Here is a 115343-nt window from a genome sequence, read left to right as displayed (position 1 = left end):
CAGGCCGCTGCGGATCGGTGCCGCGCACCTGGCGCTGTCGGATGGCAAGTCGGCGATCGCGGACGGTTCCGATCGCCCGCTGACGTTTTCCGGAGAAAAAGCGCCGGTGATTCCGCCGGGTGCGAGTATCGTCAGCGACCCGGTGGCGCTGCGGGTAAAGCCGCTGCAGTCACTGGCGGTCAGCCTCTACCTGCCGGAGCCCACCGCGCCGGAAACCTTCCACTGGGACGGGTTGCAGACCGCCTATATCGGCGCCGGCAACCAGGTGTTCCGCGAAGCCCTGGACGTCGCCTCGACGACCAATACGCGCATCTTCCTCAGCGGTATCCTGGTCGAGACTGCCGAGGACGCCCGCGCGGTGGTCGCGTTCGGTGATTCCATTACCGACGGCAATGCCTCCACACCGGGCAGCAATCATCGCTGGCCGGATTTTCTCGCCGAACGCCTGGTTGGAGAAAACATCGCCGTCCTCAATGCGGGCATTTCCGGCGCGCGGCTGCTCGACAGCCTGATGGGCGAAAACGCGTTGGCGCGTTTCCGTCGGGATGTGTTGGGCCAGCCCGGCGTGCGCACCGCCATCGTAATGATGGGCATCAACGATATCGGCTGGCCCGGTTCCGGCCTGGCGCCGCAAAAGGCGCTGCCCACCGCGGAGCAGTTGATCGCCGCCTACCGCCAGTTGATTGCACAGGCCCACCTGCGCGGTGTGCGTATAGTCGGCACCACACTGACACCCTTCGAGGGCGCACTGGATGGTTCGCCGGTGCACGATTACTACTCGGCGGAAAAGGAGGCGCTGCGACAGCAGGTCAATCGCTGGATTCGCGACAGCGGCGAATTTGATGCGGTAATCGATTTCGACCGCGCGCTGCGAGATCCGGAAAACCCGCGCCGCATGCGCGCGCAATACGATTCCGGCGACCACCTGCACCCGGGCGACGCCGGTTATCGCGCAATGGCCGAGGCGGTGGATATCGGGCTGTTGTAACTCAAGTTTCGGGGTTCAGATCGAGGGCTCCGGGCCGTACGGCCCGGAGCTGTGCCACTCCAAAGCTTCTGAACCCCGAAACTTGAGTTGTAGCAGACGGCCCGGCGATAGTGGGGAATGGCCAGTGCGTTATTCCGCTGGCAATTCGAGACTGCGGATTTCCCCGTCCGCCAGGTCCAGCATAAAGTGATCGTCCGGCGCGCCCCGCTGCAGTCCTTCGAGAATACCGAACAGTTCCGCCAAGCGACCGTCGAACAGCGCCGCCAGCGGGTGGTCCGCGGAGGCGGCCGGATTCACCGGCCGCTGCCGGGCGGACGTCGCCAGCAACCGGTACTGCGCCAGCCGTCCGCTGCCGATATCGCGTAGGGCCAGCGCGCCGCCATTGCGCAGGCGGTAGAAATCGACGGCGAGATCGAAACCGTTCCAGCGGGAAAAATCCTCCAGTGCCATGTCTGCCGCGGTGGCCGCTTCGCGGGCCCGGCTCTGTGCATCCTGCCACTGTGGTGATCGACGGATGCCTTCTATACCTGCCCCGGTGGCGACGTCGGCCAGGGTGTCGTCCGCGAGGCGGGTCAGGGTCAGCAGTTCGCGACCGTCCAGCTCCAGCAGCAGTTGCCTGAGATCCTGTGGCCACTCCCGCGGCAGGAAGCGCTGGCGGCTCAGCTCGCGGATATGCCAGCGGGTAAAGGTGCGGTAATCCGCAGACTGCAGTATGGCCGGGTTCCAGGGCGGCTGGCCGGAGCGGAGCGCGGTATCGTATTCCCGCCGGTAGTGTTCGAACAGTTCGTCGAATCCCGGTACCCGGTCCAGGATAACCGTCTCCACCTCCACCCGGTCTATCGAATGCAGTGTAAGAATCTTGTACGCCGGCAGGTAGGCGGCCAGGGACGGGGCCTGGATATTGAACAGGCTGTGTCCGTCGCGCCCGCGGGCGATGCCTGTGTCGTTGATGTGCATATGGCCGCCGACGTGCAGCCTGAGGCCGGTTTCGGCCAGTACGCGGCTGACCTGCCGTTGCGGTCGCCTTTGCAGTTGGAAGCGGTCGCTACCGAACAGCGATGCGATGGCATCGGACTGGTCGTCGTAGAACTCGGTCATCGGAAAGTGACTGAAGGCGATCAACTGCTTGTCCGCGCGCCTGGCCCTTTTCACTACATCGCGTATCCAGTCCAGCAGGTGTCGCTTGTGGGTCAGCAGCCGGTTGTAGCCGGCGTTGCCGGAGCCCGCGAAGCGGCCCGCCGCCGGCTCCGGCACATACACGTTGGCGTCGATGGACAGCAGCCACAGGCCCGGCACCGGCTCCACCAGGTAGCTGGCATCCGGAACGCGATGGCAATTACGGTAGTCCGGTTTTTTCCATGGGCCGCCACTGCCGCGACGGCAGATCTCGTACTGCCGGTGGCGGTAATCCGCCTGGGCGAGGGCGCTGTCGTAGTCGTAGCTCTCGTAGTCGGAATAGGGCGTTTCCCAGTAGTGGTAGTCGGGGCTGGGATAGAAGCCGAAATCCTGCATTTCCGCCATGATGCCCCGGTATCCCAGGTGCCTGATTTCCTCGCTGCAGATGGTCGGCAGGGCGCGGCCGGTGTCGACGGTAGTCCAGCGGTCCTCATAGTCCGTGCACTCCCCGGCACCGCGGCTGAAAATACGCTGCGCGTGACCGCCACGGCCGAGAAAATCCGGCTCGCCGCCGGGTGTATCGAAGGGCCGCACCGGGTCGTGATTGCCCGGCGCGGCAAAGAATTGCATACCGTAGCGGTCGCGGTAGCGATCCAGTACTTTGCGCAGGCCGCGGATATGCACCGGCTGTCCGTCGTCGCTGAAATCGCCGGGCAGGGCCACCAGCCTGATGCCGCGCGCGGCGATATCGTCCAGTGCCGCCAGTAGCGCGAAGTAGTTTTCATTGAACAGGCGGGTGGAATTGAGCTGTGCCTGCATGGTACGGATGGTCGCGTTTTTCCCGGAGATGCTGTTCTCGATACCGTCGAAGGAGCCGTCCTCGAACTGCGCGTAGATATCGTGAAAGTGGATATCCGGCATAAATGCGATCTGCGTCGGCGATTCTGCAGCGGCAGCCTGAAACGCGATGGCAAGGCCGAGTAAGACGAGAATGATGCGGTGAGAAAATGGCCTGGTCAGTGAAGGTCTGTATCGCATGGGATGCCTGAAAGAATTTCAGCATTGCAGGATGGGCACGTCGCTGCGCTCCTTTGCCCATCCTGCGAGAGATGATTTTTAGAAACTCGGGTTTCGGAGTTCAGAAGGTTGGGGGTTGCACAGCTCCGGGCCATACGGCCCGGAGCCCCCGATTTGAATCCCGAAACTGGAGTCAGAACGTCGCCCGAACGCCCAGCGTCGTGCGGCGACCGGAGAACTCGTACATGGTCGGGAAGGCCGGGTCGATGGTGTAACCGGTGGTTTCCTCGTCGGTCACGTTGATGCCTTCCAGCGTCAGCTTCACATTGTCCGTGATCCGGTAGCCGAGTGACATATCCACCTGGCCGTACGCATCCCGGTACACCGGGTACATATCCCGCTCGATACGTTCCACATACTTGTCCTTGTAGTTGTAGGAAATACGCGCGTCGAAGGTGTCGTTTTCGTAGAAGGCGGTAAAGTTCCAGGTCTTGTCCGCCAGTCCCTCCGGCGGGGTGGGAACATCCAGGTCGGATTCCCCGGTCAGGGAGCTGTCCAGGATCGTGTAGTTGGCATTGATACCGAATCCCTGCAGCGCCTCGTGCAGTGCGCCCAGCGGATACTGGGCGATCAGTTCCACGCCGGAAATATCGTAGGCGCCCTCGCCGTTGACCTTCTGGTAGACGTCGAAATCGTAGACGCCGTCGATGGTGCCGTTGGCATTGTACTTGGTGACATCCTCCACCACGCCGGTCAGCGCCTCGCGCACCACGCCTTCGATTTCCTTTTCAAAATAGGAGGCCGCCAGCAGGCCACCGTTTTCCGGATACCACTCCAGGCCCATTTCCCACTGCTCGGCATAGGTGGGTTCCAGGTCGGGGTTGCCGTCGAAGTACTTGAACTCGCTGACGCTGACGGTGCGCTTGTAGGCGATATCCGTCAGCGCCGGGCGCATCATGGTTTCGGAGGCCGCGGCGCGGAACTGCAGGTTGTCGGCCAGCTCGGCGGTCAGGTTCAGGCTCGGCAGCAGTTCCTTATAGTCGCCCTTTTTGGAGACCGGTGCGGCCGTATAGCCGGTGGAGCCGTCCGGATTCTGGATCTGGTGATAGCCGAAGGACAGCACCGAGGTGTCCACATTGCGCACGCCCATATTCAGGAAGACCGGCACCTGCCCCAGGTCGAATTCGAAATCCGCCATGGCGTAGAGGCTCAGTACTTCTTCGTCGACGCGGTAGTACTGGTCATCCGCGTAGTCCACGCCAAAGCCGTCGTAGCGAAAGGTGCTGCGCGCATAGGCGTTGGAAATCTGCGACCACTGGGGCGCATTGGCGGATTCGGAAAGGTAGCTGCCGCCCGGTACCAGCTCTGAGACCGGTGTCAGTTCGCTGTCGGCCAGCGTGCGTTCACCGGCCCAGGCGCTGTCGCCGGCACTGGGGCCGGTGACCGTGTTGGTGCCGCGGTTGCGTTCCTTGGATTTATCGGTATAGCGCATACCGAACTGCACCTGGGCCAGCGACGGCAGGAAGTCCAGTTGCAGCGGCCGGATGACATCCAGTTGTGCCGCGTATTTGTCATCCTGGATTTCCTCCAGGTTCACCTCGTAGGATTCGAACAGGTAGGAATCCGGCGAGTTGTACATGTCGATGGTATCGGGGTTGTCGCTGGGAATGGTCTCGCCACCGGTATCCGTATAGCGGGTGCGCGAGGGCGCGTAGGCCACGTGTTTCAGGTTGCTGCTGTCGATCAGCTTCTCGGCACCGGAATAACCCAGCAGGCCGTTGATCAGCCAGTCGCCCGGGGTCCAGTCCAGGCTCAGGCTGTACTGGTTGTAATCGGTTTCGTAGACGTGCTCCTTGCTCAGGAACTCGTGCTGGGTGGCGGCGTAGGAGGCGTCCGTCAGCACCGTGATGCCGTAGCGGGACAGGGTGGTATCGTCGTAATCGTGAACCTGTTCCAGCGCGCTGATGCTCGAGGCGGAGTAGGCCGCCGCATCGTATTCGTCCTCGGTATTGTCGAAGCTGCCCAGCATGGCGTCGAAGGTCAGGCCGAAGCTGTCGCTCGGCTGGTACTGCAGGGCCGCGGTCGCGCCCCATTTTTCCTGGCTGTTCAGGTAGGCGCGGTCGCCCACTTTGTTCATGAAAACGACGCGGCTGGTCTCGTCGCTGTCGAAGCGATCATCGATGACGATACCGGTATCCCGCTCCAGTACCTCGGCGGTCTGGTCCGCCTGCCACTGGGCGTCCCCGGTTTTTTCCAGCCAGCGGCCGGACGGGCGAAAGTCGACGCCGGAGTTGGAATCCGTCCTGTTGGTGCGTTCGGAGCTGGAAAAGGACACCAGGGCGCCCCAGTCACCGAAAGTGTCGCTGGCGAGGAAGGAGAACTTGGGGTCGTTCTCTTCGGAGATGGAGTTGTGGGCGGTTTCCGCCGATACCACCAGCTGGCGCTCGTTGTAGTCGAACGGGCGCGCGGTGGTAATTTCCACCGTGCCGGCGATGCCGCCTTCCTCGTCGGCGGCGGTGGGCGATTTCTTGACCGTTACGCTCTGGATGATTTCGGACGCGAACATGTCGAACTCCACATCGCGGCCGCCGCTGCCGGATGCGGTGGCGAGGCCGTTGATGGAGGTGAAGGTGAACTCGCTCGGCAGTGCGCGCACATTGACCCTGCTGCCGAGGCCCTTGTTGCGCTCGATGGTCACACCCGGCATGCGCTGCAGGGCTTCCGCCAGGTTCTGTTCGGGAAAGTCCGCGATATCCGTGGCGACGATCGCATCGGCAAAGCCGACGGAGTCGCGCTTGATATCCACGGCCTTTTCGAGGCTGCGGGCATAGCTGCCGGTAACCACCACCTCTTCGATGGAGCCGCCCGCCGTGGCAGCGGTGTCCTGTGCCAGGGTGCCGGCGCTCGCCGCGGCCAGCAGGGTGCCGGAGAGTATTTTACCGATCGCCAGGTGGAGGCGCTTTTTATGGAAGTCAGAAATTCTGTGCATTTTCAGGTAACCCGATCGTTTGTTTTGGTGCACACCTTCCCTGGCGGTCTGTGTTTTTCGGTACGGTTTCCCCTGGGTACAGGAGAGAACCGTCCATCCCCCAATGTCGTTTCAGGACAAATGGACGGGGCGCGAAGGTAACGCCTGTTGATGGCAGTTTTATTGCCGTTGATATCTGTGCCGGTTAAGTTTTTGTGAATGTGGGGCCGGGCGGGGTTTGGCGGGGGAGAAATGGCGTATTGAAAAAATGCGCATGCAGTTTCAGTGGTCGCCGGCGGGAACTGGCATGGCCGTTGCAAAGCTCAATACTTTAAAAGGGTGTAAGGAGAGTGGTTGAAATCCGATATCCGCGCTGACGAACCTTCAACTTGCTCGCAGCAGTCCGGTATATGTCTCGCCACGCTTTCCTTGTCGTTTTCAATGTGTCTTTTATGCACTGCCATAGGGCGGGCGCAGTCCGGCGGTTGGGCGACCAGTGGAGGTTTTTGCGGGGTGAATGGATCTCCACCTGCGAGTCGGTAAAAGACCGGCTACTCCGGAGGCCGGGGGGATGGCCCGCAGCGGCCGTTGGCGATACCATGCGCACCCGCCGCCCTGTCGGCGTTGCCTGCCCGGCTTACACCCGTTCCCCGGTAAACGTTTCCCGGCTGCTGTGTGGCCTCCGCTGTATATCGCTGTAAGGAGTTTCCCGATGTCCTCTCCATCCATGTCGACGGCCGCCGATGAGCGCGCAGTTGCCCCCTCGCGTTCCCGCATGGCCGAGTTTGCCCTGGCCCTGGGGGGATTCGGTATCGGCACCACCGAATTCGTGATCATGGGGTTGATGAATCGGGTGGCGACGGACCTGAACGTATCCCCACAGGAAGTGGGCTATGCGATCAGCAGCTACGCCATGGGGGTGGTTGTCGGGGCGCCGATCATTGCCCTGCTGGCCGCGCGCGCACCGCGGCGGGCACTGCTGATCGGGCTGATGCTGGTCTTTGCGCTGGGCAATATCGCCAGTGCCTTTGCCCCGGGTTTCTGGTCTTTTGTCGGCCTGCGTTTCCTGGCCGGCCTGCCCCACGGGGCCTATTTCGGTGTGTCCGCGCTGGTGGCCGCGGCGGCGGTGCCGCCCCGTGAGCGGGCGCGCGCGGTGGCGCGGGTGATGCTGGGGCTCACCGGGGCGATCCTGGTGGGGGCGCCGCTGGCGACCTGGGCCGGCAACCTGTTCGGCTGGCAGCTGGCGTTCGTCGCCGTCGGTGTCATCGCCCTGCTGACAGCACTGATGGTGTGGCGCTTCGTGCCGCTGCAGCCCACGGACCCCGACGCCAGCCCGCTGCGGGAACTGTCGGCGCTGGCCAAGCACCGGGTGCTGTTCACGCTGGGGATCGCCAGTATCGGTTTCGGTGGTATGTTCTCCGTATTCAGCTACGTGATGCCGACGCTGACCGGGCAGGCGGGCATGGCCGAGGCGCTGGGACCGCTGGTGCTGGCGGTGTTCGGTATCGGCGCCATCGCCGGCAACCTGCTGGGCGCGCGGGCGGCGGACTGGAACCTGCTGCGCGCGATTCCGCTGGTGCTGGTCTGGTGCGCGCTGGTGCAGGGCGGTTTCTATTTTGCCGCGAACCACGTAGTGTCCGGTATCCTGTTTGTCGGCTTGGTCGGCACCAGCATGGCACTGGGACCGGCGCTGCAGACGCGGCTGATGGATGTGGCCGAGGGCGGCCAGACCATGGCCGCATCGCTGAACCACGCGGCCTTCAACCTGGCCAATGCGCTCGGCGCCTGGCTGGCGGGCGTTGCGATCGAGGCGGGCTTCACCTGGTCGATTACCGGACCGGTGGGGACGCTGCTGGCCATCGCTGGCCTGCTGGTGTTTTTTGTCGGGCGCGCGGTGGAAAAACGCGGCGAGCTGGTCGACGCAGTGCCGGAGCCGCTGTGAGCGGTGCCGGTTTTCAGTCGGCGTCGATCAGGCCGCGTTCGGCAAATACCTCCTTCGCCGCTATGGCGCCATTCAATGCCGCAGGGAAGCCCGCGTAGACGGCCATCTGGATAATCACCTCGATGATCTCCTGCGGTGTGCAGCCCACATTGAGGGCGCCGTGGATATGCACTCTCAGTTGCGGCGCCGCATTGCCCATCGCCGTCAGCACGGCGACGGTGGCGATCTCGCGGGATTTCAGATCCAGCTGCGGGCGGCTGTAGACGTCCCCGAAAGGGAATTCGACGATGTAGCGGGCCAGGTCCGGGGCTATTTCTCGCAGGGATTCGATCACCTTCTTCCCGGCTTCGCCGTCGATTTCCCGCAGTTTCTCCCAGCCGCGCTGAAAACGTTCGCTGTTGTCTGTACTCATTGGTTGCTCCTGTACGAGCGTGGATCGACGGGGGGCAAGCGGGCCCGTGGCGACGGCGACCAGCAGGCCCACTGTGGAAAGAAAGTCCCGCCTCGTGGCACCCTGCGGCCTGTCGCTTTTCCCTGTCATCTTTGCTCTCGTTGACGATGAATTCGGGAGCAGGCTAAGGGTTCGAGTTGACTCTAAGTCAAGTGTATTTCAGGGAGTTCTCAAGGAAATCGGCCGCGCTTTATCGCACTCCGGTAGAGGGCTATCTTGTCTTCGAGGCTGTCCAGGTGCCGCTGTTGCTGCCGCAGGGATTCGCGCAGGTTGCGGGCGTGGGCCTCGAGCAGCCGCTGGCGCTCGGCGAGCGTGGTGTCCCCCATCTCGCGAAGATCGGCGTAGCGGTGAATCTGCTCCAGGGGCATTCCCGTGTCCTTCAGCCGTTGCACGAAGGTGACCCAGTGAAGATCTTTCTCGGTAAAGTCCCGGTGGCCGTTGGGCAGTCGGTGGATATGGCGCAGCAGGCCGATTTTTTCGTAGTAGCGCAGAGTGTGGGCACTGATGCCCGTGCGGCTGGAAAATTCTCTGATATTCATCGGATACCTCCGTTGCCGGGAGCATACGCCAATCAATGGTATAAATGTAGAATCGGTACGGGCGACGCGGTGCAGTGGAAAAGCCGTTGAATATCATGACAACAGACAGCGACATATCGACAGGGAGAAGCATGATGGCTGAGATCAGGCAGAAAATCGTACCGCACCTGTGGTACGACAGGCAGGCGCGGGAGGCGGCCGGATTTTACGCGTCGGTGTTTCCCAATTCCGCCGTTGGTAACATAACCCGCATTCACGACACGCCCTCGGGCGATTGCGATGTAGTCTCGTTCGAGGTGTGGAAGCAGGATTTCATGGCGATCAGCGCCGGGCCGCTGTTCAGTTTTAATCCGTCCATATCGTTTCTGGTGAACTTCGATCCGTTGTTCTTCGGCGACTCGCCATCGGCAAAAGAGAAGGCGAGGGAAAAGCTGGCCCAGGTCTGGGCGCGGCTGTCCGAGGGCGGGATGGCGCTGATGCCACTGGGCGAATATCCATTCAGTGAGCGCTACGGCTGGATCCAGGACAAATACGGCGTGTCCTGGCAGTTGATACTCCCCGACCCGGAGGGTGAGCCGCGGCCGCCGATTGTCCCCTTCCTGTTGTTCGTGGGGGAAAACTGCGGCCGGGCCGAAGAGGCCATCGATTTCTATTTGTCCGTATTCGGCGACTCCCGGCAGGGAAAACTGGTGCGCCACGGTGCCGGCCAGGCGCCGGACAGGGAAGGGACGGTGATGTTTGCCGACTTTATGCTCGAGAACGGTTGGTTCGCGGCCATGGACAGTGCCCACGACCACGGTTTCAACTTTAACGAAGCGCTTTCCTTCGTCATCTATTGCGATGACCAGCGGGAAATCGATGGCTACTGGGAGAAACTCTCCGCGGTGCCGGAGGCCGAGCAGTGCGGGTGGCTCAAGGACAAGTACGGTGTTTCCTGGCAGGTAGTGCCCGCCGACATGGACGAAATGATGCGAAATGGCTCGCGCGAGCAGGTTGCCAGGCTGACGCGGGCATTCCTGGCAATGAAAAAGTTTGACCTGGCCGCGCTCCGGAAAGCGTATGCGGGGCGTTGATCGATGAGCAGGTGTGTCACAGTAGTGGGATTGATACCGCAGCGGGGTTTCGCATGAATCGGGTCAGACATATCAGTATCCCCATCGCCTGCCCGCCGGAGGCGGTCTATCGGTTTGCGTCGGACCCCGCCAACCTGCCGCGCTGGGCCGCGGGCCTGGCCCGTTCCCGGGTCAGCAGGGAGGGCGATACCTGGGTTGCCGAGGCGCCATTCGGCCGGGTCAGGATCCGTTTTGCCGAGAAAAATACGTTCGGCGTAATGGATCACGACGTCGAGCTGGAATCGGGGGTCGTAGTGCACAACCCGATGCGGGTGCTGCCCAATGGCGAGGGCAGTGAGTTTGTGTTTACCCTGATCCAGCAGCCGGGCATGTCCGACAGCCAGTTTGCTGAGGATGGGCTGGCAGTGGAGCGGGATCTGCAGGCGCTGCGCGACTTGCTGGAAAAGTAGTCGGCAAAGGCCGCCCGATAGGTGCGTATCGACGCAGGCGGATTGCTGGGAGCGGACAAAAAAAGCCGGCGCGAGGCCGGCACAGATGCTTCTTAAGGAAGAGAGAGCAGAAAGAAAAAGGCGAAGCGCCCCGACCGACGAATGGCGGTTCCGGTACCGGGGCGCTTCTTAAACAAAAAACTGACTGATTGCTTCGGTTTACTGTTTACCGACACGCAGCACGCGCGCGCCGGCCACTGGCAGCTTGATCTCGCCGCCGTCCACCTCGCCGGCGAATATCGGCGGGGTGATGTCTTCGGCTGCGGCAAATTCGCCCGGCAGGGCGAGGGTCTCATCGCCGGTGCCCATATTCAGTACCACCAGCAGTTGCTCGCTGTCACCGCGGCGGTAAAAGGCCAGCAGGTCGTTGCCGGTATCCAGTACCTGCTGTTCGGCGGTGGCGATTTCCGCTGACAGGCCCTTGTGCCAGTCGATCAGCGCGCGGAACCGGTTCAGGGTGGAGTTCGGATCCCCTTCCTGCACGCTCACCGCTTTCGGGTGGTGTTCCGGCGGCACTGGCAGCCAGGGTTTGACTTCGGAGAAACCGGCATTGATCGCACCGCTGTCGAACCAGGGCATGGGGGTACGGCAGCCGTCGCGCCCCTTGAATTCCGGCCACAAATTGATGCCGTACGGGTCCTGCAGGTCGTCGAAGGCGATATCCGCTTCCTCCAGCCCCAGTTCCTCCCCCTGGTACAGGCAGACGCTGCCGCGCAGGGTCAGTTGCATCAGTACGAACAGCGGCGCGCGCGCCAGTGCCTGCTCGGCGGTGAATTCCGGATTCCAGCGGGTCAGTGAGCGCGGCACGTCGTGGTTGGCGATGGACCAGCAGGGCCAGCCGGATTCGATGACGCCGCGGTTTCTCTCCAGTGTGTCGCGCAGGAACTGCGCGCTGTGGCCGCTCTCCAGCAGGTCGAAGGAGTAGGCCATATTGAGCCGCTGTTCGGTGGTGTACTCGGCCATGATCTTGTGGGTGTTGTCGTCGCCCACCTCGCCCATGGTGATGGTGCCCGGGTAGCGATCTGTCAGCTGGCGCACGCGCTGCAGGAAAACCAGGTTTTCCGGCTGGGATTTGTCGTGGATATGCCACTGGTACTCGTAGGTGTTGACCGGCGGCAGGCCCTTTTCGTCCAGTTCCAGCGGGCGCGGCGGATTGTCTTCCAGCGAGCGGTTGTGGAACGCGTGGTTGATGGCATCCAGGCGGAAGCCGTCGACGCCGCGGTCGAGCCAGAATTGCAGGTCCGCCAGCAGCTGTTCCTGGACATCCGGGTTGTGCAGGTTCAGGTCCGGCTGTTCCTTCAGGAAGTTGGTCAGGTAGTACTGGCGGCGGCGGGTGCACCAGCGCCAGGCGCTGCCGCCGAAATTGGACATCCAGTTGTTGGGCGCGCTGCCGTCGGCTTTCGCGTCCGCCCACACGTACCAGTCGGCCTTGGGGTTGTCGCGGCTCGCGCGACTCTCCTCGAACCAGGGGTGCCGGTCGGAGGTGTGGCTCAGGATCTGGTCGATGATGACCTTAAGCCCGCGCTCGTGTGCGGCCGCGATCAGGTCGTCGAAGTCCTGCAGGTTGCCAAAGATCGGGTCCACATCGCGGTAGTCGGATACGTCGTAGCCGAAGTCCACCATCGGCGACTTGAAGAACGGCGAGATCCAGATGGCGTCCACGCCCAGGGACTGCACATAGTCCAGCTTGCGGGTGATACCGGGCAGGTCGCCGATACCGTCGCCGTTGGCGTCGCAGAAGCTGCGGGGGTAGATCTGGTAGATGACGCTGTTGCGCCACCATTCCCCGTGGTTTTTGCTAATGGGGTTACCGCTCATAACTCAGTCCGTTGGATCGTCGTTTATTAGGATAGGGTGCAGTATGAGGGGCTAGGACGGGGGATGCCTCCTCCCCCGTGGGGGTGGGAGGGGCGGAGGCCTCCGGCGTGTCTGGGCAAACGAACAGGGGCTACAGTCGTGTTCCTTACTGATCCTGCACCGAACGCAACATCTGCTCCGCCAGCGCGATCGCCTCCTGGCGGTCCTTGACGTCCAGCTTCTGGTACAGGCTGCGGATATGGGTCTTGATGGTGCTCGGTGCCACCTTGAAGTGGCGGGCGATGCGTTCGTTGGAGAGGCCGGAGTGGATGGCGTTCAGGACCTGCCACTCGCGCGGGGTCAGCGGCGAGTGGCGCAGGAAGTCCGGCACCGCGTCGCTTTCCAGGATCTCGCGGATGATGGTCTCGTCCAGCTCGATACGGATGCCGCCGTCCAGTTCCGGTTGCTGCTGGGCCATGCGGATCAGTGCCTGGGCCAGGTCGCGCTCGGCGTCGCTGAGGTTGCCCTTCGCCTCGCCGTCTTCGAGGGCGGCTTTCAGGATCACGATCAGCGGTTTGCCGATCTGCAGGAAGCTGGCACAGAAAGAGCGCTCGGCGGCGATGCTCAGCGCCTCGCGGATGGCGTCGATGGCGCCGCCGCGCTGCTCCCGCAGCCACAACAGGCGCGCTTCCAGTACCCGGTTGCGCAGGCAGTCGGTCACCAGGCCGCAGTCGCGTGCCACCTGTAGCAGGCGGCTCAGCAGGCGGTTGGCGTCGGACCAGCGGTGCAGTTCGATCATGGCGCGCACATGGTTGCGGCCGTTGCACTGCTCGAAGTGGTTGGCCGGCCTGTCCGCCACCGGCTGCGCCTGCTCCAGCCAGGCGGCGATGGCGGGGCGGTCATCCAGCGCGCGCCAGGCGCGGATACGCGCGGCATCGGCGTTGGCGATCCAGTCCAAATGGTAGCGTTCGCCGGCCATCAGGCGGTCGATACGCGCCAGCCACTCCAGGGATTCCTCCTTCTCGCCGCGGGCCTGGGCCACTTTCAGCAGCAGCGTGTACTCCGGCAGCAGCCAGCGCTCGCCCACCTTGCGGTTGATCTGCATGCCGCGGCGGGCGGAGGCGGCGGCGCCGTCCAGGTCGACCTGCTCCCACTGCAGCTGGCCGCGCAGGCGGCAGATGAATTCGGAGATCGGCAGGCCCACCAGGTGGTGTTCCTGCACCAGGCGCTGGGCGCGCTCCTGTAGCGCGTCGGCCTTTTTCATCAGGCCCTGGGCAATGGCGATCTCGGTCTGCTGGCAGACGGCCCAGGTGGCGCCGGGGTAGTCGCCCTCGGCCAGGGCCAGGGATTCCACCTCGCGCATATGGGTTTCGGCGGCCGCCAGTTCGCCCAGGCAGAAACCGGTCTCGCCGGTCACCAGCAGCGCATCGAGGCGGTCGCCGGGTTGGTTTCCCCGCAGCAGCGTCAGCGCCTCTTCGGCGTATTCCTTGGCCAGCAGTGTCTGGCCGCGGGACACCGCGGCCTGGGCGCGGGCGGCGGCGAAGGCGCCCTCGAAGTCGCGCCACTGGGCCGGATCCTGGCGCTGCAGCCAGCTCTCGGCGGCGGCCAGGGTTTTCTCGCACTGGTCGTGTTCGTAGTTCTCCTGCGCCAGTTTGGCGGCGATCAGTGCGAAGCGGGCGTTGCGGCGCAGTTTGTCCTCGCCCAGCCAGTCGAGGCTGTCTTTCAGCAGGCGGTTCTGGCCCTCGCGCAGCAGCTGTTCGCCGCGATCTGCCAGCAGCTGTTCGGCGCGCTCGCTGTCGCCGGCCTCCATGGCGTGGCGCAGGGCCTCCAGCGGTTCGTTCATTTCCAGCCAGGTGTCGCTGGCGGTGCTGTGCAGCTGTTCCAGCCGCGCGCGGTCGGTGAGCTGGCGCTGCAGGAAGCGCGCGAATACCGGGTGGTAGCGGAACCAGCGGCGGCTGGAATCCTGTGCCTGCAGGAACAGGCCGCGGCGCGCGGTCTGCTCCAGCAGTTGCTGGCCGTCGTCGAGGCCGCTGAGGCGCTCTGCCAGCTGCGCGTTGACGCGGGCCAGGATGGAGGTGGTGGCCAGCAGTTCGCGCAAATCCGGTTCCAGGCGTTCCAGGACCTCCTCGGCCAGGTAGTCGAGGATATGGCTGTGGCCCTGTTCCAGTTCGGCGAAGTAGCGGTCCACCTCGGCGCGGTCGCGCACCGACAGCGCGAACAGCTGTACGGCCGGCGGCCAGCCCTCGCTCAACTGGTGCAGCTGGGCGACGCGGTCGCTGTCGAGGGAGAAGGGCAGTCGCTGCTTCAGCAGTTGCGCGATCTCTTCGCCGGTCAGTGCCAGTTCGGTGCTGCCCAGTTCCAGCAGGCGGCCGGCCACGCGCAGTGCGGCCAGGCCCAGTGGTGGCTGGCTGCGGCTGGTGAGGACCACGCCGATACCGGCCGGCGCGTGGCGCAGCAGGAAGCGGGTGGCGTCGTGCACGGCGCGGTCGTCGATCTGGTGGTAGTCGTCGAGCACGATGCGCAGCTCGCTGGGCAGGCCGCGCAGCTCCGCCAGCATCTGGCTGATGATCAGCGCCGCGTCCGGGTGCTGCTGGGCGGCCAGCAGGCTGTGGGTCTCGGGCACACCATTGCCGGTGGCGCGGTGCACGCTCTCCACCAGGTAGCGGCAGAACTGCGCCGGGTCGTTGTCGCTGGCGTCGAGCGAGAACCAGGCCACCGGGCTGTCCTGGGTCAGGGCCCAGGACGAGACCAGGGTGGTTTTACCGTAACCGGCCGGCGCCGTGATCAGCAGCAACTGGTCGCTGTGGCTGTCGTCCAGCAGCGACAACAGTCGCGGCCGCGGCAGCGTGTGCTCGGGGCAGTCCGGCAGGCTGTATTTGGAAGTCAGTAGCATCGCTGGTTGCGCGGTCTTGTTTTGTGTGAATTTTGTACAGGCGCAATTATGCACTATTAGAATCCCATCGGGACAGGGCTGTGACATCCTCCCGTCGCGGGGCGTAGGCACTTTGCGCGCCATCCCCGCGGCCAGATGGCAGATCCTGGTGGGAAATGCGGCCAAAGTTTGCAAACTGTGGCCCAAGTGGTAGTTTCGTCTAATTCAGCGGTGCCCGTTAGCAAGAACAAGAGTGACAGGCGGGTCTTATTCACAATAAGTATCCGCAGAGCGCCGTACGAGAATAAAACAGGGGCAGAAAATGGCCGATATCGTGATTCTGGCAGCACCGGGTATGGGGGCGGTGGACGAAAGCTTCGCCGATCCGCTGTTTGCCGCACTGCGCGAGGGCCTCGGGCAGGAGGACTGGTCGCGCCTGCACTGCGATACCATTCTCTGCCAGGGGCACCTGCAGACCAACATCGAGCGGGTGTTCGAGGGCATGCAGAAGCGCGATATGGATTTCCTGCGCGCGCGCAAGTTCCTGCTCTACGGCCTGGCCGAGAGCGCCGCGCAGATGAACGAACTGCAAAGCCGCGGCGGCAACTACGAAAAGGCCCAGCAGGCGATCTACGCCACCCTCGAGAAAGCCGCGGCCGCGGCCGGCGACACGGCGCCGGTGGTACTGCTCAGTCACTCGGTGGGCTGCGTCAATCTCTCCAACTACCTGTGGGACGCCCAGCGCCCCAGTATCAACCACGGCATCTGGCGCGACGGCGGGCCGCGCGGTGTGCACAAGGGTTCGGCGCGGGACCTGTTCCTGCGTCTCAAGACCCTGAGCCATTGGTACACCCTCGGCGCCAACAACCCGCTCTGGTGCGCGGGCATGCCGCGTGACCAGATTCAGGCCGTGACCTCCGACACCCGCGGCTACAACTTCCGCTGGAAGAACTTCTATCACCCGGACGATCTCTTCGGCTGGCCGCTGAAACCGCTTTCGCCGTCGTACAACCAGGCGGTCTACCGCGATTACGAGACGCGTCCGCTGGCGGACTGGGGCGCCGCCCACTGGGGGCCGCAGCTGGTCTCCCACGACGGCTACTGGAATGAGGCACTGGTGCGGCAGCAACTGTTGGAGGACCTGCGCGAGCTGTTGAAGAAAAACCGCACCCGGCGCCCGCTGGCCCCGGCGCGAAACCGCGCGGCAGCCGCGGTATAGTCGTGCACTATCTCGCACTATATGCAGATATCAGCGGGCCGCCCGGAGGGAGCGCCCCAAAATGTCCACCGCGGCGTTGCCGCTTTTGCAAATGGGGCCCGCCATTCCCTGCGAGCGGCGCCTTGCTGTGAACATTTTGGGGTGCTCTGATATCCGCATATAGCGCGAGATAGTACACTAAGCGCACATTTCCAGCAGAAGTACTGGTGCCGTCTATGTCGCTGCAATTCCATACCGTTCCCGTCACGCCCTTCCAGCAGAACTGCACACTGCTCTGGTGCGATGACAGCCTGCGCGCCGCGGTGGTGGACCCGGGGGGAGACCTGGACAAGATCCTGGCCGCGGTGGAAGAGCGCGGCCTGAAACTGGAGAAAATCCTGCTGACCCACGGCCACCTGGACCATGTGGGCGGCACCGCCGAGCTGTCGAAACGGCTGCAATTGCCGATCGAGGGCCCGCACGAGGACGACGCCTTCTGGATCGAACAGCTGTCGCTGCAGACGCAGATGTTCGGCTTCCCGCCGGTGGAGACCTTCACTCCGGACCGCTGGCTGCAGCAGGGTGATACCGTGACCGTCGGCGGGGAGGAACTGGAAATCCATCACTGCCCCGGCCACACCCCCGGCCATGTGATCCTGTTCCACCGCCCCGGTAACCTGGCGCTGGTGGGCGATGTGCTGTTTGCCGGCTCCATCGGCCGCACCGATTTCCCCAAGGGCGACCACGATACCCTGATCCGCTCGATCCAGGAGAAACTCTGGCCGCTCGGCGACGAGGTGCGCTTCATCCCCGGCCATGGCCCCATGTCCACCTTCGGCCGGGAGCGGCAGACGAATCCGTTCGTGGCCGACAAGCGCTTCGGCTGAAGCCGCCCAGATGAGACCGGATGGCGGTGGACGGGGTGGCAACAAACTGCGGACATGGGACAATCCCGGTATGCGTTGGATAAACCCGATCAAGCACCTGACGATACTGCTGCCGGTCCTGTTGGCCGGCTGTGCCGTGGTATCCGAGGAGGAGTGCCGCGCCGGCCAGTGGTATGAGCGCGGCGTGTCGGACGGCGCCCGCGGCCGCAGCCAGACGCTGGTGTACGATATCGCGCAGACCTGCCAGGAGTACGGTGTGCGCGTGGACAGCGATGCCTGGCTGCGCGGCCACGAGCAGGGCGTGGAGCAGTTCTGCACACCGGAAAACGGCTATCGCTACGGGCGCCAGGGGCGCAGCTACCAGGGGGTTTGTACCGGCCCCACGGCGGACCTGTTCCTGGATTACTACCGGCAGGGCCTGGCCGACTACCAGGTGGAGCGGGAGTACCGCCGCCTGGCGGCGCGACAGGATCATGTCGAGCGCCAGCTGTTCGCGGTGAACGCCGCCCTGGCCGGGGCCGAGGACCCGAAACGTATCCGCCGCCTGCAGATGCGGCGCCTGTCCCTGAACCGGGAGCGGCAGCTGCTGGATATGGAGATGTTCCGCATCAGCGGTTTCGGTTTTGGCCGGGGCTTCGGTTTCGACAGCGGGTTCGGCGTCGGCAGCGGTATCGATTTTCTGTTCTGGCCCGGATTCTACTGAGACGTGGCCTCCCGGGGCCGCGGCCCCCCAACCGGAAACAACACTATGGCAATCTGGCACTCCACGCCCACGCTGGAAGCGATCAATGACAACGCCGCCGGCTGCATGCCTGGCTATATCGGCATGCAGGTGACCGAACTGGGCGACGACTACCTGGTGGGTACCCTGCCGGTGGATCGCCGCACCCGCCAGCCGTTCGGCATACTGCACGGCGGCGCCAGCGTGGTGCTGGCGGAGACCCTGGGTTCCATTGCCGCCAACCTGGTGGTGGATACGGACAAGTTCTACTGCGTGGGCCAGGAGATCAACGCCAACCACCTGCGCCCGGTGCCCGAGGGCGAGGTTACCGGCGTCGCCAGGCCCGTGCATATCGGCCGCAGCAGCCAGGTGTGGGAAATCCGCATCAGCGATCCGCGCGGCAAGCTGAGCTGTATTTCCCGCATCACCATGGCCGTCGTGCCCCACGGCGGCCAATGAGTTCTGCCGAACAGCATCGCTACGAGGATATTCCCTACCGCCTGGTGCGCTCGCCGCGGCGCAAGCGGCTGGGGCTGGTGCTGGCGGAATCCGGCGTTGAAGTGCGCATCCCGCAGCGCTGCGCCGCGCGCCACGGACACCGTTTCCTGCAGGAGAATATCCAGTGGGTGCGGACCCAGTTGCTGCGCGCCGAGGTGCGCGCGGCGGAGATTCCGCAGCACCGCTACGGATTCGGGGCCAGCTTTCCCTGGCTGGGGCAGAAGCTGCCGCTCGAGCGCGCGGCGCGGCCGGCGGGCGCGGGGATTTCCGACCGTGCCATCCGTCTCTACAGCCGCTACCGCGACCCATCCGAAGCGCAATTGCAGGCCGCCCTGCACAAGCTCTACCAGCGCGAGGCGCTGGCCATGCTGGCGGACAAGTCGGCGTACTATGCCGATCGACTGGGCCTGCCGTTCTCCTCGGTGCGCGTGCGCCGCACCAAAAGCAAGTGGGGCCACTGCACCATTCGCGGCGAACTGCAGTACAACTGGCTGGTGTGCCTGGCGCCGGAGCCGGTGGTGGATTACCTGGTGGCCCACGAAGTCTGCCACCTGCGCCACCACAACCACAGCCGCGCCTTCTGGCAACTGGTGGAATCCGTCTGCCCGCGCTACCGGGAATTGCGCCGCTGGCTGCGGGACAGCGGCCACCGCCTGGTACTGTAGATACAAGGGGGCACCGTATGGGCGGTACAATATCCGGATCTTCCCGGTGCGCACGGCGCACCCTACGCCTTTTGTAACTGACTTCTATGGCCACCAGCAGACCCCGTTTCTTCTCCCCGAAAAAAAGCCCGCAAAAAACGCTGCCCGCAAAAGCGCAGGCACGGGTGGAAACATTCAGCCACGATATGCGCGGCATCGCCCGCGTCGGTGGCAAGACGGTCTTTATCGACAATGCACTGCCGGGCGAGTCGGTCGCCTTCCGGTACACGGCGCGGCGTTCGAAATTCGACGAGGGCGCGGCGGTGGAAATCCTGCAGCCGTCCGCGGATCGCTGCGCGCCGCGCTGTCCACACGTGGATCTGTGCGGCGGCTGTTCGCTGCAGCATCTGCAGCCGCCGGTGCAGATTGCGGAAAAGCAGAAAATCCTGCTGGACCAGCTGGCACGCTTCGGCGATCTGCGGGTGCCGGAAATCCTGCCGCCACTGGTGGCGGAGTCTTTTGGCTATCGGCGCAAGGGGCGCATTGGCATCCGCGAAGTGAAAAAGGGGGCGGGAAAAGGAAAGGCGGCGCGTGAACTGGTGTTCGGCTTCCGCAGGAAGCGCTCCAATGAACTGACCGATATCCGCGAGTGCCACGTGCTGCACCCGGCGATCGCCGAACATATTCCGCAGCTGAAACAACTGGTGGCCGGCAGCGCGGGTCGCGCGCACTTTTCGCAACTGGAGGTGGCGGTCGGCGACGATACCGCGGCCATCGTGTTGCGCCACCTGAAACCGCTGGCGGATGCGGACCGGCAGCGCTGGCTCTCCTTCGCCGCGGACAGCGGTATCCACCTGTACCTGCAGCCCGGCGATGCGGCCAGCGCCCACCGTATCTGGCCGCTCGGCGGCGAGGAGCGGCTCGGTTATCGCCTGCCGGAATTCGACCTGGCGCTGGCGTTCCACCCGCTCGACTTTATCCAGGTCAATTTTGAGATCAACCGGCAGATGGTCAGTCGCGCGGTGGCACTGCTGGACCCGCAACCCGGCGAGCGGGTACTGGACCTGTTCTGCGGCCTGGGCAACTTCACCCTGCCGCTGGCGCGCCGCGCCGGGAACGTGGTGGGGGTGGAGGGCGAGGGCGCACTGATGCAGCGCGGCATCGACAACGCCGCCCGCAACGGCCTGGACAATGTGCAGTTCCACGCTGCCGACCTGACGCGGGATATCAGGTCCCACGCCTGGGCGGAGGGCGGCTTCGATCGCATCCTGCTGGACCCGCCGCGCAGCGGCGCGCTGGAAGTGGTGCGCCAGCTGGCCCGCTTTGACGCAAAAAAGATCGTCTACGTGTCCTGCAACCCGGCCACCCTGGCGCGGGATGCCGGCGAGCTGGCGGGCCTCGGCTATCGCCTGACCGGTGCCGGTGTCATGGACATGTTCCCGCATACGGCGCACGTGGAATCCATGGCGGTCTTCGAACGCGGCTGACATGCGGCGCGCGTCGGCGCCCTGTCATTGGTGTGCCCCGGAATCTGGCGTAAACTGCGTTCAAATTCCCGAGGTCCCGATCCATGTCCAGTGAGCCCCTGAGTAACGATTTCGAAGACAACTGCGCCCGCTTTCTGCCCGAGAGCGCCGGCCAGGGCTGTGTCTGGGCGCTGGAAGGGGACGAGGGCTTCGCCCTCTGCGAGTCGGAAAAGTACCCGCAGACGGAGGTGATGCCCTTCTGGTCCCGGCGCGAATTCGCCGAGATCCACACCGACGGCGATTGGGCGGACTACCGGGTGGTGGCCATCGACCTGGAAGAATTTATGGACGACTGGCTTACCGGTATGCACGAGGATGTGATACTGGTGGGCATCAACTGGAACGGCGAACTGGAAGGGGTGGAGCTGGAACCGCTGGACCTGCTCGAGCAACTGGAGCAGGAGCTGCAGTAAATGCGGCCCCTCGCAGTGAACAAAGCCCGCTGTAGGAGCTTGCCCGCAGGCGAATAAACCGGCGTCGGCAAGAACATCGGCAGTATTCGCCTGCAAAAAGGCCTCTACAGAAACAACACACAATAAGCGGGAGTCCCGGAATGAGTCAGTTTCTCGGCCTGCGCACCGTCATCTACGGTGTTACCGATATCGCCGAGGCGAAAGCCTGGTACATGCGGTTGCTGGAGCAGGAACCCTATTTCGACGCCGAATGCTATGTCGGCTTCAATGTCGGCGGCTTCGAGCTGGGGCTGGACCCGGACGCCCGCAGTGTCACCAGCCGCGCCGACGGCGTGGTGGCCTATTGGGGCGTCGAGGATATCGCCGCGCAGGTGGAGCGCCTCAACGCTCTGGGTGCGCGCCAGCACAGCGAGACCGTCGATGTGGGGGAGGGCATCCTGATGGCGACTTTCCTCGATCCCTACGGCAATATTTTCGGCCTGATACAGAATCCCCACTTTCAAGCGGAGTAGACCTTCCCGTGAGCAAGACGCCGGCATCGAGGTTCCGCCCTTCCGACCATACCTTTGCCGCCGAGAGCCTGGCGCAGATAGGCCGCGGCTATGTCGTGCCGGACCGGGTGGCGCTGGTCACCGGTTGCTCCTCCGGCATCGGCCGCGAGCTGGCGCTGGCCCTGCACCGCCGCGGTACCATCGTCATCGCCACGGCGCGGCGCCCCGAGAGCCTGCAGGAGCTGGCGGACCTGGGTATCGCCACCGAGTCGCTGGATGTCAATTCCCAGGCGGATATCAACCGTGTGGTACACGCATTGAAAGCCGCCTACGGCCGCCTGGATATCCTGATCAACAACGCCGGTTATGGCCAGATGGGCCCGCTGCTGGAACTGGATACCCGCGCGCTGGAGAACCAGTTCCGGACCAATGTGTTCGCGCCCATGGCGCTGGCCCGCGCCTGTGCGCCGCTGATGAAATCCGAGCGCCGCGGCCTGATCTGCAATATCGGCTCTGTCTCCGGGGTGCTGCCGACGCCCTTCTCCGGCGCCTACTGCGCCTCCAAGGCGGCCCTGCACGCCCTTTCCGATGTGCTGCGCCTGGAATTGAAACCCTTCGGCATCCGCGTGATGACGGTACAGCCCGGCGCCGTGGCGTCGGAGTTCGGCCGCCACGCAGAGACCTCCCTGCGCGGCCTGCTGGCCCCTGACTCCTGGTACAAACGCCAGGAGGAGATGGTGCGCGCGCGGGCCCAGGAATCGCAGCAGAACGCCACACTGGCCAGCACCATGGCGCGCAGGCTGGCAAAGGAACTGCTGCGCAAACGTCCGCCTTCGGTCGTGCGCCTGGGCAACAAGAGCGGCCTGATGCCGTGGATGGCCCGCTGGCTGCCGCGGCGGATCGTGGACTGGATCCTGGCGCGGCGCTTCAAGCTGCGGCGCCTGCAGCTCAACTAACCATCTCCCCACCACACTCTCCCTGCCCTTTCCCGCGGCGACAAATATCCGTCGCCGTTGGTGTTCCTGTAGCTGTGTGTTAATGTGATATCAAAATGACATCAAAAAGGAGTTCCGCATGATCACAGAGAAAAGGGCCTTTACCGTCAACGGCTACGGTATGGTCGCCGCGCTGGCACTGTTGCAGCTGGCCACCATCGGCCTGGCCGTACGGGCGGGGCTGGCGGAGAATCCCGCAGTGGCACTGTGGATACTGGCCGCGGCGGCGGTGGGTTTCTGCTGGCACGGCCTGTTCATGGTGGCGCCCAACCAGGGCAAGATACTGCAGCTGTTCGGCAAGTATGTGGGGACCGAACACAGCACTGGCCTGCGCTGGGCCAACCCCTTCGTGTTCAAACGCACGCCCATTTCCCTGCGGGTGCGCAACTTCGAGAGCGGCAAGCTCAAGGTCAACGATGCCAACGGCAATCCCATCGAGATTGCCGCGGTGGTGGTGTGGAAAGTGGTGGACTCGGCGGAAGCGCACTTCGAAGTGGACGACTACGAGAGCTTCGTCACCATCCAGAGCGAGGCGGCGCTGCGCAACGTGGCCAATGAATACCCCTACGACAACCACGCCGAGGGAATCCTGTCGTTGCGCGGCGACCCGCTCAGTGTTGCGGAGAAAATCAAAAGCCAGGTGCAGGAGCGCCTCGGGCGGGCCGGCATCGAGGTGATAGAGGCGCGTATCAGCCATCTCGCCTACGCGCCGGAAATCGCCCAGGCAATGCTGCGCAAGCAACAGGCCAGTGCCGTACTGGCGGCGCGCCGGCTGATCGTGCAGGGCGCGGTGGAAATGGTGACCGATGCCATTGCCACGCTGGCGGAATCCCACGAACTGGAACTGGATGAGGAGCGCAAGGCGAATATGGTCAACAACCTGATGGTCGTCATCTGCGGCGAGCAGCAGGCGCAGCCGGTGGTGAACGCCGGCAGCCTGTACTGATCGGCCCGTGTCGTTATGGCAAAAAAGAAAGCTTTCCCACTGAGAATCAACGAACAGGTCCTGGTGGCGATGCAACGCTGGGCCGACGACGACCTGCGCAGCGTCAACGCACAGATCGAGTATGTATTGCGCGACGCACTGGTGAAATCCGGCCGGGTGAAGCTGGTGCAGAAGGTGGTGACGGAAATCGAGGAGAAGGACGGAAATCCCGAAGAAACTCAAGCCGATAAGTAATCGGCCGGGCGAACGTTTAGCGGAGTAGGATGAAGGCGCGGGAGGAGTACCAGCTGAACGGCGCCGTGTATCTTTGCTGAAACGCGGCGCGGCCGCCTAGAAGTGCATGCTCCAGCCCAGGGATGCGCTCTCCACGTCGACAGCGGTGAAAAAGTCATCGCTGCCTACGTCGCTGAAGCTCTCCCACTCGGCGCGAATGGTCCAGCTATTGCGGTGGCGGTAGCTGATTCCGGCGCCGTAACTCCAGTGGAAACCGTTGCGTGTTTCTTCCAGTGTACCGGACGACGGCCCTTCCTCGAATTCAAATTCGATTTCCTCCTGTCCCTCTTCCGGTTCAAGCGGTATCGCGAAAACCTGTATGCCACTGATTCGCCGTTTGAGACGGGAATTCCAGCCGCCGCCGCCCAGTTTGGCGAACACACTGAAGCCCTCGGCAATGGGCCAGTGTGTGACAACAAATATATTGCCCAGGGCGGTGTCTATGTCATCCCGTTCGCGCCACTCGGGAAAGAAACCGGTAGGAGCCCGTTGTCCGGGGACAAGGAAGACCGGAGGTGGAGGCATCTGCACATCGGTTCTGTCATAGGTGATGCTACCCTGTGCCAGCTTTTGGAAGCTGGCTTCCACGGCGAGATGAGGTGTCCAGCGCCAGCCGCCGTAGATTTTCCAGCCCTTTCCGGTTTCCGTACAGCGGTCGAAAATTGCTGTCTGGCCGTTGGAATTGAAACCCTGAACCGTCGATCTGCCGCTATCGCAGAGTCCGTCCAGGTTTTCGTTGCTGAAACTGACTCCCGCATAACGATGGGAATAGAAGTCTGCCTGGGCACTGACGCAGACAGTGAGAAAGGGTACCGCTAGCAGAAAGCATGGCCTGGTCATGGCGTCACCTGCTGGGTTGTAAATTATTCTTTTCCACTTTTGTGGCAGCGACCGTCGGCCGCGAGTACTAGAGGTTACTGTAAAGTGCGCTCGCGACCAACGGCCGCCTGTCAAATATCGAGTTCCGCCCGCAGCGCTGCCATCTTCTTCGCATTTTCGGACTTCGACAGCGGTTCGCCGGGTTTTTCCTCCAGCTGCAGTTGTTCCGGCGGCGTAAGCTTGTCCCCTTCCAGTACCCGCGCGCAGATTTTGCGGTAGTGCTCGGCAAATACCGGGTAGGCCACCGATTCCGGGTTGTTCGCCAGGAAGAACCAGTTGGATTCGCGCCCGGCGTGGTAGACCGCCGGGTGGCTCCAGTTGAAATTGGCCTTGGGGCTGGGGGCGTTGCAGGCCTCGCGGTAGGCGGCGCGGGCGTCCGGCAGGCCGTTGTCACCGGCGGCGCACAGCGTCAGCATCTTGTGCACCGTGGGCAGGTATTCGCTCTGGCGGATGGCGCGCTTGGCACCGGCGACGATTTCCGCCGGTGAGAAGGCCTCCAGGGATTCCAGCCACAGGCGCTTGGCGTGGTTCAGTGTCTCGGTGTCCGGGAAGGCGGCGTTGAACTGGTTGTGGTAGCTGAGCTTGAGCAGGCCGAACACTTCGTTGAGCGCGCGCTTCTTTTCGTTGAGCTGCTCGCCGGCACCGCCGCTACCAGTCTGTGTCCGTGACGATGTCGAGGACGGATCTGTCTCTTGTCCTCTGGTTGTCGTGACGTTGGTTGTCGGATTGTTGTGTGCCATTGGATTGTCCTATCGCCAGCTTGTTACGCGCCGCCCACTGGTGGCGTGCGTGACGCACGAAGACGGCGTCCCAGCTTTTGCGCGCGGCGTTCTGGCCGCGCCAGTAGATGATGAATTCGGGCACCAGCGAGAGTGCGAAGTCGCGCTCTATTTCACACTGGTTGACCAGGTGACTCAAGCAGTCGCTACCCGGCTGCCAGTGGCGCGAGATGGGTTTGGCCACCGGGTTCTTCTCGATGCCCTGGCAGTAGTAGGCCCACTCCTCGCGCGCGTAGTCGATAAACAGCTCGCCCCAGCGGGCGCTGTGGCCGCCGCGCTCCAGCCACTTGTAGATGAATTCCGGCAGCACCTCGGCGGCGAAGTTGGGATTGATTGCCAGGCGCCGCAGCTGTTCCCAGGTGTGCTCGCTGGGCTGCCAGTCGCGGGTCATGGCGGTGGGCTTGCGCTTCTCGATAAACGGCGTGTCCTGCTTTTCCCAGTCCTCCATGATCCAGTCGTTGAACTCCAGGTCCCAGGAGATGGACAGCTTGCCGCTGGAGTGGTGGTAGTCGACGAAGCGCTGCAGGCCGCGCTGCACGAAGGTGCTGGGCACGCCCTCGTCCGCCAGTTTGCTCAGGGTCTCGCCGCCCGGGCGCCAGTCGGGCGGCAGTGGCTGTTTGCGCTGCGCGGTGGCGCGATAGGCCTCCCAGCGGCTCTTGACCTGTTTCAGGAACAGGGAACCGAAGGAGTGGCGGGATTCGCCGCGCTCGCGCCAGTAGGTCACGAACTCCGGCAGCTGTTCGCGCACGAAGTGCTCCGGCACGCCCAACTGGGCGATACGGGCCATGGTCTCGGCGTCCGGGTGCCAACCGGGGGAAATGGTGTTGGCGCTGCGCGCCGCCGGGACCTGGGCGGGCGGTTGGTAGCCCCGCTGTTGCGGGGCCGCCGGCGTCGCCGGGCGGGTGTGCTCGCCGGGCAGGGCGAACTTGAGCACGGAACTGCTGCCGTAGGGCGCCGCGCCCAGCAGTAGCGCGCCCTGGTTGCGCAGGCTGGTGGCCACGCGCTGGATATCCGCCGGCTCCCAGAAGGGCAGCGACTGCTGCAATTGCTCGCCCTCGGCCGTGTACCAGTCGCGCCCCGGGTGGGGTTCTACCGGCAGGAATGGCATCAGCTCCCCCAGCACGGTCAGCAACACCGCCTCCTCCAGGCCGAGGGTGGCGGCCAGAGTGGGGGAGAGGCACAGGGGTCTTTCCGGGAGCAGGGGGTGTTTCATGGCGGGGATGATAACACTCTTGGGGGCTGGGGAATGGAGGCTGAGGAATGAGGAATGGTGGATGGGGCCCCTCGCCTTGAGGGATTCGGCAGCCGGGATTAAAGTGGATGGCCAGTCGACGCCGGAAGGCCGTCACAACAACCGCCGCAAGCCAGTGGAACAGGCGCAATGGCAAAGATCATACCCACCCTCAGTACCATCCGCAGGATGACCACCGGCGAGCGCCGCCTGGGCCAGCGCCTGGAAAGCCTGCTGGAGGACGACTATACCGTCTGGTTCGATACGCCCGTCGGCAGCCGGCGCCGCTATCCGGATTTTATCCTGCTGCATCCCGGCCGCGGCCTGCTGTTTCTGGAAGTGAAGGACTGGAAGCTCGACACCGTCAAAAGCATGACCCCGGACAGCGTCGAGCTGGAAACCGCCAGTGGGCGCAAAACCGTCAGCAATCCGCTGGAGCAGGCGCGCCAGTACGCCCACGCGGCGGTCGACCAGCTCAAGCGCGATCCACAACTGGTCCAGCCGGAGGGGCGCTACCGCGGGCGCCTGCAGTTTCCCTACGGCTACGGCGTGGTGTTTACCAATATCACCCGCAAGCAGTGGAACGCGGCCGTCCCGGAAGTCGAGCGGGAGCGGTTGCTGCCCGGCCATCGGCTCCTGTGTAAGGACGAGATGACCGCAACGGCGGACCCGGAAACCTTCCAGGCGCACCTGTGGGGCATGTTCGAATACAGCTTCGGCGAAAAGCTGAGCCTGCCACAGATCGACCGTATCCGCTGGCAGCTGTTTCCGGAAGTCCGTATCAACCACCGGCAGCAGGACTTCTTTGCCGCTGACGAAGAAGTGCAAGCAGAGGCGCAGCCGCCCGCTGCGGAGACGATTCCCGATATTGTGCGGGTTATGGACCTGCACCAGGAGCAACTGGCCAAGAGCATGGGCGACGGTCACCGGGTGATCCACGGTGTGGCCGGTTCCGGCAAGACGCTGATTCTCGGCTACCGCTGTGTGCACCTGGCGCGGGCAGTGCGCAAACCGATCCTGGTGCTGTGCTTCAATATCACCCTGGCCGCGCGGCTGCGCAGTTTTATCGCCGAAAAAGGCATTGCCGACAGTGTGCAGGTGCACCACTTTCACGACTGGTGCGGCCGGCAGTTGAACACCTACAACGTCGATCTGCTCGGCGGCCCGGAGCCGGCCTTCGAGCGCCAGGTGCGGAGCGTTGTCCGCGCGGCGGAGCGGGGCCTGATTCCCCGCGCCCAGTACGGCGCCGTGATGATCGACGAGGGGCACGACTTCGAGCGGGACTGGCTCAGGCTGGTGGTGCAGATGATCGATCCGGACAGCGATTCCCTGCTGCTGCTCTACGACGACGCCCAGTCCATCTACGACAAGGGCTCGCTCAGGTTTCCGCTGTCCAGCGCTGGTATCCGGGCCCGCGGGCGCACCACCATCCTCAAGCTCAACTACCGCAACACCCGCGAGATACTCACCTTCGCTTACGAGTTTGCCAGCGACTTCCTGCGCGAGCAGGATGCCGACGAAGACCATGTGCCGCTGATTGCACCGGAAGTGGCGGGCGCCAATGGCCCGCCGCCGGTTTTCCGGCAATTCGAATCTGCTGGCGAAGAAGGGCACTTTATTGTCCGCTGCATCGCCAAGTGGCGGCAGGATGGGCACGCGCTAAACGGCATCGCGGTGGTCTATGCCTTCAACAGCCAGGGCCGCCAGTACCAGAAGGCGCTCGAGAATGCCGGCATTCCCTGTGCCTGCCTGCAGACGGGGGAGGAGAAGCGGGCCTACGATGCCGCTGAGGAAAAGGTGGTGCTGCTCAGCCGCCAGAGCAGCAAGGGGCTCGAATTCGACACCGTTATTCTCTGTGGCCTCGGTGGGCTGAAAGACGACGAAGAGAAGCTGCAGCGCGAAACCCGCCTGCTCTACGTGGGCATGACACGGGCGCGACGGCAGCTGCTGGTGACGGGCACCGGGAATAACTGGTTTACCGCCCGGCTCGGCGCGATGGTGGCCTGACGCGATGGTAGGCCATCTCCGGCGCGCTCAATCGTCCGCCGCGGTAATCCGGTAGGCGCAGCGCCGCGCCCCCTCCAGCAGGTACTCGCAGCGCTCCACCCGCGCGCCTTTCAGGCACTGGCGGAAGATCGCAAGCTCCGAGCGACAGAAGCCCCGGCAGCTGCGCGCCGCCGCGCAGATGGGGCAGTGATTTTCCACCAGCAGCCAGCGCTCCGCTGCATCCCGCACCACCTCGGCCATATAGCCCTCGCGGCTGCGCTGTTGCGCCAGCCTTGCCACCCGCTCGTCCAGATTTGCGCAGCCGGCCAGTGCGCGGCGGTAGTCCGCGAGGGATTCCCGCTCGCGCGCGGCGATCAGGGCGTCCAGGCCCTCCTCGCCGAAGACCTGGCGCACATTGTCGATCAGGCCCAGGGTCAGGTCGCCGTGGCGATCCGGGAAGCGGCCCTGGGCTTTTTCTGTCAGTTGCCAGTAGCTGGATGGGCGGCCCACCTTTTCCGCGCGGTCGAAGCGCTCCAGCAGTCCGTCGCTGGCCAGTTGCTTCAGGTGCTGGCGCGCGCCCACCGGGCTGATGCCCAGTTCCGCGGCGATAAACTGCGCCGACTGGGGGCCGCGGGTTTTCAGCAGATACAGGATCTGCTCGCGGCTGTTATTGGTTGCGCCCGCCATATCAGTGCACCGGGGATTTGGCGGTGGCCGGTGAATGTGCCGGCGCCGGGCGCTGCAGCGCAAACTGCGCCGCGCCGGCGAAACAAAGAAGCCCGCCCAGCACCAGTGACCAGTGGCTGCCCACCAGCGCCACGCCGCTGCCGGCCAGCGCGATCACGCAGCTGGCGAGACAGAAGTTGGCGGTCAGCAATCCCATGACGCGGCCCTGGCCGAAGTGTTCGAAGCGCTCCGCCATCAGCGCCGGAAAGACACCGTTGACAGTGGCAATACCGATGCCGATCAGCGCAAACAGAGCGTAAACCCCGGCGCCGGCGGTAAGTGGCAACAGTATCAGCAGTGCACCCAGTGCCAGCGCTCCCCTGAGTACCAGCGCGTTGCCGCCGAAGCGGTGCTTCAGCGCCGGTACCGCCAGCGCGCTGGTGGCGATCATCAGGCCGGTGACGGTGACCGTATTCCAGGCGATCTGGTGCGGCGCGAAGCCGAACTGCTCCACCAGCCAGAAGGGATAGAACTCGTAGAAAGCGTTGATTCCCAGGCAGAACAACAGGTTGAACAGCGCCAGCGGCAGTATCGCCGGTTCTCGCCACAGCCCCAGCGAGTTCTGTGCGCGGACCAGTTGCAGCAGCCGGACCCGATCCTGCGGCCGGGGCCCGTCCGCGCCGATACCCAGCTGTACCAGCAGCGCGCAGACGATCACCGACAGGCCGCCGGCCCAGAACACGGCGGCCGGCCCCAGCACCACCAGGTAGCCCCCGGACAGCGGGCCCAGCAGCCAGCCGGCATAGGCGCAGGCCATGGCCAGTGACAGGGCGCGGGTGCGGTCGATGGCCGGGTGCAGGTCGGCGGCGATGGCGCGGGCAATGGCGATATTGCCCTGGCAGAGGCCGGTCAGGAAGCGGGCCAGGGCGAAGAGCATGAAGTTGTTCCAGGTCAGCGCCAGCGCGGCCAGCGCATAGCCGGCGGCGGCCAGCAGCAGGGTGACAGTGAGTACCCGCTTGCGCCCGAAATGATCGGACAGGCCGCCCAGGCTGCTGCTGCCCAGCAGCAGGCCCAGCGGGAACAGCGCCAGTACCAGGCCCAGCAGCAGTTTCGGCGGAATGCCGGCGAAGTGGGTGAGATCGGTGGCCGGCCCCTCGAGGAACAGCGGCGCCAGTATCGGATACGGCAGCGCGATACCGGCGGTGCCCACCAGGGTGACCAGCATGACCGCCACCAGTGTGGCTTTGGCGTTTGGCATAGGAAGTTAAGTAAGCATTTTGTTTTTTTATTAAGGTATCAGTATGCCTGCAATAAAGAAAGCAGAAGCTTTTTTATTGTCGTAATAGCCCCGCTCAATACCGCGTCACCTCGTTGAAAGTAAGTGTTCGCTAAGCTGAATGGTGACGCTGAAACGGGAGTCACGCGTGCAATCCTTCCTCGAAAACTGGCACCAGGCGGCGGTGACAACTCTGGGCCTTTTCTGGATGGCGTTCTGGGCCTTTGCGCTCGGTTACCTGATCAGCAGCATGATCCAGGTGTTCGTCACCCGCGAACGGATGCGGCGCAGCATGGGGGAGGCCGGTGCCGGGAGCGTGGGCTTGGCGACGTTTTTCGGCTTTATCTCCAGCTCCTGTTCTTTCGCCGCGCTGGCCACCACCCGCGCGCTCTTCGCCAAGGGCGCGGGGCTGGTGCCGGCGCTGGCGTTCCTGCTGGCATCCACCAATCTGGTGATCGAGCTCGGCATCGTGATTGCGGTATTTCTCGGCTGGCAGTTTGTGGTGGGCGAGTATGTCGGCGGTGTATTGCTGATTCTGTTGATGTGGCTGTTGGTCGGCGCCCTCTATCCGAAAGAACTGGTGGAGCGCGCGCGACAGCGCGCCCGCGAGGCGGAGGGAAGTGACAATCCCGGCGAGATCCCGGACTGGAAGCAACTGATTCGATCGATGGCTGGCTGGCGCCGCGTGGCCGAGCGCTTTGTCATGGAATGGAAGATGGTCTGGAAGGACGTGACCATCGGCTTTACCGTCGCCGGCATTATCGCGGTGTTTGTACCGCAGGCATTTTTCCAGGCCCTGTTCGTCGGCTCCGGCGAAGCGGAGCCGACTTTCTGGCAGGTATTGCTGCAGTGCCTGGTAGGCCCGATCGCGGCCTTTTTCACCTTTATCGGTTCCATGGGCAATATCCCGCTGGCGGCGGTGCTGTTCGACAATGGCGTCGCCTTCGCCGGCATCATGGCGTTTATCTTCAGCGACCTGGTGGTGCTGCCGGTATTGCGCATCCAGGCGCAGTACTACGGCTGGAAAATGGCGCTGTATATTCTCGCAGTCTTCCTGTGCATCCTGGTCGCCAGTGCGCTGTTGCTGCACTACGGTTTCGCCGCACTGGACCTGCTGCCGCAGTCCGCCGGTGGCGAGAGCGTGACCGGAAGGGACTTTTTCAAGGTCGATTACACCCTGTTCCTGAATCTCGGTTTTCTCCTGCTCAGCCTGTTCTTTTTTGCCTGGCGGATAAAAAGCAGCGGTTTGCCATCACTGGATACCGACAAACCCAGCGATAGAATATTGCTGGCCCTGGCGGTGTCGGCGCTGCTGTGGCTGCTGATCGGTGCGCTGCTGCCGGTATGAAGTGCCTTGCTATGTCCCCGGAGGAAGCTTTTACACTGGCGGCCACCTGAATCACTGCACAATTTCCGGAGATCCCGATGGCCGAAGAATCCAATCGCCCCGCGCACCGTTTCCGTCTGGAGGGGGCCTCCTGTGCCGGCTGTGTGCGCAAGATCGAGAGTGCCCTCAACGATGTGCCCGGCGTCGACGAGGCGCGGGTCAACCTGGGCGACCGGACCCTGACCGTGCGCGGCGATGCCGATCCGCAGGCCTGTGTGGCCGCCGTGCAGGGCGCCGGCTACGGCGCCGAGGAAGTGCGCACCAGCGAGCGCGAACAGCGCGAGCAGCAGCGCGCGGAGGAGCAGCAACACTACCACCAGTTGCTGTGGCACTCGGCGCTGGCGCTGGGCCTGGGTGTTCCGCTGATGGCCTGGGGCCTGATCACCGGTGAAATGGGGGTGAACTCTGTTCCCCAGCAACTGGCTTGGGGGGGCGTGGGACTGGTGACACTGGCGGTGCTGGTGTTCTGCGGCGGCCACTTTTACACCGGTGCCTGGCGCGCATTCCGCCACCACAATGCCAACATGGATACCCTGATCGCCTTGGGCACGGGTACCGCCTGGCTCTTCTCGATGCTGGTGGTGGCGGTACCGCAATTGCTGCCGGAGGCGGCTCGTCACGTCTACTTTGAAGCCAGCGCGATGATCATCGGCCTGATCAACCTGGGCCAGGCGCTGGAGGTGCGCGCCCGCGGCCGCACCAGCGCGGCGGTGGAGAAACTGCTGCAACTGCAGGACCCGACTGCGCGGGTGGTGCGCGACGGCGGCGAGGAGGATATCCCGCTGGAGCAGGTGCAGGTGGGCGACCGCCTGCGCGTGCGCCCGGGGGAGAAAATCCCGGTGGATGGCCGCGTGTTGGAGGGCGGCAGCCTGGTGGACGAATCCATGCTCACCGGTGAACCGGTGCCGGTACGGAAAAGCGAGGGCGACAGCCTGACCGCCGGCACCCTGAACAAGAACGGCAGCCTGCTGTTCGAGGCGGAAAAGGTCGGTGCCGATACGCGCCTCGCGCAGATCATCGAGATGGTCAAGAACGCGCAGAGTTCGCGCGTACCCATCGCCAAACTCGCCGATACCATCTCGGCCATTTTTGTGCCCACTGTGATGATTATCGCCGTACTGGCGGCGCTGGCCTGGTTCAACTGGGGGCCGGATCCGCGCGCGGCGCATATGCTGGTGGTGCTGACCGCGGTGCTGATCATCGCCTGTCCCTGCGCGCTGGGGCTGGCCACACCCATGTCGGTGATGGTCGGTGTGGGCAAGGGCGCGGAGTACGGTGTACTGGTGCGCAACGGCAAGGCGCTGCAGCAGGCCAGCGACCTGACCGCATTGGTGGTGGACAAGACCGGCACCCTCACCGAAGGTGCGCCGAAACTGACTGATATCGAGACCGCTGGCGACGCCGACCAACTGCTGGCGCTGCTCGCCGGCCTGGAGCAGGGCTCCGAGCACCCGCTGGCGGAAGCGGTGGTCACCGCGGCGCGGGAAAAAAACCTGGCCCTGCCGCCGCTGGAGGATTTCGAGGCGATCACCGCCCACGGGGTGCGCGGCACCGTCGGTGGTAAAAAAGTCCTGCTGGGTAACGGCAAGTTGATGCAGCGGGAGCATATCGACGCGGCCTCTCTGCGCGAGCGCGCAGAGCAGCTGGCGGAACTGGGGCGCACGGCAATGTTCGCGGCGGTGGACGGCACCGCCGCCGGCATTATCGCCGTGGCGGACCCGATCCGCGACGATGCCAAAGATGCCGTTGCGCGGCTGCTGGAGCTGGGCCTGCGGGTGGAAATGCTCACCGGCGACAGCAGTGCCACGGCGGAGGCGGTGGCCCAGCAACTGGGGATAGAGCGGGTGCATGCGGACCTGCTGCCGCAAGACAAGGAAAAAATTGTCGGCGATTTACAGCAGAGTGGCGAGCGCGTGGGCATGGCCGGCGACGGTATCAACGACGCGCCGGCGCTGGCGCGGGCGGATGTGGGGTTCGCCATCGGTGCCGGCACCGATGTGGCCATCGAGACCGCCGACGTGACCCTGATGCGCTCGTCGCTGCACGGCGTTGCCGATGCGATCGAACTGTCGCGGGCGACGCTGCGCAATATCAAGCAGAATCTGTTCGGGGCCTTTGTCTACAACACCCTGGGCATTCCCATCGCCGCCGGCGTGCTCTACCCGCTCACCGGTGCGCTGTTGAACCCGATCATCGCCGGCGGCGCGATGGCGCTGTCGTCGGTGACTGTGGTCAGCAACGCCAACCGGCTGCGTTTTTTCAAACCATCGGAGGTGCAGCAGTGACGTCTGCATTGATCGTCAACCTGGTCGGGTTATTGCTGGTCGCGGCGATCAGCTGGTGGTTCTGGCTGCAACCCCGCCGCCATCGCGCCGAGGCGGTCAACGCCGCGGAAAAACTGCGGGTGCTGGTCAGGGATGGCGTCTACGAGCCGGATCGCATCCGCCTGCCGGCGGGCGAGCCGGCCACACTGTATTTCCGCCGCGAGGACCCGACGCCCTGCGCCGAGTGGGTGCTGTTCCCGGACCTGGAAGTCAGCGCACAGCTGGCGGTGCACCGGGATACCGCGGTGGATATCCCGGCGGCGGAGCCGGGCGAATACCCGTTCACCTGCCAGATGCAGATGTACCGCGGCACATTGGTAGTGGAGTAGGGTTTTGTTTCAGGCTCGATAGTGGCTCAGGAACAAAGCGGCTGTCCGCTCGGCCAGTGCGCGGCGTTCCCGCTCGTCGAGCAGCGGGGCCACCTGCATCAACTGCGGCCAGAAACAGCTGCCCTTGACCAGGTTGTGGACCTGGGCAGTGGCGATGTCCACATCCAGCTCGCCCAGGCGGCCGTCGGCGCGCGCAGCCCTGATCCAGCGCTTGACTGCGGTTTCGTGGCTGGAGAACTTTTCGATCTGCCGGCGCAAGGCCTCCGGCCGGTGGAAAAAGTGGTCGAAGGCCACCCGGTTGAGCTCGATATACTCGCGGCTGCAGATTGTGTCGATCTCGGACTCCAGCAGTTGGCAGAGCTGCCCCTGCAGTCCGGCGTCGGCGTCGTAGGTGCCGTCTGTGGATAGTGTCGCGCGCTGCCAGAGTTCGGCGATCAGCGCCATGATCAGCGCCTCTTTGCTGGCGAAGTGGTTGTAGACCGTGCGCTTGGAAACCTGTGCGGAAGCCGCCAGTTCATCCATGCTGCTGGCCTGGACGCCCTGTTCCTGGAAGACCCGCTTGGCGGCATCCAGGATGGCGCGACGTTTCTGTTCACTTCTGCTGGGCTTCTTCTCGCTCATCGCTCTCTCTGTGAAGGGTTGCCGACCGCGGTCGGCCGGATATTGCGGGCGCTAATTTTACACTAAGCAGTTTACTTTTTGTGTTCTGGTATTACACTACACTGTATAGTTTACTTTTGGGTTGAAAATGAACCTCCGCCGATTCATCGCCATGGGAGCCGTGCTTGTGTCTGTCAGCCTTTTCAATGCGTGTGCGCACGAAGCGCCGAAATTCCACAATTCCGAGATCGAGTATCGCAACGGTGCGGGCAAGATCTGGGAGGTTCTCAAGGCCTATGTGCGCACCGAGCGCGCCGCGCCGGAGCCTTCCTCGCCGTTGCCACTGCGCCCGATCCCGGCCGCGGAACTCGCCGCCGGCCCGGCGGCGGTCTACCGGCTGGGGCATTCCAGTGTGCTGATCCGTCTCGACGACCGCTACCTGCTGACGGATCCGGTGTTCAGCGACAGGGCGTCGCCGCTGCAGTGGCTGGGGCCGAAGCGCTTCCATCCGCTGCCGCTGGAAATCGGCGCCCTGCCGGATATCGAGGCCGTCGTCATCAGCCACGATCACTACGACCACCTGGACAAGGCCAGTGTGCAGGCCCTGGCGCACAAGGTGAAACGCTTTGTGGTACCGCTGAAGGTGGGCGAGCGCCTGCGCAAGTGGGGCATCGATGGGGACCGGATTGTCGAACTGGACTGGTGGCAGTCGACCCGCTTCGGCAGCTTCACGCTGACCGCGACACCGGCGCAGCACTTTTCCGGGCGCGGCCTCGGGGACGGCAATGAAACCCTGTGGGCGAGCTGGGTGATCGAAGGGCAGGAGGCGCGGCTGTTCTTCAGCGGTGACAGCGGCTATTTCGGCGGCTTCCGCGAAATCGGCCAGCGCTTTGGGCCCTTCGACCTGACCCTGATCGAGACCGGCGCCTACAACGAGCTGTGGAGCCAGGTGCACATGCTGCCGGAGCAGAGTGTGCAGGCCCACCTGGACCTGCGCGGTGAAGCCATGCTGCCGATTCACAACAGCACTTTCGACCTGGCCCTGCACGACTGGTTCGAGCCGCTGGAGCGCGCGGCCGCAGCGGCCGAGCGGCGGGGTGTCCGGCTGGTGACTCCCGTGATCGGCGCGCCCGTGGCAGTGGCCGCGCCGGCCGACACACCGGCCTGGTGGCGGGCATTGATGCCGGGCCGCGCGGGCCTGCCGGCGACGGAGGGTTGATCATTCCTGCGGAATATCCGGCTCCACCAATTGCGCCAGGAAACCGAGGGATTCCTGCCAGCCGAGGTGGCAGGCATCGGTGGGAATCATTTCCGGAATACCCTCCTGCACCACCTGCAGCTCGGTGCCGACCGAGACGGATTTCAGCGTCACCGTGGTGGTCATTTCACCGGGCAATTCCGGAGCGTCGAAGCGGGCGGTGTAGCAGAGGCGGGTGTGGGGCTCCAGCTCCTTATAACTGCCGCCAAACGAATGGCTGCCACCGGTGGTGAAGTTGGTAAATGACATCCTGTAGCTGCCACCGACCCGCGCGTCCATTTCGTGCACCTTGCCGGTAAAACCGCAGGGCGGCAGCCAGCGGGCGAAGGCGTCGGGATCGAGGAAGGCGCGGTAGACTTTCTCGGGGGCAGCGCGCAGTACGCGGTGCAGTTGAACCGTATTGGCCATGGTTTTGTCTCCTTTTGTTGTCCGGTACTACCTTGTCGGTGGGCACAGTCCCGAATCGACAGTGGTGTCGAAATTGGGCCTAGTGGTCCATGCGGAAAGTTGTGTAACTGTTCGCGTCGCCAAAGCGCCCAGCTCTGCGTTGAGAAAGCTTGAAATAGAACCACTATTCCTGCGCTTTCTCGCCTTGATCTGAACACTTTGGCTGTGCTCCTTAGTCACCAAACTTTCCGCATGGACCACTAGGGGCGGGCCTTCGGCCCGCTTGCCGAGCTGGAGCTCGGCGTTCCCAGGGGAGTAATAGCGCGAGTCCCGAGTCAGAACCAGGTCCGCAGGCCGACGACCCAGGTGGTTTCACTGGTCGACTCACCGTCGTCGCGGGCAAAGTCGGCGGCATTGCCGACTTTTTTCTCGTAGTTGATACCGAAATAGGGCGCGAACTGCGGCGTGAATTCGTAGCGCAGGCGCAGCCCCGCCTCGATATCCGAGAGGCCGGAACCGGTGCCGGTTTCGCGGTTGTTCTGGCCGAAGAAATTGAGTTCCAACTCCGGGCTCAGTACCCACTGCTGTGTCAGCAACAGCTCGTACTCGGCCTCCAGGCGCAGGGCGCTGTCGCCGTCCTCGCCGACAAACAGCGCCGAGTCCACCTCGAAGAAATAGGGCGCCAGGCCATTGAGACCGACAACCGCCCAATTGCGGCTGTCGCTTTCCGGTTCGAAGTCGTGGCGGACGCCCGCCTGCAGATCAAAATAGGGGGAGATGGCACGGCTGTAGAGTGCCTGCAGCTCTTTTTTCTCCGTTTCACCTTCGGCCCGCTCCACTTCGGTTTTGAACCAGAGTTTGTCGCGGTCACCGCCGAACCAGGCGCTGCCCTCCAGCGCCGCGCCGTCGTCCTCGCGGGCTTCCAACTGGTCGATGGTGACCTTGGTCAGCAGTACCTCGTGGTCCATGACATGATCCGGTGCATCCGGTGCGTGTTCCAGGTTTTGCCCCGCCCCCCGGGTTGCTGGATAGGTGTTCACCGGGGCTGCAGTCTGGGTGTGGTCGTGATGCCCCTGCGCCAGGACTGCCGGTGCGGTGAGTGCGGTGCACAAAATGATTGTCTTTTTCACGGTTTCCCCTCATACGACCCTGACTTCGCGGAACATGCCGGGCATGTGGTACAGCAGGTGGCAGTGGTAGGCCCAGCGGCCGTAGGCGTCGACGTTGACCAGGTAACTTATTTTCGAGCCGGGTTGCACCAGCACCGTATGTTTGCGCGGTATGGCTTCCGCGTCGCCGGTTTCCAGTTCGCTCCACATGCCGTGCAGGTGGATCGGGTGGGTCATCATGGTGTCGTTGACCAGTGTGATGCGGATACGCTCGCCGTATTTCAGCATCAGCGGTTCGGCATCGTTGAACTTGATGCCGTCCATGGACCACATATAGCGCTCCATATTGCCGGTCAGGTGCAGTTGCAGTTCCCGTGTGGGTTCGCGCCTGTCGATGGTGGGGGTCAGGTTGCGGATATCCGCGTAGGTCAGTACGCGGCGGCCGTAGCGCTGTTTGTGGTCGCGCAGGCCTATGCCCGGGTCGTGTAGGCCGCTTGTCGGCATTTGTGAGCGCATGTCCACGCCGTAGCCGTATTCGCTGGGTAGATGTGCGATGGGGCTGTCGCTACCGTGGCCGGCGTGGCCCAGGTTACCGGTGTACCAGACGCCCTGCATGCCGCCGAGCTCCGGGCGGCCACCGTGCAGGGTGTAAGCCGGTGTGCTGCCTGTGCCGCTGTGCCGGCTGTGGTCCGTGTCTTCCATGTTACTCATGTCGCCATGCTGGCTGTGGTCCATGTCTCCCATGTTTTTCATGGCGCCATGGCGACTGTGGTCCATCGACCCCATGCCACTCATTGCACCCATTCCCATATCCCGGTGCGTCAGCACCGGCGCATGATCCATGTCCGGTACCGCTGCGCCCATTGCCGGGTCCGGCGTCAGGGTGCCGCGGGCGTAGCCGCTGCGGTCGATGGTCTGGGCAAACAGGGTGTAGGCACTGTCGCCATCCGGTTCGACAATGACGTCGTAGGTTTCGGCCACGCCGATACGGAATTCGTCCACGCTGACCGGTTCGATATTCTGGCCGTCGCTGGCCACAACGGTCATTTTCAGGCCCGGAATGCGGATATCGAAAATCGACATGGCGGAGCCGTTGATAAAGCGCAGGCGCACTTTCTCGCCCTGGCGGAACAGTGCCGTCCAGTTGGCGTCCGGCGTCTGGCCGTTCATCAGGAAGGTGTAGGTGTAGCCGGTCACATCGGAGATGTCGCGGTCGGACATGCGCATCTCGTTCCACATCTTCCTGTCGTTCCAGGTCCGGGCCACGCCCTTCTCGCGGATTTCATTCCACAGATCCCCGGCGGTGCGGCGTCGGCGGTTGTAGTAGTGGCCCTCCTTTTTCAGCTTGGCGTAGATATCGTGGGGAGATTCATCGCTCCAGTCGGACAGGAATACCACATGGTCCCGATCACTGGTTACCGGGTCCGCGTCCGCCGGATCGATCACGATGGAGCCGTAGAGGCCCTGCTGTTCCTGGAAGTCCGAATGGCTGTGGTACCAGTAGGTGCCGCTCTGCCGGACCGGGAAGCGGTAGGTGAAGGTCTCGCCGGGGCGGATGCCGTTGAAACTGAGCCCCGGTACACCGTCCATATCGCTGGGCAGGATCATGCCGTGCCAGTGGATCGAGGTGTCGTGGGCCAGCTTGTTGGTGACGTTCAACGTGACCGTCTCGCCTTCCCTCCAGCGCAGCACCGGACCGGGCAGGGCGCCGTTGACGGTGACGGCGGTGCGCTCGCGGCCGGTGAAATTGACTGGTGTATAGCCCACCTGCAGGTCGAAGACATTGCCGCGCAGTGTCTGTGGCGCCGCCTGTGGTCGATAGCGGGCACGGGCGCCGGGCACCGCCAGCAACGCTGCGCCGGCGGCGGCGCCGGTAACGAAAGTGCGACGCGACAACGATTTTGAGGGTATCGCAGTGTTCTTCTTTTTTATCTCGGGCCTTTTCACCGTGCTCCCCCATGCTGCGCTTCGATACTGTCGATATGGGCGTAGACACTGTCGCTGCCGTCGCGGTGCAGCAGAACCACGTCGTAGGGAGTAAAACGGTCGTTGACTTCCATACCCGGGCTGCCGAGTGGCATGGCCGGCACGGCCAGGCCGCGGGCGCCGGCCGGCGGGTTCTGCAGGAATTGGCGGATCAGCCGGGCCGGTACATGTCCCTCAAAGACATAGCCGCCGGCCGACACGCTGGTGTGGCAGGACTGGTAGCGGGGCGCCATTTTATGGCGCGATTTGATCGCGTTCAGGTCGTCTACGTCCCTGGCGTCGACGGCGAAGCCGTTGTTGCGGGCGTGGTCGACCCAGAGTTTGCAGCAGCCGCAGCTGGCGCTCTTGTAGGTGGTCAGTTTTTCCGTTGAGGCGGTGGGCGCTTCGGTTTCGGTCGCCTCTCTGGTACAGGCGGTCACGGCCAGCAGCGCGATGCCGGCGATGAGGAATTTACGCAGCATGGTTTCAACTCCGTTGTTAAACAGGGGGGCGCAGCGCGCCCGCAGGCAGATCGATGTGGGGCGCGGCCGGGCCCGGATTGCGGGCGCAGCTATCCCGTATCAGCGCGAGATCGGTGGGCGCAGCGGGCTTTCCGGCGCGGGGGAGGAGTTGAAGGTGCGGTAGTTTTCGGGCCGGGCGCTGCCCGGCAGACACGCCGGACGCGGTTCCGCTGCCGGCAGGGCACTGGCACAGAGGCCCGGGCAGCAGCCCTGGCCGCACTGGCCGTGGGACTCGCAGTCCGCGCCGTGATCGCCGGTTTTTTTGTGGGCGGCGCCTGCGGCTGTCGCCCCATCACCGGCGTGGCTATGCATGGGGGAAGCGTCGGCGGATTCCGGGGCACAGGGCGCAGCCATTGCCTGGCCGGCCAGGGCCAGCAGCAGTAGCGATAGCAGTAGGGGCAGTATTCCTGTGCGCATGGTGTCGTCAGTGTCGATGGACCGGGGCAGTGTATGAGCTGGCCGGGGGGCGCGCAACCTGCCGCAGGGGCGGGGTTCCCGGAGGGCTCTGTTCCTATATGACCTTTTCTTCTAACTGATCGATCCACCTCACCTTAAGTTCGAAGGCATGGAGGTAGGGTCATGTACAGGACATATTCCCTCAGGTTGTTTCTGACCACTCTGCTGCTGTGCGTCCTCGCGCTGCTGGCGGCGCCCCCGCTGGAAGCGCGGCCAGCCAGCTGGTTCGATGAGCAGGCCGCTGCCAGTACCCCCGGGGCGGCGAGCATCCGCGTCGACCTGAGTGAGCAACTGGCCTATTTCTACAAGGGCAGCACGCTGGTGGGGGTGTCCCGTATCTCGTCGGGCCGCTCCGGTTTCCGGACGCCGCGGGGGAGTTTCCGCGTACTGTCGAAAAAGACCCGTCACCGGTCCTCCCAGTACGGCATGTATGTCGATCGCGATACCCACGCCGTGGTGCGCGCCGATGTGGAGAGGCACAAGGACCCCCGGCCGCCGGGCACCTACTACCGCGGTGCCAAGATGAATCACTTTATCCGCTTTCACCGCGGCATAGGCTTCCACGCCTCCGGCGATGTGCCCGCCCAACCGGCTTCCCACGGCTGCGTGCGCATGCCGCCGAATATGGCGCGCAAGTTCTATCGTCACGCACCCATCGGCACCCGGGTCACGGTCGGCTACTGACCGTCGCTCCCTCTCCTGTTTTCCCCCGCGCGCGGGCGCAGGTAAACTCTGCGGCCACAGAACAACCTTGAACTCTCCGGGGGGACGGCCTTGGCCAAGAAAAGCAAAACCGCATTCGTCTGCAACGAGTGCGGTGCCGACTATTCCAAATGGGCGGGCCAGTGCAGCGCCTGCGGCACCTGGAACAGCCTCAGCGAAGTGCGGCTGGGAGCGGAACACAGCGACAGCCGTGCGGCCGATTTCACCGGCGCCCAGGGCGGCTACGCCGGCGCGGCCGGCGCCGGCAGGGTGCAGAAACTCTCGGAAATCGACCTGACCGAACTGCCGCGTATCTCCACGTCCACCTCCGAGCTGGACCGGGTCCTGGGTGGCGGCCTGGTGCCGGGTTCGGTGGTGCTGATCGGCGGCCACCCCGGCGCCGGCAAGTCCACGATACTGCTGCAGACCCTGTGCCAGCTGTCCCGGTCCATGCCCGCGCTCTATATCACCGGTGAGGAATCCCTGCAGCAGGTGGCCATGCGCGCGAGCCGCCTGGGGCTGCCGGCGGATCACCTGCAGATGCTGAGCGAGACCGACGTGGAACGCATCTGCCTGGCGGCGAAGGAAGTGCAGCCAAAAGTCATGGTGGTGGATTCCATCCAGGTGATGCATATGAGCGAAGTGCAGTCCGCCCCCGGCTCCGTGGCCCAGGTGCGCGAGAGCGCCGCCTACCTGACCCGTTATGCGAAGCAGACCGGCACCGCGCTGATCCTGGTTGGTCATGTCACCAAGGACGGCAGCCTCGCCGGGCCCAAGGTGCTGGAACATATCATCGACTGCTCGGTGCTGCTGGAAGGCACCCACGACTCCCGCTTCCGCACATTGCGCGCGCACAAGAACCGCTTCGGCGCGGTCAACGAGCTGGGCGTGTTCGCGATGACCGAGCAGGGCCTGAAGGAGGTCTCCAATCCGTCCGCAATATTCCTGCAGCGCGCCGAGGAAGTGGCGGCGGGTTCGGTGGTGACGTCGGTGTGGGAGGGCACCCGCCCGCTGCTGGTGGAACTGCAGGCGCTGGTGGATGACAGCAGCCTGGGCAACCCCAGGCGCGTGGCCGTGGGGCTGGACCAGAACCGACTGAATATGCTGCTGGCAGTGCTGCACCGCCACGGCGGTGTACTGGTGGGCGACCAGGATGTGTTTATCAATGTGGTCGGTGGTGTAAAGGTCATGGAGACCAGCGCCGACCTGACACTGCTGCTGGCGGTGGTATCCAGCTTCCGCAACCGCCCGCTGGCGCGGGATATGGTGGTGTTCGGCGAAGTGGGCCTGGCCGGCGAAATCCGCCCGGTCCCGTCCGGCCAGGAACGCCTGCGCGAGGCCGCCAAGCACGGCTTCCGCAAGGCGATCGTGCCGGCCGCCAACCGCCTGAAAAATGATATCGAGGGGATGGAGATGGTGGCGGTGAAGACGCTTTCGGAGGCGCTGGCGGCGATTGATATGAGCTGATCTTCCTGGGCGCGCCGAGCTCCGGCTCGGCAGCTCGAAACCTATGGAAACCAAGGAGGGTTGATTGGAATGAATAGTTTTTCGAGCAAGGATGCCGAACTGGGGCTCGGCGCGCCCAAGGGGTGGTATTCCCGCGGCTATGTGCCGCATTTTGATCATTTTTGCGCGCTGCAATCCATCACGTTTCGACTGGCGGATTCGCTGCCACAGGGAAAACTGGAGCAGTTGAGCCAAGAGCTGCGACAGGAAAATCTGCCAGATTCCCGAAAGGGGTTAGAGAAGCGAAAAAGAATAGAACAGTGGCTGGATGCCGGTTACGGTTGTTGTGCGCTGGGCCATCCAATGGTCGCGAAAGTCGTACAGGACGCATTACTTAAATTTAACGGTGTTCGGTACTTGTTGACTGCCCGGAACATAATGCCAAACCATGTGCATGTATTGATTGATCCGAAAGACTCCCTGGCGAGGATAGTGCAATCCTGGAAGTCTTTTACCGGTCGTTGGGCGCTGAGCAAGAATGCGGAGCTGGCGGCGGGCGCTCCCGAGCTCCGCGTTCCCGGGAGGCAGTTCTGGATGCGCGATTACTGGGATCGCTATATTCGGGATCAGGAGTATTTCGAGCGGGTTTTGGATTACATCCACAGGAACCCGGTAAAAGCAGGTCTCTGTTCAAGGCCCGAAGAGTGGCAATGGTCCAGCGCCTGGGTGCGCCAAGCTCCAGCCTGGCAACAACCACAGCAGGAAAAAACACCGTGAAGAAAATACTCCTGCTGACGCTCCTACTGTTATCCATCAAAGCAACGGCCTACAACCACATCGCCTCCCTGAACCTCTGCACCGACCAGCTACTCCTGAACTGGGTGGCGCCGGAAAAAATCGCCTCGGTCACCTGGCTCTCCGCCAGCGACCAGTACCGCAAGGCGCCGCTGCCGGAGCATATTCACCTGAACCGCGGTCGCGCGGAGGAGTTGTTGCGACTCGATCCGGACCTGGTGCTGGTGGGCCAGTACGGGGCGCAGCGGGCGGCGCGGCGGTTGCGGGAGTTGGGGTTCAACGTGGTGGATATCCCCGATGCCTACAGCCTGGAGCAGTTGTCACAGCAGTTGCAGGCGCTGGAGAATGTGCTGGGCGAGAACCCGCCCCTGGAAAAACAGAAAGCACTGCTGGAAAAAATGCTGGCACAGCCGCAGCGGCCGGCCGCTGCCAGCGCACTGATCCTGTCCGCCAACAACATCACCTACGGCAGCGGTATGCTCGAGCACCAGTTGCTCGAGCTCGCCGGGTTTGAGAATCTCGCCGCGGCGGACGGCACCGAACAGCTGCGCCGCGTCAGCCTGGAGGAAGTGATCGCGGCGCAGCCGGACCTGCTGGTGCTCTACGGCGGCGAGAAGGATTTTGCCATCGCGCACCTGGCCGAGCGCCATCCAGTCCTGCGACACTATTTTGACCGCGACCGCGTTTTTACCCTGCCATCGGAGTTGAGCTTCTGCCCGGCGCTGGTGGCCGCGGACGTCCTGCAGCAGCTTAAGGAAAAGAGAAAGTCCCTTGCAGCAAAACAATAATCCGGCCCTGATTTTACTGGCCGCCCTGATACCCCTGGCACTGCTGGCCGCGCTGGTCAGCGGGCCGGTTTCCATCGACCTGCCCGCCGCGCTGGCCGGGGGCTGGCATAGCGAGGCGGGCGATGCGGTGATCCTTTGGCAACTGCGCCTGCCGCGCGCGCTGCTGGCCATCCTGGTGGGGGGCGCCCTGGGCATGGGCGGCGCGGCCATGCAGGGCATGTTGCGCAACCCACTGGCGGAGCCGGCACTGCTGGGCGTTTCCAGCGGTGCGGCGCTGGCGGCGATACTGCTGCTCTACTATGGAGTTGCCTGGCAGTCCGGCTGGCTGTTGCCGGTGTTGGCGATCGGCGGCGCCTTCGGCGCGGTGGCCTGTGTCTGGTTGCTGGCCGGGCGCGGCGCCAGTGCCAGCCGGCTGGTGTTGGCGGGGGTGGCGATCAATGCCTTCCTGTCGGCGCTGATGGCGCTGGCCCTGAACTATGCGCCGAGCATGTTTGCGATGCAGGAAATCGTTTTCTGGCTGCTGGGCTCGCTGGCGAATCGCGGCTGGGACCAGTTGCTGCTGGCGCTGCCGTTTATCCTTTTCGGTGCTGTGCTGCTGTTCTGCGCCCGCAACTATCTGCGCGCACTGTCTCTCGGTGAGGCCAGCGCCGCGTCGCTGGGTTTCCGCGGCCGGCGCTATCCGCTGCTGGTGCTGGGCGGTATCGCCGCGGCGGTGGGCGCGGCGGTGGCGGTGGCCGGCACCATCGGTTTCGTCGGCCTGGTAGTACCGCACCTGGTGCGGCCGCTGGTGCGGCAGGACCCGGCACGGCTGCTGTGGGCCAGTGCGCTGGCAGGCGCGCTGCTGCTGTTGCTGGCGGATATCCTGGTGGTCAATTTTGTCGGCGCACAGGAACTGCGCATCGGCGCGGTAACCGCTTTCATCGGGGCGCCTTTCTTTTTCTGGTTGATCGTCAGCGTGCGGCGGGGGCAGGCACTGTGAAGACTCCGACACTGCAGGTTTCCTGTCGCGACCTGTCCCTCGAACGCCGCCGCACGCCGGTACTGCGCGAGATCAACTGCGCTTTCAGCCCCGGTGAACTGACTGCCGTCGTGGGCCCCAATGGCGCCGGCAAGAGCAGCCTGCTGGAAACCCTGGCCGGCGTACTGGCACCGGCGAGTGGCCACATCGAGTTGGGCGACCGCGATGCAACCGCGATTCCCGCCGCCGAGCGCGCGCGCCTGTGTGCCTACCTGCCGCAATCGGAGGCGCCGGCCTGGAGCCTGTGCGTCGCCGACCTGGTGGCGCTCGGTCTGTTGCCCTGGGGGCGTGCCGCCGATCGGCCGCAGCGGGTTGCCGCGGCGCTGGAACTGGTGGATGCCACCCATCTGTCGGGCCGCGCGGTCACCCGCCTGTCCGGTGGCGAACTGCGGCGGGTGCAACTGGCGCGGCTGTTGGTTGGCGACGCGCCGCTGCTGATTGCCGACGAACCCACCGCGGCGCTGGATATCCGCCACCAGCTGCAATTGATGCACACCTTCCGCAACCAGGCGGACGCCGGTAAAACCGTGGTGCTGGCCCTGCACGACCTGTCCCTGGCGGCGCGCTTCTGCGATCGCATCCTGCTGCTTTGCGACGGCCGCCTGGCCGCGCAGGGCGCCCCGCAGGATGTGTTCACCCCGGCCCTGATCGGCGATGTCTACGGCGTCAGCTGCGAATTCCGCTGGCGCGATGGCGTAGCCGATTTTGTACCGCTGGACCTGTTGTAGGGAGTGCGGGGCGGAAAGCCCGCCTCCGTATTGCCGCGACGGGCGATTGCGCAGCGCTTGCCCCGGGCGGTGCGCACGGCACACCCTACCTGATACCGGACAACCGCTGTTATACTGCCGGCCGCCCAGGGTGCCCGGCAGCGCAGATGCGCTTGGTCGGGTTAAACGGGAAGTCCGGTGATGCCCCTGATTTTTGCAGGTATTCCGGCGCTGCCCCCGCAACGGTGATTCGGTTGTTAAACCGATAAGCCCGATACCGGCCCTCGGTGATTGTCGTCCGGACCAGATCCGGTTCGAGGATAAAGCGGAGGGCTTTGTCCGATCTGTGTGCTCCCACCCTGTCCGCGCACCGATTGCACTCACCCTCCCTCAATCCGTCCTTTATTTCGAGATTGGGGAACAACCATGAAAAGAACACTTCTCGCGGCGGCAGTGACTGCGACCGCCGCCGGCCTGTCATTGCCATCCGTTGCGCAGGAATCCGAAACGGCTGCGGATCTGGAACAGATCATCGTTACCGGCAACCGCGTGGAAACACCGAAGCGCGAAAGCGGCGTGTCCGTGTCGGTACTGACCGCTGCCGATATCGAGCGCCTGGGCTACAGCAGCCTGCTGGATGTGGTGCGCACCTTGCCGGGGGTCTCCGTCAGCAATAACGGCGGCGCCGGCAAGGTCAGCTCCGTGTACCTGCGCGGCGAGAGCAATTACCGCACGCTGGTATTGCTCGACGGCGTCAATATTGCCGATCCGTCCGCGCCCCAGGTGGGCGCCCAGTTCCAGCACCTGCAGGCGTCGGATATCGAGCGTATCGAGGTATTGCGCGGCCCGCAGGGCATGATGTACGGCGCCGGTGCCGGCGGCGTGATCAATATCATCAGCAAGCGGGCCGACGAGCCGCTGCGCGGGCACCTGTCCGCCGAGACAGGACGCTACGGCACGCAGCAGGCCAGTGTCGGGCTGGGTGGCAGCAGTGAGCGCTGGAATTACGACCTGAGCCTGTCCGATCTCTCCACCGACGGTTTCAATGCGCAGGAAGCGGACACCAGCGGCGAGCGCGACGGCTACGACAACCTGAGCGGCAGCGCGCGTGTGGGCTACGACTTCAACGAGCAGTTTTCGCTGGAGGGGCAACTGCGCCGCATCGATGCCGAGACCGGCTACGACGGCTGCTACGATCCCGCCACCTTCGGTTCCACCGAGGACTGCCTGGACGAATATACCCAGACCAGTGCCAGCCTGCGCGGCAACTATCGCACGACCGTTGGCGGTCACGAGTTAGCGGTTTCACAGCAGGAAATCGAGCGCGACAGCCTCTCACTGGGAGAGAGCACTTACGCTGTGGACGGTACCATCGATGAACTGAACTACGTCGGCCACAGCGACCTGGCCGGCGGCCGCCTGCTGTGGGGCGGCGAGTACGAGCAGCAGGAATTTACCAGTGTTTCCGACGAACAGGATATCGACAGCCTGGGGCTTTTCGCCGAGTGGCACGCCGATATCGCGGATACGGTTTTCTATACCCTGGGTTATCGCCGCGACAGTCTGGAGACCGAAGACCACAACAGCTGGCGCGCGAGCGTCGCATACCCGGTATTGCTGGGCGACGAGCAACAGCTGAAATACCGCGCCAGCTACGGCACCGGTTACCGCGCGCCCAGTCCCTACGAGATCAGTCTCAACCTGAGCGAGGGCGTGCCGGCAGTGGGCCCCGAGACCAGCCGCGGTTATGAATTGGGTCTCGAATATCAACTGGCCCAGCTGCTGCAGTTGGAGCTGGTGTATTTCGACCAGGAAATCACCGACGCGATCTTCTACGACAATGTTCTCGGTTCCTGGGGCGCCTACGGCCAGAACGACGGCGACAGCCAGTCACAGGGCGTGGAGCTGGCACTGTCCGGAGCGCTGGGGCAGAGCTTCGACTGGTACCTGAACGGCACCTGGCTGGATAGCACCGACACACAGGGCGAGCAGCGCCAGCAGGTGCCGCAGCAGGTGTACAACCTGGGCCTCAGCTACAGCCTGCTGGGCGACCGCCTGACCCTGAATGGCAACTGGCGGCAGGTGCAGGACCGGCTCGATGTTAGCGGCGTCATGCTGGACGACTACGACAAGCTGGACCTGAATGCAGCCTACCGCCTGACGGACAGAGTGCGCCTGACCCTGCGCGGCGAAAATGTGCTGGATGAGGACTACCGCGAGGTGGCCGGCTTCCACACCGCCGGTGCGGCGGTTTACGCCGGTGTGCAACTGACGCTGTAGGGGCGGTCCTCCCGGATTCCGCTTCGCTCCATCCGGGCTACGGGATTGGGGGGCAGCTGCGGGTCAGCGATCGTCGAAGAATACGTACTCCCGCTCCACGCCCTCGGTGTCCACGGCCTCGCCGTCCTCCAGGCGCGGGCGGAACACCATATCGCGCAGTAGGCGGCTGGCGACAATCCTGGCCCCGCGGTCTTCCTCCGGAGTGATCTCGAGGATTTCCAGGTCTTTCAGGCGGCCATTGCGGGTGACGGTGTAGCGGACCCTGGCGCGGCCGCGGGGAGTGCGTTCGCCGAACTGGATATCGGGCTGGAAGGCGAGGTTGGCCGGCAGCTCGGTGGGAGCGGCGAAGAGCTTTGTGCGGAGCGCCTCCGCGTGCTCGTGCCCGCCGAGCAGTTCGTAGGCCTCCCGGTAGCTGCGGCGCGCGCTGTGGCGTTTGTCGTGCCAGCGATACCAGTCGCCCTCGGCAACCAGGGCGCGGGCGCGGGTCTCCGGATCCTCGCCGGCGGCCTCGGTCAGTTCCCCGGTCAGGCGCAGGCCTTTCCGGTAGTGGATTTGCTGCAGCCGCTCCTGTGGCGATTCGCCGGCCGCGGAGGTGTACATCATCGGGTGGGGCGCCAGTGGCGAGTGGCCGAACTGGACGCTGAAGTCATCCCGGTGTCGCTCGGACAGGTCGCCGAACAGGTAGGCCAGTGCCAGGGAATCGTTCAGGGGCTGCAGCAGGCTGGCCGGCGATGCGTCCTGTTGCCGCAGGCCGGCCAGTGTATCGTCAAACAGTGCGTCCAGGGCTTGCAGGCGCTGCTCCCCGCCCCCCAGTTCCTGCAGGTAGGCGGAGCGCTGCCAGGCCACGTAGTCCCGTGTAGCGGCCTGCAACTCCGGGTCGCCGGGCTCGAATACCTTCCTGTGTACCCGGTAGATGTATTCCTGCAGGCCATCGAGTTCGGGCATCTCGTCGGCCGCGAACAGGGATTCGCGCAGGTTGTCCAGCAGCGGCAGTTGATCCCGGTTGTAGGGCCCCCGGTTGATACGGGTGAGGTGGACGGCGCGTTTGAAGCTGCGGATAGCACCGTCGAAATCGCCGATACTGCGGTAGTTGTGCCCCAGGCCGCTCAGCGCTTCGGGGAGCCCGGTGGCGTAGGGCCCCTGCTGTATCTCCAGCGCCTTGATCTGCGCCTTGTAGTTGGCGATGCTGGCGGCGGCCAGCACGGTATCGATTTCCGCGCCGGTGGTGTCGGCGGTCTCATCGGCGCCGTTCCCCGGTTGCCAGAGCCCGACGCGCACGATCTCCAGGCCGTAGGTCGTGGGCTGTAATTCCCCCGCGCGCAGGGCGAAGGTCGACGGCGCAAATTGTGCGCTACAGGTGGTGGAAGTCAGCAGTAGCAGGCTCGAGAGGAGTTTGCGCACGGTCGTATCCGCTGTCGTTATTATCGAAGCTCCCCCGAGTTTAAGCGGAATCGGTTACAGGTTCTAATCGGGAGTCCATTCAGTCAGGAGGTCATTCAGTGAGCGGTCCGGAAGACAGGGCAGGGCGCCACAGGAAGCGCATGCAGGCGCGCAAGGAAATCGTCGACGCCGGCGTGGCCCGGGCGCTGCAGGAGCGGGGTGTGGTAGTGCTCTACACCGGCGACGGCAAGGGCAAGACCACCGCCGCGGTGGGCACGGCGACCCGCGCGCTGGGCTACGGCTACCGGGTGGTGGTGGCGCAGTTCATCAAGGGGGCCTGGGAGTGCGGCGAGAAAAACCTGCTCGGCCGCCTGCCGCCAGAGCAATACCCGCTGCAGTGGTATGAGATGGGCACCGACTTTACCTGGGAGACCCAGGATTTCGAGGCGGACAAGGCGGCGGCGCGGGCACTCTGGGACAGGGCGCTGGCGGCGCTGCGCGACGATAGTGTCTACCTGGTGGTGCTCGACGAGCTGACCTATGCCCTCAACTACCACTGGCTCAACAAGGGCGAGGTGCTCGATGCCCTGGCACAGCGTCCGCCGGAGCAGTCGGTGGTGATGACCGGCCGCGGTGCCAAACAGTATCTCAGGGACGCGGCGGATACCGTCACCGAGATGCGCGCGCTCAAGCACGCCTTCAACGATGGTGTCGCGGCGCGCAAGGGTGTCGAGTGGTAGCGGTGTCTTCAGAAAATGGTTTCGACTGCCTGCGCCTCTTCCAGCAGCGCCGATTGCTGTAGTTCCCGGCGTCGCTTCAGTGGCGTTATCCCGTACCAGCGGCGGCAGGCGCGGTTGAAGGAGCTCTGTTCCCGGTAGCCCAGCAGGCCCGCGATCTGGGTCATGGGCATCTCGGGCAGCGACAGGTAGTTGTCGGCGCGTTCGCGGCGGATACCGTCCACCAGCTCCTCGAAGATGATGTCCTGCTCGGCGAGCCGGCGCTGCAGTGTGCGTTTGTGCAACCCCAATTGCTGGGAAACCGTCTGCAGGTTGCAGCGCTGTGTCGGCAGCAGCCGGTGGATCAACTGCTTTACCTGGTGGGGCAGGTCCAGTGGCTCATCCAGCAGGGCGTCGTTGATATACTCGCCCAGCAGCTCGTGCAATGCCGGGTTGTTCTGGTCGATGGCCCTGTCCAGGTGCGCCCGGTTGAGGACCAGTGCATCGCATTCGCGAGCGAAGAAAACCGGAGCCTGGAAATACTGCTGGTAGCGCTCGTGCCCCGGTGAAGCCGCTGGTCGCATCAGCACGGCCAGCGGACGGAAGTCGCGGCCGTACAGCATTTTCAGCGAATTGTGGGCCTGGCCCAGGGCGTGTTCCAGGCTCTGTTGCTGGTAGGGCAGTTCCCCGTTCAGTTCGAGCTTCAGGTAGACCTCGTCCGGGTGGCTGTCCCGGTCGAGGACCAGGCGAATACCCGGCGAGTGGTAGTGCACGTAGCTGGCGATATTTTCCATCGCCTCGCCGACCGTGGGCGCATTCAGCGCGACCGCGGCAATGGGCCCCATGACCATCAGGTCCTGCTCCTGTGCCAGGCGCAGGCCGAAATCGGCACAATCCAGTTGGCGGGCCGCCTCTTCTATCAGATTGATCTTGGTGCTGTAGGGCAGCACTCCCTCGAGCTTGATGACCTTGGCCGGATCGATATGGAATCGACGCAGCAGGGTATCCGGATTGCCGTTAAGCCTGGTAACCAGCTCATAAAACCCCGTTAATGAAGTGGTTCTGATCAGCAATGTCATATTGTTGTTGTCCCAACTCTGCCCCGCGCTCTGCAGGATCTGGTACGCGGTGGCCGGAAATGTTGTCGGGCCGCCGATTTGGTGTACCGGTAAAAATTGTTCGATATCAGCCAGCGCTGAAACGGGCACAGGGAAGGTTGATTGCGGCCGCGTCATCGCGGCTGTCGTAACAGGTGGTGATTGGGTCCGACGCTGAATCGGGCTCAGTTGCGGGAGTCATACCAACCTCCACTCCGGTTATTGTTCTCGTTACTTCTCTGTGAGCTCACCGAGTCAGAGTGCCCGACCTGGGAGTCGGGCGGCTTATCTGTTGTGGGTATAAAGTAATAACCCGCCAAACAGGGATCTCGTTAATTTGGGACACAATTTTGATACTTGACGACAAATGCGCAGGAAATACGGCTGAAAATGTCGGCCTGCAGGGAAATTAAAGACTACTTATTTTATTTTAATGAGAACTTAATTCTTTATTTTCGTTTTTGCCTTCTGTTTCGTTGCGTGTAGCAGGCGTTTCCCGGTGGTAGTGATCTTTCCGGAAGTGGGCCTCTATCCGCTGTCCCCGGAACCGGGCTGGAAATGGCCCCGCCCGACTGGGCGGGGCCGGCGGAGGGGACTTAAAGCTGCCAGTTCAGACGCACACCGGCAGTGCGCGGCTGACCCCAGACGCCGTAGCCCCAGTCTGTACCCAGCGTGTTCTGGTAGGTGAAGTACTCCTCGTCGGTCAGGTTGCGGACAAAGCCCTCGATGCTGTAGCTGTCGCTGGGCGAATGCCAGCTGATACTGGCGTTGGCCAGGCCGTAGCTGTCCTGCCTGGAGTAGGGGTCGTTCTCGATCTGCAGGAAGTGATCCGCCTGCCAGGCGTAGTCCCCCTGGAACACCAGCTCACCGCTGTCGCCCAGGCTCAGGTAGTAGCGGGCCATCAGGTTGTAGGTGAACTCCGGGGCCGAGGGCAGTTCGTTGCCGTCCAGTGCATAGAAATCACCGGCGACCTCGAAGATTTGTTCGGAGTCGAATTCGGTGGTCAGCCAGCCGGCGCCGCCGATCACTTCGAAGTTGTCCGTGATCGGCGCGGTGATCTCGATCTCCGCACCGGTGCCGGTGACATCGCCGGCGTTGGTGATGATGCTGCCGTCCTCGACCGTGATAAATACCTGCGCCTGGTAGTCTTCCACCACATAGTTGAATGCAGCCGCATTGATGCGGAAGCGATCGGCGACCGTGGTCTTCAGGCCCAGCTCGAAGTTCTGGATATTCTCCGCGCCGACCGGTTTTGTGGCGAGTTCGTTGGCGTTGTAGCTGCCGGAAAAACCGCCGCTCTTGAAGCCGGTGGAGAAACTGGCATAGGCGAGGGTGCCCGCACTGGGGCGCCAGTCCAGGCCGACGCGGCCGGTGGTGGCGCTATCGCTCAGGTCGTCTACGACATCGAGGTCTTCGCCGAAAGCCGGTCCGGACACCTCGGTAAAATCGCGGTCCTCTTCGGTATAGCGCAGGCCGGTTACCAGTGTCAGTTCCGGGTTCAGGTCGTATTCTGTCTGGCCGAACAGGGCCCAGGAGGTGGTGTCGAGGGTGACGATTTCGCGATGAAGGAGGCCGCTTTCGTCTTCTCCCCAGTCGGCAGTGGTGGGAGATTCCGTGAGCAGGCCGCGGTCGTCCTTGTAGTAGTAGAAGCCGGTCACCCAGGTGGTGTTATCGGTACTGCCGTTCAGGCGGATCTCCTGGGTGTACTGTTCGGCGTCCACGCCGTATTGCTCGTCGAAGTAAATAACGGCGGTGCCGTCGCCGTCGTCCTGCAGGAATTTGTCCAGTTCCTCGTAGGCGGTGATCGAAGTCAGGCTGAAATTTTCGAAATCCCAATTCACTGTCGCAGAGGTGCCAAAAGTATCGATTTCGGTACCCAGGCCGTCCGTGGCGCCACTGGCAATGTGCTCCGGATCGAATTTACCGTTGACCGCTTCCTCGCCAGTCATACCAAAACTGTTGCTGGTACATAGGCCGTTCTGAATGCGGGAGATGGAGCAGGTCGCAGCACCCGCTGTCGCCTCTTCCAGATAGCCCATATGTGCAAACCCGACAGATCCCTGATCTGCCTTGCTGCCGTGCACATTCAGCAGCAGGCTGCCGCTTTCGGCAAGGTCGAATTCCAACTGGGTGCGGTAGCCGAAGCTGTCGGTATCATTCAGTTTGTCGCCGCTTACGGTGTTGGTCTGCCAGCCGTCGTTCACGGTACTTTTCACCGCAACGCGCCCGCGTACACTGTCGCTGATGGGCCCGCTGACGGACCCTTCCACAATCCGCTCGGAATAGCTGCCGTAACTGGCACTGGCCCGCGCCTCAAAATCGTCGGTGGGTTTGCGCGAGACATAGTGCACCAGGCCGCCGGTGGTGTTGCGACCGTAGAGGGTGCCCTGCGGGCCGCGCAGTACCTCTACCCGCTCCAGGTCGAACAACTGTATCGCCGAACCGGCCGGGTTGCCGCGATAGACGTCATCGACATAGATGGATACCGGCGATTCCCAGGAGTCGGAAAAATTCACCAGGCTGATACCGCGCAGGCTGACGGACGGACTGGAGGCTTCGCCAAAGATGGCGAAGAAATTCATGTTGGGCACCTGTTGGGTAATATCCAGCCCTTCCTCGAAACCCATTTTTTCGATGGCGTCGCCGGAAAATGCACTCACGGCGACAGAGACATCCTGCATGGACTGCTGGCGTTTCTGTGCGGTAACCGTGACCTCTTCAATGACCGACTGCTGGTCGGCCTGGGCTGAGGTGGCCCCGGCCACGGCGATAACCAGCGGCAGTAGCCGCCGCGGTTTGGCGATCGATGTGAAGCCGGTTTTGAATGGTGAAGTCATGCTGAGCTCCTTTTATTTTTGGTACATCCGTCGGCGCAGACTGTCGGCCGTTTAAAATGACGGGCGCAAAGTGAACGGGCCCTTTGCGGGTAGCCGTACTTGATGGTGTGAAAGCGGCATCGGGGCGCTTTACCGGGTGAAGATTGCTATTGAGCGAAAGAGAATCGGCAGGTGATAACATTCCTTATTCTGTTTATCGCGACGTCCTATCGGATATGCAAGAAGTGACCCAACTCTCCAGTCGGGGCTTTTTCAAGATACCCATTTCCCAACGGCTGCGCAAGCTGGTCCCGTTCACAATAAAATTGAGAGGCCGTTGGCAATCATTTTCCGATTAAAATCGACTGGCGATTTTTAATTATCCCAACGATCTGAACTGACAGAACTGTCGATGATGTCGTCTTTGGAAGCGCGATACGGACGCAAGCGCACTATCAGCATGAAATTCTCGGTACTGCAAAGGTGTTTTTCGAAAGTTGGCACAGTGCCGACAGCGGGTTCTAATGGCGTGACAGAAGAAAAAGGTGATCTCATGGATATTCGGAAATTCCCAGGTCTGCTGTTGATAATACTGCTGCTGCCCCTGAATGCCGCCTGTGAAACCCTGCTGCTGCACAATGTCCGCGGAGCGCATATCGTCGAGAGCGATATTCCCGGCGCAAAGGTAGAGACATTCCCGGCCATTGCATTTGACGACGGCAAAGTCCTGGCATTGGGGGATGCGGACAAACTGGCGGACCGCTACCCCGACGCCCGCAAAGTCGACGGCCGCGGTCGCGGCCTGATCCCGGGGCTGATCGACGCCCACGGCCATATGAGTGCGCTGGGTTTGCTGCAGAACGAAATCGACCTGCGCGACCGGAGCCTCGCCGATACGCTGGAAGCCCTGGAAAAGTTTGCGGCCCGGCGCCCGGCGGACAGCTGGATCACCGGCCGCGGCTGGAACCAGGTACTCTGGCCCGGCGGCCGCTGGCCCGCCGCCTCTGACCTGGATGCACTGGAGATAGCGCAGCCGGTCTGGCTGCGGCGTATCGACGGCCACGCGGGCTGGGCCAATACTGCGGCCCTGCGGGCGGCCGGGATCGATAGGGAAACCGAGGCGCCGGCCGGCGGCGAAATCCTGCGCGACGACAGCGGCAGGCCCACCGGTATCCTGATCGACAATGCCATGGCGCTGATGGAAAAGGCGATTCCGGCCCCCTCGATGGAAGATCGGCGCGCGGCGCTGGACGCAGCTTTTGAACTGGCACTGGCCAACGGGTTGACCAGTGTGCACGACGCCGGTATCGACAGCGAAACCTACGCCGCCTACCGCGCGCTGGCCGCGGAGAACGCCATCCCGATGCGTGTCTACCCGATGCTGATGGCCGGCGGCGGGGATTTCGGCAAACTGTTGGGCAGGGGCATTGTCGGCACGCCGGAATCGCGGTTGTTTATCCGCAGTATCAAGGTTGTCGCCGACGGCGCCCTGGGCAGCCGTGGCGCCGCGATGCTGGCGGATTATCGCGACCAGCACGGCCACAGCGGGTTGCTGTTGCACAGCGATAAAGCGCTCGATCACTTTTACCGCGCGGCTCTGGAACGGGGGTTCCAGGTCAATGTGCACGCCATTGGCGATCGCGCCAACCGGCAGGTGCTGGACAAATTCGAAAAATATGCCGGCGAGGCCGATGGAAAAACGTTTCGTCACCGCATCGAGCATGCGCAGATTCTCGATCCGGCAGATATTCCGCGCCTGCGGGCGTTGGGCCTGATCGCTTCCATGCAGCCAGTTCACGCCACCAGTGATATGAATATGGCCGCCGAGCGCGTGGGAGAGGAGCGGCTCGAGGGTGCATACGCCTGGCGCACGCTGCTCGATGGCGGCACGCGCATCGCTGCCGGTTCCGATTTTCCGGTGGAGCCCGTAAACCCGTTCTTCGGTATCCACGCCGCGGTAACCCGCCGGGACCGACAAGGCAGGCCCCCGGGAGGCTGGAAGCCCGAGCAGAAAATGCGCCTGGCCGAAGCCCTGCGCGCCTTTACCCTGGATGCCGCTTATGCGGCCCACCAGGAAGAGGTGATCGGCAACCTGGCGCCGGGCAAGGCCGCCGATTTCCTGTTGCTGGACCGGGATATTTTCGCCGCGGACCCGCAGGATCTCTGGCGCACCCGGGTGCTGGAAACCTGGGTGGCGGGGCAGAGGGTCTACGCCCGCTGAACAGTCGGGTTTCTCCGGCCCGAGCCGGCTACCTCACAGGTAATGGTGCCGGCCCCGGGCTTGGGCCACATTGTCGTCACAATAAGAATTCCGAGTTCAGCGATGACAGACAAGACCCGACTTTTCACACTCGACGACATTCGCGCATTTGAACAGACACCGCTGCTCGAGCGGTTTCCCCGCGACAGTATTCCGGCGCTGCTCCAGGCGGCGGCGGAGCGTTTCGGCGACGATATCGCGCTGGATATGCTGTGGACCGGCGAGTGCGGAGAGGCGCCACAATCCCTGTCGTACCGGGACCTGCTTGAGCGAGTCCTGAAGGCGCGCCAGTTGTTGCTGCAAAACGGCTTCGGCGACGGGCGGGTGTTGGCGTTGCTGCTGCCGGTCATTCCCGAGGCCTACATTCTCGGCTTTGCCGCCCAGTGCGGCGGTATTCTCAATCCCCTCAACCCGTTGCTGGAAGTGGAGCACCTGGCCGGCATCCTGAACGAGACGGGTGCGCGGGCCCTGGCGGTGTGTGCGCCCACGGTATCGCCGGAACTCTGGTCTAAGGTGCCGGCGCTGTTGGAACAGTGCCCGGCGCTGGAAACGCTGCTGGTGATCGGTCCGCCGGGCAGGGCGGTCGAGGCGGATGGCATTCCGGCGCACGTCCGGGTGCTGGACTACCGCGCGGCAATGGCGGAGTGCGATCCGCTGCCGCTGCGGAAACTGCCCTCCAGCACGGATACCGCGGCCTACTTCCACACCGGGGGCACCACCGGCCGGCCGAAGGTAGCGCGCCTGACCCAGGGCAATTTTGCCTTTGTCGCCCAGCAGATCCGCGAGATCACCGGCTTGCCCCGACATACGCTGTTCAACGGCCTGCCGCTGTTTCATATCTACGGCAATATGGTGGCCGGGCTCGCCAGCCTGGTAAACGGCAATAGGGTGGTGCAGCTGACGCCGGCCGGCTTTCGCACCCCGACGGTGATCGCCAACTTCTGGCGTCTGGTGGCGGCGCACCGCGCCAATGTGGTGCCGCTGGTGCCGACGCTGTTCGGACTGTTGCTGGATGCCGATGCGGACGGACTCGACCTGTCGTCCCTGTGGGAGCTGGGCTGTGGCGCGGCGCCGCTGCCGCCGGCGATGAAGCGGCGTGTCGAGGACCGCTTCGGCATACGCGTGGTCGAGGGCTACGGTATGACCGAGAGCAGTTGCCTGATTGCCCGCGCGCCGGGTTCACCGGCACCGGCGGCGGAGATCGCGCCCGCCGGCAGCACCGGGTTGCGGCTGCCCTATACCGGCCTGCAGGTGGCCAGCCTGGCCGCTGGCGAAATCTCACCGCTGGAAGATGGCCAGGTGGGCAGCATCCTGGTCCGCGGCCCCAACCTGTTTGCGGGTTACCTGCGCGAAGCGGACAACCGCGGTGCCTGGTACACCGACCGGGTGGGCCTGCGCTGGTTCGATACCGGCGACTGCGGCTACCTGGATGCCGGCGGCCACCTGTTTATCACCGGCCGCGCCAAGGACCTGATCATCCGCGGCGGCCACAATATCGATCCGGTGAGTATCGAGGAGCCGCTGCGCGGCCACGCCGCCGTGGCCGAAGTGGTGGCGGTGGGCATGCCGGATGCGCGCGCGGGTGAATTGCCGGTGGTCTTCGTGCAGCCGCGCGCGGGGCAGGGTGTCGATGAGAAAACACTGTTGGCCTTTGCCGAGTCGCAGATTGCAGAGCGCGCCGCGGTGCCAAAGCGGGTCTTCCTGCTCGAGCAAATGCCGCTCACCGCCGTGGGCAAAATCTTCAAACCGGAACTGCGGCGGCTGGCGGCGCTGGCGGTGGCCCGGGATCTGCTGGCGGCAGCGGATATCGATGCCGATGTCAGCGCGGCGCTGCGCGCAGGCAGTCCACTGTTGCGGGTGAAAGTGGATCCTGACCAGGCTGGCGAAGCGCGGCGGTTGCTGGAGCGGCTGCCGCTTGCGTTGGAATGGCCGGAGCCCGCTTGAGCATCCGGCGGGGTCAGAAGCGGTAGCCGATACCCACGGAATAGACCCAGGGATCCACATCCACTTCGGTTTTGATGCGGCGGCTGCCGCCGTCGACCGGGAAGCGGATCCGGGCGTCGCTGTCCAGGTCCAGGTACCAGACGGCGGCATTCACCAGCCAGCGGCTGTTGCGGCCGAGGGCGATATCCACACCCAGTTCCCCGGCCAGCCCCCAGGCGTCGTCCAGCTCCAGGTCCGCCCTGCCCGTCGCCCCCAGGGTGGCGGCAAAGTAGTCGTTCGCCGTGCGGCTGACCTTCTCGTCCATGAAGGTGGTATAGTTGACGCCCAGGCCCACGTAGGGCTGTACCCGGGATTCGGTACAGGCCGGGAACCACTGCATGGTGACGGTGGGCGGCAGGTGCTCGATGCTGCCCAGGTCGACGCGCCCCAGCGGCGGCCCGCCGGCGGGATCCGGCAGGCCGGACACCGCCAGGTCGTGCTCGAATGGAATGGCCGCCAGCAATCCGACGCCCCAGTGCTCGGCAAACAGCCAGGTCCCGGTGAAGGTGGCGCTCTCGCCGTCGTCTACGTAGACACGGGTACCGGCGAGTTCGGTGCCATCGAGGCGCAGCCAGTTGGAGTCATCATCCGGGTTCACCCAGCCCGCGCCGATACGCAGGATCACGCTGCTCTCCTCGTAGTCGGCCAGTACCTGCGCCGGCACCAGCACAATGGCCAGTACGGCCGTGAAGAAGGTGGCGACTTTCATCCGTGTATCGCTCCATGAAAAGGGGTCCCTGAGACTGAATCCTGTCAGTTTAGTCACTATCGCATTGTTACTGCGGACGCGGGTTGTATTCGGCGGCAGTGCCGACGGGCTGTAGCGGATATGCGATAATCCGCACCCCTTGCAGTCAATTCATTCAGCGGTGAAAACAATGAAGATAGGTGTATTGAAAACCGACGACGTGCGCAAAGAGCTGGTAGGAGAGTTCGGCGAGTACCCGGCAATGTTCGAAGACCTGCTGAGCGCCCAGGACCCGGGCCTGGAGTTTGTGACCTACGAGGTGCAGCGTGGCCACTACCCGGCGGATATCAATGAAGTGGACGCCTACCTGATTACCGGCAGCAAGACCGGGGTCTACGAGGACAAGGAATGGATTGCCCCGCTGATGGACTTCGTGCGCGAGCTGCACCGCGCCCGGAAGCCCACCATCGGCATCTGCTTTGGCCACCAGCTGATCGCCGAAGCCCTGGGCGGCAAGGCGCGCAAGTCCGATAAGGGCTGGGGCGTCGGTGTGCACAGCTACGAACTGCAGGAGAGTCCCTCCTGGATGAGCGAGCCGCAGAGCGAGTTCAGCCTGCTGGTCAGCCACCAGGATCAGGTTGAAGCTGTGCCGCCGGGGGCGAAAGTGCTGGCCTCCAGCGATTTCTGTCCCATGGCGATGATGCAGGTCGGCGACCATATGCTCACCTTCCAGGCGCACCCGGAGTTTACCAAGCCCTACTCCAACAGCCTGATGGAGCTGCGCCGTGAGGCTTTCGGTGAAGAAGTGGTTGCGAAGGGGCTGGCCTCACTGCAGAACGATATCCATGAGAGTGCCGTGGCCCGCTGGATGCTGGAGTTCCTGCGCAAGTAATCCCTCCGGTCTCCCCTTTTCTCCGGCAAGATCAGATGGGATCAGCCTCGAAAGCCGGGTGGCGCCAGGGATGGCGCTGACGTTATTTCCACTTGATATTGCATCCCACCGAAGGTGTCTGTTCCTCATCGGGCTTCCCGCCCGCCAAAACCGCATCCACCGCCGCCCGCAAATCCTTTCCACTCACCGGTTCACCATTCCCCGGCCGACTGTCATCGAACTGCCCGCGATAGACCAGCCTGTGATTGGCGTCGTACAGGAAAAAGTCCGGTGTACAGGCCGCCCCAAACGCGTGTGCGACCTCCTGGGTTTCATCCACAAGATAGGGAAAGGTATAGCCCCGGGCGGCTATTTCCTCCCGCATCCGTTCGGGGCTGTCTTCCGGATAGTTTTCGAAGTCGTTGCTGTTTATGGCGACAACAGTCAATCCCATCTGTGAATACGAACGCGCGAACTCCGAAAAGGCGTCGGCGATATGTCTGACGTAGGGACAGTGGTTGCATATGAAGGCAATTAATACAGGTTGGGCAGGAAGGTTTGTATCTCTATGAAGGCTCCCCATCGGGTCGGTTAGAGAGAAGCTGGGCATGGATGTAATCAGGGGTGTCATGCTGGAGGGAGTTAGGGTCATGGGAGTCTCTTTGTGCAATAGACGTAGGTTAAAGATGAATGAAAACAGTCGTTTAGGTTTTGGAAGCGCTATTAGTAATACGATTTGACTGATTCAGAGATTATAAAGTTCAGGTTTGGCAGGTCTCTAAAATTTAATGAAATGTGACGAGCTTCAGAAAAAAAATATCAGGCAAAACCTGTTTGGTTCGTTGAGGAATATGTGTTGGGAACGGAATTAGTTGCTAGGGGGTGGCTACTTCCACTATGGCGTCTGGATATCTGGTGCGCTGTTTAGTTCCAAGGATCTATAGCTCGATAGGAGAATCATAATGAAAAATAAGTTCAAGAGGGGATTGCTGGCAGTCACTATCGGTATGACCGCTTACTGTGGATCTGCATTCGCCGATACCGGGGCCTTGCGCATCACGGTAACCGATGCATCGGGCAACCCTGTTTCTGGAGCAGAGGTGGACGTCCATACGCCCGAGAGCTTGACTACCAAGACGGGTGTGACCGACGAAAATGGTGAAATCAGGCTGATAGGGTTGGATCCCTCAGCCAAGTATGAGGTTGAAGTCAGTGGAGAAGGTTATCAGCCCATAAAGAACAAAAACGTACTTGTGGTTTCCGGTCAAAGCTTTGCATTGAATTATGAGTTGAATGCGATCGGAGACAGTATTGAAGAGGTGCAAGTGACCGGACAGCGGGTGCAGATGGTCGACTCTACATCTACCATTGTCGGCCAGGATATTACGCTGGATCTGACCGAGTCTCTGCCAACAGGGCGAGACTACCAGTCTTATCTCCAGCTCGCACCGGGTACCAAGCCATCCAGTGGTGGAAATCCGTCCTCCAAATCCGGTGTGAATTACTCTGACGCCGTGGACTCCAAAGGCCGCACTTCCGGTTCCTCGACCGACAACTTCTATTATATTGATAACATCAATGTCACCGATAATGTGACGGGAACTTTTGGCGCCAATGTCAATTCCGAGATTATTCAAGAGCAGCACGTGCTCACTGGCGGCATGCCAGCGGAATATGAGGGTGGCGCGGGCCTGGTTTCCCGTGTGGTCACCAAATCCGGCAGTAATGAATTCCATGGTTCCGTTAATTACTACACCCAGAACGATGGCCTGGTTGCCGATAACAAGCATGTAGATGGTAACAGTTTCTCCACTTTTGATAGCGCCTTTACATTAGGTGGTCCGATCATTAGGGACAAACTGTGGTTTTTTACTTCTTATCAGGTAAAAGAGAGGGAGGACGATGTCTTTGATGCTGATAGTGGAAACTTCATGCGCAAAGTCAATCGGGAAGAGGAATTGGGGTTCGCCAAGCTGACTTGGCAGGCGACTGAAAATGACAAGCTTGTAGCTACCTACTTCAACGACCCGACCGATATCAGCGGCTCCAGGCAATCCGACACCTTGAACAACCGAGATCGCGCTCAGAGTCTGGGCGGTGATAACTATAAGCTGGAATACTCCCACTCCTGGGACAATATGCTCCTTACCCTGGAGGCTGCGAGCCATGAAGGGGAGATCAGTTCGCTCGCTGCCGACAAGTCTACTCGAAATGATGTTGCATATCTGGGAGGGGATCCGAGTAAATCAGATCTGGACCGTGGCGGGTATGGCTCGGACAGCATCCAATTCCGCAACAGGGATACATGGGCTGCCACCTTCGAGTACTTCCTGGATACAAACTGGGGTTCCCACGAAATAAAGGTTGGTTATTCCAATACGGAAAATGAACGTATGCGTGACTTTTCCTATACTGGAGACGGAGCGCAGTACTCCTCCATTGCAATGGCTAATAGCGGTGCCAGCCTTGAAGATCTGACAGGAGGTGGCTGGACCGGATCTGTTGAAATTGTAGAAGATGACTATGAGAGAATCATCAGCGCAATGATGGATGCGAATCCAGATTATTACCTGGAATTATTCGATTCCAATAATAACGGTACTATTGACAATATAGACAAAGATGAAGAAGCAAATATAGAAAAGTATAAAGAGCTTGAAGCCCTGGCTTTTTCAAGCTCCGCAGGTAATCCTGGTGATTCAGTTAATGTCTATCGAATCAATATGGCCTCAACCGAACCTTTCACGGTGAAAACCAAAGGTAATGCGTTCTTTATCCAGGATAGTTGGAATTACGATAAGTGGACTATTAACGCTGGTGTGCGCGCAGAGGAATGGGAGCACTTCGCCAGTGATGGCTCCAGTATCTTTACTTTCGATTATGAATTTGCTCCTCGATTTGGCGTGACCTATGACATCGGCGGTGACGGCAGTAGTAAAGTCTGGGGTTTCTACGGCCGTTACTATGACCCAGTTCGTACCGATATGACTTCCTTTGCGGGAACTGTTACGGGTTATGTGCTTGATGAACAGGTTTTTGTTGGAGATCATTGGCTGACTTATCGGACCCGCGGTCCCGGCGATGCTCTTATTGCGCCAGCCACCAAGACCCCGTATACAGATGAAATCCTGCTCGGTTATTCCATGTCCTTCGGCGACAATATGAGTGCCGAAGTTACCTACACTGATCGGGTAACCGAGGATATCATGGAAGACTACGACCTTGGATTGTATACGGAAGGGCTGGGAGATTTTACTCTGCCGCCTGAATACTTTGGTCTGGATGAGGTTCCGGAAGGTTATAACTATACGATCGGGACATTGAAAGGCGGTAAGCGTGAATACAAGGGGTTGGAGTTTACCTTCCGTAAGCGTCGCAGTGACAACTGGCAGATGCTGGCTTCCTATACTTACAACAAGGCCAAAGGTAACACTAACTCTGACGGCAACGCCGACTTCCAGGGCGATGTAGTCTGGTTGGATCCTCGCGCGCCGGGAATGTGGGGCGATCAGCCGGGAAATATTGAACACCTATTCAAGGCGGCCGGTTCCTACTTCTTTAATAACGGCATTGAAGTGGGGCTCGTATACAACTGGAACTCCGGCCTGCGCTACAGTAATACCTGGTCTGTCGCAGGGCGCCACTTGCCTGACCGAGGTGAACAATTTGAATACGGTGGTGTCTCGACGGCATGGGTTGATGAGAACTCCGTTGGTTCAAATGTCGCGGACTCCTATGGGACCCTGGATGCCCGCGTAAAATACACCTATCAGATAGCTGGCTATGAGGCAGAGTTCTTCCTGGATATATTCAATGTGTTTGACGACCAGGCCGGTATCCGGGAACAGGACCTGACTGATGGCGATGGCGTATATGACTTTGGTCAAGCAGTCGAGTGGGTTGAACCCCGCCGCTTCTATCTTGGAACTCGTATGTCTTTCTAAAATGATGTAGTTGGTAATTAGAGTAAATTTCAGCATTTATTTCGGGAGGCTTTGCCTCCCGATTTTTTGGCTTGAAAAATAATCTGCTTTCGGGAAGCAGAGAACTTTTTGGGTTGCTCAGCGGGAAGAGGTTCCTCAAGTATCCCCGACGGCGTGAGTTGCTACATATTGATAATCTTTGATGCCGTATACCCTGAACTCCTGTAGACAGCTATAGGAGATTTTGATCTTATGATCATCGTCGCTACAGCAAGCCTTTTTTCTGATTTCCTTCCAATCCAGCATGGTGTCGCTTTTGGTTGGAGGGCCGAATTCCTTCGGTCCTGTACTCATATAGGCCGTGACGAGCCCAGTCCAGAAATATCGCAGTGCCGCTTCAGGCTCAGGGCAATGCGGTAGCAGCAGGCGTAAGGCATGGCAACCGGTTATGCCATGCAGCAGCGTGAAATCCCCTGTTGCGCGATAGGCCGAAAGTGCCACCCGTGCAATATCCTCCAACCCCAACTGCTCCGGCTGAACCGGCGTTTCCATCCAGCCACGCTGCCGTGTTATGGAGAGCATATGGTCGGCGATATTTCCCGGCGCCAGTGAGATCAGTGGGTAGCGGCGCGCCAGTTCCGGCAGTATTTCTGTTGCGGCGAGGGCTACCCGCTCGTCGCTGGCCGGCAGAGTCTGGTATTCGAGGTTCCAGTAGGCCAGCCCCGTGGCGACTTCCTCCTGGTGGCGGGCGTCCACGCCGTAGGCGGTGCGGATCAGGCAGTGGAAGCCGGCCGCGGCGATGGCCGGCAACAGGGGTGGAAGCTCCCTTCGCAGGCATTCACCGATGCCGTGCTGCTTTACCTGTGTTTCGTAGTAGCGACGCGCGGTGGGGAAAAGGTCCTCGCGATTGCGGCATTCCCCGATCGGAATTGTCGGGTCCGGCGGCGCCAGAGGTGGCCGCTCGAGATGCGGAACGGTGCGATCAAACGCCCGCTGTAGCTGCTCCCGGCTGGCGCCCATCTTGTCCAGTGCAATCAGAACCATTGGCAGGTGATTGGCCAGGCGGTCGCCGTAGCGGACGTGATACTGGCTGGCGGCTTCGAGCAATTCTGCGCAATAGCGGGTGATGCTCATGATTGGAGGGTTACTCCACGTCGACTTTATCCCCCAAGTTTATGGTCACCCCGGCCGGGTCGCTAAGGTGTGGCGCGAGATTGACGCCGAAATAGATCTGTCCGTCGCCGCCGCGCCGGTATTGGGCCAGGGTGCGCAGGGGTTCCTTGCCGGCTTTGCCGGTGTGTGGATCCAGGCCGGGAATGGCGCAGCGGGCACAGGTGTGGGTACATTCGATTTCCAGTGGGCCGCTGGCGGTGTGGATGCGGATCTGCGTCCAGCCGTCCTCGGCGAAGGGGGCGGCGCCTTCGAGCACCAGGTTGGGGCGAAAGCGCAGCATCGATACCGGGGTGTCGAGGCGGGCGTTCAGGTCGTCGAGGGAAGCCTGGCCGATCAGTAGTAGCGGTGCGGCATCGGCGAAGCCGACCTGTATCCGGTCCCGCGGCGAGCGGAGCGGGCGGTGAAATTCGTCGCCCATGGCTACCAGGCGTATCGGGGTTTGCAATTGCTCACTAAGCCAGGTTGCGGCGCCTTCGCCCGCATCGCTGGCGGTCACGGTATCGTTCCAGACGGTGACCTGGCGCCGCGGGGCGTCTGGTCCGGGCTGGTCGATCTCGATCCGGTCGCCGCGGTCATTCTCGATGCGCACGCCACCGTCGATATTGGTGGCCTTGAGGCGCGCCATGGCGCGCAGGCGGCGCTGGGTGACGAACTGGCTGTCAGGGTCCACCAGCATCCAGCGCCGGTCGCCGGCAGCACCGAAGCGATCCAGTGTTAGGGAGTCACAGGGGTGGCCCTGCAGGGATTTGATGGGGAAGTGGTAGAGGGCGGAGATGTGCATGGTCGCTTCTGCTGTTCATCGTTCTGTTGGGTGGACCTGTGGTCCGCAAGACGGGGCGGGGCCTTCAGCGCTCGAAGAAACAGCCCGGCGCTTCCGGCACACAAAAAAGCCCGCTTGTGCGGGCTTCGTTGTATCAGGTTTTGAGTTTTTTGTACTGCATCCGGTGCGGCGTGGCGTCCTCGCCTTTGCGCTGGATAAAGTCCTCGTGGTACTCGGTGTAGTTGCCCTCGAAGAACACCGCCTCGCTGTCGCCCTCGTAGGCGAGGATATGGGTGGCGACGCGGTCCAGGAACCAGCGGTCGTGCGAGATCACCAGCGCGCAGCCGGGGAAGTTCAGCAGCGCTTCTTCCAGCGCGCGCAGTGTCTCGATATCCAGGTCGTTGGAGGGTTCATCCAGCAGTAGCACATTGGCGCCCTGTTTGAGGGTGTAAGCCAGGTGCAGGCGGCCGCGTTCACCACCGGACAGCTCGCCCACGCGCTTCTGCTGGTCGGAGCCCTTGAAGTTGAAGCGGCCGACGTAGTTGCGTGAGCCCACTTCGTAGTTGTTGATCTTCAGCATGTCGTGGCCGTCGGAGATGGCTTCCCAGACGGTCTTGTTGTCGTCCAGGTTCTCACGACCCTGTTCGACGTAGGCCACCTGCACTGTCTCGCCGATCTGGATCTCGCCGCTGTCCGGCTGTTCAGTGCCGTTGATCATGCGGAACAGGGTGGACTTGCCCGCGCCGTTGCCGCCGACGATGCCCACGATCGCGCCCTTGGGTACGCGGAACGACAGGTTCTCCACCAGCAGGCGGTCGTTGAAGCCCTTGCTGACACCGTCGAACTCGATCACGTTGTCGCCCAGGCGCTCGCCCGGCGGAATGTAGATCTCGTTGGTCTCGTTGCGGGCCTGGAATTCCTGCGACTGCATCTCCTCCAGGCGCGACAGGCGGGCCTTGTTCTTGGACTGGCGGCCCTTGGGGTTCTGGCGTGCCCACTCCAGTTCTTTCTTCATCGACTTCATGCGCGCCTGCTCGGATTTCTGTTCCTGCTCCAGGCGGTTTTCCTTCTGCTCCAGCCAGGAGGTGTAGTTGCCCTCCCAGGGGATGCCGTGGCCGCGGTCCAGTTCCAGGATCCAGCCGGCGACATTGTCGAGGAAATAGCGATCGTGGGTAATGGCCACCACGGTGCCGGTGAAGTCGTGCAGGAATCGCTCCAGCCAGTAGACACTCTCGGCGTCCAGGTGGTTGGTGGGCTCGTCCAGCAGCAGCATGTCCGGGCGCGACAGCAGCAGGCGGCACAGGGCCACGCGGCGCTTCTCACCGCCGGACAGGTTGTTCACGTCCGCATCCCAGGGCGGCAGGCGCAGGGCGTCGGCGGCCACTTCCAGGCGGTGTTCCAGGTTGTGTCCGTCCCAGGCCTGGATAATGTCCTCGTACTGCTGCTGCTTCTTGGCCAGCGCATCGAAGTCCGCGTCCGGCTCGGCGTAGTCGGCGTAGACCTGCTCCAGGCCGGCCATGGCGTCGATGGCCTCGCGCACGCCGTCCTCGACATTGCCGCGCACGTTCTTGGCCGGATCCAGTTGCGGCTCCTGGGGCAGGTAGCCCACCTTGATACCCGGCATGGCGCGGGCCTCGCCGTTATAGTCCTGGTCGATGCCGGCCATGATGCGCAGCAGCGTGGACTTACCGGCGCCGTTCAGGCCCAGCACGCCGATCTTGGCGCCAGGGAAGAAGGACAGGGAGATATCCTTGAGGATCTCGCGCTTGGGCGGCACCACTTTGCCCACGCGGTTCATGGTGTATACGTATTCGGCCATTCAGGGTTCCCGTAAACTGTTCAGAATCGGTCAGAATTTGCGCGCAACTTATCAGTTTACGGGAAAAGTGCAACCGGCCGGGGGTGTGGCTGTACTTCATGAGCGGAGCTTGTGTTTGCCCCGACCGCAGCGCGCTATGACCCCTGCTATCCCGGCTGACGCCCCGCCGGATCTGTGTTTAACTGCATTGCGTCATTCGCAGCAGAACAAGCACACAGATGGACCAGGATTCCCCCGTACTCTTCGACCGCCGCGGCGCCGTGGCCACCGCTACGCTCAACCTGCCGAAGGCACTGAACGCGCTCAACCTGGAGATGATCGACCTGTTGGACCGGCAACTGGACGACTGGGCCGGGGACGACAGCGTGGCCTGCGTCTGGATCGACGGCAGTGGCGACAAGGGCTTCTGCGCCGGTGGCGACGTGGTCGCGCTCTACCGCGAGGCGCCCGGCTACGAGCAGCTGCAACAGGGGGCCAAGCCGGAGCTGGAGCTGGCCACCGGTTTCTTCTCCCGCGAATACCGTCTCGATTACCGGATTCACACCTACCCGAAACCCGTCATCGTCTGGGGCGGCGGCATCGTTATGGGCGGCGGCATCGGCATCATGGCGGGCGCCAGTCACCGCATCGTCACCGAGACCACGCGCATGGCGATGCCCGAGGTGACCATCGGCCTGTTTCCGGATGTGGGCGGCAGCTGGTTCCTGAACCGTATGCCCGGCCGCACCGGCCTCTTCCTGGGCCTGACCGGGGCCCAGTTCAACGGCAGCGATGCGCTGTTTACCGGCATGGCGGACCGCATGTTGCCAAACGGGCGGCGCGAATCGGTGCTGGCGGAACTGGACGGCCTGGAGTTCTTCGCCGACAGTGAGCGCAATCACCGGCAGGTGAGCCGGTGTCTGAAACGGCTGGAGCTGCCGCGGGACGAGCGCCCGGTATCGACGGTGCGCGAGCATTTTGACCGGATCCAGGAACTCACCGATGGCGCCACCCTGCCGGAGGTCTGCCGCAGCATCCGCAACTACGGCGGCGACGACAAGTGGCTGCAGAAGGCGGCAACGACTCTCGCCACCGGCTCTCCGCTGACCCCCTGGATCGTCTGGGAGCAGATGCGTCGCAGCCGCCATCTGTCACTGGCCGATGTATTCCGCATGGAGCTGGAGCTGGCGGTCAATGTCTGTGCCAGCGGGCATTTCAAAGAGGGCGTGCGCGCGCTGCTGATCGACAAGGATCGCAATCCCCACTGGCAGCCGGCCTCATTGGAGGACATTTCCGCTGAGGAGGTGGAGGCGTGTTTCGCCGCCCCCTGGCCCGAGAATCCACTGGAGGACCTGTAGGGGCGAACCTTGTGTTCGCCCTTGTTGTTGTGGCTTCGGAATTGGGTATCGTAAGTGAACTCAGTGGCGCCCCTGCTCCCGGCATCAGGGCCTTCGTATCGGCCTCGGTATTCTTTTCGAACGAGCCAGATAGTCAAATAGAACTCCAGTGTCGATGCGAAGGCGCTGATACCGATAGCGGTTTCCCAGACCTTATGAGACAGGGATGTCGATTAGAGCGTACAGGGATGTATAGACAGCGTGTCTGGGAAACCGCTATCGGTAGCAGCGCCGCCACTGAGCTGGCTAACAAGCACTAGGCCCACGGGGCCATGCCGCAAGGGCGAAGACAAACGCCGGTGACGACCGCGGAGATGCGCTGACACACAACCCCGACCAATCAACCAACGGATATCAACAATAAAAACAGGGAGATCATCATGAAAAAAATCGCCTTTCTGGGCCTCGGCAATATGGGCGGCCCCATGGCCGCCAACCTGGTCAAAGCGGGCTTTTCGGTCACCGCTTTCGATCCGTCGGAATCGGCCCTGGCGCAGGCTGTGGAGAATGGCTGCACGCGTGCCGACAGTGCACAACAGGCGGCACAGGGCGCCGACGCAGTCATTTCGATGCTGCCCAGCGGCGATGCCGTCAAGGGCCTCTACCTGGGCGCGCGCGGCCTGTTGCAGGCGCTGGATACCAGCACTCTGGTGATCGACTCCTCCACCATCGCCGCCAACGACGCGCGCCAACTGATCGCCGCCGCCGGCGAGCGGGGCATACGCGCGATCGACGCGCCCGTCTCCGGCGGCACGGCGGCGGCCGCGGCGGGTTCGCTTTCGTTTATGTGCGGTGGCGAGGCCGCCGATGTCGACGCGGCGCGCCCGGTGCTCGAGGCGATGGGGGCCAATATCTTCCACGCCGGCCCTGCCGGCGCCGGCCAGATGGCCAAGATCTGCAACAACATGCTGTTGGCGATCCATATGATCGGCACATCCGAGGCGCTGCAACTGGGGGTGGACAATGGCCTGGACCCGAAAGTGCTGTCGGACATCATGAAGGCCAGCTCCGGCGGCAACTGGTCACTGGAAAAGTACAATCCCTATCCCGGCGTGATGGACGGGGTACCGGCGTCGCGGGATTACAGCGGCGGTTTCTCCGTGGCGCTGATGCTGAAAGACCTGGGGCTGGCGATGGATACCGCCGCCGGCAGCGCCTCGTCGACCCCGCTGGGGGCCCTGGCGAAAAACCTGTACCAGCTGCACGGCGGTGACGACGACAATCGCGCGCTGGATTTCTCCAGTATCCAGAACCTGTTCCGGCGCCCGGCGGGCGACTGACAACCGGCGGCATCCCCGGTTGACCTGGATCAAGGGGGCCGCCGGCACAACGCTTAACCTCTTTCGCCGAAACGGACGGGCGGTGGAAATTCTCGACCTGATGGCGCTCAGCGAGCTGACCGGTACCCACTGCAGCTACGATGGTGACGAATGATTGTTGGCCACATGCGGGTCCGCAACTGCCCGCGAGTCAGAAGTAGTAGTCCTCAAGGTCGATTTTCTCCCAATCGTAAACCAGCTCCGGCCCCTCGGTAGTAACCAGCTTGATCCGCTGTGGCGCGATACAGGGCGACCAGTCCACTTTCTCCCAGTCGACCAGTTCTGCATTGTCACCCACCTGGACCACGGCATCCTGCCAGGCCTGGGCGCATTCGGCCGGCACCTCGCCGCGGATCACCAGTTCCCGGCCCAGGTAATCCCGGTACTGCAGTTGCGGCATGGCGTTCAGGTGGTATCGGGAGTCACTGTCCTGCAGATAGAACTTGCCGTCGCTCTCGATCACGGTACCGCTGATGGTGACCTGCTGCGCCGTTTCCATATTGCTGCAGGCAGACACAAGGAGAGCGGAAAGTAACGGAATGGCAGTGCGCATATGGAGATCCCCCTTTTATGGTGATTATGGTCGTTTGCGGCTGATTTCGTGGATGTGGTGCAAACGGGAAATCAAGATAGCGGCGATGGATGAAGAAGCGGTGACAATTTTGTTTCAGTGGGGAAGGGGGTGCCAAGGGGAAGCTGGCGCCAAAAAAAGGGGCGCCAGATGGCGCCCGGGTATCTGTCAGCCGGCGTCGCGCAGGTCGCCCTTTGTTCTGTGGCCGTCCTTCAGGTGCAGCGCCACCTGCCTTTCCAGGCCCTCCAGCGCATAGGCCCTGCCGAAGCCTTTCACGTAGCGGCCGCCGCTGGGTTTCAGTTCGAACAGGTGAAAGTCCTCCAGGTCCTTCAGGTGATCGACTACCGGGCCGAACTTTTCTCCCATCTGCTCGATACGGCGCTGCCACAGGGGGTCGTCGCGCCCGACGACACCCGCCTCTACGTTGAAGGTGACGCGCAGGCGCGCAAACGGCTGCCTGGTGTCGCTCTCATCGGCGTTGAATATCACCGATGCGCGGCTGTCGCCCTTGAGGTTGGTGGCGTGTTCCGACAGATCGCTGATAAAAAGGTAGAAGTTGCCGTCCGCTGCCAGGAAGGGCGCGGTACTGGCGTGGGGGTGGCCGCCGGCGGTCAGGCTGGCGAGGTTGAGCAGTTTGCGCGAGGCGATGAAGTTGCGCACCTCGGCCACCAGTTCCGCCCCTTCATCGGTTTTCTGCTCCGGCGGTTGTTGGCTGTTTTCTTCCGACATGGTTTCCCCTAGGAATCTGTTGCGCTGGTCCGGGCCAGCTGTTGTTTTCGTTGCGTGAATTTTTCCACCTGCTCCGGAATCAGCCTGCGTTCCTCATCCCGGCCGAGAAAAACCTTGAATACGCAGTTGCCGGCCGGCGACAGGAATACCAGCGAGTGGCTCTCGGCGCCGCGGTGGGGTTTGCTGACAAATGCCACTTCCGCCAGGCCGTCCACCAGCAGGTGGCCGTGGAACGGGTTCTTGTGGTGCATGAAGTTGTAGTAGCCGTGGGCGACAGTCCCCTTGGGGAAGTCGCCCTTGAACTCGAATACCGAGCCCTCGTTCTGCACGATCACGGTGACCCTGCCCCAGTCCGGCAATTCGCCGATCAGCGCCCACAGTTGTTCGCTGTCGGCGAGCGCGGCCATCTCGCCGGGCAGGGCGGCGATGATGTCGCGCACACTGGTGTCGAGTTGTTTCGCCATCTGTTCCAGCGTATGGCCGGGCGCGCTTTCCAGCAGTTGTTGAATTCGTTGTTGCATTTTTCCTCTCGCGAACGAATGCCTTTTGTAAGAGTGGCCGGGTGCGGCCCAGCCGAGTGCGGCCCAGCGCTCCTACGGGAGAATCGTTTAGAAACTGTAGCTGGCCGACAGTTTGATGTTGCGGCCCGGCATAGTCAGTTCCTGGAAGGCCACCCGGTACTCCTCGTCGGTCAGGTTGTCCAGTGCCAGCCCCAGTTTCAGGCCCCGGGCGGCGCCGGTGGCCGGCTCCCAGGTGACGTAGGCGTCGGCCAGGGTGTAGCCGTCGAACTCGCGGGTCTCGCTTTCCGGCAGCTGTTCCTGGGCGCTGGCGCGGGTGGCGCGCAGGCCGGTTTTCAGGTCGCGCTGCAGGAAATAGTGGCCGATATCCAGCACCCATTTGTCCGCCGGGATATTGCTCAGGTAGCTGTCGTCGCCCAGGTCTTTGCCCTCGGTCTGGCCGTAGCTGAGTCCCAGCTCCAGGTCGCCAACCAGGTAGTTGGCGGCCAGCTCGAAGCCCTCCAGTTCCGCCTCTTCCACATTCTGGTAGGTAGTGTTCATCGGGAAGAAGAAGCTCGGGTGCGGGTTGACCGTGAGCTGCTCGATAAAGTTGTCCACCCGGTTGCGGAAAACCGCGGCGCTGGCGCTCAACTGGTCGCCGCTGTTCCACAGGCCGGCAAACTGCAGGTCGGCGCGCAGTTCGGTGTTTTGCGCCTCTTCCGCTTCCAGGTCCGGGTTGGGCAGGAAGGTGTTGCAGATCGGGCCGAAACCGAAATCGCCGTAGCAGAAGTGGGTGCCCTCGGTGTACATCTCCTCCACGCCCGGTGCGCGGAAGGCCTCGGCGTAGCTGGCGGTCAGGGTCATCCAGTCGGCGGTCTGCAGCGCGGCGGCGAAGGAGGGCGATACCGCGCTGTCGTCGCGGGCGGAGCCCTGCAGTTCGGCGCTTTCGGCCTCGTAGCGGTCGTAGCGCAGCCCCGGGGTCAGCGTCAGGTGCTCGCCGATGGCGAAGTCCGCGCGCGTGTAGAGGCCTAGGGTGTCGGTTTCCGCGTCCAGGTCGGCCGGGCGGTTTTCGCCGTCGCGGACGGTGTTCACATCATCCCGGTACCAGTCGAGCCCGTAGATCCACTGGGCGCCGAGGCCGTCGGTGGCGTTGTTGATGGCGATACCGGTGGTCTCCACCTCGGTGTCGTCGCGCTGGCCGCCCTCGCCCATGGTGGGGCGAAACTCGTCGAAGCGGGTTTCGTTGCGATAGACGGTGAGTTTGCTGGTGTGCCTGCCTTCGAATGCCTGTAGCAGGTAGTTCGCCGTCAGGTTGCGGTCAGTACTATCGCGCTCCACCAGCGGCGAGCTGGTGCCCACATTTGAACCGGGATTGGACGGCGCATTTTCCTCGCGATTGTTGTGGCGCAGGGAGATATCCAGTCGCTGGTTTTCGGCCAGTTGCCAGCCGGCCCTGGCCAGCAGGGCGGTGTTTTCGCTGGCGCTGTCCTCGAGTTCGTCGCCGCCGCCGATTTCCAGATTGTCGTGGTCGGAGACACTGGCATTGAGCAGGTAATCGAGACTGCCGGATTCACCGTAGACCGCGGCACTGGTCTCGGTGGAATCGCCGTTGGTGCCCAGCTCTTCCTTGAGGTAGCCGCCGACGGCCCGGCCGTCGCGCAGCAGGTCGCGCGCGCTCTTGGTGCTCTGTGCGACGACGCCGCCGATGGCGCCGGAGCCCCACAGGCTGCTGGCCGGCCCTTTTTTTACTTCCACCTGCTTCAGCAGTTCCGGGTCCATCTGGTAGGTGCCGCGGTGGCCGGAGTTGAAGTTCTGGCGCGCGCCGTCGATGGTCTGCAGCACACGCACGCCGCCGAGGCCGCGAATACTGGGAGACTGGCTGCTGTAGCGCGGGCCGCCGACCACGTCGATATTCGGCTCGTATTTCAGTACCTGGGCGACGGACTCCGGTTGCTGCTCCTCGAGTTGCACGCGGTCGACGACCACTGTGCCCGGTTCTTTTTCGGTGGCGGCGGGATTGCGCTCGGCGGCCACCACCGTTTCACCGAACTGGATAACCGGCTGTTCGCCGTTCGTATTGTCCTGTTGTGCGATTGTGGGAGTGGCGCCGAGCGCGAGGATGGCCGCGGCCAGCGGTTTGATCTGCAGACCCATGATCAGGTCCCCCTTTGTGATGATTTCGTGTGGATACGAGTCGTTTGCCCTGTTTAAAAAGTGAGCTGTTTTATGGCTGTTGCCCGTCTGCGGTTTTTCCAGTTTTCTGGCTTTTGAGTCGGGTAGCGCTGCGCAGTGGGTGGGAATGGTAGTTTCTGTTAACTGTATTGTAAATACGAATTGTTATCATTTGATATTAGATGGTCAAATTGCTAATCTTGTGCCAGCTTCGCCGGGCGTCACTGACGTTGATTGCCAGGAAGTGGAGGCAGTCGCCCCGGGCGGGGAGAGGATTCTGACTGGATGGGCGATATCGGCAGGGCGAGAGGTGAAAAGGTGACAGGTGAATAAAAGACTGGCGGCAATGCTGTTGTTGTCTTTTGTGCTGCACGGCTGGCTGCTGTGGGCAGCCCCCGCGACCGCGATCCGCGCGCCTGCCGGGAAGGTCGCGCTGTCTCTCGGCCAGTTGCGCCTGAGCAGCGCGGAGACGCAGCAGGCTATGGAGATGAGCGCCGCGGAATCGCAAAAAGCGGAAGCGCGAATTCCACCGCCGACACCGCCCAAGCCGCAGGTTTCGGAAAAAATCGCGGAAAAGGCTCCGCCCGGGAGAGCACCCGAGCCGTCGGCCAGCCGCGAGCCGGCGGCAATCGCGCAGGCGGAAACGGCAACCGAGAAGAAGACCGAAGACGAAGACAAAGTATCGGCAGAGACCGCAGCCCCGGCCGCGACGGCTCCGGAAATCGGCGCCGGCGAAGAGCCGGTACTGGTTGACAGGCCCGCTTTCGCCAGCCCGCCACACCCGCCGGCATACCCGAGCCTGGCGCGCCAGCGACGGCAGCAGGGCACGGTGGTAATCGAGGTTCAACTGGGTCGCCGCGGCGAACAGGTGGCCAGGGAAGTGCTGCGGTCCTCCGGCGTCGACAGCCTCGACAGGGCGGCGCTGGCGGCGGTGGAAGACTGGCGCTTCCTGCCCTACCGGGAAAACGGCCGCCCGCGCCAGTCGCGGGTGCAGTTGCCGATCCGGTTTACGCTGTGAGCCGGGCAGAGGCGCTTCAAAGTAACAATCGAGATTGACATGCTGAACAACCAATCCTGGCCGCAACTCTTCGCCCAACTGGGCCCCATGGCCTGGCCGCTATTGCTGGTTTCCGCGCTGGCCCTGGCACTGCTGCTGGAGCGCGTTGTGCTGCTGCTGTCGACCGGCCATCGGGGCATCGAAAAATCCATGTGCCGGCTGCAGCGCGCCGGCGCCGGGGGCCTGCCCGAACTGGCGCAGCAGTGTGACGGCGAACGCGGCCTCGCCAGCCGCGCCACCGCGCTGTTATTGCGGCACGCCGACGCGGAAAAAAATCAGCGCGAGGAAGTGGCCGCGGTCTGGCTGCAGGACCGCCGCCGCCGGCTGCACAGCGGCCTGCGCCTGCTGATGGTGATCGGCATCCTGAGCCCGCTGATGGGGCTGTTGGGCACGGTGCTGGGCCTGATCGATATGTTCGCCGGTCTCAGTACCAGCGATGCGCCGGTGACGCCGGCGCTGCTGGCGGATGGCCTGGGTATGGCACTGTCGACGACGGCGGCGGGCCTGCTGATTGCGCTGCCGGCGATCGGCGGCGCGCACCTGCTGGGTATCTGGAGCGATCGCATCGTCGCCGACCTGGAGCACCTGTTCAACCGCGGCAACCTGTGGCTGGAGGGGCTGGATCCCTGCGCCGGCCGGCGCGAGGCAAGTTTTGTAAAGGCGGCCTGATGTGATCGATGTTTCCCGACAGTCCCGCCAGTCATTTTCCGTCGCCCAGATGGCACCGGACCTGACGCCGCTGCTGGATATCATTTTTATCGTGCTGGTGTTCCTGTTGCTGACGGCCAATATGCGCCTGGTGTCGCTGCCGATGGCGTTGCCCGGCAACGACAGCGTCAGCGAACAGCTGCCGGCGGATCCGCTCACCGTTTCCCTGCCGGCCGGTGGTCCCTATCAATGGGGCCTGGGCGACAGGGGCTTCAGCGATCGCGGCGAGTTCGAGCGCGCACTGTTGGCAGAACTGCGCGAGGCGCGGCAGCGGCCGGTGGCGCTGGCCAGCGATCGCGATGTGCCGGTGCAGCGGATGCTGGATCTGTTCGCGTTGCTGCAGAAAGAAGGTGTCGCGGTTGCGGAGATTGCGCTGCAGCCGGGCGGCGCCAGGCCCTGACAACACAATAAATCCGATGCTGGAATTTCCCATGAGACTCTCTATCGCACTCCCTATGAAACTCCCTATGAAATCCTCTCGCTCGCTGTCACTGAAAAAACTGTTTGCCGCTGCGGGCCTCGCGCTCGCCGCGGTCGGCGCCTGTGCCGAAACGCCGCAGCGCATCGTCAGCGCCGGCCACGCGGTCACCGAACTGGCGTTGGCGCTCGGCGTGGGCGACAACCTGGTCGCGGTGGATTCCTCCACGCGCCTGCCGGAGGATTTCCGCCGCTTGCCGGTGGTGGGCTACTACCGCCAGCTGCCGCCGGAGGGGCTGCTGGCGCAGCGCCCGGAACTGTTGATCGGCGGCGAGCATATGGGACCGGCCAGTACCCTGGAGTTGCTGCACAGTTCCGGTGTGGCGGTGGTCAAACTGCCGGAGGCGCGCAACGGCGAGGAGCTGCTGGGCAATATCGAGCACCTCGCCGGGGTGCTGGAGAAGCCGGCCGGCGAGGTGGCCGCCGGGGCGCGCGCAGACCTGGCCGCGCTGAAAAAATCGGTCGCATCGCTGCCGGAAAAACCGCGGGTGCTGTTTGTGCGCGCGCAGAGCGGTCGCGGCATCAAGGTGGCCGGCGCCGACACCAGTCCGCACAGCCTGATTCGGCTGTCCGGCGGACAGAACGCGGTGGATTTTTCCGGCTACAAGACGCTGACCGACGAGGCGCTGCTGAAGCTGCGCCCGGACTGGATCTTCTATTCTTCAGATCAGGCACAGCAGTTGAAAGAGGGCGCCGCGCTGCTGGAATGGCTGCCGCTGTTGAAGCTGACCCCGGCAGGCGAGAGGAAGGCTTTTGCCGAGGTGGACGGCTATGCGCTGCTCGGCGGCATCGGTCTGGCAAGTCTGCAGGAGGCAAAAAGAATCAACCGGTTGTTTTCCGGGGAGACAACTCCTGCCGCTGCCAGCCGGTAAGCGAAAGCGGTGGCGGCCCTGCTACCGGGGGAGGTTTGCGGGACACGCCGTGAATACGTCCCTGTAGGCTTGTCCGCGAGGTCCCTCTCGCAGACAGTCCCGCAAACCTCCCCCGGCAGCAGGGCCTTTGCATCTGACTTCGCTATTCTTTTCGAGTCCCGAGTCCCGAGTCCCGAACCTAAACGAGGTATCCCCACGTGGAAATGCGCATTAACGATCGCACACTGCTGCCGTCGCTGCTGCTCCTGCTGTTGGTGGGTAGCGGCCTGTCGCTGGCGGTCGGGGCCATTTCCATCGGCTGGCGCGACCTGTTCGCGGCGCTGGCCGCCTGGGGCTGGCCCGGTAGTGTCGAGGTGCCGGAGCAGTACGCGCTGGTCATGGGGGAGATCCGCCTGCCGCGGCTGCTGCTGGGCCTGATCGTCGGCGGTATTCTCGGCCTGTGCGGCGCGGTCATGCAGGGTATGTTTCGCAACCCGCTGGCGGATCCGGGCATTATCGGCGTATCCGCCGGCGCCGGTGTGGGCGCGGCCGTGGTCCTGGTGCTGGGCGGTGCGCTGACGGCATTTGCCGGCGGCCTGCTGGCGAAAGTGCACTGGTTGTTGCTGCCGCTGTTCGCCAGTGCCGGTGGCGCCTTTACCACCTGGCTGGTCTACCGGCTCGGCGATCGCGGCAAATCCGTGGTGATGATGCTGCTGGCCGGCGTCGCCATCAATGCGCTGGCCGGCGCCGCCATCGGTCTATTGAACTATATCGCCGACGATCGCGCCCTGCGCGACCTGGCCATGTGGCAGTTGGGTTCGCTGGCCGGTGCCAACTGGACGGCGGTTGCAGTGGCGGCGCTGGTGCTGGTGCCCACCGGTGTATTGCTCTGGCGCCGGGCGGAGGCGCTGAATGCGCTGCTGCTGGGGGAGGCGGAGGCGCGTCACCTGGGGGTGGATGTGGCGCGCTTGAAGCGCATGCTGATTGTATTGACCGCGCTGGCCATGGGAGCGGCGGTGTCGGCCGCCGGCATGATCGGTTTTATCGGCCTGGTGGTACCGCACGCGGTGCGGCTGTTGCGGGGCCCGGACCATGTGCGCCTGCTGCCCTACAGTGTGCTCGCCGGCGGGCTGCTGCTGGTGATTGCCGATGTGATTGCGCGCACGCTGGTGGCGCCGGCGGAGATGCCGGTGGGCATCCTGACCGCGATTCTCGGGGCGCCTTTCTTTATGTTCCTGTTGTGGCAACAGCGTCGGCAGATTTTCCAATGAAACCGGTCATCGAAATCGAACAAGTCTCCATCGAGTTTCCGCGCCGCCGGCTGCTGGACAATATCAACCTGTCCTTCTGTTGTGGAAAACTGACGGCGCTGCTGGGACCCAACGGCTGCGGCAAGACCTCGCTGCTGCGCGCGATCGCCGGCGAACAGGAGTGTGGCGGCGCCGTGCACCTGTTCAACTGGCCGCTGGCGGACTGGGACCGCAGCACCGAGATCCGCCGCCGGCTGGCGCAGCGCTTCGGCGTGTTGCCGCAACACTCCAGCCTGACCTTCGCCTTTACCTGCGAGGAAGTGGTGCGCCTGGGCTTCGGCCCCGGCAGCCTGTCGCGGGCCGAGCAGCGTGAGCGGGTGCAGCACTGCCTGCGGCGCGCCGATGTCTGGCACCTGCGCGAGCGGCTCTTCCCGAGCCTGTCCGGCGGCGAAAAGCAGCGGGTACAACTGGCGCGGGTGCTGGCGCAGCTGACGCTGGCGGACCCCGGAACGGAGAAAATCCTGTTGCTGGACGAGCCCACCTCGGCGCTGGACCTCCGGCACCAGCACCAGGTACTGCAACTGGCGCGGGAGGTGGCCGCCGACAATACCGCCGTGTTGGTGGTGCTGCACGACCTGAACCTGGCGGCCCGCTACGCCGATCGCGTGGTGATGCTGAGCGAGGGCGCAGTGCGTGGCGACGGCCCGCCGGCGGAACTGATCCAGCCGGAGCTGGTGGAACAAATCTACGGCTACCGGGGTCGGATACTTCCCTGCGGCGATTACCACGCACTACTGTGACCCCGGTAACTGTTCTGCGGGATTGAACGCGGCTAAAATCCGCGCAAATTTTCTCGAACAACACGAATTGGGGAATTCCTATGCGTAACATTGCAAACGGTGTCGCCGCTCTGGCGTTGGTCTGCTCTTCCGCGGCGAGCGCCCAGGGCGGGAACGCCTACTGGGGGGCCACTGCCGGCATTATGGATATCGATATGTACAATGCCGACAACCCGATCAACGTCGGCCTGCGCGGCGGCTACACGCTGCCCTCCGGCTGGGGGTTTGAAGGTGAGTACACCAACTCCCTGATCAGTGGCGAGGCCGACGCGCTCAATGGCGGCGGCGCGGATGTCGATATCCAGACCCTGGCCGGCTACGCCACCTATCGCTCCTACGGCGATCTCTATTTCAAAGGCCGCGCGGGTGTCCTGTATGAAGACGTGGATGTCGGCTGGGGCAGCTCGGATGATACCGGTATCTCCCTCGGTGGCGGTGTGGGCTTCAACTATGGTCCCAATACCAATATCGAGCTGGAATACACCATGATCGAAGAGGATGTCGGTTTCTGGTCCGGCACCATGACCCTGACCTTCTGAATCTCCCTCCCCGACGCGGTTATTGTGACCGCGTCGTCATACTCGCGCAGCGCTTCCCGCCTTGGTGTACAATGCGCGCCTTTCTATAGTTTCACCCGTCTGTAGCCCGCTTTACCGAGGGAAAATCATGTTTGATCAATCAGTCACGCTCGCCTCTTTCGATCCGGATGTCTGGAGTGCCATTCAGGAAGAGGACCGCCGCCAGGAAGAACATATCGAGCTGATCGCTTCCGAGAACTACACCAGCCCGCTGGTGATGGAAGCCCAGGGCACCAGCCTGACCAACAAGTACGCGGAAGGCTACCCCGGCAAGCGCTACTACGGCGGCTGCGAGTATGTGGACAAGGTGGAAGAGCTGGCCATCGCGCGCGCCAAGGCGCTGTTCGGCGCCGACTACGCCAATGTGCAGCCGCACTCCGGCTCCCAGGCCAACGCCGCTGTCTACCAGGCGCTGTGCGCCCCGGGCGACACCGTGCTGGGCATGAGCCTGGCCCACGGCGGCCACCTGACCCACGGCGCGCGGGTCAACTTCTCCGGCAAGATCTACAACGCGGTGCAGTACGGCCTGAACCCGGAAACCGGCGAGGTGGACTACGAGGAAGTGGAGCGCTTGGCCGAGGAGCACAAGCCGAAGATGATCGTGGCCGGCTTCTCCGCCTACTCCCGCGTGATGGACTGGGCCCGCTTCCGCGAGATCGCCGACAAGGTGGGCGCCTACCTGATGGTGGATATGGCCCACGTGGCCGGCCTGGTGGCCGCCGGTGAATACCCGTCGCCGATCGAGCACGCCGACGTGGTCACCTCCACCACCCACAAGACCCTGCGCGGCCCGCGCGGCGGCATCATTCTGGCCAAGACCAACGAAGAGATCGAGAAGAAGCTGAACAGCGCGGTATTCCCGGGCGGCCAGGGCGGCCCGCTGATGCACGTGATCGCGGCCAAGGCGGTATCCTTCAAGGAGGCCATGAGCCCCGAGTACAAGGCCTACCAGAAGAAGGTGGTCGAGAACGCCCGCGCCATGGCCGAGACTTTCCTCGACCGCGGTATCAACATCGTCTCCGGCGGCACCGACGACCACCTGATGCTGGTGGACCTGATCGGCAAGGAGTACACCGGCAAGGATGCGGACGAGGCCCTGGGCCGCGCCAACATCACCGTCAACAAGAACGCGGTGCCCAACGACCCGCGCTCGCCGTTCATTACCAGCGGCCTGCGCGTCGGCACCCCGGCGATCACCACCCGCGGTTTCGGCGTCGAGGAGACCCAGCAGCTGACCCACTGGATCTGCGACGTGCTGGACGCTTTGGAAAAGGGCGACGCCGATGCGACCATCGACGAAGTCAAGGGCAAGGTGCTGGACATCTGCGCCAAGTTCCCGGTATATCAGTGATGGCTGGCTGGAGGTCGATGGCCAGCGACCGCTGGCCCCGCCACTGATCTCCCGCCGTCCACCACAAAAACCCCGGTTCTCCCGGGGTTTTCTGTTTCTTGCCTTCCGCCGGCCCCCGACCACCAACCACCGGCCACTGTGATAAACTGCGCGCAATTTTCCACAGAGCTCTCCTGAAAATGCACTGTCCTTTCTGCAGCGCGGAAGAAACCAAGGTCGTCGATTCCCGCCTGGTGGCCGAGGGCGACCAGGTGCGCCGCCGGCGCGAGTGCCTCGATTGCCACGAGCGCTTCACCACTTTCGAAACCGCCGAACTGCTGTTGCCACGGGTGATCAAGCAGAACGGCCAGCGGGAACCCTTCAACGAGGAAAAGCTGCGCGCGGGTATCCAGCGCGCGGTGGAGAAACGCCCGGTCAGCATCGAGCGCGTGGAGACGGCAGTGGCGCAGATCAAGCACGCGCTGCAGGCCACCGGCGAGCGCGAGCTGCCGGCGATGCGTATCGGCGAACTGGTCATGGACCAGCTGCGCGAACTGGACCAGGTGGCCTATGTGCGATTCGCCTCGGTCTACCGCCGCTTCGAGGACCTGAGCGAATTCAGTGAAGAGATCGAGCGCCTGACCAGCCGTTCCAGGGAACAGGGAGCGGACAAGTGATGGGTGCCGGTCCCGACAGCAGCCCGCGGGCACTGATGGCGCGGGCTATCCAGTTGGCGGAGCGCGGCCTCTATACCACCATGCCCAACCCCCGCGTCGGCTGTGTGATCGCCGATGGTGACGGCGCGATCGTCGGCGAGGGCTGGCATCGCCGCGCGGGCCTGCCCCACGCCGAGATCGAGGCTCTCGACGCCGCCGGCGGGCGCGCCCGCGGCGCCACCGTCTATGTGACCCTGGAACCCTGCAGCCACACCGGCAAGACCGGCCCCTGCGCCGAGGCGCTGATCGGGGCCGGCGTGGCGAAGGTGGTCTACGGTATGCAGGACCCGAATCCGTCGGTGGCCGGCAGCGGCCTGCAGAAACTGCGCGACGCCGGTATCGAGGTGGAGGGCCCGCTGCTTGAGGAGCAGTGCCGGGCGCTGAACCCGGGCTTTATCAAGCGCATGACCCTGGGCCTGCCGCTGGTGCGCAGCAAATCGGCCATGAGCCTGGACGGCCGCACCGGCATGGCCAGCGGCGAATCCAAGTGGGTCACCGGCCCCGCCGCCCGCGCCGATGTGCAGCGGCTGCGTGCGCGCAGCTGTGCCATCGTCACCGGCGTGGACACGGTGCGTTTCGACAACCCCAATATGAATGTGCGCGCCGACGAGATGGCGCTGGAAGCGCAGGCGGCCGCGGAGGCCGCTGCCGTGCAACCGCTGCGGGTGATCGTCGACAGCAGGCTGCGGACACCGGCCAGAGCCTTTATTTTGCAGGGCGACGCCCCCACATTGGTGGTCACCACCGAAGCGGCGGAAGCGTCCCGCCGCGAGCGCCTGGAAAAGGCCGGCGCCGAGGTGCTGGCGCTGCCGGCAGACAGTGACGGTCGCGTGGACCTGCTGGCCCTGCTGCGGGAACTGGCGCGACGCCAGTGCAACGAGATCCTGGTGGAGAGTGGCGCCACCCTGTCCGGCGAGTTCCTGTACCGCGGGCATATCGACGAGCTGATCGTCTATATGGCGCCGAAACTGCTCGGCTCCAGCGCCAGGCCGCTGTTTGAGCTGCCGATCGAACGCATGGGCTCGGTGCTGCCGATCACCATCACCGAGATGCACGCGGTCGGCCACGACTGGCGCATCACCGCCACTACCGATATAGAGCGCTAGCGCGAGGCTGTCCGCAGATGTTTACCGGAATTATCGAAGCCATCGGCGAAATCACCGAATTGAAGCCCCAGGGCGGCGACCTGCGCGTGCGGGTCAGAAGCGGCAAGCTGGATCTGTCCGATGTGCAGCTGGGCGACAGTATCGCCACCAACGGCGTCTGCCTGACCGTGGTGGACCTGCCGGGCGACGGCTACTGGGCGGACGTGTCCGCCGAAACGCTGGACGTGACCAGTGTGAAGCGCTGGAAGACCGGCGACCGGGTCAACCAGGAAAAGGCACTGACGCCGCAGACCCGCCTCGGCGGGCATATTGTCAGCGGCCATGTCGACGGCATCGGCGAGGTCGTGTGGCGCAGGCAGGAGGCCCGCGCGGAGCGTTTCCGTGTGCGCGCACCGGATCACCTGGCCAGATATATCGCCCACAAGGGCTCGATCACTGTCGACGGCACCAGCCTGACGGTGAACGCCGTGGACGGCGCCGAATTCGAACTGACCATTGTGCCACACACGCTGCAGGAAACCGTGATGGGCGACTACAGCGCCGGCACCCGGGTCAACCTGGAGGTGGACCTGATCGCGCGCTACCTGGAGCGGCTGCTGCTGGGGGACAAGGCGGCCGAGCCGGATAGCGACGGCCTGACGGTGGAGTTTCTGGCGCAGCACGGGTTTTTCAAGCGCTGATCGAAACCAACGGACTTGACGCGAAGGTCCTGCTGCCGGTGGTGCTTTGCGGGACTGTTGGCGAGAGGGACCTCGCCGACAAGCCTACAGGGATGTATTCACGGCGTGTCCCGCGAAGCACCACCGGCAGCAGGACCGCCACGGTCTTACGACAACCAATCACGATGTTAGAGAGCTTTATGGAACTCAATACGGTTGAAGAACTGATCGACGATATCCGCCAGGGCAAGATGGTGATCCTGATGGATGACGAGGATCGTGAGAACGAGGGCGACCTGATCATGGCCGCGGAGCAGGTGCGCGCCGAGGATATCAACTTCATGGCCACCCACGCCCGCGGCCTGATCTGCATGCCCATGAGCCGCGAACGCTGCGAGCAACTGGACCTGCCGCTGATGTCGCGCGACAACGGTGCCCAGTTCAGTACCAACTTCACCGTCTCCATCGAGGCCGCCGAGGGGGTCACCACCGGCATCTCCGCCGCCGACCGCGCCCGCACCGTGCGCGCCGCCGTGGCCCGCAATGCCAAGCCCAGCGATATCGTGCAGCCCGGCCATATCTTCCCGATCATGGCCCAGCCCGGCGGCGTGCTGAGCCGTGCCGGCCACACCGAGGCCAGCTGCGACCTGTCGCGCCTGGCCGGTTTCGAGCAGGCCGCGGTGATCGTCGAGATCATGAACGAGGACGGCACCATGGCGCGCCGCCCGGACCTGGAGAAATTTGCGCAGACGCACAACCTGAAGATCGGCACCATCGCCGACCTGATCAACTACCGCGCGCTGAACGAGAAGACCGTCGAGTGCACCAACGAACGCCTGGTGCACACCGAGTTCGGCGAATTCAAACTGCGTACCTACCTGGACAAGGCTCGTCGCGAGCGCCACTTCGCCTTTGTGCTCGGCAACCCGACGCCGGAGGAACCGACCCTGGTGCGTGTGCACGTCGGCAATACCCTGCGCGATGTACTGACCATCCGCCGCGGCGACGAGAAATTCACCCCCTGGACCTTCCGCCGCGCCATGGAGCGTGTGTCGAAGGAGGGCAAGGGCGTGGTGGTACTGATCTGCCACAACGAGACCACCGAGGAAATCGAGGAAAGTATCGACTGGCTGATCAGCGGCAAGCAGCAGCGCCCCAGTTCCGACCTGGTGTACAAACAGGTGGGCACCGGTTCGCAGATACTGCGCGACCTCAAGGTGCGCAAAATGCGCCTGATGAGCGCGCCGTTCAAGTTCAGTGCCATTTCCGGTTTCGACCTGGAAGTGGAAGACTACCTGAATGCCGACGACGAATAACCGTCAAGCTGATGGTCGCGGCGCTTCGCTCTTTAGACCGCATCAGGGCTAGGGTTTCGCCGTTTTTGTAGGATGGGTAAAGCGCAGCGTGCCCATCAGAATAATGGGAAAAAACAATGAGCAATATCAACGTCATCGAAGGCGATTTTATCGATAACAAAGGCAAGTTCGCGCTGCTGGTCAGCCGCTGGAACAGCTTTGTCGTGGAGAGCCTGAAAGACGGCGCGCTGGACACGCTGCGCCGCAAGGGCATCAAGGACGAGGACATCACCATCTACTACGCGCCGGGCGCCTTCGAATTCCCGCTGGCGGCACAGAAACTGGCCGAGAGCAAAAAGTTCGATGCCATCATCGCCCTGGGCGCCGTGATCCGCGGCGGCACGCCGCACTTCGAGTACGTGGCCGGCGAGTGCACCAAGGGTCTGGCGCAGGTCTCCCTGAACAGCGGTATCCCGGTCACCTTCGGTGTGCTGACCGTGGACTCCATCGAGCAGGCCATCGAACGCTCCGGCACCAAGGCCGGCAACAAGGGCTGCGAAGCGGCGGAAACCGCCTTGGAAATGGTTTCCCTGCTGGGCAAGATATAGTTACTCGGGACTCGGAAAAGAATGCCACTGCCAGATGCGAAGGCCCAGATGCCGGGGGTGGTTTGCGGGACCGTATGAGACAGGGATGTCGATTACGAGCGTACATGGATGTATTCACAGTGTGTCCCGCAAACCACCCCCGGTATCTGGGCCGCCACCGAGCCCTCTTACTGGCACACACCGGAATTCCAGGAAAAGATAGAGAAACATGACCGTAACCGCATCCGCGCGCCGCAAGGCGCGCCACTACGCCATGCAGGCGCTCTACCAGTGGCAGATGGCCGGCGCCAGCCTCAATGCGATCGAGGCCGAGTTCCATGCCGACAACGATATGAGCAAGACGGACGTACCCTATTTCCGCGAGCTCTTCCACGGCGTGGCCAAAAACCTCGACGAGGTGGAGGGCGCCTACAGCCCGCACCTGGACCGCAGTGTCGAGGAACTGGACCCGGTATCCCGCGCGCTGCTGCGCATGGCCACCTACGAGCTGAAAAACCGCATCGACGTGCCCTACAAGGTGGTCATTAACGAGTCCGTCGCGCTGGCAAAGAAATTCGGCCCCACCGACGCCTACAAGTTTATCAACGGCATCCTGGACAAGACCGCCGCGGACCTGCGCGCGGCCGAAGTGGCCGCGGACAAGAAGTAGTAACACTGTGCCCGGCCCTGGCGAGTTTGAAATCATCCGCGACTACTTCAGCGCTGCCCCGCAGGGCGAGGGCGTGGCGCTGGGAATCGGCGACGACTGCGCGCTGCTGCAGCCGCCGCCGCAGGGACTGCTGGCCACCAGCGTGGACACCCTGGTGGCCGATCGGCACTTTCCGGCGGATGCCGACGCCGGGCTGATCGCCACCCGCGCACTGCGGGTCAACCTGAGCGACCTGGCGGCGATGAATGCGCGCCCGCTGTGGTTTACCCTCGCCCTGACCCTGCCCGAAAGCGATCCGGACTGGTTGCGCGCATTTGCCGACGGCCTGCTGCAGACGGCGCGCGAGTACGATATCTCGCTGGTGGGTGGCGATACCACTCGCGGCCCGCTGTCGATCACCGTGCAGGTCATCGGCACTGCGCAGCGGCCGCTGCGCCGCGACGGCGCCGGCATCGGCGACGGGATTTATGTCAGCGGCCCGCTGGGCGCGGCCGCGGCGGCGTTGCCGCTGGTCCTGAACCGGGGCGCGGCCGACAGCGGCGACCGGCAGCGGGCGGAACAGGCCTATTACCGGCCGCAGCCGCAACTGCAGACGGCGGCCGCGATCGGCGGGATCGCCAGCGCGGCAGTGGATATCTCCGACGGCCTGCTCGCCGACCTGGGGCATATCTGCAGGGCCAGCGGCCTGTCTGCCGAAGTGCGAATGGAATCCGTGCCGGTGGCGACACTGGCGCGGCGCCTCGCCGGCGACGGAGCGCTGGAGCTGGCGGCCACCGGCGGCGACGACTACCAGCTCTGTTTTACCGTGCCCGAGCGCAGGGCTTCGGCGCTGGAGGCGCTGGCCACCGGGGCCGTGCGCATCGGCACGCTGGTCGCCGCAGGGGAAGAGCCGGCGGTGTATCCCCGCCTGCGCGGCGAACCCTGGCGGGCCCGGATACCCGGCTACCGGCACTTTTGAACGACAGCGGCGCGCCCGCGAAACAACAGATAACAGCGATGCAGAACCCGACCGCCCAACAGCTATTGCGCAGCCCCACGATGTTGCTGGCCTTCGGTTTCGGCTCCGGCCTGTCGCCGAAGGCGCCGGGCACTTTCGGCACCCTCGCCGCCATCCCCTTCTGGTGGTTGATGCAGGGCCTGGCGCCGCTCCACTACCTGGGTATCGTGATCGCCACCGCCCTGGTCGGTTGCTATCTGTGCGGCGCCGCTTCGAGAACACTCGGGGTGCACGACCATGGCGGCATCGTCTGGGACGAGATGGTGGGCTACTGGCTGACCATGTTCATGGCGCCGGTCGGCTGGGGCTGGGCCCTGTACGGATTCCTGCTGTTCCGCCTGTTCGATATCGCCAAGCCACAGCCGATCGGCTGGGTGGACCGCCGGGTTCACGGTGGTGTTGGAATTATGCTCGACGATATACTGGCTGCCGTTTATGCGGCGCTGGTGTTACAGCTGACGGCGCTATGGATTGGCTGATCGGAAACCGGAAAGGGAAGACCCATGTACAAGATGATTCTCGCCCTGCTGTGCCTGCTGCCGCTCGCGGCCGCAGCCCAGCAGGTGCAGCTGAAAGGGCTGTTTGGTAGCAGCGCCATGCTGGAGATTGGCGGCGAGCAGCGGTTGCTGAAATCCGGACAGACGTCGCCGGAGGGGGTGACGTTGCTGGAGGCGACTACCGACTATGCGCGTATCGAGGCGAATGGCCGGGAGCAGAAGCTGACCCTGGACGCGCCGGTGGCGAGCAATTATGTGCGTTCCGAGCGCGCCGAAGTGCGGCTGGTGGCCGATGCGCAGGGGCATTTCAGCACTCGCGTGTGGGTCAACGGCCGCCGGGTTCCGGTGCTGGTGGACACGGGGGCGACCAGTGTCGCCTTCAATTATCCCACTGCGCGCAACCTGGGGCTGGATTTCGACCGGGCGCAACCGGTGAATGTGAGTACGGCCAGCGGTGTGGCCCGCGGCTACAAACTGAACCTGGACAGCGTCACCATCGGCGGAATCAAGGTGCACAATGTGGAAGCCACGATACTGCCGGACGATTTTCCGGAGATAACCCTGCTGGGCAACAGCTTTCTCAGTCGGGTGGATATGGAGCAGCAGCGCGGCATGCTGATTCTGCGCGCGCGGAATTGAAGACAGAGGTATTAACTTGACCACCATTCGTTACGTGGAATCCTCCAAACTGCCGACTCCCTGGGGCATGTTTGAAATGCATGGTTTTGAGGAAGTGGAGACCGGTAAGGAGCATGTGGTGCTGACCATGGGGGATGCGGCTACCGACGAGCCGTTGCTGGCCCGTATCCATTCGGAGTGCCTGACCGGTGATGCACTCTTTTCCCTGCGCTGCGATTGCGGTGCCCAGTTACAGCACGCGCTGCACCGGATTGCCATTGAGGGCCGCGGAGCGGTTTTCTACCTGCGCCAGGAGGGTCGCGGTATCGGCCTGCTGAACAAGATCCGTGCCTACCACCTGCAGGATTGCGGTGCCGATACGGTAGAGGCCAACGAACAGCTGGGCTTCGGTGCGGACATGCGTGACTATTCCATCCTGAAGGCGATGCTCGAGCACCTGCAGGTCAAATCCATCCGCCTGATGACCAACAACCCGCGCAAGGTAAAGGCGCTGGAGGACCTCGGCATCGAAGTGACGGAGCGCCTCCCACACCAGACCGGCCGCAACCCGCACAACGTTAAGTACCTCTCCACCAAGAAGGGCAAGCTGGGGCACCTGTTCGAGGATGACGAAGAGCAGGAATAGCCGAAGCCGGCAATTCTCCTGTAGGGGCGAACCTTGTGTTCGCGCTTTTGGTCGTGGCCCCTTAACCTTTTTGTCGTTAGAGAGATTGGTGGCGGTGCTGATACCGGTAAGGGCTTTCCAGACATGCTGTAAATACGTCCCTGTACGCTCTAATCGGCATCCATGCCTCATAAGGTCTGGAAAACCCTTACCGGTATCAGCACCTTGGCATCGACATCTGTGTTTCTATTTGGCCGTAAAGATGGCTTCAAAAGAATGGCAACGCGGATGCGAAGGCCCTGCTACCGGGAGTACCTTGTGGGACTGTCTGCGAGAGGGACCTCGCGGACAAGCCTCCAGGGATGGATTTACGGCGTGTCCCACAAGGTACTCCCGGTAGCAGGGCCGCCTCTGAACTCGCTTATGATGTCTGGTTCCGGGGCCGCGAATAACAAGGGCGAACGTAAGGTTCGCCCCGACAATCGCTAGTGGCTAATAAATTGAATTAATCCCACAGCCACGGCAGTATCCATCCACCACTTCGTTTCTCCACAAAAACCACAGTACTGCGCCCGGGCAGGGTGAAGGTGCCGCTGTGGCGATCGAAGTTCGCCTGGCGCAGACGCCAGTCGGCGGAGATCCATTGTCTCGGGTGCAACATCAGGTGGGTGCCGCGCAGGCTGTCGTGGCTGAACTCGAGCGGGCCATCGTCGCCGTTGAACAACACCAGAATACGCCGGTAGCGTCGATCGATATTTCCTTCCGTATCTTCCAGCTGCATCGCAATCAGGCCGGGTACCTGCCCCGGGCCGGTATTGAGGAAGCTCAAGTGTTTTTCCACCGATACCGCGTCGGGCAGCCGGAACAGTGGCGAGCTGTTGCGGATGGACAGTTGCTCGCGGAACAGGGCGATAGACCAGAGCCGGTGTTTCCGCTCCGGTGCCAGTTCCGGATTTGCCAGCAGCGGTGCCATCAGTGGCCACTTTTCCTCGTTCTTATCCGCCATCGGCAGGCCCTTGCCCCAATTGCCGCCTGTAAAACTGAAATCCAACGCATTGAACCAGTCACCGGAATTGTAGCTGTCCCGGTCCAGGGATTTGGAACGCAGGAAATCCTGGCCGGCGTGAATAAACGGGATGCCCTGGGCGAACAGCACCAGCGAATTGCCAAAGACCTGCATACGCACCCGCTCGGCCAGTGAGGCATCGGCCGGCGCCTTGATCTGTATGCCGTCGAACAGGGTTTCATTATCGTGTGCGGCAATATAGTTGATCGATTCCTGCGGGTCGGCGGTGTAGCCGGTGGGTTGCCCGTTGTAGACCAGCTCGGCGCCGGTGACGGTATTTCCCCGGGCGTCTACCAGCGGGTAGTCCGCCAGGTTTCCGGCCAGCGAAATACGCACCTTGTCGGCCAGCGTCAGCAGGGTCGCGCGCTCGTCGTCACCCGCGAACTTGCCATTGGAATCGGTAAACAGGCCGTTGCCGAAACCCTGTTCCTCGTAGCCGCCAAACGGATTGCCGCCGCGCACACTGTCGCGCAGCCGGTCGTTGAAGGTGCCCACACCGGAGCCGGCCATATTAGACTGGCGCGCCTGGACAAAGCGGGCGTCGTCGGCCACCTCGCCGAAATTCCAGCCCTCGCCGTAGAGATAGATACTGTCACCTTCCACACCGTTTTCCTCGGGGGTCAGTGTTTGCAGCCGCGCCCTGGTCTTGAGGATATTGTCCAGGCTGTGATGCCCCATCAGGTCGAAGCGGAAACCATCCACCTTGTAGGCCGTGGCCCAGGTTTCCATCGAATCCAGCATCAGCTTCTCCATCATCGCGTGTTCACTGGCGGTGTTGGCACAGCAGCTGCTCATTTCCACGCCGCCCTCCAGGTTGCGGCGGTGATAGTAACCGGGCACGATTTTATCCAGCACCGAGTTGTCGTGCTGGCCGAAGGAACTGGTGTGGTTGTAGACCACATCCATCACCACCCGCAGGCCGGAACGGGACAGCGCCCGGACCATTTCACGGAATTCACGGATGCGGCTGACCCCGTTCGGGTTTGTGCTGTAGCTGCCTTCGGGCACGGTGAAGTGCAACGGGTCGTAACCCCAGTTGAAGCCGTCGCGGTCGCGCACCGCGTTGACCGCTGCCTGCTGTTCGCTGCTGTCCGGTGCGAAGGCGGACAGATCCGGTGTCTGTTGCTGCTGCGTGCGGTCCTCATTGACGGTGGCGAAATCGAAGGCTGGTAGCAGGTGCACGTGCGTCAGGCCGGAGCGGGCCAGTCTTTCCAGGTGTCGCATACCGCGGCTGTGACGATCGGCGAACGCGACAAAAGTGCCACGGGCATTTCTGTCGACGGTTTCATCCTCAATACTGAAATCGCGCACATGCAGCTCGTAGATGGAGATATCTTCGGGCCGTTCCAGTGGGGGTTTGCGCAGGTGATCCCAGCCGTGTGGCTTCAGGTCCCGGTCGTCGAGATTTACCACCTGGCTCCTGCTGCTGTTGATTGACAGGCCCAGGGAATAGGGATCGGTAACAAGGTTGGTTTCCACCCGGCGGCTGAAATAGGAGTAGACCTCCACCTCGTACAGGTAGAATTTGCGGTCCCAGTTACCGGCTACATCCGCGGACCAGACGCCGGTGTCCGCGTCGCGCGTCATCGGTACTACCTGATCGGCACTTTCCGCGGCGGCATCGTTGAACAGGTGTAGTTTTACCGACCGCGCCGTTGGCGCCCATAGATCGAAGTGAACGTCGTTTTCGCCGACTTGGGCACCCAGCTTGCCGTCGTAGAAAAAACGGTCGTCGAGGACTCCGGCGGTCTGTACACCGGTGGCATCGCGCACCCTGCCGTCTTCGCCGTAGACGGCCAGCGCCAGTTGCCCGGTAACCAGTTCGGAGATCGGCGGGCTGTCGGCGGGCAGCTGCAGTGCAGTGAAGCCGGACAGGTGCGGGAATTTCTGCCGGATCCCGCCACCGAGCTGATCGGCCAGATACTGCAGCGCGATCTCGCCGTCGCCACTGACGCCGTTCGCGTTCAACTGCAGGTCGGCGTCGGCGCTGTAATGCAGCTTGACGGTATCGCCGGGATTGACGGCAACGTTCCAGGCGAAAGTCTCCGCGTCGACCCAGTGCGCCTTGTCCAGGCCGAGATCGCCGCGGGGCATGCCGTCGGCGCTGACGCTGACCTGTTTGCTGACCGGATCGAATGCGAAATAGATTTCGTCGTTATCGGCATCCACCGAAAAGGGTACATTGGCGCCGTCGCTGCCGTAGCTCTCGTCCCAGCTCTCGTTGAGCGCTACCTTGAATTCATAGTCGCCGGCGCCCAGGCTGTCGGTGACAAAAGTGTAGAGACCGTCGCCATCCGTATCCTGCATCCAACTGCGCAGGCAATCCGGCTGCCAGTCGCCGGGGCAACCGAGCTGGCCCTGGAAATTGCCGGCGACAGTGGCAATGGTGGCGTTGACGCTATCCGCGATCCAGTGGCTCCCGTGGTCGTAGATAAACTTTACTTCGCGGCTATTGGCGAGGGACAGCGGAATATTGCCGCCGTTGCGTATCGCGTTCTGGCCGTAATTCTCATCCCAGTTGTTGTTCAGCGCGGCCTTGTACTCCCAGTTGCCGGCGGGAATAAAAAAACGGCCGCTCCATTTGTCGTCGGCGCTGTCATAGCTGAGTTGGCTGGCGGCGCAGTCCGGCTGCCAGTCGCCGGTACAGCCGACCTGGCTCTGGACGGTGCCGGGGATATTGACCGCGGAGGGATCCGGCGTATCGGCACCCAGTGCCGGCAGGTGAACGGCCGCAAACAGGCCGCCCAGCAGAAATGGCGCACACTGTTGTACGCCTGCGGCTTTTATCGATCGCATTGAGGTGTCTCCCTGATTATTGTTATGGCGTTAAGATCGGGACAGATACATCGACAGTCATTGAAACCCAGCCGCGCGAGCGGGGCCTCCCACCCCGGGGGGAGTAGACGGAGGCGGTGTCGTTCTGCGATACCAGAGAGGGACGACTGTCACAAATGTTTTATAAAAGCGTCACGGCGGGGCAACCTGGCGGAGCGATTATGGTCCGCGAGTAGAGAACAGCGGGATTTTCCCCAGCGGAACTTCTTTCCCGGTCTATACTCAAATGCATCAGGTTGCTGCGGGTCGAGAAAGGTGATGCACCCGCTGCGATCGGATATAAAAGCCGGCTTCAATGCCGGCTTTTCTTTTTCTGCGGAATATTGCGCACCGTCGACCCCAATGCTAAATTGCAGCCAACGATTCACCAGCGGAGGACAGTAGATGATTGTATCCAACCTTCGCCGGGCCCCCCGGAGCCGCTAAACCAGCCGGTTCCCGGTTCCAGCCCGGCAGACAGGAGATTTCCTGAACGTCGGGTTTCCCTTCCCGAGGAAACCCCTGTGTATCGACACAAGAGGGTTCACACCTTGAGTAAATCACTGATTTCCCGCCGCCCCCGTTTTGGGCGCGGCTCCTCTGTATCCAGCGCGAAACGCGCGCCGTCGGCACTGCAGCGCCTGGGCTGGAAACCTTTTTTCCAGCAGCAATTGACCCTGGAAGAGCTGGCCGACAGCGAGCCGGTGCGGGTGATGGCCGTGCACCGCAGCCAGCTGGATGTCAGCGGCGAAGGCGGCGACGAGCCGCTGCCGCTCGGCCTGCTGCCGCGGGAATTGCAGGCCGGGTTGCGCCCCACGGTCGGCGACTGGCTGCTGCTGGAGCGGGACTCGCGCAGGCCGGTGCGGATGCTGGAACGGACCGGGCTGTTCCAGCGCATGGCGCCGGGTGCAGACCGGGCGCAGCTGATTGCCGCCAATATCGACAATGTGCTGGTCGTGTCCTCGTGCAACGACGATTTCAACCTGTCGCGTATCGAGCGCTATCTGACTCTGGTGCGCGAGGCCGGCTGCCGGCCGTGCCTGGTGCTGACCAAGGTCGACCGGTGTGGGAATACGTCTGCCTATACCGAGGCGTTGCGCGGCTACGGCGACCTGCCGCTGGTATTGGTCAACGGGCTGGACGAGGACAGCGTCGCGCCTTTGCGCGACTGGTGTGCCACTGGCGAGACGGTGGCGCTGCTGGGGTCGTCCGGTGTCGGCAAGTCGACGTTGCTGAATACCCTGTGCGGCGCTTCACTGGCGGTCACCGCCGGTATCCGTGAGGACGACAGCAAGGGCCGCCACACCACCCGCCACCGCGCCCTGTACCCATTGCCCGGCGGCGGCCTGCTGCTGGACAGCCCGGGCATGCGCGAGCTGGGATTGGCGAACGTGGAACAGGGGCTGGCGGCGGCGTTCGATGACATTGGCCGTCTCGCCCTGAACTGCCGTTTCTCCGATTGCCGTCACGACAGCGAGCCGGGCTGCGCGGTCCAGGCGGCGTTGCAAGCGGGAGCGCTGGAGGAGCGGCGCCTGCACAACTGGCGCAAACTGGAGCGGGAGGTGGCACACAACAACCGCACCCTGGCCGAACAGCGCGCCGGGGACCGGGCGTTGGGGCAGTTCTACCGCGAAGTAAAGAACCATGCGCGGGCGCGCAAACAGCGTGGGGAGTGATTTTTCTTTGCGGTGGGTGGGCGGCGGGTGGCGATTCGATCGTGAAGGGGGCGAACACAAAGTCCGCCCCGCACTGCCAGGTGGCTTCGGAAAACTCAACTGGCAGTGACTTCACCGCCCTGCGCCGGTTTGGCGGGGATGCTTGCAGACTGGCCGTCCTGGGCTTCGATCCAGTTGTTCATGCGTGTTTCCAGCACATTCAGCGGCAGTGCCCCGGCGCTCAGTAGCTGGTCGTGGAAGCTGCGAATATCGAAATCGTCACCCAGTTCCTCTTCCGCCCTGGTCCGCAGTTCCACGATTTTCAACTGCCCCAGCTTGTAGGCCAGGGCCTGGCCCGGCCAGACCAGGTAGCGGTCGATCTCCACGGTGATGTCGTGCATCGGCTTGGCGCTGTTGCTGGCGAAATACTCGATCGCCTGCTCGCGGCTCCAGCCCAGCTGGTGCATGCCGGTGTCCACCACCAGGCGCACGGCGCGCCACATATCGTAGGTCAGGGCGCCGAACTCGCTGTAGGGATCCGTGTACAGGCCCAGATCGTGGCCGAGGCTCTCGGAATAGAGGCCCCAGCCCTCGACAAAGGCGGTGTAGTGTTTGTTGCGGCGCAGCGGGTGCAGGTTCTTCTGCTCCTGGGCCAGCGCGATCTGCAGGTGGTGGCCGGGCACGGCCTCGTGCACGGTCAGAGCCTCCATTTCCCATTTCGGGCGGCTGGGCAGGTTGTAGGTGTTGGCGTAAAAGACGCCCGCGCGGCCGGCCTCGTTGGAGCCCGGCATGTAGTAGGCGGTGGTCTGGGATTTTGCCGCGTAGGCCGGGATCGGTTTGACGCCGTAGGGCAGGCGCGGCAGTTTGCCGAACAGGCCCGGCAGCTCGCCGTCGATGCGTTTGGCGATATCGCGGTAGTTCTTCAGCAGTGCCTCTTCGCTGCGGTAGTAGAACTGCGGATCCGTGCGCAGGAACTCGGTGAATTCCTTGAAGCTGCCCTTGAAACCGGTCCTGGCGATCACCTGGTCCATTTCGGCGCGGATGCGGCGTACCTCGGACAGCCCGATACGGTGGATTTCCGCCGGGCTCAGGTCGGTGGTGGTGTTTTCGCGCACCTTGTGGGCGTACCAGCGCAGCCCGTCGGGCATATCGGTAAAGGCGGTGTCCACCCTGGCGCCGGGAATATAATCGCGCTCGACGAACTCCACCAGGCCGCGCCAGGCGGGCACCAGGTCCTTGTGATAGAGCGCGTAGGCGCGGTTGCGCAGGCGGCGCTGGGTGTCCGCGGGGATACTCCCCGGCATGTCAGCGAAGGCTTTCAGCAGCGGGCTCTGCTTGGGGTCCTCGGGGATCAGCGCGCGGATCTGGCCCGGCAGGTCGCGCAGGGTGATCTGCGGCGGGGTGATTTTTTCCTCCAGCCCCTTTTCCATCAGCGCCCGGGTCTGCGCCACCAGTGTCGGCACCTTCTCCAGTCGCTCGAGAATCTGCGTGTAATCCGTCTCGGTGCGGTGGGCCATGGTATTCAGTACGCCCGGCACATTGATCTGGATACCGCTCATATGGTTGACCGGCAGCAGGTGATCCGGGAACTGGAAACCCTTCACTTCCGTCAGCAGGTCCTGGTACAGAAGCTGGAGGTCCAGCTGCCGGTCGTCCGGCAGCGTGTCGCTGTCCAGGTGGCGGCTGGCGGCGAGCAGGCGGCGGGTCTGGTCGCGGCGGCGCTCGATGCCGTCCATGGAGGCGTCGGTCCACAGGGTGTCGAGGCCCGGGTAGCCCTCGTAGGTGGCGCGCTCCGGGTGGCTCTCCATCAGCCAGCGGTAGCGCAGATCCTGCAGTGCGGTCAGCTGTGCTGCGGCATCTTCCTTCGGCAGTGCCTCGAAGGCTTTTTCAAAAGCCTTCTGCTCCATGGCCGAGGTGGTGGCCGCCAGCAGCATGGCTGCGGTGGCCATCAGGGATTTGCGGAAAAAGGACATGGTTCCCCCGGGGAATTCGTTCAACCAAGGCCGGCGGCTTGCCCGCCGGCCGACATCAGAAGGCGGCGGCCTGCCCCTTGTAGCGCTTGCCGTCCAGCAGTTCCAGGCGGCGCGCTATCTGTTCTTCGATACCGGCGGCGTCGAGGCCGACACCGGCGAGCAGGTCCTTGTGTTTGCCGTGTTCTAGGGTCCTGTCCGGCAGACCCAATTGCAGCATCGGCACCGGTGTGCCGACGCCGTTCAGGTATTCCATCACCGCGCTGCCGGCGCCGCCGGCAACGGTGTTTTCCTCAAGCGTGACCAGCAGCTGGTGGTTTGCCGCCAGCTCCTCGACCAGCTTCTCGTCCAGCGGCTTGACCCAGCGCATATCGGCGACGGTGGCGCCGAGGCTCGACGCCGCCTCCAGCGCCGGCGCCAGCAGGGTGCCGAAATTCAGGATCGCCACCCGGCTGCCCTCGCGCAGGATGCGGCCCTCGCCGATTGGCAGTTCGGTCATCTCCGCCGCGATCTCGACGCCCGGACCGGTACCGCGCGGATAGCGCACTGCGGAGGGCCCGCTGTGCTGGTAGGCGGTATAGAGCAACTGGCGGCACTCGTTTTCGTCGCTGGGCGCGGCGATGATCATATTGGGCAGGCAGCGCATGTAGGTCAGGTCGAAACTGCCGGCGTGGGTCTGGCCGTCCTCGCCCACCAGGCCGGCGCGGTCGATGGCGAAGGTGACATCCAGGTTCTGGATGGCCACATCGTGCACCAACTGGTCGTAGCCGCGCTGCAGGAAGGTGGAGTAGATGGCCACCACCGGTTTTTGGCCCTCGCAGGCGAGGCCGGCGGCCAGGGTCACCGAGTGCTGCTCGGCGATGGCCACGTCGTGGAAGCGTTCCGGGAAGCGCCTGGCGAACTCTACCATGCCGGAGCCCTCGCACATGGCGGGGGTGATGCCGATCAGCCTGTCGTCGCGCCCGGCCAGGTCGCAGAGCCACTGGCCGAACACTTCCTGGTATTTGGGGCCCTTCTTGCCCGGCTTTTTCTCCGCGGGCGCAGCCACCTGTACCTTGGGTTCCGGTTCCAGCTTGTTCAGTGCGTGGTAGCCCACCGGGTCTTCCTCGGCGGGGCCGAAGCCCTTGCCCTTGGTGGTGACGATATGCAACAGCTGCGGGCCGCGCTGGTTGCGCAGGTTGCGCAGCGTATGCACCAGGTCGTGGACATTGTGACCGTCGATGGGACCCACGTAGTTGAAACCCAGCTCCTCGAACAGGGTGCCGGGAGTGATCATGCCCTTGACGTGTTCCTCGGTGCGCCGCGCCAGCGCCCAGGCCTTGGGAATCGCCGACAGTATCTTGCGGCTGCCCTCGCGCATGGACAGGTAGGTCTTGCTGGCCAGGATCTTGGCGAAATAGGTGGCCAGGCCGCCGACATTGCGGCCGATGGACATACGGTTGTCATTCAATACCACGACCATATCCCTGCCGGTGTGGGCGGCGTGGTTCAGGGCCTCGAAGGCCATGCCCGCGGTCATGGCGCCGTCGCCGATCACTGCCACCACCTTGCGCTCGGCGGCAGAGCCCAGGGCCATGCCCAGTGCGGCGCTGATGGAGGTACTGGAATGGCCCACACCGAAGGTGTCGTAGGGGCTCTCGCTGCGCTTGGGGAAGCCCGACAGGCCGCCCTGCTGGCGCATGGTCAGCATCTGCTCGCGGCGGCCGGTCAGGATCTTGTGCGGATAGGTCTGGTGGCCCACATCCCACACCAGCCGGTCTTCCGGGGTGTTGTAGATGTAGTGCAGGGCGAGGGTCAGCTCCACCACGCCCAGGCCGGCGCCGAAGTGGCCGCCGGTCTGGCCGACGCAGTACAGCAGGTATTCGCGCAACTGACCGGCCAGTTCCGGCAGTTGCCGCTCGTCCAGGGCGCGCAGCTGCGCCGGGTCGTCGATGGCGTCCAGCAGCGGGGTCTGCGGGCGTGTGCGTGGAATCTCGTTGAACATCAAATGTATCAAATGCAACTGAACGGTAGAAAAAGGGATTGTATGCCTGTGACGGGGAGAAGAAAACCAATGCGGGATACGCGACCCGCCCCTGGCCCGAATCCCCTTCAGTGGCTGCGGCGGACTATATAGTCCGCCAACTGTCGCAGCAGTTCTGTATCACCGTCCAGCTGCGCCAGGGCGTCCAGTGCCTGCCGGTGCAGTCCCGCCAGTTTCTCGCGCGCGCCGTCCAGGCCCAGCAGGGACACATAGGTGGGCTTGTTGCGGGCCGCGTCGGCACCCTGGGTCTTGCCCAGGACGGCGGTGTCGGCGGTCACGTCGAGGATGTCGTCCTGCACCTGGAAGGCCAGGCCGATGGCCTCGGCGTAGCCGCTGACGGCTGCCAGCTGCATTGCGTTCGCACCGCCGAGCAGCGCGCCGATACGGGCGCTGGCGCGGATCAGGGCGCCGGTCTTGAGGCGGTGCATGGCCTCCAGTTGCGGTGGGTCGAGATTGTGATCCACGGCCGCCAGGTCGATGGCCTGGCCGGCCACCATGCCCCGTGCGCCCGACGCCTGCGCCAGTTCGCCCAGCAGGCGCAGTTTCAGGTCGCTGTCGGCATCGCTCGCCAGCAGCAGTTCAAAGGCGTGGGTCTGCAGGGCGTCGCCGGCCAGGATGGCGCTGGCCTCGTCGAATGCGATATGGCAGGTGGGGTGGCCGCGGCGCAGGTCGTCGTCGTCCATTGCCGGCAGATCGTCGTGGACCAGGGAATAGGCGTGGATACATTCCAGTGCGGCCGCGGCGGCGTCGCAGTGGGCTGGGTCGAAGGCATCGCTGCGCAGCGTTCGGGCGGCGGTGTAGACCAGCGCCGGGCGCAGGCGTTTGCCGGGGCCCAGGGCGGCGTAGCGCATGGCGGCAAACAGGGTGTCGGCCCCCGGTACCGGTTCGGCGAGCGTCCGTCGCAGCGTCACTTCCACGCGCCCGGCGGCCTGCTGCAGGGCGTCCCTCAGCTGTGGGGACATGGCGTCTGCGGCGGTCACTCAGGCATCTTCCGCGCCGTCTTCGTCGAAGGGCAGTTCGCGAATGCTGCCGTTTTCCTCCATCAGTACCTTGACCTTCTGCTCGGCACTGGCCAGCTTCTGCTGGCACTCGCGTGTCAGTTTGACGCCGCGCTCGAAATCCGACAGGGCTTCCTCCAGTGGCAGGTCGCCGGCCTCCAGGCGCTCCACCAGCTGTTCCAGTTCTTCCAGGGCCTGTTCAAAGGTTGCCGCTTTCTTTTTCGCTGCCATTGCATTGCCTCTCTCAATCGCCGCGCAACCTTAGCCGCTGGCGGGTAACTGGTCAATTGAGGATGATATTCCCGCTTCCAGGGACATCAGGTAGTGCGCCAGTGCGCGTTTTTCGGTGCCGCTGAATCCGTAGTTCGGCATCGGCGGCGTCGGGGTATCGAAGTAGTCCGCCAGTGTCTGCAGGCTGTATCTCTTCGACAGTCCGCGCAGTGGAATCTGTTCGGCGTGGCATTTGGCACAGCCGTAGCGGCGGTAGAGCTCCTCGCCGCGCCGGGCCGCACCGCTGTCTATGGCCAGCGGCTTGCGCGGTGCCTGCACGGGGGCCTGGCCGTTGGTCGCTGCCGCGGCCCGCTGGCGGTCGCCGCCGCTGGCAACCCGGTAAATGGCGCCGGCGTAGTCGTCGGAGATAAAGATATTGCCACCGGCATCCTCGGCGATGGCCACCGGGCGGCCGTATACCTGTTCCCTGTTCTCCCCGAGGAACCCCCGGAGGAAGTCTCTCTGGTGGATATTGCCCTGTTTGTCCCAGTGCAGGGACACCACTTTGTAGCCATCCTTGACGCTGCGGTTCCAGGAGCCGTGCAGCGCCACCAGGGCGGCATCGCGGTAGCGGGCCGGCTGGGCGGGGCTGCGCAGGAAGGTGATGCCCAGTGGCGCATTGTGGGCCGGGAAGTCGTGCACCGGCGGGATGGAATCGGCGATCTTCTGTTGCACCGCCGGGCCGGCGCCGACCCCGAGATCCGGATCGGGCACCCGGTCGCCGTTGGCGTAGGGCCAGCCGTAGAAACCGCCTTCTTTCACCCGGTTCAGCTCACAGGGCGGGAAGTCGTCGCCGAGCCAGTCGCGGCCGTTATCGGTGGCGTAGAGGGCGCCGTTTTTCGGCGACCAGTCGAAGCCGACGGCATTGCGCAGGCCGGTGGCGAAGATTTCGAAATCGCTGCCGTCGGGCCGGAAGCGCATCATGGTGGCGCGTCGCGGATCTTCCTCGATACAGACATTGCAACTGGAACCGCTGGTCAGGTACACCCAGCCATCGGGGCCCATGGCGATGGTCTTGGTCCAGTGGTTGCCGCTGTCCGCGAGGCCGGTGACGATTTTCCGGTAGCTGCCGGCGAGGCGGCCATCGGAGTGATCGAAGGGCACCCGGCCGACGGCATTGCTCTCGGCGATGTAGAGCCAGTCCTCGTGCAGGAAAAGGCCGTGAGGGCGCGACAGGCCGTCGATCAGTACGCGCCTGTGGTCGGCGCGGCCGTCGCCGTTTCCATCGGCCCTGAGCAGGCTCACCTGGCCGCGCCGGGGCTGCGAGACAAGCAGGTCGCCGCGGCGGGTGACGGCGAGCCAGCGCGCATTGTCAACGTCGTCGGCGAAGAGCTCTACGCGAAAACCCTCGGGCACCTGCAGTTGCCTGTCGACGGTTTCAGTATCGGTACTGGCGCCGCCGGTCAGTTGTTGCCAGGGAATGCTGACGCCGGGGAAGAACTGGATGACGGCGAACAGGGCGGCAGCTACAGCGGCGAAAAAAATAAGCGTGTATTTCAACAGATGATTCACGTTGGCGATTGATCCTGTAAACAAAGTGGCTATAGTTGTCGCTCTCCGATTCGCAGGCGCAGTTTTATCACATTGGCCGCCTCCCGTCTTTGCAGTCACATCGGCGTGAGATATATCGCAACTTTGTGAGATATCTCGCACAAGAATTTCAGACGATTGCCTCTACTTTTTCTTTCGCCAGTTGCCATAATGAAATTGCAAGGATGCATAAGGGACTGCACTTAAGCGGCAAGGGATAAAGGGATTGCGCCGCTCGCCAAAGGGAAATTGGCACCATCCTGTGAGACGCACCGCCCGGGCCGGATTGCCTGGGCGGTGTTTTATTTGCCCTCCGAAAAATTCACTGAATAAATAATTCTTCAGCCCGGGCTTATTCCGCCACTGCACTGGGCTCGCGCATCCCCGCTGTCTGGAAATTGAAACAATTATCGGCTTTAATCAGGTCAGTACGGCCATAAATTCTCCCGGCCGGCGGAGGGTGACGCATTCAGTAAGCCAGTGCCAGACACGCCCGTTATCCCACAGCCTCCAGTTCAGTGGCGGGCGATACCCTTCTCACCCCTGAAATTCGATACCAGAGCCCCGCAGGTACGCCTGCGGGGCTTTTTTGTCGGTCTGCGCCGGCGATATACGGCGTTGCCGGAAAGAGCGGTCGGCGCTCGTCAACTTGTATGCGGGGAGGCAATCTGATGCAAGCGAGGATTCTGCGTCTGAACCTGGCGGGGCAGCCGCTGGAGTGGTTGAACTGGCAGGAGGCGGCCTGCCTCTATGTGCGCGACCTGGTCACCTGGTCGCTGGGCGGGGTGGTGCAGCGGGTACACGGTGGTATCAACCGCTACGGCGAGCGCTCGGCGCTGGACCTGGCGGCGATCATTGCCTGCGGTGGCGAGCGCATGGCGCGCCCGCGCCGGCGGCCGCCGCTGACCAACCGCGCGCTGTTTTTCCGCGACGCCCAGACCTGCCTCTACTGCGGCAACCCCTTCCCGGCCCGCGAACTCACCCGGGACCACGTGCACCCGGTGTCGAAAGGCGGCCGCGATGTGTGGGAGAACGTGGTGACCGCCTGCCGGCGCTGCAACCAGCACAAGGGCAACCGGCTGCTGCAGGATATCGAAATGGACCTGCTGGCGCTGCCCTTCTGCCCCAATGCCGCCGAGTACCTGGCGCTGATCAACAGCGAGCGGATTCGCGGCGACCAGATGGAATTCCTGCGCGGCCAGTTTTCCCGCCGGCGGCAGGAGGGCTGGCTGCAGCTTTGCTGAAAAAACGTAGGAGCCTGCCCCGCAGGCGAAAGCCCCGGAGTTGACCCCGGCCCGCGCCTGCGGGGCAGGCTCCTACAGTTGGAGTGAGGTGGAAAAACGGAGGGTAACCTTGATAGTCAGACGTGGATCGCGCTTTATGGTGTTGCCGCAGCGGGAGGTTTACAAATTCAGCCCACTGCCGCTCGAATCAGGCTGGCCAGGTAACGGGAAAAATCGTGGCCGGCGTTCTCCAGCATTTTCGGGAACATCGAGATGGGGGTCATGCCGGGAAAGGTGTTGACCTCGTTCAGGTAGATATCGCCGCTGTCGGTCAGGAAGAAGTCGATCCGCGACAGGTCTTTTAACTGCAGGCCGATAAATGCGCGCCGCGAGGCCTCGCGGATCCAGCCCAGCTGCGCGTCGCTGAGCCCCTGCGCCTCCACATGGGTGACGGCGCGGCTGCCCTCGGCATATTTTTCCTCGTAGCTGTAGAAGGTGTCGTCGGGGGCGCAGACTTCGCCCGGCGGCGTTGTCACCAGTTCGCCGCCGTAGGTGTAGGCCGCCACTTCCAGCTCGCGCACTTTCAGGCACTTTTCCACCAGCACGTAGGGCGACAGCTCGAAAGCACGGGCCAGGGCGCTGTGCAATCCCTCCGGCGTCGTCACCTTGTAACAGCCCACCGAAGAGCCCTGGTTGGAGGCCTTCACGAACAGGGCGCCCCATTCCTTCAGGGCCATTTCCGCCTTGGAGCGTTCTTCGGCGCTGTTGTTGCAGAGAAACTCGTAGGGGGTGTTGTCGATGCCCAGTGCGCTCAGCCACAGCTTGGTGGTGATCTTGTTGAAGCAGAGTTTGCTCGCTTCGGGGCCGCAGCCGTAATAGGGAATGCCGTAGAGCTCCAGCAGCGACTGCAGGTCGCCGGTTTCGCCGGGGTAGCCGTGGATCGACGGCACCACGTAGTGCACTTCCCAGGCGCCACTGTCGTCGCGCAGTTGCCGGTCTTGCCCCAGGCGCCGTTCGTTGCCTTCGGTATCCGTCAGGCGGCCGTTGCCGTCCATTTCCACACGGACCAGTTGCAGATCCCCGGCCTTTTCCAGGTGGCGCTGGATAAAATCCGCGGTGCGCAGGGACACTGCGTGCTCGCTGCCGCCGCCGCCGCAGATCAGCAGGACGTGAATGGGGGCTGGGGGCTGGGAGCTGGGGACTGTGGCGTTCATGTTCATCGTGGTCCGTTGGTATTTCTGCCGGCTCTGCTTCGGTACGCGAGGCGCACCCTGCTATTGCCCGGGTGCGGCCAGCACCCGTTTGCACTGGGCCGGCATCGGCTTCGGTTTTTTCGGCTCCGGTTTCCTGCTTTTCGGCGCCGTGCCGTTCAGCAGCGCGTAGAACTCGTCGCTGAACCACCAGTCCAGGTCGTCGCCGCAGGGCGGGTTGCGCACCGGCCGCTGGGGTTTGCAGTACTTGTCGCCCTCGGGGCAGGCCAGGCGTACATGGAAATGATAGTTGTGGCCCCACCAGGGGCGAATCTTGCGCAGCCACTCGTTGTCGTCGCCGGCCATCTTGCACATGCGGCGCTTGATGGTGGGGTGCACGAAGATGCGTTCGACGCGCTCGTCCTCGGCCGCCAGGCGCAGGATGCCGGGCACCTTCGGATCCCAGTTGTCCTCGATCAGGCGGTGGTCGCGCTCGTCCGCCAGTGGAATGGCGGAGATGTTGTCGCGCTCCCACTCGGTCAGCGGTCGTTTCTGCGCGCGCCAGTCCTGGGAGTACCAGATATCCACATCCAGCCCCATCTGGTGGCTTTTGTGACCGGAGGAAAAGGGGCCGCCGCGGGCCATGGACATATCGCCGATCTGCAGCCGGCCCAGGTCGTGGCGTGCCACGTCGCGGGAGAAATCCTTCAGGAACTCGATCATGGCCGGGTTGGCGTAGTGGCGGTCGCGGCCGGTGCGCACCAGCTGGAAGCCCTCGCCGCGCAGCGGCATTTCCTCGGCGCCGCTGAGGCAGCCGTTGGTGTAGTTGCCGATACTGGCGGAGGCCTGGGAGGAGGGGCTGTGCACCTCTTCCCAGGGATTGGCGGCGGCGTTGCCGGAGAAGAGCAGGGCGCCGGTGATCAGTGTCGCGGTGATGGCGTTGCGCATGGGGCCTTTGATGCTGTTGAATTTCGGGGTTTCGCCGGGCTTCCTCTCCCCGGCCCCTCTGACTCGCGCCACCCCTGGCACGCGTTTCCGGCGTCTGAAGTTGCAGGGTGCGCCGTGCGCCCCGCCGGGCGGAGCGCAGGCAGCCGGTTTTCCCGGTGTCTCCGCAGAGATTATAGAATCTGACTTCGCCGTGTCTGTGAAGTGCCTTACGGCGAACAGATCTCCCGGCAGGCGGCCAGCAGCTGGTCCATCTCGCCGTCGGTGCCGATGGAAATACGCAGGTAGCCGGCGATGCGCGGTTTGTTGAAATAGCGCACCAGTATGCCCCGCTCGCGCAGCGCCAGGTAGAGGCTTTCCGCATCCACGGCCGTGGGCCTTGCCAGCAGGAAGTTGGCCCTGGACGGCACCACCTCGAAATCCAGCGCCTGCAGTGCCGCCGCGACCCGTTCGCGGGTCGCGATCACCTTGCCGCAGCTTTCCGCCAGGTAGGCGCCATCGGCGATGGCCGCCGCGCCCAGGCGCTGGGCGACGCTGTCGACAGGGTAGGAGTTGAAGGAGTTCTTGGTGCGATTCAGCCCCTCGATCAGGTGCTGCTGGCCGATCGCGAAGCCCAGCCGCAGGCCCGCCAGCGCGTGGGACTTGGACAGGGTGCGGATCACCAGCAGGTTGGGGTAGCGCGCCACCAGGCCCACGGCGCTGTCACCGCCGAAGTCGATATAGGCCTCGTCGATGGCCACCACCCGTTCCGGTTGCAGTTGCAGCAGTTGCTCGATCTTGGCCAGAGGCAGGCAGCGGCCGCTGGGGGCGTTGGGGTTCGGCAGTATCACTCCGGCGGCGGGGCCGGCGTAGTCCTGCACGTCGATGCTGAAATCGTCCCGCAGTGCCGGCGTGCGATAGTCGATACCGTACAGCTGGCAGTAGACCGGGTAGAAACTGTAGGTGACATCCGGGAACAGCAGCGGTTCGTCGCGGCGGAAGAAACTGTAGAAACTGTGCGCCAGCACCTCGTCGGAGCCGTTGCCGACGAAGACCTGCCCGCTGTCGACACCGTAGTGCTCGGCAATGGCCGCGCAGAGGTCCGCGGACTCCGGGTCGGGATAGCGGCGCAGGGCGTCCGCCAGTTCCGTATCGGCCAGCAGCGCCATCGCCCGCGGCGAGGGCGGGTAGGGGTTTTCGTTGGTGTTCAGCTTGACCAGCTTGCGGCCGCGGGGCTGCTCGCCGGGTACATAGGGTTCCAGCCCGGCCAGTGCCGGGCTCCAGAATGGATTGCTCAAGAGGTTGCCTCCGTGGTGTTTGCCGGGCCGTCGCGCTGCGCTTTTTCGGCCTCTGGCGCCTCCTCTGCTGCAGGCGCTTCCTCTGCCGGCGGCGCGTCTTCTCCATCTCCGGCGTCCTGGTCCGCTTTCTCTTCAATCGGGATATCGAACATCTCCGGCGAGCTGGCAATAAACTGGTCCATCGGCACCGGCTGGCGCCACAGCAGGCTGTCGTGCTTGAGGGTGGTGGATATCTCCGGTACCTCGCTGAACTCGCGGATACTGCCCACCTGTCCGGCCAGCTCCAGCCCCAGGAAGGCGAGGGGCAGTGCCAGCGAGACGCCCCAGCGCCAGCGCGGGGTGATGTTGGTCGCCAGGTAGAGGGCGCACCAGAGCATTGCCGGCAGCAGTACCGCCAGCACGGCGAAGTTCATCAGCGGCAGCGTCTCGCCGAGGGCGTAGTTGAAATCCAGCAGGCTGCTGATGCGCTCCCAGCCCAGGTAAGCCAGCGCCGCCAGCGAGGCGATCGCCAGGTGGGCGAAGAACTGAGTCTCGTGGCGCACCACGCGGCCGATAAAGGCCCAGGCCGCGGCGTACACCAGCAGCCCCACCGCGGTGCCGGCGATCAGGTTGAGGGCGATATTCCACTGGTATTCTTCCGCGCTGCCGAAATAGCTCACCACGACAAAGCCGGCCGTGACCGCCAGCAACAGGGCGATGGCCAGCGCCGGATGCGCCAGGCGCTCGAACAGGCCCTCCACCGAGTGCAGCGGCACGGCCGGGGCCGTCGCCGCCTCGCTGTCGGTGAGGCGAAAGTGGGTCTTGCCCAGCTGTATCTCGTCGCCGGACTCGACCATGCGCTCATCGACTTCCGCGCCCTTGACCGACTTGTCGCGGTTATTGCGCAACAGCTGTGTGCCGTTGACGCTGTTCAGGTCGTGCAGGTAGTAGCAATCGTCGTCGCCGCGCAGGATCTCCGCGTGCGCGGCATCCGCGTGCATATCCTCGACAATGACATCGTTGTGATAGCCGCGCCCGAGGGTGAAACGGTCGCCCTCCATGCGATAGCGGGCCAGCACCTTATTGGCGCGGTTCAGCTCTTCAATAATCAGTGCCATTGGATCTCGCTTGTGAACTTCTCGGTAAAGGCCGCGGCGGATTCGCGGGTAAACCCGGACAGGGTGAAGTGGCTGACCAGCGCGCGGTCCCGTTTGTCCACGCTCAGGCTCAGGTAGAAAATATCGTACAGGTCCGGGAATTTTTTATAGCGGCGCACGCAGTAGCTGGTGCGGGCAATAATCGGGTCCGATTCCCCCTCCGCCCGCTCGCTGTCCGGGTCGGCACCGCGCTCCTGGGAGGTGAAGGACTGGCGGCAGCGGAAGTTGGTGACGTCGTCCTCGCCGGCGCTATTGCCCGGGTAGAAACTGCTCATCTGCTGTTCGTACGCGCTGTAGAAGCGCGTGGTCTGCAGGTCTTCCGCCTGCAGCCAGAAAAACTCGTACTCCACCCGGCCGGTGTTGAAACTCTCCGACAGGTAGACCACGTCCTGGCCGGTACAGCCCTTGTCGATGCGCGTTACCGGGTTGTCGTCCTGTTCCTGGGTGTTCCCCCAGCACTGGATTGCCGGCACTATCTCGCCGACCACCTTGGCCTCGCCCAGGGAGCGTGGCTTCCACTCGGCGCCGAGCACCGTATCGATGATCGACTCCTGGTTCCTCAACAGCTGCTGGTGGGTGACGTCCTGCAGGTCGACGTGATTGCCGGTGTCGCGGAAGTGTCGGTACAGCGCCGCCAGTTTGTCCACCGGCACCAGGAAACTCACCTGGTTGCCGGCGGTGGCCACATTGATGCCCACCACCTCGCCGTTGGTATTGACGGTGGGGCCGCCACTCATGCCGGGGTTGATGGAGCCGGAGAAGTGGATGCGATCGTAGAAGCTGCCGCTGGCGATACCGTTGTAGGTGCCGGGAATCAGCGTCATGCCCAGGTCCAGCGGGTTGCCCATGGAGACGATGGTCTCGCCCTTCCTGGGGGTGGTGCCGGACAGCTGCATATACTCGGCGCCGGGCTTGTCCTGGCGCAGTATCGCCAGGTCGTTGACCACATCGATATCCAGCAACTCCAGGGTGCCCTTGTTGCCGTCCACGGACAGGAATTCCAGCTGGTATTTTTCCGGATCGCTCACCGCCTCGGCCACCACGTGGTAGTTGGTGGCGATCAGCCCGTCTGCGGAAATCTGGAAGCCGGAACCCAGCCCGGCCTTGGAATTGGAGGATTTTTCGATCAACCGGATCTGGTAGAGGCTGCCGCGGTAATCGCTGTAAAGCTGCTCGTAACCCTGCGCCGCAACCGGGATGGAAAACGCAAATCCGGAAAAACAGCACAACAACAGGGCCAGCATGCGTAGGGGAAGTATCGACATCTTGTTTGATTAAATTATGGGCAGAAGACAGTGGATGTTACGGGATAAAGGGTAGTGCAACAAGCGCCGCCGCGGGGCGGAACAGGGATCTTCCCCTTTGCGGGAGAGGGGCCGGGGATCAAAGATAATCCATCACCCGCGGGAAAGCCTCGGCCACCTTTCCGTGCACTTCGGTATAAAATCGCGCAAACAGTGCATCGATATCACTGGCGGCCATAAAGCCGTCACTGAAGCCGGGGCACACGGGATCCAGATGCAGGCGCGCACAGCAGAGTACATGGGCGGCCAGCTGCGCCATATGCTCGTCACCCACGGAAATGCGGATGGTGGTCGGGTGTATATCGGCGGCGCGCTGTGCTTCCGGCGACAGTTCCGAGTGCGAGGTCAGTGCCGGGCAGAGCACCATGGTGTTGGTCTGCCCGAGGCTCACCATCTGCCCGAAGGCCGGTTCCAGCGCGTCGAAAAAGCGCTTGAAGGCCTGCGTGGGCAACTCGGCCGCTTCCATGTCGATACTGAACAGCGGTACCGGCAACCCGTGCCGCAGCAGTTTTTCCCGCAGGGCGCTGTTGCCGTGTGCCGCCAGCGCGTGGCTGTTGACGCGGATCTGCGGATGGCTGGCGAAAAAGTGGCTCAGGCACAACGTATTGATGCACTTGGCCAGCATGCGCATCTCCAGTGTGCGCATGCCGGCCTGCACCTCCCAGGCCTTGTCGGCATCCAGGAAAGCGCCCTTGATATAGTACACATCCCAGAACAGGCACTGGTGCCACTCCAGCCCACCGGCGCTGTCGCCCTTGGGAATAAACAGGCGGTGGTTCTCGCCGATCACCACGCCGGCGGTGGCGGCGCCGATACCGCCGATATCCTTGGTGTAGGAATGCACCACGAAATCCGGCCGCTCGGCGCGGTCCCGGCGCCGCAGTGGCTGTTGCAGGAAGGGCGTGGCGAGGGTCGAGTCCAGGGTCACGCGCAGGCCGTGGCGGTGTGCGATCGAACAGATGGCCGGTACGTCCAGCAGGATACCGTGGGGATTGCAGGGAGACTCGATATAGACGTGCATCTGCGCACCGCCCGCCAGCGCCGCTGCGCAGTCCGTATGCGTGCGCGCCAGTAGCTGCTCGAATTCCCCGCCGCCGGTGCCGTCGAACCACACCAGTTGAATCGCCAGCCGGTCCTCGCGGGCGTAGAAATCCTGCAGCAACTGGTGCACGCCGCCGTAGACATTGCGCGACACGACCAGGATATCGCCGCGCTTCAGCTGGTTGGCCAGCAGCGCATCGATGGCCGCCATACCGGAATTGAAATTCCAGGCCATATAGTCGCCGGCGCCGGGGCCGCACTCCAGCTCCACCATCGCATTGGCCAGTGAGATGGAGGTGGGGTTCAGCAGCCGCGAGTAGATATCGTGGCTCGGCTCGCGGCCGCGAAAGGCGTCGTCGATCCACTCGGTGCAGGCGTAGATATAGGTGGCGGTGCGCGCGATCACCGGTGTGGCGGAAAAGATGGCCGGGATATTGTCGAACAGCGGGTAACCGCCGCGGGTGGCCGCGTTGAAATCCTCGCCCTGCAGGCTCTCGAAGCTGGCGCGCAGCGGGTTCTGCAGGTTGTGAAGCAGCTTGGCCAGCTGAAAGCTCACAAAGCGCTTGGCGTTGAAGTAGGCGACCCTGTCATCGCGATCCATCTCCGCCAGCAGCGCCGCGCTCTGCGCCCAGAGCTCGCCGATACCGCCCTGGGCCCGGTAGAGCTGCTGCGCGATTTCCAGCAGCAGGCGGCCGTGGCCGCTGTCCGGCGAGATATTGAAATGCGCCAGCTGCTCCCGCGCCAGCGCCTCCACACTGGTGGCGGACGTGGTATTGCGACAGGGCGAGAGTATTCTGGCGTCTTCCAGGCCGGGTTCCATGTTGTCCTCATCAATTGCTGCTTATTGTTATCGTTTGACTGTAGCAGGCTTTGGGATGGGAGGGGATGTGTTGGCAGATTGCCGGGGCAACGCGGCCTTAGGGGAGGTTCGGGGCAGGGGTGCCCCATGTCAAATACCCGGACGGGGAAGTATTGGTAGTGTTCAGGTAAAGTTGGGGCGCAGTGTCTCGCGGATTTCCTTCAGCTTGCCCGGTGTGATTTTCCAGCGGTCCGGGTTGTCAAATTCCAAATCTACCTTGATTCTTCCCGTCTCCTTTTCCAGTTGGATCAGAAACTGGAAGAACTTGTGGCCATTCTTTTCGGCAATTTCTTTTCTCAAGTCAAGAATAGTGTCGTCCAGTAACAGAGGATGCTCTTCTATTTCCGCAATAACTGGTGTTACCTTTTCACCTTTATAAAGAAATCCGGAATTTGATATTGCGCCATCCGTTATATCAAAGACGAAAGAAAGGGTGTGCCACTGGCTGTCGGCGATGTCATCGCATTGCAGAATCAGGTGGCCGATTTCCTCTATTCTGTCGGCCGGAATTTTCATCTGACTGCTCCTGCCATTCCGTTTTTTTCTTTCCAAGTTTCGAACTGGGAGGTGCTTTAACCGTTGCCTTGGTTCACGTGTCTGGATAGTTGTCCGGTATTTGATTTTCAGTATTTTTGTGTTTGTTATCAGTTGTAATTATGGTCCATTTTCAGGGGGGAGGCGGACTGGCAACTATATCGCATTAATGCCTTACTCATTGTTTTGGATAATTCGTTGAAGCCGTTTTCATTTATGGAGGCTATTATTTTTTCTTGTATTTTTCTGTTGGTAGAGTCAGGAGGTAGAGATGTATAGTAATTGAATGCCACTGATAAAAATTTTTCAAATAGCTTCTTGTCTATGGATTCGACAGCATGCGGCCTGTCTTTAAGAAGCCTTGATAAGCCTAGCAGGTTCATATTTATTGAAAATAAGAGCGTTGGCTTGCATGCATTATCATTCAAAAATTCTGATAACTCCTTAATGACGATGTTGAGCTTGCTCAAGTCGTTGCCTATATAATTGGCTACCCATCCAGTCATGTGTGTTACATATGCATGGCTATAATCTTCTCGGTTTCTGCAGTAATATTCTCCTTTTCCTGCAAAGAAGAGGGCAGTTTCATTTTTTGATAGAGAGGTTTTAAAGAGGTTTTCTTCCATTATGATAACTTTGTATAAATCGTGATGGCAATGTCGGTTTTCCTGTCTTGTTGAAGTTGTCACGAATTTCAAGGAATAACATTTTTGTTCAGTGTTTTAAAGTGCTAGTAAAATTTTTGGTTAAGATTTTTTGTAGTATCAGAAAGCTACGGCGTGAATGCTATAGCTCTCCTCGGAGATATTTATTGCCCAGGGTCTCAATTAAATCCAGCAGGCCACCTTCGAAAAGAAAGTTTTCCGCAAACACGATCTCCTGCGGATGATAGCTGTCTTTCCATATATCGCTGTGATCATTTCTTGATCTATTCATGATGATGTATCCCTGCTGGCGGTTTCCCGCATCCATGGCTCTCTGGATACAAAGCATTTCTCCTTCTACATTTTCATCGGCGCTGGTCATGGCTCCGACATGCAGCCCTCCTTTAGCAGGAGATTTTCGGAATTCATTGAGAGAAATTGAAAACCAGGGTAATACGCCCAAAGGAAAGTCACTTTGTGAACATCTATAATATGGACTGCCATCTCGAAGTTTTCTGCTGGAAGCTTCCAGTATACTGAGATGTTTTCCCTGCCGAACAAATGCTACGGTATCCCCATCATTGGGATCGGTTATTCGAGCTAGCTCTTTTACTTCATAAGGCAGTTTCTCGTGATGCTCTATTTTGGTTAGAGGGTTTTTCAGAGGGTATTTAGCTTTTGGTTTCCAGCTCATTTAAAACCCCTTGGATACATAGGAGATGGCACCGGCGTCTTCCAGTTGTTGTAAATTTACCGGTTTGCGTTCGAAATTCAATGTTTCCACTGCACCAAACTGATTGCTGGAGCCACTTATTTTATCCCTAGTTAGACCATTACCTTCGTAGTATTGGTTGTTGCCTATTCTTTGCTGCATATACATACGCTGGAGCATCTGCTTTTGCTCGCTGCTGGGAACGTCGGTAGTTGATAGATAGTTGCCAAAGTCATCCCGCTCTGTAGACCATGAACTATCAAGATAACCAGCATCCAATGCCGCTTGATAATGATTTGAATATTCCGCTTGGAACTCAGGTGTCATTGCTGTTTCAGTAAATTCTGCAGGAAATTCATCAGGCAGTTCCCGATTGGCAAATTCACCGACCTTGTCAAAGGTCGCCGGCACACTCTTGACACCGGTTAGTGGTGTTGCCTTCTCTGTGTCGATTACGACCAGGGCGTACTCGGTATCGGGATCGTAATCCAGTCCCAGCTTTTCAGCGATCAGGCGGCTGTCTGTGTCGGCGTCCTCCAACTGGTCGAAGGTCGTGGACCAGTACTTGGCGCCGTTGCCACTGGTGCCTTGCATTGGAGCTCCAAGCATGCCGGGTTCTCCATTGAATGTCAGGTAGCGGCTTTCCATAAAGCGTACATGATAGCGTTCATTGGATACGTCCCCGGAATCAGCCAGAGCCTGGAGTTCTGCGTCGGTGTACTTTGGCTGGTAACCGTTTCTGGCAATCTCATCGGCCATGGAGTTCAGGCGATTGACGGCGTCGTCCAATGAACTGGGTGGAACACCTTTGCGTTGGCTGAAATCGGTTCGGCCCCTTGTCGCCGTCCTCTCTTTTCGCGGGGTTGGTGCGGGCGCACTCTGTTGGGCTGGTTCAACCTCGCCGAGGCTTTCGAAATCGTCGAAGCTGGCCGCCTCACCCCCTCCATTACTGCGTTCCCGGGCGAGCTTGGCCCTGCGGGCCTGCTCCGCAAACTCCATCAACAGATCCCCGACCCTGCGGAACTTCGCCAAATGCCGCGCCTGGCTGGCGGCGCTGGCTGCCAGGCCGGCTCCGGCGGTGATGGCGGCCAGGATCAGGGTGAACAGGACTTCGAAGGCGGCGCCGCCGGAGATTTCGGTGATCTCCAGGGCGTGCTGTGCGCTGGCGTAGTCGCGGGCGAAGCGGGTGATGTCCGCGCGCAGGGCGGGGTCGTCCCAGATCAGGTCGGCCACTTCCATGGCCCGGTCCAGTTGCTCCGCGGTGATGGCGCTGGGATCGAAGCCCAAGGCTTCCACCAGTTCCCGCTTCTCGGCCTTGAGGTGCTCCTCCGTATAGGCCGCGACGATATTGTCGCCGTCCCGGCGGCTGCGCTGCAGGGCGCGGTAGCTGGAGTGCATGGCGCGGAGGCTGCGCTGTACCGGGTTGACGACGTCGTTGACCTCCTTGAGCCACTGCGCCAGGTCCGCGCCGGCATTCCAGAGGCCGTTGAAGAAGGCGCCGGTATAGATCAGGGCGCGGCCGCCGGTGGATTCCCGGGCCAGCAGGCGCGCGTGCTGTGCGGCTTCGGCCCGCTCCCCGGCGATGATCTGCGCCAGGGCCCGGCGTATCTCGACCCTCAGCAGATTGCGGCGGTCCCCCTCCGCACTGTCTGCCCCGGCGGGCCCGCTGGAATCGATGCCGACAATGGCGAGCTCGCCGTGGCACAGGGCCTGGAGCAGGTCTTCCCGCGGGCACAGGGGTGGGCGCCGGTTGTCGAGGCGCTGCTGCCGCCAAGTCTCCAGCAGGTGGAAATTGCCGGTGGTATAGAAGTGCTCCCGGGCATCCAGCAACTGGCGCTGCTCTATCTGGTACAGCAGTGCGTCGGCCTGGGCGGGGTGGGTGGCGATACTGCCGTCGATCGGCAGCCGCGAGCCGGGGGAAAGGCGGTAGCAGTTGCCGGCCTCATCCGTAAGGTCGAAGTGAAACATATCCCTGTCTTGTCTGTGTCTAAAAGACAAATGCTATGAATAATCCGGTGGCCAGATCAAGTGAAGAGTTATCGTTTTCGGCACTCTGTCACTTCCTTATTGGCGAGAGTGCCGGGCGGCCTGGCTGTAATTTGGTGTAATGGCATGTGATCGACCTGTAATCGCCCGATCCGTAAAGTAGCGCACATCGTTGAGGGGCAGTGAACGACAGCGGGATTTGACTTCACGCCGCCTATGGACAGGCACTCCTCGACGGCCGAATCCGAAGGACCGGATCTCTGCGCTCTGCGGCGCAGCGTGGGATGGATACCCATTCAGCGCAAGCTGAATTGTCAAGCCGGGCCCGGCATACACAGAGCCTAGTAGGCCGGGATTTGGGGAAGGGCTTGACCGGGGCAGGGATGCCTCATTTTCGCTCTTGATAGTGTTGTTGTAACCGTCG

Annotated in this window: 100 protein-coding genes and 1 riboswitch (1 of these 101 only partly in view); of the genes, 55 read left to right on the top strand and 45 right to left on the bottom strand. The window is 62.9% G+C overall.

Annotation, left to right across the window (positions count from 1 at the left end; all coding sequences use genetic code 11):
• Window positions 1–988 carry the 3' portion of an SGNH/GDSL hydrolase family protein gene (locus MWN76_RS03260; RefSeq protein ID WP_250459280.1) on the top strand. The gene continues 278 nt to the left of window position 1, outside the view, so 988 of the gene's 1266 nt are visible here — the last part of the coding sequence; its start codon lies beyond the left edge, outside the window; the stop codon is at window positions 986–988.
• A gap of 129 nt (window positions 989–1117) precedes the next feature.
• On the opposite strand, the gene MWN76_RS03255 is transcribed toward MWN76_RS03260, so the two are convergent.
• Both MWN76_RS03255 and MWN76_RS03250 read right to left on the bottom strand, forming a co-directional pair.
• Complete coding sequence (locus MWN76_RS03255) at window positions 1118–3025, bottom strand: metallophosphoesterase family protein (protein WP_250459279.1); 1908 nt, start codon at window positions 3023–3025, stop codon at window positions 1118–1120.
• Window positions 3026–3314: 289 nt separating this feature from the next.
• The gene (locus MWN76_RS03250) at window positions 3315–6110 is read right to left on the bottom strand and encodes a TonB-dependent receptor (RefSeq protein ID WP_250459278.1); all 2796 of its coding nucleotides are present in this window, start codon (window positions 6108–6110) and stop codon (window positions 3315–3317) included.
• A 691-nt stretch (window positions 6111–6801) separates the two neighbouring features.
• On the opposite strand from MWN76_RS03250, the gene MWN76_RS03245 reads away from it, so the two are divergent.
• Entirely contained in the window at window positions 6802–8031 is a 1230-nt protein-coding gene (locus tag MWN76_RS03245) for an MFS transporter (RefSeq protein ID WP_250459277.1), read from the top strand.
• Between the two features lie 13 nt (window positions 8032–8044).
• On the opposite strand, the gene MWN76_RS03240 is transcribed toward MWN76_RS03245, so the two are convergent.
• Window positions 8045–8443 carry a carboxymuconolactone decarboxylase family protein gene (locus MWN76_RS03240; RefSeq protein WP_250459276.1) on the bottom strand — a complete coding sequence of 133 codons (399 nt, stop codon included), beginning with the start codon at window positions 8441–8443 and terminating at the stop codon, window positions 8045–8047.
• 209 nt (window positions 8444–8652) lie between these two features.
• Window positions 8653–9021, bottom strand: a complete 369-nt coding sequence (locus tag MWN76_RS03235) for a MerR family transcriptional regulator (protein WP_250459275.1) — start codon at window positions 9019–9021, stop codon at window positions 8653–8655.
• 134 nt (window positions 9022–9155) lie between these two features.
• On the opposite strand from MWN76_RS03235, the gene MWN76_RS03230 reads away from it, so the two are divergent.
• Window positions 9156–10094, top strand: a complete 939-nt coding sequence (locus tag MWN76_RS03230; RefSeq protein ID WP_250459274.1) for a VOC family protein — start codon at window positions 9156–9158, stop codon at window positions 10092–10094.
• Window positions 10095–10147: 53 nt separating this feature from the next.
• Window positions 10148–10543, top strand: a complete 396-nt coding sequence (locus MWN76_RS03225) for an SRPBCC family protein (RefSeq protein WP_250459271.1) — start codon at window positions 10148–10150, stop codon at window positions 10541–10543.
• A gap of 198 nt (window positions 10544–10741) precedes the next feature.
• On the opposite strand, the gene MWN76_RS03220 is transcribed toward MWN76_RS03225, so the two are convergent.
• Together MWN76_RS03220 and malT are read right to left on the bottom strand one after the other, a co-directional pair.
• The gene (locus MWN76_RS03220) at window positions 10742–12400 is read right to left on the bottom strand and encodes an alpha-amylase family glycosyl hydrolase (protein ID WP_250459270.1); all 1659 of its coding nucleotides are present in this window, start codon (window positions 12398–12400) and stop codon (window positions 10742–10744) included.
• A 145-nt stretch (window positions 12401–12545) separates the two neighbouring features.
• Complete coding sequence (malT, locus tag MWN76_RS03215) at window positions 12546–15272, bottom strand: HTH-type transcriptional regulator MalT (protein WP_250459268.1); 2727 nt, start codon at window positions 15270–15272, stop codon at window positions 12546–12548.
• A gap of 301 nt (window positions 15273–15573) precedes the next feature.
• Between malT and MWN76_RS03210 the strand changes: the two genes are divergently transcribed.
• The 11 genes from MWN76_RS03210 to MWN76_RS03160 all read left to right on the top strand — a co-directional run bounded on the left by MWN76_RS03210 (window position 15574) and on the right by MWN76_RS03160 (window position 23804).
• Window positions 15574–16470, top strand: coding sequence for a hypothetical protein (locus tag MWN76_RS03210; protein ID WP_250459267.1), 897 nt, complete (start codon window positions 15574–15576; stop codon window positions 16468–16470).
• A gap of 215 nt (window positions 16471–16685) precedes the next feature.
• A complete protein-coding gene (locus tag MWN76_RS03205; protein WP_284500015.1) occupies window positions 16686–17336 on the top strand; it encodes an MBL fold metallo-hydrolase in 651 nt (216 codons plus the stop codon).
• Window positions 17337–17406: 70 nt separating this feature from the next.
• Complete coding sequence (locus MWN76_RS03200) at window positions 17407–18039, top strand: DUF2799 domain-containing protein (protein ID WP_250459265.1); 633 nt, start codon at window positions 17407–17409, stop codon at window positions 18037–18039.
• Window positions 18040–18084: 45 nt separating this feature from the next.
• A complete protein-coding gene (locus MWN76_RS03195) occupies window positions 18085–18516 on the top strand; it encodes a hotdog fold thioesterase (RefSeq protein WP_250459264.1) in 432 nt (143 codons plus the stop codon).
• Window positions 18513–19220, top strand: coding sequence for a M48 family metallopeptidase (locus MWN76_RS03190; RefSeq protein WP_250459263.1), 708 nt, complete (start codon window positions 18513–18515; stop codon window positions 19218–19220). The genes MWN76_RS03195 and MWN76_RS03190 overlap by 4 nt, the downstream gene beginning before the upstream one ends.
• Window positions 19221–19306: 86 nt before the next feature.
• Window positions 19307–20686 carry a 23S rRNA (uracil(1939)-C(5))-methyltransferase RlmD gene (gene rlmD, locus MWN76_RS03185; RefSeq protein ID WP_250459262.1) on the top strand — a complete coding sequence of 460 codons (1380 nt, stop codon included), beginning with the start codon at window positions 19307–19309 and terminating at the stop codon, window positions 20684–20686.
• Window positions 20687–20769: 83 nt separating this feature from the next.
• Window positions 20770–21138 carry a DUF2750 domain-containing protein gene (locus tag MWN76_RS03180; protein WP_250459261.1) on the top strand — a complete coding sequence of 123 codons (369 nt, stop codon included), beginning with the start codon at window positions 20770–20772 and terminating at the stop codon, window positions 21136–21138.
• Window positions 21139–21278: 140 nt separating this feature from the next.
• A complete protein-coding gene (locus MWN76_RS03175) occupies window positions 21279–21650 on the top strand; it encodes a VOC family protein (RefSeq protein WP_250459260.1) in 372 nt (123 codons plus the stop codon).
• A gap of 8 nt (window positions 21651–21658) precedes the next feature.
• The gene (locus MWN76_RS03170) at window positions 21659–22585 is read left to right on the top strand and encodes an SDR family oxidoreductase (protein ID WP_250459259.1); all 927 of its coding nucleotides are present in this window, start codon (window positions 21659–21661) and stop codon (window positions 22583–22585) included.
• A 118-nt stretch (window positions 22586–22703) separates the two neighbouring features.
• The gene (locus MWN76_RS03165; RefSeq protein WP_250459258.1) at window positions 22704–23570 is read left to right on the top strand and encodes an SPFH domain-containing protein; all 867 of its coding nucleotides are present in this window, start codon (window positions 22704–22706) and stop codon (window positions 23568–23570) included.
• A 15-nt stretch (window positions 23571–23585) separates the two neighbouring features.
• The gene (locus tag MWN76_RS03160) at window positions 23586–23804 is read left to right on the top strand and encodes a type II toxin-antitoxin system antitoxin (protein ID WP_250459257.1); all 219 of its coding nucleotides are present in this window, start codon (window positions 23586–23588) and stop codon (window positions 23802–23804) included.
• A gap of 96 nt (window positions 23805–23900) precedes the next feature.
• On the opposite strand, the gene MWN76_RS03155 is transcribed toward MWN76_RS03160, so the two are convergent.
• From MWN76_RS03155 to MWN76_RS03145, 3 genes are all read right to left on the bottom strand, one after another.
• Complete coding sequence (locus tag MWN76_RS03155) at window positions 23901–24683, bottom strand: outer membrane protein (protein WP_250459256.1); 783 nt, start codon at window positions 24681–24683, stop codon at window positions 23901–23903.
• 110 nt (window positions 24684–24793) lie between these two features.
• Entirely contained in the window at window positions 24794–25462 is a 669-nt protein-coding gene (locus MWN76_RS03150; protein WP_250459254.1) for a replication protein P, read from the bottom strand.
• Entirely contained in the window at window positions 25371–26714 is a 1344-nt protein-coding gene (locus MWN76_RS03145; protein WP_250459252.1) for a DnaT-like ssDNA-binding domain-containing protein, read from the bottom strand. The genes MWN76_RS03150 and MWN76_RS03145 overlap by 92 nt, the downstream gene beginning before the upstream one ends.
• A gap of 168 nt (window positions 26715–26882) precedes the next feature.
• Between MWN76_RS03145 and MWN76_RS03140 the strand changes: the two genes are divergently transcribed.
• On the top strand, window positions 26883–28739 hold the full coding sequence (locus tag MWN76_RS03140) for a 3'-5' exonuclease (protein WP_250459250.1): 1857 nt from the start codon (window positions 26883–26885) through the stop codon (window positions 28737–28739).
• A 27-nt stretch (window positions 28740–28766) separates the two neighbouring features.
• On the opposite strand, the gene MWN76_RS03135 is transcribed toward MWN76_RS03140, so the two are convergent.
• Both MWN76_RS03135 and MWN76_RS03130 read right to left on the bottom strand, forming a co-directional pair.
• Entirely contained in the window at window positions 28767–29405 is a 639-nt protein-coding gene (locus tag MWN76_RS03135) for a helix-turn-helix transcriptional regulator (protein WP_250459248.1), read from the bottom strand.
• A gap of 1 nt (window position 29406) precedes the next feature.
• Window positions 29407–30642, bottom strand: coding sequence for an MFS transporter (locus MWN76_RS03130; RefSeq protein WP_250459246.1), 1236 nt, complete (start codon window positions 30640–30642; stop codon window positions 29407–29409).
• A 166-nt stretch (window positions 30643–30808) separates the two neighbouring features.
• On the opposite strand from MWN76_RS03130, the gene MWN76_RS03125 reads away from it, so the two are divergent.
• The 3 genes from MWN76_RS03125 to MWN76_RS03115 all read left to right on the top strand — a co-directional run bounded on the left by MWN76_RS03125 (window position 30809) and on the right by MWN76_RS03115 (window position 34700).
• A complete protein-coding gene (locus MWN76_RS03125; protein ID WP_250459245.1) occupies window positions 30809–32008 on the top strand; it encodes a permease in 1200 nt (399 codons plus the stop codon).
• 77 nt (window positions 32009–32085) lie between these two features.
• Complete coding sequence (locus tag MWN76_RS03120) at window positions 32086–34332, top strand: heavy metal translocating P-type ATPase (protein WP_250459243.1); 2247 nt, start codon at window positions 32086–32088, stop codon at window positions 34330–34332.
• The gene (locus MWN76_RS03115) at window positions 34329–34700 is read left to right on the top strand and encodes a cupredoxin domain-containing protein (protein ID WP_250459240.1); all 372 of its coding nucleotides are present in this window, start codon (window positions 34329–34331) and stop codon (window positions 34698–34700) included. Before MWN76_RS03120 ends, MWN76_RS03115 begins: the two co-directional genes overlap by 4 nt.
• Window positions 34701–34709: 9 nt before the next feature.
• On the opposite strand, the gene MWN76_RS03110 is transcribed toward MWN76_RS03115, so the two are convergent.
• The gene (locus MWN76_RS03110) at window positions 34710–35321 is read right to left on the bottom strand and encodes a TetR/AcrR family transcriptional regulator (protein WP_250459238.1); all 612 of its coding nucleotides are present in this window, start codon (window positions 35319–35321) and stop codon (window positions 34710–34712) included.
• Window positions 35322–35487: 166 nt separating this feature from the next.
• On the opposite strand from MWN76_RS03110, the gene MWN76_RS03105 reads away from it, so the two are divergent.
• Window positions 35488–36519, top strand: coding sequence for an MBL fold metallo-hydrolase (locus MWN76_RS03105; RefSeq protein ID WP_250459236.1), 1032 nt, complete (start codon window positions 35488–35490; stop codon window positions 36517–36519).
• On the opposite strand, the gene MWN76_RS03100 is transcribed toward MWN76_RS03105, so the two are convergent.
• From MWN76_RS03100 to MWN76_RS03080, 5 genes are all read right to left on the bottom strand, one after another.
• A complete protein-coding gene (locus tag MWN76_RS03100) occupies window positions 36520–36966 on the bottom strand; it encodes an SRPBCC family protein (RefSeq protein WP_250459234.1) in 447 nt (148 codons plus the stop codon).
• Between the two features lie 314 nt (window positions 36967–37280).
• Window positions 37281–38075 (bottom strand): copper resistance protein B, encoded by a 795-nt coding sequence (locus MWN76_RS03095; RefSeq protein WP_250459232.1) that lies wholly within the window; start codon window positions 38073–38075, stop codon window positions 37281–37283.
• 9 nt (window positions 38076–38084) lie between these two features.
• Window positions 38085–39950, bottom strand: coding sequence for a copper resistance system multicopper oxidase (locus tag MWN76_RS03090; RefSeq protein WP_250459231.1), 1866 nt, complete (start codon window positions 39948–39950; stop codon window positions 38085–38087).
• A 47-nt stretch (window positions 39951–39997) separates the two neighbouring features.
• Window positions 39998–40501 (bottom strand): DUF411 domain-containing protein, encoded by a 504-nt coding sequence (locus MWN76_RS03085; RefSeq protein WP_250459230.1) that lies wholly within the window; start codon window positions 40499–40501, stop codon window positions 39998–40000.
• Between the two features lie 99 nt (window positions 40502–40600).
• Window positions 40601–40957: a hypothetical protein gene (locus tag MWN76_RS03080; protein WP_250459229.1), complete on the bottom strand. Its 357-nt coding sequence runs from the start codon at window positions 40955–40957 to the stop codon at window positions 40601–40603.
• 162 nt (window positions 40958–41119) lie between these two features.
• On the opposite strand from MWN76_RS03080, the gene MWN76_RS03075 reads away from it, so the two are divergent.
• From MWN76_RS03075 to MWN76_RS03045, 7 genes are all read left to right on the top strand, one after another.
• Window positions 41120–41680 carry a L,D-transpeptidase gene (locus MWN76_RS03075; protein WP_250459228.1) on the top strand — a complete coding sequence of 187 codons (561 nt, stop codon included), beginning with the start codon at window positions 41120–41122 and terminating at the stop codon, window positions 41678–41680.
• A 90-nt stretch (window positions 41681–41770) separates the two neighbouring features.
• Window positions 41771–43165: a DNA repair protein RadA gene (gene radA, locus MWN76_RS03070; RefSeq protein WP_250459227.1), complete on the top strand. Its 1395-nt coding sequence runs from the start codon at window positions 41771–41773 to the stop codon at window positions 43163–43165.
• A 69-nt stretch (window positions 43166–43234) separates the two neighbouring features.
• Window positions 43235–43921, top strand: coding sequence for a transposase (locus tag MWN76_RS03065; RefSeq protein WP_250459226.1), 687 nt, complete (start codon window positions 43235–43237; stop codon window positions 43919–43921).
• Window positions 43918–44727 carry an ABC transporter substrate-binding protein gene (locus tag MWN76_RS03060; RefSeq protein WP_250459225.1) on the top strand — a complete coding sequence of 270 codons (810 nt, stop codon included), beginning with the start codon at window positions 43918–43920 and terminating at the stop codon, window positions 44725–44727. The genes MWN76_RS03065 and MWN76_RS03060 overlap by 4 nt, the downstream gene beginning before the upstream one ends.
• Entirely contained in the window at window positions 44711–45706 is a 996-nt protein-coding gene (locus tag MWN76_RS03055) for a FecCD family ABC transporter permease (RefSeq protein WP_250459224.1), read from the top strand. The genes MWN76_RS03060 and MWN76_RS03055 overlap by 17 nt, the downstream gene beginning before the upstream one ends.
• Window positions 45703–46473 carry an ABC transporter ATP-binding protein gene (locus tag MWN76_RS03050; RefSeq protein ID WP_250459223.1) on the top strand — a complete coding sequence of 257 codons (771 nt, stop codon included), beginning with the start codon at window positions 45703–45705 and terminating at the stop codon, window positions 46471–46473. The genes MWN76_RS03055 and MWN76_RS03050 overlap by 4 nt, the downstream gene beginning before the upstream one ends.
• Window positions 46474–46584: 111 nt before the next feature.
• A riboswitch (cobalamin riboswitch) is annotated at window positions 46585–46752 on the top strand.
• A gap of 126 nt (window positions 46753–46878) precedes the next feature.
• Window positions 46879–48732: a TonB-dependent receptor plug domain-containing protein gene (locus MWN76_RS03045; protein WP_250459221.1), complete on the top strand. Its 1854-nt coding sequence runs from the start codon at window positions 46879–46881 to the stop codon at window positions 48730–48732.
• 63 nt (window positions 48733–48795) lie between these two features.
• Here MWN76_RS03045 and MWN76_RS03040 read toward each other — a convergent pair whose 3' ends face one another.
• Window positions 48796–50133: an energy transducer TonB gene (locus MWN76_RS03040; protein ID WP_250459219.1), complete on the bottom strand. Its 1338-nt coding sequence runs from the start codon at window positions 50131–50133 to the stop codon at window positions 48796–48798.
• Between the two features lie 98 nt (window positions 50134–50231).
• On the opposite strand from MWN76_RS03040, the gene cobO reads away from it, so the two are divergent.
• Window positions 50232–50852 (top strand): cob(I)yrinic acid a,c-diamide adenosyltransferase, encoded by a 621-nt coding sequence (cobO, locus tag MWN76_RS03035; RefSeq protein ID WP_345780043.1) that lies wholly within the window; start codon window positions 50232–50234, stop codon window positions 50850–50852.
• Between the two features lie 8 nt (window positions 50853–50860).
• Here the strand turns inward: cobO and MWN76_RS03030 are convergent, their stop codons facing one another.
• Window positions 50861–51907, bottom strand: coding sequence for an AraC family transcriptional regulator (locus MWN76_RS03030; RefSeq protein ID WP_250459217.1), 1047 nt, complete (start codon window positions 51905–51907; stop codon window positions 50861–50863).
• A 614-nt stretch (window positions 51908–52521) separates the two neighbouring features.
• Window positions 52522–54762 (bottom strand): TonB-dependent receptor, encoded by a 2241-nt coding sequence (locus MWN76_RS03025; RefSeq protein WP_250459216.1) that lies wholly within the window; start codon window positions 54760–54762, stop codon window positions 52522–52524.
• Between the two features lie 532 nt (window positions 54763–55294).
• Here MWN76_RS03025 and MWN76_RS03020 point away from each other — a divergent pair.
• Both MWN76_RS03020 and MWN76_RS03015 read left to right on the top strand, forming a co-directional pair.
• On the top strand, window positions 55295–56962 hold the full coding sequence (locus MWN76_RS03020) for an amidohydrolase (RefSeq protein WP_250459215.1): 1668 nt from the start codon (window positions 55295–55297) through the stop codon (window positions 56960–56962).
• Window positions 56963–57064: 102 nt separating this feature from the next.
• Window positions 57065–58945 carry an AMP-binding protein gene (locus MWN76_RS03015; protein ID WP_250459214.1) on the top strand — a complete coding sequence of 627 codons (1881 nt, stop codon included), beginning with the start codon at window positions 57065–57067 and terminating at the stop codon, window positions 58943–58945.
• 13 nt (window positions 58946–58958) lie between these two features.
• On the opposite strand, the gene MWN76_RS03010 is transcribed toward MWN76_RS03015, so the two are convergent.
• Complete coding sequence (locus MWN76_RS03010; protein ID WP_250459213.1) at window positions 58959–59693, bottom strand: OmpW/AlkL family protein; 735 nt, start codon at window positions 59691–59693, stop codon at window positions 58959–58961.
• A 169-nt stretch (window positions 59694–59862) separates the two neighbouring features.
• Here MWN76_RS03010 and MWN76_RS03005 point away from each other — a divergent pair, with 169 nt between their 5' ends.
• Window positions 59863–60564 carry a glutamine amidotransferase-related protein gene (locus MWN76_RS03005; RefSeq protein WP_250459212.1) on the top strand — a complete coding sequence of 234 codons (702 nt, stop codon included), beginning with the start codon at window positions 59863–59865 and terminating at the stop codon, window positions 60562–60564.
• Window positions 60565–60646: 82 nt separating this feature from the next.
• Here MWN76_RS03005 and MWN76_RS03000 read toward each other — a convergent pair whose 3' ends face one another.
• A complete protein-coding gene (locus MWN76_RS03000; RefSeq protein WP_250459211.1) occupies window positions 60647–61195 on the bottom strand; it encodes a thioredoxin family protein in 549 nt (182 codons plus the stop codon).
• Between the two features lie 310 nt (window positions 61196–61505).
• Here MWN76_RS03000 and MWN76_RS02995 point away from each other — a divergent pair, with 310 nt between their 5' ends.
• Complete coding sequence (locus tag MWN76_RS02995) at window positions 61506–64487, top strand: TonB-dependent receptor (protein ID WP_250459210.1); 2982 nt, start codon at window positions 61506–61508, stop codon at window positions 64485–64487.
• Between the two features lie 135 nt (window positions 64488–64622).
• On the opposite strand, the gene MWN76_RS02990 is transcribed toward MWN76_RS02995, so the two are convergent.
• The 3 genes from MWN76_RS02990 to ettA form a co-directional block, all read right to left on the bottom strand.
• On the bottom strand, window positions 64623–65600 hold the full coding sequence (locus tag MWN76_RS02990; protein ID WP_250459209.1) for a questin oxidase family protein: 978 nt from the start codon (window positions 65598–65600) through the stop codon (window positions 64623–64625).
• A gap of 10 nt (window positions 65601–65610) precedes the next feature.
• Window positions 65611–66420, bottom strand: coding sequence for an MOSC domain-containing protein (locus MWN76_RS02985; RefSeq protein ID WP_250459208.1), 810 nt, complete (start codon window positions 66418–66420; stop codon window positions 65611–65613).
• A gap of 133 nt (window positions 66421–66553) precedes the next feature.
• Window positions 66554–68218, bottom strand: a complete 1665-nt coding sequence (gene ettA, locus MWN76_RS02980) for an energy-dependent translational throttle protein EttA (RefSeq protein WP_250459206.1) — start codon at window positions 68216–68218, stop codon at window positions 66554–66556.
• Window positions 68219–68436: 218 nt separating this feature from the next.
• Between ettA and MWN76_RS02975 the strand changes: the two genes are divergently transcribed.
• From MWN76_RS02975 to MWN76_RS20890, 3 genes are all read left to right on the top strand, one after another.
• On the top strand, window positions 68437–69555 hold the full coding sequence (locus tag MWN76_RS02975) for an enoyl-CoA hydratase/isomerase family protein (protein WP_250459205.1): 1119 nt from the start codon (window positions 68437–68439) through the stop codon (window positions 69553–69555).
• 413 nt (window positions 69556–69968) lie between these two features.
• Window positions 69969–70874: a 3-hydroxyisobutyrate dehydrogenase gene (gene mmsB, locus MWN76_RS02970; RefSeq protein WP_345780046.1), complete on the top strand. Its 906-nt coding sequence runs from the start codon at window positions 69969–69971 to the stop codon at window positions 70872–70874.
• Window positions 70875–70893: 19 nt separating this feature from the next.
• Complete coding sequence (locus tag MWN76_RS20890) at window positions 70894–71028, top strand: hypothetical protein (protein WP_284500011.1); 135 nt, start codon at window positions 70894–70896, stop codon at window positions 71026–71028.
• A gap of 36 nt (window positions 71029–71064) precedes the next feature.
• Here MWN76_RS20890 and MWN76_RS02965 read toward each other — a convergent pair whose 3' ends face one another.
• The 4 genes from MWN76_RS02965 to MWN76_RS02950 form a co-directional block, all read right to left on the bottom strand.
• On the bottom strand, window positions 71065–71466 hold the full coding sequence (locus MWN76_RS02965; protein ID WP_250459202.1) for a hypothetical protein: 402 nt from the start codon (window positions 71464–71466) through the stop codon (window positions 71065–71067).
• Window positions 71467–71652: 186 nt separating this feature from the next.
• On the bottom strand, window positions 71653–72213 hold the full coding sequence (locus tag MWN76_RS02960; protein ID WP_250459201.1) for a HugZ family pyridoxamine 5'-phosphate oxidase: 561 nt from the start codon (window positions 72211–72213) through the stop codon (window positions 71653–71655).
• Window positions 72214–72221: 8 nt separating this feature from the next.
• Complete coding sequence (gene hutX, locus MWN76_RS02955; protein ID WP_250459199.1) at window positions 72222–72734, bottom strand: heme utilization cystosolic carrier protein HutX; 513 nt, start codon at window positions 72732–72734, stop codon at window positions 72222–72224.
• 87 nt (window positions 72735–72821) lie between these two features.
• Window positions 72822–74864 carry a TonB-dependent hemoglobin/transferrin/lactoferrin family receptor gene (locus tag MWN76_RS02950; RefSeq protein ID WP_250459197.1) on the bottom strand — a complete coding sequence of 681 codons (2043 nt, stop codon included), beginning with the start codon at window positions 74862–74864 and terminating at the stop codon, window positions 72822–72824.
• Window positions 74865–75207: 343 nt separating this feature from the next.
• On the opposite strand from MWN76_RS02950, the gene MWN76_RS02945 reads away from it, so the two are divergent.
• The 18 genes from MWN76_RS02945 to ribA all read left to right on the top strand — a co-directional run bounded on the left by MWN76_RS02945 (window position 75208) and on the right by ribA (window position 89763).
• The gene (locus MWN76_RS02945) at window positions 75208–75900 is read left to right on the top strand and encodes a TonB family protein (protein ID WP_250459195.1); all 693 of its coding nucleotides are present in this window, start codon (window positions 75208–75210) and stop codon (window positions 75898–75900) included.
• Window positions 75901–75939: 39 nt separating this feature from the next.
• Window positions 75940–76608 (top strand): MotA/TolQ/ExbB proton channel family protein, encoded by a 669-nt coding sequence (locus MWN76_RS02940; protein WP_250459193.1) that lies wholly within the window; start codon window positions 75940–75942, stop codon window positions 76606–76608.
• Between the two features lies 1 nt (window position 76609).
• Window positions 76610–77047 carry an ExbD/TolR family protein gene (locus MWN76_RS02935; protein ID WP_250459191.1) on the top strand — a complete coding sequence of 146 codons (438 nt, stop codon included), beginning with the start codon at window positions 76610–76612 and terminating at the stop codon, window positions 77045–77047.
• Between the two features lie 67 nt (window positions 77048–77114).
• Window positions 77115–77996, top strand: coding sequence for a heme/hemin ABC transporter substrate-binding protein (locus MWN76_RS02930; protein ID WP_250459189.1), 882 nt, complete (start codon window positions 77115–77117; stop codon window positions 77994–77996).
• 203 nt (window positions 77997–78199) lie between these two features.
• On the top strand, window positions 78200–79246 hold the full coding sequence (locus MWN76_RS02925) for a FecCD family ABC transporter permease (RefSeq protein WP_250459339.1): 1047 nt from the start codon (window positions 78200–78202) through the stop codon (window positions 79244–79246).
• Window positions 79243–80025, top strand: coding sequence for a heme ABC transporter ATP-binding protein (locus MWN76_RS02920; protein WP_250459187.1), 783 nt, complete (start codon window positions 79243–79245; stop codon window positions 80023–80025). The genes MWN76_RS02925 and MWN76_RS02920 overlap by 4 nt, the downstream gene beginning before the upstream one ends.
• A gap of 80 nt (window positions 80026–80105) precedes the next feature.
• Window positions 80106–80603, top strand: a complete 498-nt coding sequence (locus MWN76_RS02915) for an outer membrane beta-barrel protein (RefSeq protein ID WP_250459185.1) — start codon at window positions 80106–80108, stop codon at window positions 80601–80603.
• Between the two features lie 127 nt (window positions 80604–80730).
• Window positions 80731–81993 (top strand): serine hydroxymethyltransferase, encoded by a 1263-nt coding sequence (glyA, locus tag MWN76_RS02910; protein ID WP_250459183.1) that lies wholly within the window; start codon window positions 80731–80733, stop codon window positions 81991–81993.
• Between the two features lie 179 nt (window positions 81994–82172).
• Complete coding sequence (nrdR, locus tag MWN76_RS02905) at window positions 82173–82649, top strand: transcriptional regulator NrdR (RefSeq protein WP_250459181.1); 477 nt, start codon at window positions 82173–82175, stop codon at window positions 82647–82649.
• The gene (gene ribD / locus MWN76_RS02900) at window positions 82649–83794 is read left to right on the top strand and encodes a bifunctional diaminohydroxyphosphoribosylaminopyrimidine deaminase/5-amino-6-(5-phosphoribosylamino)uracil reductase RibD (protein ID WP_250459180.1); all 1146 of its coding nucleotides are present in this window, start codon (window positions 82649–82651) and stop codon (window positions 83792–83794) included. Before nrdR ends, ribD begins: the two co-directional genes overlap by 1 nt.
• Before the next feature lie 17 nt (window positions 83795–83811).
• Complete coding sequence (locus MWN76_RS02895; protein ID WP_250459177.1) at window positions 83812–84474, top strand: riboflavin synthase; 663 nt, start codon at window positions 83812–83814, stop codon at window positions 84472–84474.
• Between the two features lie 179 nt (window positions 84475–84653).
• Complete coding sequence (gene ribBA / locus MWN76_RS02890) at window positions 84654–85769, top strand: bifunctional 3,4-dihydroxy-2-butanone-4-phosphate synthase/GTP cyclohydrolase II (RefSeq protein ID WP_250459175.1); 1116 nt, start codon at window positions 84654–84656, stop codon at window positions 85767–85769.
• 116 nt (window positions 85770–85885) lie between these two features.
• Window positions 85886–86356: a 6,7-dimethyl-8-ribityllumazine synthase gene (ribH, locus tag MWN76_RS02885; protein WP_250459173.1), complete on the top strand. Its 471-nt coding sequence runs from the start codon at window positions 85886–85888 to the stop codon at window positions 86354–86356.
• Window positions 86357–86564: 208 nt separating this feature from the next.
• Window positions 86565–87005, top strand: a complete 441-nt coding sequence (nusB, locus tag MWN76_RS02880; RefSeq protein WP_250459172.1) for a transcription antitermination factor NusB — start codon at window positions 86565–86567, stop codon at window positions 87003–87005.
• 7 nt (window positions 87006–87012) lie between these two features.
• Window positions 87013–87963: a thiamine-phosphate kinase gene (thiL, locus tag MWN76_RS02875; protein ID WP_250459171.1), complete on the top strand. Its 951-nt coding sequence runs from the start codon at window positions 87013–87015 to the stop codon at window positions 87961–87963.
• 38 nt (window positions 87964–88001) lie between these two features.
• Window positions 88002–88481 carry a phosphatidylglycerophosphatase A family protein gene (locus MWN76_RS02870; protein WP_250459170.1) on the top strand — a complete coding sequence of 160 codons (480 nt, stop codon included), beginning with the start codon at window positions 88002–88004 and terminating at the stop codon, window positions 88479–88481.
• A gap of 24 nt (window positions 88482–88505) precedes the next feature.
• Window positions 88506–89138, top strand: coding sequence for a retropepsin-like aspartic protease family protein (locus MWN76_RS02865; protein WP_250459169.1), 633 nt, complete (start codon window positions 88506–88508; stop codon window positions 89136–89138).
• Window positions 89139–89154: 16 nt separating this feature from the next.
• Window positions 89155–89763: a GTP cyclohydrolase II gene (gene ribA / locus MWN76_RS02860; RefSeq protein ID WP_284500010.1), complete on the top strand. Its 609-nt coding sequence runs from the start codon at window positions 89155–89157 to the stop codon at window positions 89761–89763.
• Window positions 89764–90247: 484 nt separating this feature from the next.
• On the opposite strand, the gene pulA is transcribed toward ribA, so the two are convergent.
• Complete coding sequence (gene pulA / locus MWN76_RS02855) at window positions 90248–93604, bottom strand: pullulanase-type alpha-1,6-glucosidase (protein WP_250459168.1); 3357 nt, start codon at window positions 93602–93604, stop codon at window positions 90248–90250.
• Window positions 93605–94173: 569 nt separating this feature from the next.
• Between pulA and rsgA the strand changes: the two genes are divergently transcribed.
• A complete protein-coding gene (gene rsgA, locus MWN76_RS02850; RefSeq protein WP_250459167.1) occupies window positions 94174–95298 on the top strand; it encodes a ribosome small subunit-dependent GTPase A in 1125 nt (374 codons plus the stop codon).
• 95 nt (window positions 95299–95393) lie between these two features.
• Here rsgA and MWN76_RS02845 read toward each other — a convergent pair whose 3' ends face one another.
• The 5 genes from MWN76_RS02845 to MWN76_RS02825 form a co-directional block, all read right to left on the bottom strand.
• Window positions 95394–97250, bottom strand: a complete 1857-nt coding sequence (locus tag MWN76_RS02845) for a DUF885 domain-containing protein (protein ID WP_250459166.1) — start codon at window positions 97248–97250, stop codon at window positions 95394–95396.
• A gap of 55 nt (window positions 97251–97305) precedes the next feature.
• Window positions 97306–99231, bottom strand: a complete 1926-nt coding sequence (gene dxs, locus MWN76_RS02840) for a 1-deoxy-D-xylulose-5-phosphate synthase (RefSeq protein ID WP_250459165.1) — start codon at window positions 99229–99231, stop codon at window positions 97306–97308.
• A gap of 107 nt (window positions 99232–99338) precedes the next feature.
• A complete protein-coding gene (locus tag MWN76_RS02835) occupies window positions 99339–100232 on the bottom strand; it encodes a polyprenyl synthetase family protein (RefSeq protein WP_250459164.1) in 894 nt (297 codons plus the stop codon).
• Window positions 100233–100250: 18 nt separating this feature from the next.
• A complete protein-coding gene (gene xseB / locus MWN76_RS02830) occupies window positions 100251–100499 on the bottom strand; it encodes an exodeoxyribonuclease VII small subunit (RefSeq protein ID WP_250459162.1) in 249 nt (82 codons plus the stop codon).
• 30 nt (window positions 100500–100529) lie between these two features.
• On the bottom strand, window positions 100530–102038 hold the full coding sequence (locus MWN76_RS02825) for a PQQ-dependent sugar dehydrogenase (RefSeq protein ID WP_250459160.1): 1509 nt from the start codon (window positions 102036–102038) through the stop codon (window positions 100530–100532).
• Between the two features lie 701 nt (window positions 102039–102739).
• Here MWN76_RS02825 and MWN76_RS02820 point away from each other — a divergent pair.
• Window positions 102740–103312, top strand: a complete 573-nt coding sequence (locus tag MWN76_RS02820; protein WP_250459158.1) for an HNH endonuclease — start codon at window positions 102740–102742, stop codon at window positions 103310–103312.
• 167 nt (window positions 103313–103479) lie between these two features.
• Here the strand turns inward: MWN76_RS02820 and MWN76_RS02815 are convergent, their stop codons facing one another.
• From MWN76_RS02815 to MWN76_RS02770, 10 genes are all read right to left on the bottom strand, one after another.
• Complete coding sequence (locus tag MWN76_RS02815) at window positions 103480–104505, bottom strand: D-alanine--D-alanine ligase (RefSeq protein WP_250459156.1); 1026 nt, start codon at window positions 104503–104505, stop codon at window positions 103480–103482.
• 60 nt (window positions 104506–104565) lie between these two features.
• Window positions 104566–105501, bottom strand: coding sequence for a penicillin-insensitive murein endopeptidase (mepA, locus tag MWN76_RS02810; RefSeq protein WP_250459154.1), 936 nt, complete (start codon window positions 105499–105501; stop codon window positions 104566–104568).
• 134 nt (window positions 105502–105635) lie between these two features.
• Complete coding sequence (gene hisC / locus MWN76_RS02805) at window positions 105636–106703, bottom strand: histidinol-phosphate transaminase (protein WP_250459152.1); 1068 nt, start codon at window positions 106701–106703, stop codon at window positions 105636–105638.
• Window positions 106700–107800, bottom strand: coding sequence for an FHA domain-containing protein (locus MWN76_RS02800; RefSeq protein WP_250459150.1), 1101 nt, complete (start codon window positions 107798–107800; stop codon window positions 106700–106702). Before MWN76_RS02800 ends, hisC begins: the two co-directional genes overlap by 4 nt.
• Window positions 107791–109104 carry a S1C family serine protease gene (locus tag MWN76_RS02795; RefSeq protein ID WP_250459148.1) on the bottom strand — a complete coding sequence of 438 codons (1314 nt, stop codon included), beginning with the start codon at window positions 109102–109104 and terminating at the stop codon, window positions 107791–107793. The genes MWN76_RS02800 and MWN76_RS02795 overlap by 10 nt, the downstream gene beginning before the upstream one ends.
• A 118-nt stretch (window positions 109105–109222) precedes the next feature.
• Window positions 109223–111004, bottom strand: a complete 1782-nt coding sequence (locus MWN76_RS02790; RefSeq protein WP_250459146.1) for a trans-sulfuration enzyme family protein — start codon at window positions 111002–111004, stop codon at window positions 109223–109225.
• A 162-nt stretch (window positions 111005–111166) separates the two neighbouring features.
• Window positions 111167–111559 carry a hypothetical protein gene (locus MWN76_RS02785; protein WP_250459144.1) on the bottom strand — a complete coding sequence of 131 codons (393 nt, stop codon included), beginning with the start codon at window positions 111557–111559 and terminating at the stop codon, window positions 111167–111169.
• 128 nt (window positions 111560–111687) lie between these two features.
• Complete coding sequence (locus tag MWN76_RS02780) at window positions 111688–112203, bottom strand: DUF1411 domain-containing protein (RefSeq protein WP_250459142.1); 516 nt, start codon at window positions 112201–112203, stop codon at window positions 111688–111690.
• Window positions 112204–112363: 160 nt separating this feature from the next.
• Window positions 112364–112915 (bottom strand): hypothetical protein, encoded by a 552-nt coding sequence (locus MWN76_RS02775; protein WP_250459140.1) that lies wholly within the window; start codon window positions 112913–112915, stop codon window positions 112364–112366.
• Window positions 112916–114901: a hypothetical protein gene (locus MWN76_RS02770; protein ID WP_250459139.1), complete on the bottom strand. Its 1986-nt coding sequence runs from the start codon at window positions 114899–114901 to the stop codon at window positions 112916–112918.
• Between the last annotated feature and the right edge of the window lie 442 nt (window positions 114902–115343).

This window comes from Microbulbifer litoralis, assembly GCF_023634065.1.
In the GTDB taxonomy this organism is placed as follows: Bacteria; Pseudomonadota; Gammaproteobacteria; order Pseudomonadales; family Cellvibrionaceae; genus Microbulbifer; species Microbulbifer litoralis.
Note: the sequence above shows the minus strand (reverse complement) of the source record. Positions and strands in the feature narration are given on the sequence as shown.

Bases quoted from the DNA above. Each gene is read 5' to 3' on its own strand.
- MWN76_RS02845 (WP_250459166.1), bottom strand. From the start codon at position 97,250: ATGTCCTTTTTCCGCAAATCCCTGATGGCCACCGCAGCCATGCTGCTG.
- MWN76_RS03030 (WP_250459217.1), bottom strand. From the start codon at position 51,907: ATGACATTGCTGATCAGAACCACTTCATTAACGGGGTTTTATGAGCTG.
- glyA (WP_250459183.1), top strand. From the start codon at position 80,731: ATGTTTGATCAATCAGTCACGCTCGCCTCTTTCGATCCGGATGTCTGG.
- MWN76_RS03005 (WP_250459212.1), top strand. From the start codon at position 59,863: ATGAAGATAGGTGTATTGAAAACCGACGACGTGCGCAAAGAGCTGGTA.
- MWN76_RS02930 (WP_250459189.1), top strand. From the start codon at position 77,115: ATGAAATCCTCTCGCTCGCTGTCACTGAAAAAACTGTTTGCCGCTGCG.
- MWN76_RS03010 (WP_250459213.1), bottom strand. From the start codon at position 59,693: ATGAAAGTCGCCACCTTCTTCACGGCCGTACTGGCCATTGTGCTGGTG.
- ribD (WP_250459180.1), top strand. From the start codon at position 82,649: ATGGGTGCCGGTCCCGACAGCAGCCCGCGGGCACTGATGGCGCGGGCT.
- MWN76_RS03230 (WP_250459274.1), top strand. From the start codon at position 9,156: ATGGCTGAGATCAGGCAGAAAATCGTACCGCACCTGTGGTACGACAGG.
- MWN76_RS03145 (WP_250459252.1), bottom strand. From the start codon at position 26,714: ATGAAACACCCCCTGCTCCCGGAAAGACCCCTGTGCCTCTCCCCCACT.
- MWN76_RS02960 (WP_250459201.1), bottom strand. From the start codon at position 72,213: ATGTCGGAAGAAAACAGCCAACAACCGCCGGAGCAGAAAACCGATGAA.
- MWN76_RS02990 (WP_250459209.1), bottom strand. From the start codon at position 65,600: ATGAGCATCACCCGCTATTGCGCAGAATTGCTCGAAGCCGCCAGCCAG.
- MWN76_RS02985 (WP_250459208.1), bottom strand. From the start codon at position 66,420: ATGCACATCTCCGCCCTCTACCACTTCCCCATCAAATCCCTGCAGGGC.
- MWN76_RS02995 (WP_250459210.1), top strand. From the start codon at position 61,506: ATGAAAAATAAGTTCAAGAGGGGATTGCTGGCAGTCACTATCGGTATG.
- MWN76_RS03085 (WP_250459230.1), bottom strand. From the start codon at position 40,501: ATGCTGCGTAAATTCCTCATCGCCGGCATCGCGCTGCTGGCCGTGACC.
- MWN76_RS03080 (WP_250459229.1), bottom strand. From the start codon at position 40,957: ATGCGCACAGGAATACTGCCCCTACTGCTATCGCTACTGCTGCTGGCC.
- MWN76_RS02795 (WP_250459148.1), bottom strand. From the start codon at position 109,104: ATGTCGATACTTCCCCTACGCATGCTGGCCCTGTTGTTGTGCTGTTTT.
- pulA (WP_250459168.1), bottom strand. From the start codon at position 93,604: ATGCGATCGATAAAAGCCGCAGGCGTACAACAGTGTGCGCCATTTCTG.
- MWN76_RS02835 (WP_250459164.1), bottom strand. From the start codon at position 100,232: ATGTCCCCACAGCTGAGGGACGCCCTGCAGCAGGCCGCCGGGCGCGTG.
- MWN76_RS02950 (WP_250459197.1), bottom strand. From the start codon at position 74,864: ATGGGTCTGCAGATCAAACCGCTGGCCGCGGCCATCCTCGCGCTCGGC.
- MWN76_RS02870 (WP_250459170.1), top strand. From the start codon at position 88,002: ATGCAGAACCCGACCGCCCAACAGCTATTGCGCAGCCCCACGATGTTG.
- xseB (WP_250459162.1), bottom strand. From the start codon at position 100,499: ATGGCAGCGAAAAAGAAAGCGGCAACCTTTGAACAGGCCCTGGAAGAA.
- MWN76_RS03110 (WP_250459238.1), bottom strand. From the start codon at position 35,321: ATGAGCGAGAAGAAGCCCAGCAGAAGTGAACAGAAACGTCGCGCCATC.
- MWN76_RS02785 (WP_250459144.1), bottom strand. From the start codon at position 111,559: ATGAAAATTCCGGCCGACAGAATAGAGGAAATCGGCCACCTGATTCTG.
- MWN76_RS03045 (WP_250459221.1), top strand. From the start codon at position 46,879: ATGAAAAGAACACTTCTCGCGGCGGCAGTGACTGCGACCGCCGCCGGC.
- MWN76_RS02780 (WP_250459142.1), bottom strand. From the start codon at position 112,203: ATGGAAGAAAACCTCTTTAAAACCTCTCTATCAAAAAATGAAACTGCC.
- MWN76_RS03155 (WP_250459256.1), bottom strand. From the start codon at position 24,683: ATGACCAGGCCATGCTTTCTGCTAGCGGTACCCTTTCTCACTGTCTGC.
- ribH (WP_250459173.1), top strand. From the start codon at position 85,886: ATGAGCAATATCAACGTCATCGAAGGCGATTTTATCGATAACAAAGGC.
- MWN76_RS03025 (WP_250459216.1), bottom strand. From the start codon at position 54,762: ATGACTTCACCATTCAAAACCGGCTTCACATCGATCGCCAAACCGCGG.
- nusB (WP_250459172.1), top strand. From the start codon at position 86,565: ATGACCGTAACCGCATCCGCGCGCCGCAAGGCGCGCCACTACGCCATG.
- MWN76_RS02790 (WP_250459146.1), bottom strand. From the start codon at position 111,004: ATGGAACCCGGCCTGGAAGACGCCAGAATACTCTCGCCCTGTCGCAAT.
- MWN76_RS03210 (WP_250459267.1), top strand. From the start codon at position 15,574: ATGGCCGATATCGTGATTCTGGCAGCACCGGGTATGGGGGCGGTGGAC.
- MWN76_RS03065 (WP_250459226.1), top strand. From the start codon at position 43,235: ATGAATAGTTTTTCGAGCAAGGATGCCGAACTGGGGCTCGGCGCGCCC.
- MWN76_RS03165 (WP_250459258.1), top strand. From the start codon at position 22,704: ATGATCACAGAGAAAAGGGCCTTTACCGTCAACGGCTACGGTATGGTC.
- ribBA (WP_250459175.1), top strand. From the start codon at position 84,654: ATGGAACTCAATACGGTTGAAGAACTGATCGACGATATCCGCCAGGGC.
- MWN76_RS02965 (WP_250459202.1), bottom strand. From the start codon at position 71,466: ATGCGCACTGCCATTCCGTTACTTTCCGCTCTCCTTGTGTCTGCCTGC.
- hutX (WP_250459199.1), bottom strand. From the start codon at position 72,734: ATGCAACAACGAATTCAACAACTGCTGGAAAGCGCGCCCGGCCATACG.
- MWN76_RS02820 (WP_250459158.1), top strand. From the start codon at position 102,740: ATGCAAGCGAGGATTCTGCGTCTGAACCTGGCGGGGCAGCCGCTGGAG.
- MWN76_RS03245 (WP_250459277.1), top strand. From the start codon at position 6,802: ATGTCCTCTCCATCCATGTCGACGGCCGCCGATGAGCGCGCAGTTGCC.
- MWN76_RS03130 (WP_250459246.1), bottom strand. From the start codon at position 30,642: ATGCCAAACGCCAAAGCCACACTGGTGGCGGTCATGCTGGTCACCCTG.
- MWN76_RS03015 (WP_250459214.1), top strand. From the start codon at position 57,065: ATGACAGACAAGACCCGACTTTTCACACTCGACGACATTCGCGCATTT.
- MWN76_RS03200 (WP_250459265.1), top strand. From the start codon at position 17,407: ATGCGTTGGATAAACCCGATCAAGCACCTGACGATACTGCTGCCGGTC.
- ettA (WP_250459206.1), bottom strand. From the start codon at position 68,218: ATGGCCGAATACGTATACACCATGAACCGCGTGGGCAAAGTGGTGCCG.
- MWN76_RS03205 (WP_284500015.1), top strand. From the start codon at position 16,686: ATGTCGCTGCAATTCCATACCGTTCCCGTCACGCCCTTCCAGCAGAAC.
- MWN76_RS02865 (WP_250459169.1), top strand. From the start codon at position 88,506: ATGTACAAGATGATTCTCGCCCTGCTGTGCCTGCTGCCGCTCGCGGCC.
- MWN76_RS02775 (WP_250459140.1), bottom strand. From the start codon at position 112,915: ATGAGCTGGAAACCAAAAGCTAAATACCCTCTGAAAAACCCTCTAACC.
- MWN76_RS03135 (WP_250459248.1), bottom strand. From the start codon at position 29,405: ATGGCGGGCGCAACCAATAACAGCCGCGAGCAGATCCTGTATCTGCTG.
- MWN76_RS03075 (WP_250459228.1), top strand. From the start codon at position 41,120: ATGTACAGGACATATTCCCTCAGGTTGTTTCTGACCACTCTGCTGCTG.
- MWN76_RS02975 (WP_250459205.1), top strand. From the start codon at position 68,437: ATGGACCAGGATTCCCCCGTACTCTTCGACCGCCGCGGCGCCGTGGCC.
- MWN76_RS03120 (WP_250459243.1), top strand. From the start codon at position 32,086: ATGGCCGAAGAATCCAATCGCCCCGCGCACCGTTTCCGTCTGGAGGGG.
- MWN76_RS03190 (WP_250459263.1), top strand. From the start codon at position 18,513: ATGAGTTCTGCCGAACAGCATCGCTACGAGGATATTCCCTACCGCCTG.
- nrdR (WP_250459181.1), top strand. From the start codon at position 82,173: ATGCACTGTCCTTTCTGCAGCGCGGAAGAAACCAAGGTCGTCGATTCC.
- MWN76_RS02895 (WP_250459177.1), top strand. From the start codon at position 83,812: ATGTTTACCGGAATTATCGAAGCCATCGGCGAAATCACCGAATTGAAG.
- malT (WP_250459268.1), bottom strand. From the start codon at position 15,272: ATGCTACTGACTTCCAAATACAGCCTGCCGGACTGCCCCGAGCACACG.
- MWN76_RS02920 (WP_250459187.1), top strand. From the start codon at position 79,243: ATGAAACCGGTCATCGAAATCGAACAAGTCTCCATCGAGTTTCCGCGC.
- MWN76_RS03225 (WP_250459271.1), top strand. From the start codon at position 10,148: ATGAATCGGGTCAGACATATCAGTATCCCCATCGCCTGCCCGCCGGAG.
- rlmD (WP_250459262.1), top strand. From the start codon at position 19,307: ATGGCCACCAGCAGACCCCGTTTCTTCTCCCCGAAAAAAAGCCCGCAA.
- MWN76_RS03180 (WP_250459261.1), top strand. From the start codon at position 20,770: ATGTCCAGTGAGCCCCTGAGTAACGATTTCGAAGACAACTGCGCCCGC.
- dxs (WP_250459165.1), bottom strand. From the start codon at position 99,231: ATGTTCAACGAGATTCCACGCACACGCCCGCAGACCCCGCTGCTGGAC.
- MWN76_RS03140 (WP_250459250.1), top strand. From the start codon at position 26,883: ATGGCAAAGATCATACCCACCCTCAGTACCATCCGCAGGATGACCACC.
- MWN76_RS03195 (WP_250459264.1), top strand. From the start codon at position 18,085: ATGGCAATCTGGCACTCCACGCCCACGCTGGAAGCGATCAATGACAAC.
- MWN76_RS03175 (WP_250459260.1), top strand. From the start codon at position 21,279: ATGAGTCAGTTTCTCGGCCTGCGCACCGTCATCTACGGTGTTACCGAT.
- MWN76_RS03220 (WP_250459270.1), bottom strand. From the start codon at position 12,400: ATGAGCGGTAACCCCATTAGCAAAAACCACGGGGAATGGTGGCGCAAC.
- MWN76_RS03000 (WP_250459211.1), bottom strand. From the start codon at position 61,195: ATGACCCTAACTCCCTCCAGCATGACACCCCTGATTACATCCATGCCC.
- MWN76_RS02915 (WP_250459185.1), top strand. From the start codon at position 80,106: ATGCGTAACATTGCAAACGGTGTCGCCGCTCTGGCGTTGGTCTGCTCT.
- MWN76_RS03240 (WP_250459276.1), bottom strand. From the start codon at position 8,443: ATGAGTACAGACAACAGCGAACGTTTTCAGCGCGGCTGGGAGAAACTG.
- MWN76_RS02815 (WP_250459156.1), bottom strand. From the start codon at position 104,505: ATGAACGCCACAGTCCCCAGCTCCCAGCCCCCAGCCCCCATTCACGTC.
- MWN76_RS03255 (WP_250459279.1), bottom strand. From the start codon at position 3,025: ATGCCGGATATCCACTTTCACGATATCTACGCGCAGTTCGAGGACGGC.
- MWN76_RS03250 (WP_250459278.1), bottom strand. From the start codon at position 6,110: ATGCACAGAATTTCTGACTTCCATAAAAAGCGCCTCCACCTGGCGATC.
- MWN76_RS02940 (WP_250459193.1), top strand. From the start codon at position 75,940: ATGCTGAACAACCAATCCTGGCCGCAACTCTTCGCCCAACTGGGCCCC.
- MWN76_RS03235 (WP_250459275.1), bottom strand. From the start codon at position 9,021: ATGAATATCAGAGAATTTTCCAGCCGCACGGGCATCAGTGCCCACACT.
- MWN76_RS02800 (WP_250459150.1), bottom strand. From the start codon at position 107,800: ATGGCACTGATTATTGAAGAGCTGAACCGCGCCAATAAGGTGCTGGCC.
- MWN76_RS02925 (WP_250459339.1), top strand. From the start codon at position 78,200: ATGCGCATTAACGATCGCACACTGCTGCCGTCGCTGCTGCTCCTGCTG.
- MWN76_RS03150 (WP_250459254.1), bottom strand. From the start codon at position 25,462: ATGGCACACAACAATCCGACAACCAACGTCACGACAACCAGAGGACAA.
- MWN76_RS03020 (WP_250459215.1), top strand. From the start codon at position 55,295: ATGGATATTCGGAAATTCCCAGGTCTGCTGTTGATAATACTGCTGCTG.
- MWN76_RS03100 (WP_250459234.1), bottom strand. From the start codon at position 36,966: ATGGCCAATACGGTTCAACTGCACCGCGTACTGCGCGCTGCCCCCGAG.
- MWN76_RS03160 (WP_250459257.1), top strand. From the start codon at position 23,586: ATGGCAAAAAAGAAAGCTTTCCCACTGAGAATCAACGAACAGGTCCTG.
- MWN76_RS02770 (WP_250459139.1), bottom strand. From the start codon at position 114,901: ATGTTTCACTTCGACCTTACGGATGAGGCCGGCAACTGCTACCGCCTT.